The 115,343-nt window shown below is 48.5% G+C and carries 92 protein-coding genes and 1 pseudogene (1 of these 93 running past the window's edge); 82 read left to right on the top strand and 11 right to left on the bottom strand.

What is annotated here, in order from left to right; translation table 11 throughout:
• The 11 genes from ACR0QT_RS03485 to ACR0QT_RS03435 all read left to right on the top strand — a co-directional run.
• Window positions 1-303, top strand: partial view of a bifunctional adenosylcobinamide kinase/adenosylcobinamide-phosphate guanylyltransferase gene (locus ACR0QT_RS03485; protein WP_432629508.1) — the 3' portion only. 93 nt of this gene lie to the left of the window's left edge; 303 of the gene's 396 nt are visible here — the last part of the coding sequence; its start codon lies off the left edge, out of view; its stop codon occupies window positions 301-303.
• A 57-nt stretch (window positions 304-360) separates the two neighbouring features.
• Entirely contained in the window at window positions 361-1,371 is a 1,011-nt protein-coding gene (cbiB, locus tag ACR0QT_RS03480; protein WP_432629507.1) for an adenosylcobinamide-phosphate synthase CbiB, read from the top strand.
• A complete protein-coding gene (locus ACR0QT_RS03475) occupies window positions 1,341-2,561 on the top strand; it encodes a pyridoxal phosphate-dependent aminotransferase (protein WP_432629506.1) in 1,221 nt (406 codons plus the stop codon). Before cbiB ends, ACR0QT_RS03475 begins: the two co-directional genes overlap by 31 nt.
• 105 nt (window positions 2,562-2,666) lie before the next feature.
• Window positions 2,667-4,262, top strand: coding sequence for a response regulator (locus tag ACR0QT_RS03470; RefSeq protein ID WP_432629505.1), 1,596 nt, complete (start codon window positions 2,667-2,669; stop codon window positions 4,260-4,262).
• A gap of 18 nt (window positions 4,263-4,280) precedes the next feature.
• Window positions 4,281-6,182: a sensor histidine kinase gene (locus ACR0QT_RS03465; RefSeq protein ID WP_432629504.1), complete on the top strand. Its 1,902-nt coding sequence runs from the start codon at window positions 4,281-4,283 to the stop codon at window positions 6,180-6,182.
• On the top strand, window positions 6,182-7,156 hold the full coding sequence (locus ACR0QT_RS03460) for a substrate-binding domain-containing protein (RefSeq protein WP_432629503.1): 975 nt from the start codon (window positions 6,182-6,184) through the stop codon (window positions 7,154-7,156). The genes ACR0QT_RS03465 and ACR0QT_RS03460 overlap by 1 nt, the downstream gene beginning before the upstream one ends.
• 81 nt (window positions 7,157-7,237) lie before the next feature.
• Window positions 7,238-8,350 carry a galactose ABC transporter substrate-binding protein gene (locus tag ACR0QT_RS03455; protein WP_432629502.1) on the top strand — a complete coding sequence of 371 codons (1,113 nt, stop codon included), beginning with the start codon at window positions 7,238-7,240 and terminating at the stop codon, window positions 8,348-8,350.
• A gap of 152 nt (window positions 8,351-8,502) precedes the next feature.
• Window positions 8,503-9,624 carry a galactose ABC transporter substrate-binding protein gene (locus ACR0QT_RS03450; RefSeq protein ID WP_432629501.1) on the top strand — a complete coding sequence of 374 codons (1,122 nt, stop codon included), beginning with the start codon at window positions 8,503-8,505 and terminating at the stop codon, window positions 9,622-9,624.
• Window positions 9,625-9,716: 92 nt separating this feature from the next.
• Complete coding sequence (locus ACR0QT_RS03445) at window positions 9,717-11,252, top strand: sugar ABC transporter ATP-binding protein (RefSeq protein WP_432629500.1); 1,536 nt, start codon at window positions 9,717-9,719, stop codon at window positions 11,250-11,252.
• 21 nt (window positions 11,253-11,273) lie between these two features.
• Window positions 11,274-12,272: a galactose/methyl galactoside ABC transporter permease MglC gene (locus ACR0QT_RS03440; protein ID WP_432629499.1), complete on the top strand. Its 999-nt coding sequence runs from the start codon at window positions 11,274-11,276 to the stop codon at window positions 12,270-12,272.
• Window positions 12,273-12,456: 184 nt separating this feature from the next.
• The gene (locus ACR0QT_RS03435) at window positions 12,457-12,822 is read left to right on the top strand and encodes a hypothetical protein (RefSeq protein ID WP_432629498.1); all 366 of its coding nucleotides are present in this window, start codon (window positions 12,457-12,459) and stop codon (window positions 12,820-12,822) included.
• Between the two features lie 227 nt (window positions 12,823-13,049).
• Here the strand turns inward: ACR0QT_RS03435 and ACR0QT_RS03430 are convergent, their stop codons facing one another.
• The gene (locus tag ACR0QT_RS03430) at window positions 13,050-13,511 is read right to left on the bottom strand and encodes a CYTH domain-containing protein (protein WP_432629497.1); all 462 of its coding nucleotides are present in this window, start codon (window positions 13,509-13,511) and stop codon (window positions 13,050-13,052) included.
• An 820-nt stretch (window positions 13,512-14,331) separates the two neighbouring features.
• On the opposite strand from ACR0QT_RS03430, the gene tig reads away from it, so the two are divergent.
• The 15 genes from tig to ACR0QT_RS03355 all read left to right on the top strand — a co-directional run bounded on the left by tig (window position 14,332) and on the right by ACR0QT_RS03355 (window position 32,520).
• The gene (tig, locus tag ACR0QT_RS03425; protein WP_177976871.1) at window positions 14,332-15,618 is read left to right on the top strand and encodes a trigger factor; all 1,287 of its coding nucleotides are present in this window, start codon (window positions 14,332-14,334) and stop codon (window positions 15,616-15,618) included.
• A gap of 150 nt (window positions 15,619-15,768) precedes the next feature.
• On the top strand, window positions 15,769-16,350 hold the full coding sequence (gene clpP / locus ACR0QT_RS03420; RefSeq protein ID WP_177976872.1) for an ATP-dependent Clp endopeptidase proteolytic subunit ClpP: 582 nt from the start codon (window positions 15,769-15,771) through the stop codon (window positions 16,348-16,350).
• A gap of 130 nt (window positions 16,351-16,480) precedes the next feature.
• On the top strand, window positions 16,481-17,782 hold the full coding sequence (gene clpX / locus ACR0QT_RS03415) for an ATP-dependent Clp protease ATP-binding subunit ClpX (RefSeq protein WP_432629496.1): 1,302 nt from the start codon (window positions 16,481-16,483) through the stop codon (window positions 17,780-17,782).
• Between the two features lie 133 nt (window positions 17,783-17,915).
• The gene (gene lon, locus ACR0QT_RS03410) at window positions 17,916-20,246 is read left to right on the top strand and encodes an endopeptidase La (RefSeq protein WP_432629495.1); all 2,331 of its coding nucleotides are present in this window, start codon (window positions 17,916-17,918) and stop codon (window positions 20,244-20,246) included.
• Window positions 20,243-20,908: a ribosome biogenesis GTP-binding protein YihA/YsxC gene (yihA, locus tag ACR0QT_RS03405; protein ID WP_432629494.1), complete on the top strand. Its 666-nt coding sequence runs from the start codon at window positions 20,243-20,245 to the stop codon at window positions 20,906-20,908. Before lon ends, yihA begins: the two co-directional genes overlap by 4 nt.
• A gap of 234 nt (window positions 20,909-21,142) precedes the next feature.
• Entirely contained in the window at window positions 21,143-21,613 is a 471-nt protein-coding gene (locus ACR0QT_RS03400; protein ID WP_432629493.1) for a methylglyoxal synthase, read from the top strand.
• A gap of 163 nt (window positions 21,614-21,776) precedes the next feature.
• Complete coding sequence (locus ACR0QT_RS03395) at window positions 21,777-22,949, top strand: ABC transporter ATP-binding protein (protein ID WP_432629492.1); 1,173 nt, start codon at window positions 21,777-21,779, stop codon at window positions 22,947-22,949.
• Window positions 22,950-22,974: 25 nt separating this feature from the next.
• On the top strand, window positions 22,975-23,844 hold the full coding sequence (locus ACR0QT_RS03390; RefSeq protein ID WP_432629491.1) for a carbohydrate ABC transporter permease: 870 nt from the start codon (window positions 22,975-22,977) through the stop codon (window positions 23,842-23,844).
• A complete protein-coding gene (locus ACR0QT_RS03385) occupies window positions 23,844-24,755 on the top strand; it encodes a carbohydrate ABC transporter permease (RefSeq protein WP_432629490.1) in 912 nt (303 codons plus the stop codon). Before ACR0QT_RS03390 ends, ACR0QT_RS03385 begins: the two co-directional genes overlap by 1 nt.
• A gap of 133 nt (window positions 24,756-24,888) precedes the next feature.
• Window positions 24,889-26,325, top strand: coding sequence for an ABC transporter substrate-binding protein (locus tag ACR0QT_RS03380; protein WP_432629489.1), 1,437 nt, complete (start codon window positions 24,889-24,891; stop codon window positions 26,323-26,325).
• Between the two features lie 158 nt (window positions 26,326-26,483).
• Window positions 26,484-27,320 carry a Cof-type HAD-IIB family hydrolase gene (locus ACR0QT_RS03375; RefSeq protein WP_432629488.1) on the top strand — a complete coding sequence of 279 codons (837 nt, stop codon included), beginning with the start codon at window positions 26,484-26,486 and terminating at the stop codon, window positions 27,318-27,320.
• Window positions 27,321-27,671: 351 nt separating this feature from the next.
• Window positions 27,672-28,775, top strand: coding sequence for an S-layer homology domain-containing protein (locus tag ACR0QT_RS03370; protein ID WP_432629487.1), 1,104 nt, complete (start codon window positions 27,672-27,674; stop codon window positions 28,773-28,775).
• Window positions 28,776-28,789: 14 nt separating this feature from the next.
• Window positions 28,790-30,571 carry an efflux RND transporter periplasmic adaptor subunit gene (locus ACR0QT_RS03365; protein ID WP_432629486.1) on the top strand — a complete coding sequence of 594 codons (1,782 nt, stop codon included), beginning with the start codon at window positions 28,790-28,792 and terminating at the stop codon, window positions 30,569-30,571.
• A gap of 76 nt (window positions 30,572-30,647) precedes the next feature.
• Complete coding sequence (locus tag ACR0QT_RS03360; protein WP_432629485.1) at window positions 30,648-31,355, top strand: ABC transporter ATP-binding protein; 708 nt, start codon at window positions 30,648-30,650, stop codon at window positions 31,353-31,355.
• Window positions 31,339-32,520, top strand: a complete 1,182-nt coding sequence (locus tag ACR0QT_RS03355; RefSeq protein WP_432629484.1) for an ABC transporter permease — start codon at window positions 31,339-31,341, stop codon at window positions 32,518-32,520. Before ACR0QT_RS03360 ends, ACR0QT_RS03355 begins: the two co-directional genes overlap by 17 nt.
• On the opposite strand, the gene ACR0QT_RS03350 is transcribed toward ACR0QT_RS03355, so the two are convergent.
• Window positions 32,482-33,462 carry a triphosphoribosyl-dephospho-CoA synthase gene (locus tag ACR0QT_RS03350; RefSeq protein ID WP_432629483.1) on the bottom strand — a complete coding sequence of 327 codons (981 nt, stop codon included), beginning with the start codon at window positions 33,460-33,462 and terminating at the stop codon, window positions 32,482-32,484. The genes ACR0QT_RS03355 and ACR0QT_RS03350 overlap by 39 nt on opposite strands.
• A 356-nt stretch (window positions 33,463-33,818) precedes the next feature.
• On the bottom strand, window positions 33,819-34,343 hold the full coding sequence (gene citX / locus ACR0QT_RS03345) for a citrate lyase holo-[acyl-carrier protein] synthase (protein WP_432629482.1): 525 nt from the start codon (window positions 34,341-34,343) through the stop codon (window positions 33,819-33,821).
• Between the two features lie 574 nt (window positions 34,344-34,917).
• Between citX and ACR0QT_RS03340 the strand changes: the two genes are divergently transcribed.
• The 4 genes from ACR0QT_RS03340 (at window position 34,918) to ACR0QT_RS03325 (ending at window position 38,645) form a co-directional block, all read left to right on the top strand.
• The gene (locus tag ACR0QT_RS03340) at window positions 34,918-35,964 is read left to right on the top strand and encodes an ABC transporter substrate-binding protein (protein WP_432629481.1); all 1,047 of its coding nucleotides are present in this window, start codon (window positions 34,918-34,920) and stop codon (window positions 35,962-35,964) included.
• Window positions 35,965-36,205: 241 nt separating this feature from the next.
• Window positions 36,206-37,114 carry an ABC transporter permease gene (locus tag ACR0QT_RS03335; protein WP_432629480.1) on the top strand — a complete coding sequence of 303 codons (909 nt, stop codon included), beginning with the start codon at window positions 36,206-36,208 and terminating at the stop codon, window positions 37,112-37,114.
• Between the two features lie 3 nt (window positions 37,115-37,117).
• Entirely contained in the window at window positions 37,118-37,915 is a 798-nt protein-coding gene (locus ACR0QT_RS03330) for an ABC transporter ATP-binding protein (protein WP_432629479.1), read from the top strand.
• Between the two features lie 82 nt (window positions 37,916-37,997).
• Window positions 37,998-38,645, top strand: coding sequence for an AAA family ATPase (locus tag ACR0QT_RS03325; RefSeq protein ID WP_432629478.1), 648 nt, complete (start codon window positions 37,998-38,000; stop codon window positions 38,643-38,645).
• A 118-nt stretch (window positions 38,646-38,763) separates the two neighbouring features.
• Here ACR0QT_RS03325 and ACR0QT_RS03320 read toward each other — a convergent pair whose 3' ends face one another.
• Entirely contained in the window at window positions 38,764-39,576 is an 813-nt protein-coding gene (locus ACR0QT_RS03320; RefSeq protein WP_432629477.1) for a hypothetical protein, read from the bottom strand.
• A 503-nt stretch (window positions 39,577-40,079) separates the two neighbouring features.
• On the opposite strand from ACR0QT_RS03320, the gene ACR0QT_RS03315 reads away from it, so the two are divergent.
• The 4 genes from ACR0QT_RS03315 to ACR0QT_RS03300 all read left to right on the top strand — a co-directional run bounded on the left by ACR0QT_RS03315 (window position 40,080) and on the right by ACR0QT_RS03300 (window position 44,524).
• Entirely contained in the window at window positions 40,080-40,997 is a 918-nt protein-coding gene (locus tag ACR0QT_RS03315; protein ID WP_432629476.1) for an AEC family transporter, read from the top strand.
• A gap of 76 nt (window positions 40,998-41,073) precedes the next feature.
• Window positions 41,074-41,631: a chromate transporter gene (locus ACR0QT_RS03310; RefSeq protein WP_432629475.1), complete on the top strand. Its 558-nt coding sequence runs from the start codon at window positions 41,074-41,076 to the stop codon at window positions 41,629-41,631.
• Window positions 41,618-42,163 carry a chromate transporter gene (locus ACR0QT_RS03305; RefSeq protein WP_432629474.1) on the top strand — a complete coding sequence of 182 codons (546 nt, stop codon included), beginning with the start codon at window positions 41,618-41,620 and terminating at the stop codon, window positions 42,161-42,163. Before ACR0QT_RS03310 ends, ACR0QT_RS03305 begins: the two co-directional genes overlap by 14 nt.
• Window positions 42,164-42,520: 357 nt before the next feature.
• On the top strand, window positions 42,521-44,524 hold the full coding sequence (locus tag ACR0QT_RS03300; protein WP_432629473.1) for an SH3 domain-containing protein: 2,004 nt from the start codon (window positions 42,521-42,523) through the stop codon (window positions 44,522-44,524).
• A 175-nt stretch (window positions 44,525-44,699) separates the two neighbouring features.
• Here ACR0QT_RS03300 and ACR0QT_RS03295 read toward each other — a convergent pair whose 3' ends face one another.
• Complete coding sequence (locus ACR0QT_RS03295; protein ID WP_432629472.1) at window positions 44,700-45,635, bottom strand: LysR family transcriptional regulator; 936 nt, start codon at window positions 45,633-45,635, stop codon at window positions 44,700-44,702.
• A gap of 356 nt (window positions 45,636-45,991) precedes the next feature.
• Between ACR0QT_RS03295 and citD the strand changes: the two genes are divergently transcribed.
• From citD to ACR0QT_RS03275, 4 genes are all read left to right on the top strand, one after another.
• Entirely contained in the window at window positions 45,992-46,291 is a 300-nt protein-coding gene (gene citD, locus ACR0QT_RS03290) for a citrate lyase acyl carrier protein (protein WP_177977127.1), read from the top strand.
• On the top strand, window positions 46,288-47,190 hold the full coding sequence (locus ACR0QT_RS03285) for an aldolase/citrate lyase family protein (protein ID WP_177977126.1): 903 nt from the start codon (window positions 46,288-46,290) through the stop codon (window positions 47,188-47,190). The genes citD and ACR0QT_RS03285 overlap by 4 nt, the downstream gene beginning before the upstream one ends.
• Window position 47,191: 1 nt before the next feature.
• Window positions 47,192-48,754: a citrate lyase subunit alpha gene (gene citF, locus ACR0QT_RS03280; protein WP_432629471.1), complete on the top strand. Its 1,563-nt coding sequence runs from the start codon at window positions 47,192-47,194 to the stop codon at window positions 48,752-48,754.
• A gap of 165 nt (window positions 48,755-48,919) precedes the next feature.
• Window positions 48,920-50,224, top strand: a complete 1,305-nt coding sequence (locus ACR0QT_RS03275) for a 2-hydroxycarboxylate transporter family protein (protein ID WP_432629470.1) — start codon at window positions 48,920-48,922, stop codon at window positions 50,222-50,224.
• Between the two features lie 389 nt (window positions 50,225-50,613).
• Here ACR0QT_RS03275 and ACR0QT_RS03270 read toward each other — a convergent pair whose 3' ends face one another.
• On the bottom strand, window positions 50,614-51,363 hold the full coding sequence (locus tag ACR0QT_RS03270) for an SIMPL domain-containing protein (protein ID WP_432629469.1): 750 nt from the start codon (window positions 51,361-51,363) through the stop codon (window positions 50,614-50,616).
• Window positions 51,364-52,208: 845 nt separating this feature from the next.
• On the opposite strand from ACR0QT_RS03270, the gene ACR0QT_RS03265 reads away from it, so the two are divergent.
• The 4 genes from ACR0QT_RS03265 to codY all read left to right on the top strand — a co-directional run bounded on the left by ACR0QT_RS03265 (window position 52,209) and on the right by codY (window position 58,364).
• Window positions 52,209-53,819 (top strand): YifB family Mg chelatase-like AAA ATPase, encoded by a 1,611-nt coding sequence (locus ACR0QT_RS03265; RefSeq protein WP_432629468.1) that lies wholly within the window; start codon window positions 52,209-52,211, stop codon window positions 53,817-53,819.
• Window positions 53,820-53,923: 104 nt separating this feature from the next.
• Window positions 53,924-55,207 (top strand): DNA-processing protein DprA, encoded by a 1,284-nt coding sequence (dprA, locus tag ACR0QT_RS03260; protein ID WP_432629467.1) that lies wholly within the window; start codon window positions 53,924-53,926, stop codon window positions 55,205-55,207.
• Window positions 55,208-55,212: 5 nt separating this feature from the next.
• Window positions 55,213-57,318 carry a type I DNA topoisomerase gene (gene topA / locus ACR0QT_RS03255; protein WP_432629466.1) on the top strand — a complete coding sequence of 702 codons (2,106 nt, stop codon included), beginning with the start codon at window positions 55,213-55,215 and terminating at the stop codon, window positions 57,316-57,318.
• 266 nt (window positions 57,319-57,584) lie between these two features.
• On the top strand, window positions 57,585-58,364 hold the full coding sequence (codY, locus tag ACR0QT_RS03250) for a GTP-sensing pleiotropic transcriptional regulator CodY (protein WP_177977946.1): 780 nt from the start codon (window positions 57,585-57,587) through the stop codon (window positions 58,362-58,364).
• 238 nt (window positions 58,365-58,602) lie between these two features.
• On the opposite strand, the gene ACR0QT_RS03245 is transcribed toward codY, so the two are convergent.
• The 3 genes from ACR0QT_RS03245 to ACR0QT_RS03235 are packed head-to-tail and all read right to left on the bottom strand — an operon-like array spanning window position 58,603 to window position 61,430.
• The gene (locus tag ACR0QT_RS03245) at window positions 58,603-59,748 is read right to left on the bottom strand and encodes a glycoside hydrolase family 28 protein (RefSeq protein ID WP_432629465.1); all 1,146 of its coding nucleotides are present in this window, start codon (window positions 59,746-59,748) and stop codon (window positions 58,603-58,605) included.
• A 57-nt stretch (window positions 59,749-59,805) separates the two neighbouring features.
• Window positions 59,806-60,732, bottom strand: coding sequence for an AEC family transporter (locus ACR0QT_RS03240; RefSeq protein ID WP_432629464.1), 927 nt, complete (start codon window positions 60,730-60,732; stop codon window positions 59,806-59,808).
• Window positions 60,717-61,430 carry a GntR family transcriptional regulator gene (locus ACR0QT_RS03235; protein ID WP_432629463.1) on the bottom strand — a complete coding sequence of 238 codons (714 nt, stop codon included), beginning with the start codon at window positions 61,428-61,430 and terminating at the stop codon, window positions 60,717-60,719. Before ACR0QT_RS03235 ends, ACR0QT_RS03240 begins: the two co-directional genes overlap by 16 nt.
• 296 nt (window positions 61,431-61,726) lie before the next feature.
• Here ACR0QT_RS03235 and rpsB point away from each other — a divergent pair, with 296 nt between their 5' ends.
• The 8 genes from rpsB to ACR0QT_RS03195 all read left to right on the top strand — a co-directional run bounded on the left by rpsB (window position 61,727) and on the right by ACR0QT_RS03195 (window position 76,552).
• Entirely contained in the window at window positions 61,727-62,461 is a 735-nt protein-coding gene (gene rpsB / locus ACR0QT_RS03230; protein WP_432629462.1) for a 30S ribosomal protein S2, read from the top strand.
• A gap of 163 nt (window positions 62,462-62,624) precedes the next feature.
• Entirely contained in the window at window positions 62,625-63,563 is a 939-nt protein-coding gene (gene tsf / locus ACR0QT_RS03225) for a translation elongation factor Ts (RefSeq protein WP_432629461.1), read from the top strand.
• Window positions 63,564-63,733: 170 nt separating this feature from the next.
• Window positions 63,734-66,292 (top strand): hybrid sensor histidine kinase/response regulator, encoded by a 2,559-nt coding sequence (locus ACR0QT_RS03220; protein ID WP_432629460.1) that lies wholly within the window; start codon window positions 63,734-63,736, stop codon window positions 66,290-66,292.
• 79 nt (window positions 66,293-66,371) lie between these two features.
• Entirely contained in the window at window positions 66,372-67,592 is a 1,221-nt protein-coding gene (locus tag ACR0QT_RS03215; protein ID WP_432629459.1) for a hypothetical protein, read from the top strand.
• A 268-nt stretch (window positions 67,593-67,860) separates the two neighbouring features.
• On the top strand, window positions 67,861-70,683 hold the full coding sequence (locus tag ACR0QT_RS03210) for an ATP-binding protein (protein ID WP_432629458.1): 2,823 nt from the start codon (window positions 67,861-67,863) through the stop codon (window positions 70,681-70,683).
• 62 nt (window positions 70,684-70,745) lie between these two features.
• Entirely contained in the window at window positions 70,746-73,985 is a 3,240-nt protein-coding gene (locus ACR0QT_RS03205) for a response regulator (protein ID WP_432629457.1), read from the top strand.
• 62 nt (window positions 73,986-74,047) lie between these two features.
• Window positions 74,048-75,976 carry a hybrid sensor histidine kinase/response regulator gene (locus ACR0QT_RS03200; protein WP_432629456.1) on the top strand — a complete coding sequence of 643 codons (1,929 nt, stop codon included), beginning with the start codon at window positions 74,048-74,050 and terminating at the stop codon, window positions 75,974-75,976.
• A gap of 192 nt (window positions 75,977-76,168) precedes the next feature.
• Window positions 76,169-76,552, top strand: coding sequence for a helix-turn-helix domain-containing protein (locus ACR0QT_RS03195; RefSeq protein WP_432629455.1), 384 nt, complete (start codon window positions 76,169-76,171; stop codon window positions 76,550-76,552).
• Window positions 76,553-76,700: 148 nt separating this feature from the next.
• On the opposite strand, the gene ACR0QT_RS03190 is transcribed toward ACR0QT_RS03195, so the two are convergent.
• Window positions 76,701-78,446, bottom strand: a complete 1,746-nt coding sequence (locus ACR0QT_RS03190) for an Rqc2 family fibronectin-binding protein (RefSeq protein WP_432629454.1) — start codon at window positions 78,444-78,446, stop codon at window positions 76,701-76,703.
• A gap of 369 nt (window positions 78,447-78,815) precedes the next feature.
• On the opposite strand from ACR0QT_RS03190, the gene ACR0QT_RS03185 reads away from it, so the two are divergent.
• The 11 genes and pseudogenes from ACR0QT_RS03185 (at window position 78,816) to ACR0QT_RS03135 (ending at window position 88,253) form a co-directional block, all read left to right on the top strand.
• Window positions 78,816-79,694 carry a YicC/YloC family endoribonuclease gene (locus tag ACR0QT_RS03185; protein WP_308451461.1) on the top strand — a complete coding sequence of 293 codons (879 nt, stop codon included), beginning with the start codon at window positions 78,816-78,818 and terminating at the stop codon, window positions 79,692-79,694.
• A 16-nt stretch (window positions 79,695-79,710) separates the two neighbouring features.
• The gene (gene gmk / locus ACR0QT_RS03180; protein WP_432629453.1) at window positions 79,711-80,340 is read left to right on the top strand and encodes a guanylate kinase; all 630 of its coding nucleotides are present in this window, start codon (window positions 79,711-79,713) and stop codon (window positions 80,338-80,340) included.
• A gap of 70 nt (window positions 80,341-80,410) precedes the next feature.
• Window positions 80,411-80,665, top strand: a pseudogene (rpoZ, locus tag ACR0QT_RS03175) (DNA-directed RNA polymerase subunit omega); the annotation flags it as partial.
• A 481-nt stretch (window positions 80,666-81,146) separates the two neighbouring features.
• Entirely contained in the window at window positions 81,147-82,487 is a 1,341-nt protein-coding gene (rimO, locus tag ACR0QT_RS03170) for a 30S ribosomal protein S12 methylthiotransferase RimO (RefSeq protein WP_432629452.1), read from the top strand.
• On the top strand, window positions 82,471-83,013 hold the full coding sequence (gene pgsA / locus ACR0QT_RS03165; protein ID WP_432629451.1) for a CDP-diacylglycerol--glycerol-3-phosphate 3-phosphatidyltransferase: 543 nt from the start codon (window positions 82,471-82,473) through the stop codon (window positions 83,011-83,013). Before rimO ends, pgsA begins: the two co-directional genes overlap by 17 nt.
• Window positions 83,014-83,017: 4 nt before the next feature.
• Window positions 83,018-84,265: a competence/damage-inducible protein A gene (locus ACR0QT_RS03160; RefSeq protein ID WP_432629450.1), complete on the top strand. Its 1,248-nt coding sequence runs from the start codon at window positions 83,018-83,020 to the stop codon at window positions 84,263-84,265.
• 127 nt (window positions 84,266-84,392) lie between these two features.
• Window positions 84,393-85,721: a hypothetical protein gene (locus tag ACR0QT_RS03155; protein WP_432629449.1), complete on the top strand. Its 1,329-nt coding sequence runs from the start codon at window positions 84,393-84,395 to the stop codon at window positions 85,719-85,721.
• Window positions 85,708-86,187 (top strand): hypothetical protein, encoded by a 480-nt coding sequence (locus ACR0QT_RS03150; RefSeq protein WP_432629448.1) that lies wholly within the window; start codon window positions 85,708-85,710, stop codon window positions 86,185-86,187. The genes ACR0QT_RS03155 and ACR0QT_RS03150 overlap by 14 nt, the downstream gene beginning before the upstream one ends.
• Before the next feature lie 3 nt (window positions 86,188-86,190).
• Window positions 86,191-87,372 carry a hypothetical protein gene (locus tag ACR0QT_RS03145; RefSeq protein ID WP_432629447.1) on the top strand — a complete coding sequence of 394 codons (1,182 nt, stop codon included), beginning with the start codon at window positions 86,191-86,193 and terminating at the stop codon, window positions 87,370-87,372.
• 36 nt (window positions 87,373-87,408) lie between these two features.
• Window positions 87,409-87,816: a GerW family sporulation protein gene (locus ACR0QT_RS03140; RefSeq protein ID WP_432629446.1), complete on the top strand. Its 408-nt coding sequence runs from the start codon at window positions 87,409-87,411 to the stop codon at window positions 87,814-87,816.
• Between the two features lie 299 nt (window positions 87,817-88,115).
• Window positions 88,116-88,253: a hypothetical protein gene (locus tag ACR0QT_RS03135; protein ID WP_432629445.1), complete on the top strand. Its 138-nt coding sequence runs from the start codon at window positions 88,116-88,118 to the stop codon at window positions 88,251-88,253.
• 133 nt (window positions 88,254-88,386) lie between these two features.
• Here the strand turns inward: ACR0QT_RS03135 and rpmB are convergent, their stop codons facing one another.
• Window positions 88,387-88,572 (bottom strand): 50S ribosomal protein L28, encoded by a 186-nt coding sequence (gene rpmB / locus ACR0QT_RS03130; RefSeq protein ID WP_118533668.1) that lies wholly within the window; start codon window positions 88,570-88,572, stop codon window positions 88,387-88,389.
• Window positions 88,573-89,005: 433 nt separating this feature from the next.
• On the opposite strand from rpmB, the gene ACR0QT_RS03125 reads away from it, so the two are divergent.
• From ACR0QT_RS03125 to ACR0QT_RS03025, 21 genes are all read left to right on the top strand, one after another.
• On the top strand, window positions 89,006-89,362 hold the full coding sequence (locus tag ACR0QT_RS03125) for an Asp23/Gls24 family envelope stress response protein (protein ID WP_177977329.1): 357 nt from the start codon (window positions 89,006-89,008) through the stop codon (window positions 89,360-89,362).
• A gap of 31 nt (window positions 89,363-89,393) precedes the next feature.
• A complete protein-coding gene (locus ACR0QT_RS03120; RefSeq protein WP_432629550.1) occupies window positions 89,394-91,097 on the top strand; it encodes a DAK2 domain-containing protein in 1,704 nt (567 codons plus the stop codon).
• A gap of 6 nt (window positions 91,098-91,103) precedes the next feature.
• A complete protein-coding gene (gene recG, locus ACR0QT_RS03115; protein ID WP_432629444.1) occupies window positions 91,104-93,182 on the top strand; it encodes an ATP-dependent DNA helicase RecG in 2,079 nt (692 codons plus the stop codon).
• Window positions 93,183-93,665: 483 nt separating this feature from the next.
• Window positions 93,666-94,793, top strand: coding sequence for an ABC transporter substrate binding protein (locus ACR0QT_RS03110; protein ID WP_432629443.1), 1,128 nt, complete (start codon window positions 93,666-93,668; stop codon window positions 94,791-94,793).
• Between the two features lie 150 nt (window positions 94,794-94,943).
• Window positions 94,944-95,840 (top strand): ABC transporter permease, encoded by an 897-nt coding sequence (locus tag ACR0QT_RS03105; RefSeq protein ID WP_432629442.1) that lies wholly within the window; start codon window positions 94,944-94,946, stop codon window positions 95,838-95,840.
• Entirely contained in the window at window positions 95,841-96,614 is a 774-nt protein-coding gene (locus ACR0QT_RS03100) for an ABC transporter ATP-binding protein (RefSeq protein WP_432629441.1), read from the top strand.
• Between the two features lie 279 nt (window positions 96,615-96,893).
• Window positions 96,894-98,066 carry a sensor histidine kinase gene (locus ACR0QT_RS03095; RefSeq protein ID WP_432629440.1) on the top strand — a complete coding sequence of 391 codons (1,173 nt, stop codon included), beginning with the start codon at window positions 96,894-96,896 and terminating at the stop codon, window positions 98,064-98,066.
• 129 nt (window positions 98,067-98,195) lie between these two features.
• On the top strand, window positions 98,196-98,885 hold the full coding sequence (locus ACR0QT_RS03090) for a response regulator transcription factor (protein ID WP_432629439.1): 690 nt from the start codon (window positions 98,196-98,198) through the stop codon (window positions 98,883-98,885).
• A gap of 112 nt (window positions 98,886-98,997) precedes the next feature.
• Window positions 98,998-99,852 carry a L,D-transpeptidase family protein gene (locus ACR0QT_RS03085; RefSeq protein WP_432629438.1) on the top strand — a complete coding sequence of 285 codons (855 nt, stop codon included), beginning with the start codon at window positions 98,998-99,000 and terminating at the stop codon, window positions 99,850-99,852.
• Between the two features lie 650 nt (window positions 99,853-100,502).
• The gene (locus tag ACR0QT_RS03080) at window positions 100,503-102,188 is read left to right on the top strand and encodes a DEAD/DEAH box helicase (RefSeq protein ID WP_432629437.1); all 1,686 of its coding nucleotides are present in this window, start codon (window positions 100,503-100,505) and stop codon (window positions 102,186-102,188) included.
• 254 nt (window positions 102,189-102,442) lie between these two features.
• Entirely contained in the window at window positions 102,443-103,948 is a 1,506-nt protein-coding gene (gene glpK / locus ACR0QT_RS03075) for a glycerol kinase GlpK (RefSeq protein ID WP_432629436.1), read from the top strand.
• A gap of 468 nt (window positions 103,949-104,416) precedes the next feature.
• Window positions 104,417-106,030, top strand: coding sequence for an ABC transporter substrate-binding protein (locus tag ACR0QT_RS03070; RefSeq protein WP_432629435.1), 1,614 nt, complete (start codon window positions 104,417-104,419; stop codon window positions 106,028-106,030).
• Between the two features lie 237 nt (window positions 106,031-106,267).
• Entirely contained in the window at window positions 106,268-107,203 is a 936-nt protein-coding gene (locus ACR0QT_RS03065; RefSeq protein ID WP_308451478.1) for an ABC transporter permease, read from the top strand.
• Between the two features lie 4 nt (window positions 107,204-107,207).
• On the top strand, window positions 107,208-108,098 hold the full coding sequence (locus tag ACR0QT_RS03060) for an ABC transporter permease (RefSeq protein WP_432629434.1): 891 nt from the start codon (window positions 107,208-107,210) through the stop codon (window positions 108,096-108,098).
• Window positions 108,099-108,141: 43 nt separating this feature from the next.
• A complete protein-coding gene (locus tag ACR0QT_RS03055) occupies window positions 108,142-109,152 on the top strand; it encodes an ABC transporter ATP-binding protein (protein ID WP_432629433.1) in 1,011 nt (336 codons plus the stop codon).
• Complete coding sequence (locus ACR0QT_RS03050; protein ID WP_308451481.1) at window positions 109,142-110,110, top strand: ABC transporter ATP-binding protein; 969 nt, start codon at window positions 109,142-109,144, stop codon at window positions 110,108-110,110. The genes ACR0QT_RS03055 and ACR0QT_RS03050 overlap by 11 nt, the downstream gene beginning before the upstream one ends.
• A gap of 72 nt (window positions 110,111-110,182) precedes the next feature.
• The gene (locus ACR0QT_RS03045) at window positions 110,183-110,881 is read left to right on the top strand and encodes an MgtC/SapB family protein (protein ID WP_432629432.1); all 699 of its coding nucleotides are present in this window, start codon (window positions 110,183-110,185) and stop codon (window positions 110,879-110,881) included.
• A 293-nt stretch (window positions 110,882-111,174) separates the two neighbouring features.
• Window positions 111,175-112,611, top strand: a complete 1,437-nt coding sequence (locus ACR0QT_RS03040; protein ID WP_432629549.1) for an NAD(P)/FAD-dependent oxidoreductase — start codon at window positions 111,175-111,177, stop codon at window positions 112,609-112,611.
• 15 nt (window positions 112,612-112,626) lie between these two features.
• Entirely contained in the window at window positions 112,627-113,892 is a 1,266-nt protein-coding gene (locus ACR0QT_RS03035) for an NAD(P)/FAD-dependent oxidoreductase (RefSeq protein WP_432629431.1), read from the top strand.
• Window position 113,893: 1 nt separating this feature from the next.
• Window positions 113,894-114,256, top strand: a complete 363-nt coding sequence (locus ACR0QT_RS03030) for a DUF1667 domain-containing protein (RefSeq protein ID WP_432629430.1) — start codon at window positions 113,894-113,896, stop codon at window positions 114,254-114,256.
• Between the two features lie 310 nt (window positions 114,257-114,566).
• Window positions 114,567-115,193, top strand: coding sequence for a YesL family protein (locus ACR0QT_RS03025; RefSeq protein ID WP_432629429.1), 627 nt, complete (start codon window positions 114,567-114,569; stop codon window positions 115,191-115,193).
• Window positions 115,194-115,343 lie beyond the last annotated feature (150 nt).

Below are 115,343 nucleotides of genomic sequence, written 5' to 3'. Positions count from 1 at the left end.
TGCATTGTGGATGGCGAGATCGATGATCCGAAATCTGCGATTGGAGCAGATCTGGTCTTGAATCTTCACGGGTTTGTGCGAAGTGTCATGAAGGCGGGGGGAGATCCGCGAGCATTCACGAGGGAACTTCTCGAATCCGCACCGGAGATTGTCACGATCGATGAGGTTGGATGCGGAATTGTGCCGATCGATGCGTTTGAGTGCGAGTATCGGGATGAAGCGGGAAGTGCAGGTCAGCTCCTTGCTTCGCATGCCGATCAGGTGATTCGCATGATCTGCGGGATTCCACAGAGAATCCGATAGCCCAGAGAGAAAGATTTGGACAGATTTTAATATAAAAACAAGAGGAAGAAAAGAATCATGATAATACTACGGGAGATAGTGGGAAACATTCCGGAATATGCGGGAGTGCTCTGCGTGGGAGCAGTTCTTGACCTTCTGATCGGAGATCCGCAGGGGTGGTGGCATCCGGTGCGATCGATCGGATGGCTGATCTCCTTTCTGGAGAAAAAACTTCGGGCAATCTTTCCAAAAACAAAAGATGGGGAACTTGTGGCAGGTGGTGTACTTGCCATACTTGTTCCGGCGGTGAGTGTGCTCTGCGCAGGGGCAGTTTTGTGGGTGGCAGGCTGGATTCACCCAAAGTTCAGACTTGCAGTCATGGCAGTGATGTGCGGACAGCTTCTAGCAGGGCGTTCGCTTCGAGATGAGAGCATGAAGGTGTGCAGGGCGCTTCAGAATGGAGATGTTGAGGGGGCAAGATATGCGGTCTCCATGATCGTCGGCAGAGATACAAAACCGCTCTCTGAGGAGGGGATCACAAAAGCGGCGATTGAGACGGTCGCGGAGAATGCCTCAGACGGTGTGATTGCGCCGATGATGTGGATGTTTTTCTTTGGCCCTCTCGGTGGATTTTTTTATAAGGCAGTCAACACGCTTGATTCGATGGTGGGATATAAAAATGACCGCTATCTCTACTTTGGCAGAGTTTCCGCTCATCTCGATGATGTCGTGAACTGGATACCGGCGCGTTTTGGCGCACTCTGTTTTGTTGTGGGAGCGTGGATACTTCCGGGATATGATGGAAAAAGCGCATGGAAGATCTGGCGCAGAGATCGGCACTGTCACAAGAGTCCGAACTCTGCACAGGGAGAGTCGGCATGTGCAGGAGCGCTGGGACTTCGGCTTGCCGGAGATGCGTGGTATTTTGGAAAACTGGTGAAAAAACCGTTTATCGGGGATGAGACGCGCCACGCGGAGGCGGAGGACGTCATTCGGGTCAATCGCCTGATGATGACGGCGTCGTTTCTTGCCCTGATTGTGGAATTGGGAGGCATGTTATGGATCAGAGGCTTCATGGCGGGATTTTAAATTATGAGGAGCGAACGAGTGGAGAATATCTCGATTACTCGGTGAATATCAATCCGCTCGGCGTGCCGGATTTTGTGAAAAAGGCGGTCGCAGAGAGCATTTCCTCACTGGATCGTTACCCCGATCCGGAGTGTCGAAGACTCTGCCGTCGCCTCGCAGAAGTTCATGATCTGAGTGAGACTCAGGTGATCTGTGGAAACGGAGCGGGCGATCTGATTTATCAGCTTGTAAATTGCGTGCGTCCGAAGCGGGCAATGGTTCTCGCACCGACATTTTCGGAGTACGAGTTTGCGCTTGAGAGTGTGGGCTGTCAGGTGGAGCATTTTTTTCTTTCGCGCGAACAGGATTTTCGCCCGGATATAAGCGCACTCTGTCAGACCGTCGCAGAAGAAACGGATCTGGATCTGCTCTTTTTTTGCAATCCGAACAACCCGACCGGAATCAGCGTGAGCCGGTCAGAGCTTGAGGAATTGATCGCGCTCTGTGAGAAAAAGAAGATTCTTCTCGTCGTCGATGAGTGTTTTCAGGAGTTTCTTGAGGAGCCGGATCGGACTTCGGTGATTTCGCTTCTTCGACAGAAAAAGACTTCGCACAATTTGTACGGTTGTTCGCAGGACTCTCGTGATTTGCACCATTCGCATCATTTACATCATTCACATCATTTATACAAGAACCTGATCGTTCTTCGTGCGTTTACAAAGACTTATGCGATTGCCGGGCTCCGACTCGGCTATCTGCTTGTCGCTGATTCTGACTGGAAAGTGCGCCTTCGCGAGCGTCGTCAGCCGTGGAATGTTTCTCTGCCGGCGCAGGAAACCGGTCTTGCCTGTCTTGGCAGTCAGGGAGAGGCGTATGTAAAGGAAGCGCGTGCTCTGATCCGGAGCGAGAGGGAACGAATCAGCGATCGCATGCGCGCACTTGGCTATCGGGTCTATCCGTCGGAGGCGAATTTTCTGTTTTTTGAAGTTCCGTGGGAATCACAGGAAGAAAAGAACGATTCGGAGACGCTGTTTTCGTTTTGCATGAAGAGAAAGATTCTGATTCGCGACTGTGCAAATTACCGGGGAGTGGGAGCGGGATCTTATCGCATCTGTGTGCGGACGGAAGCGGAGAACGAGAAACTTTTGCAGGCACTGAAAGAGGCAAAAGAAGCAAAAGAAGCAAAACAGGCAAAACAGACGAATCCGTGAATGATAAACAGAAGCAAAACGGACACAAAAACAGACGCAAAACACAAGCAAGACAGACGCAAGATAGAAGCGAATCGGTAAATGGCAGAAAGGAGAAATGGCAGGATGGGGTTATATCGAATTATTCTCGTGGATGACGAGGAGGAAGTCAGAAAGGGAATCATCAAAAAAATCAACTGGGAGACGCTTGGATTTGAGGTTGTGGGAGATGCTGAGAACGGGCAGGACGCACTTGAGAAGATTGAACAGCTCGAGCCGGATGTGATCATGACCGATATTCGCATGCCCTACATGGATGGGCTGGAACTGATTGCAAAGATCCGCCAGAAATATCCGTCGATGAAGGTGCTGATCTTCTCCGGATATGACGATTTCGAGTATGCACAGCAGGCGATCAAGCTGAATGTGACGGAGTACATTTTAAAGCCGGTCAATGTGGAGGAACTCACGGAGATTCTGACGCGCGTCCGGGAAAATCTGGACAAGGAGATTGAACAGCGAAGAAATCTCGACCTCTTGCGGGACAGCTATCTGAAAAGTCTTCCGATTCTCAGGGAGCTGTTTTTAAATGAACTCATCAGTGGAAATGGTAAGGAGGACACTGAGAAGCGCCTCAAAGAGTATGAGATCGATCTTCTCGGCGCGCGCAAGTGGGTCACGGCGGTGATCGGGATTGAGCCGGAGGCAGGACCCCTCGCTCATCATCAGGAATTGATTCCGATTTCCGTGCGCCGTCTGATTGAGGACAACTTAAAACCTTATTGCCGAAATGCAGTCTTTGCAACTTCCGAAGGTCTGGCCCTGATCGTTGCGATCGATGATGACAAGACAAAGACAGCTCTGATCGATCAGCTCGGCGACATCTGCAAGGAGTGTCGGAGAATTCTGGAAGTCACGGTCACAATCGGAATCGGGCACAGCAGTCAGAGCTTAGAAGAACTTGGAGCTTCGTATCAGTCGGCAGTCGATGCGCTCGGATACAAGGCGATCGTGGGACCGGGAAGCACGATCTACATCAACGATATGGAGCCGGTCAACCGCGGAAAACTCCAGTTTGATGCAAAGGAAGAGGCAGAACTGATCGGTGCGATCAAATTTGGCGGGAGAGAGAAGATCGAGGAGATGGTACACCAGATCACAGCGCGGATGGAGGATGCAAAAGTGCATGTGCGCCAACAGCAGATCTACATGATGGCGGTGATCAATGCGCTGATGCGTCTGATTCAGCAGTATGACCTCAATGCATCCGAGGTGTTGCAGGTTCCGGAGAAATATCAGGAGATCCCGGATGCGATGCAGAACCGGGAGGAGTTTGAGGAGTGGCTGATCCGGACGGCGTGTCGAATCAGCGAGATGATGGGACGGGAGAGAGATAACACGGCAAAGCGCATGATTCTCGACGCGAAGCAGTATATTCAGGAGAATTATCAGAATCCGGATCTCTCCGTCGAGATGGTCTGCCGTCAGCTTCACTTGAGTCCCGCGTATTTCTCCACGATGTTTAAGAAGGAGACCGGTCAGACGTATGTGGGATATCTGACGCAACTGCGCCTTGACAAGGCAGTCGAACTCTTAAATACGACGGATGACAAGACCTACATCATTGCCCAGAAAGTCGGTTATCAGGAGCAGAATTATTTCAGCTATGTGTTCAAGAAGCGATTTGGAGTCTCTCCGACCCGTTTCCGTCAGGCACAGTAAGCGCGATTGGGAGGACTTATGAAAAAACGGGAAGGAAGCGGGCGATGGGGGGATCTCGGCATCCGAAATACGATTTATCTGTATTTTACGGTCAGTGCGCTCTCGGCAATGATTCTGATCGGAGTCTCGCTCTACGGACGTCTGTCCGGTCAGATGACGGCGACGATTCTCGAGGAAAACCAGGGAATGATCACGATGGTCAACCGCTCGGTCGATTCGTATTTGCGCACGATCATGAAACTGTCAGACTCGCTCTATTACGGAGTTGTCAAGAATGCGGATGTCACCTCGGATATGAGGTCCGATGTGATGAACCGGGAGATGACGATTCTCTATGACAACAACAAGGACACCGTCTTAAATATTGCGCTTTTGTCGCGGGAGGGGGAACTGTTGCAGGCGGTTCCCGCTGCGAGATTAAAGACCGATCTCGATGTGACGCAGGAGGACTGGTTTCAGGAGACGCTCGAGCGGACGGACAATGTGCACTTTACGATTCCGCATGTGCAGTACATTTTTGACAACAGTGAAAATCAGTATCGCTGGGTGATCACGGTCTCCCGCGCCGTCGAGATCACGCGGGGAACGTCGACGGAGCAGGGTGTTTTGCTCCTCGATGTCGGCTACGGCAGTCTTCAACAACTGCTTGACAACATCACACTCGGCAACCAGGGCTACCTCTACATGATCGGAAGCGGAGGGGAATTGATTTACCATCCACAGATGCAGTTGATTGAGTCGGGGATTGTGCAGGAGAACCTTGAATCGGCATCCGCTTACCGCGATGGAGCCTACCGGGAGACGTATCTCGGGGAAAAGCGGGAGATCACGGTCAAGAGCGTTGGCTATACCGGTTGGAGGATTGTCGGGGTCACCCCGGAACACGGAATCACGCTCAACATGATCAAGACAAATCTGTTTTTGATCTTTATTCTCGCATTCTTCCTCTTTGTGCTGATTATCATCAACAGCTTCATCTCCTCGCGGATCACGACCCCGATTCAGGAACTTGAAAAGTCGGTCAATGCGCTTGAGGCGGGTGAACTTGACACGAAGGTCTATGAGGGCGGATCGTATGAGATCCGTCATCTCGGAAGATCGATCCGGAGCATGGCAAAACAGATCCGGGTGCTGATGGACGATATTGTGGCGGAACATGAGTCAAAGCGAAAGAGTGAGTTTGACACGCTTCAGTCGCAGATCAATCCGCATTTCCTCTACAACACGCTCGACATCATCGTGTGGATGATCGAGAATGAGCAGAAGGCGGAGGCAGTCAAAGTTGTGACCGCGCTCGCGCGATTTTTCCGCATCAGTTTAAGCAAGGGAAGAAGCATCATTCCGGTGAAGGATGAACTCGAGCATGTGCGAAACTATCTGATGATTCAGCAGATGCGCTTTAAGAACAAGTTTACCTATGAGATTGAGGCAGATCCGGGGACGCTCGAGATGGCGAGCTTAAAGCTCATGCTCCAGCCCCTCGTCGAAAATGCAATCTATCATGGAATGGAGTTTATGGACGGGGACGGAGAGATTCTTGTGTGCGTGAGCAAAGAGGAGAGTGGACTCTGCTTTACGATTCAGGATAATGGTCTTGGCATGACGCAGGAGCAGGCGGAGAGCCTTCTGACCTCAACGACGCCTCATGTCTCCTCAAAGAGAGGCTCCGGAATCGGAGTCAAAAATGTGAACGAGAGAATTCGACTCTATTTCGGAGAGACTTATGGGCTTGAGATTGAGTCGGAGCCGGATGAGGGAACCACGATCCGGATTCATCTTCCGGCAGTGCCGTATGCAGAGATCCTGGAAAAGGAGAAAAAAGAGAAAGAGCAGAAGGCAGAGAATTCAGAACGTACAGGGAATGTATATACAGGAAATGTTAGGAATACGGCGGATACGGGGAAGGAGAAGAACGCGTGATGAAAACGAGAGAAAAATTGTTTGTGGCGATTTATGTGTTGTTTCTCGTCTTTCTGTATCTGCTTTCTTCGACAGATCTGATTATCAAGGAGCGGAGGCAGGAGATCTGCCCGATCTCGATTGTCGCGGACACGACGAGCGACGAGTACTATGGCAACTTTAAGAAAGGCATGGATCAGGCGGGGATCGAATTCCACGCAGATGTGCGTTTTGTCACACTCTATGAGGAAAATCAGGCGGATCAACAGGTTGATTTGCTGATGAGGGAACAGCAGGACGGGGCGAGAGTGCTGATCTCTGTCGCAGTCGATGAGACGAGTCTGGAAAACGCGCTTGCGGACAAGCAGATTTCCGTACCGATTGTCGTGGTCGGGACAGAACTTCCGATGGACAAGGTGTCGGCGGTCGTGATGACGGATACGTATGAGATGGGAAAGACGCTTGCTAAGAAGGCGATTGAGGAAAATGAACCGGATGTGAGGTTCTATGTATTTGGAGGAGAAAAGGAGAATTCAAAGGTTAAACGGTTTTATGATGGCATCTCTTCCGTCCTTGAGAAGGAGGGGCGGACGGCGATTCGCATCAGTGATTCGGGAGATGGGGAGAGCTTTCGGAGCACGATCGAGTCGCTTGTCTATCCCGAGAACAGGGAGGCAGTGATTCTTGCGCTTGACCCGAAGAGTTTGGAGACGACAGCGGACATCCTCGCGGGAAGCAGTGTTTATCAGACGTATGTGAAGGGGCTTTACGGCAGGGGTACGACGGTGAAAATCTTAAATGAGCTGGATAAGGGGATCATTCGTGGAGTCTGTGTCACAGACGAATTCAGTCTCGGATATTTGAGCGTCCGGCAGGCAGTAGCGGTCGCGAAAAACCAGACGGTGCAGGACCCGATCGTTCTACCAAATTACTACATAGAGAAAGAGGATCTGCGAAATCCGGAGTATGAAAAAATGCTCTATCCGATTGAGTAGTGGATGTTCCATAACATTCGCTCTGAGTGAGAGAAGTTTCTTGGAAGGCTTGGAAGGGGAGACAGAGGGAGGAGATGCAAGATGATGGGATGGACAAAAAGAGAGGAAAGAAGGAGTCTTGGAAAAAGTGGTCTTGGAAGAAGGACTTCCGGACGAAGCGTTTCTGGAGCATGTATTTCTGGGAAGTTTGTTTCTGGACTGCTTGTTTTTGGAGTGCTTGTTTCCGGGCTGTTTCTTTCCGGATGCGCACAGTCAAACCAAAAGACACAGCAGAAGAAATCGATTCGGATCGGCGTGAGTCTCTACCGGGCGGAGGATACGTTTATCAACAATCTGCGAAGTGAGCTTGAGGAGAGTGCCAAGGTCTATGAGCAGGAAAATGGGATCAAGGTCACGCTTGATATTCAGTCTGCAAAGGGGAATCAGAACACGCAGAACAATCAGGTTGAGCGGTTTCTCTCGCTTGGCTGTGATGTGCTTGTGATCAATCCGGTTGATCGGACTTCGGCATCATCGATCATTGACAAGGCGATGACGGCGGGCGTTCCGACGATCTTTTTCAACCGTCAGCCGGTGGAGGAGGATATGAACCGCTGGGATCAGCTCTACTACGTCGGTGCAGATGCAAAGGAGAGCGCGGTGCTTGAGGGGCAGATCGTCACCGATCAGTACGAGAAAGATCCGGCAAGCATTGACCGAAACGGGGATGGCGTTGTCCGCTATGTGCTTCTCGAGGGGGAGAGCAGTCATCAGGATTCGCTGATCCGAACCGAATGGTCGATTCAGACGCTCAAGGATGCTGGGGTTCCGATTGAGAAAGTGACGGGAGGAATTGCAAACTGGGAGCGCAGTCAGGCTTCCGCGCTGATGGAACAGTGGCTTGAGCAGTATCCGGGGGAGATTGAGCTTGTGGTCAGCAACAACGATGACATGGCGCTCGGTGCACTCGATGCGATTGAGCGCGCAGGCGTGTACGGGATCACGGTTGTCGGAATCGATGCGACGACTGCGGGGCTTGATGCCGTGCATGCGGGGAAAATGCTCGGCACAGTCTCCGCGGACAGGAAGGCGTATGCCGGGGCGATTATGGAGATTGCGACGGCAAAAGCACTCGGCGAGGAGATTCCGGAGGAGATGGAACTGGAAAATGGTAAATATTACTGGAGCAAACAGAGAATTTTTACCGAAAAATAGTGAAAAAGATCACAAATCGAAAAAAATCCATAAAAGCAAAAAGAAAATCTTATAGAAAAATACATATATGGGGGCTATAATATAGGTGTCGATGAGGCAAAGTAAACAAAATTCGACAATGATTTCATGTATGTAGAGGGAGGATTTACACTATGAGATTAACGAAGAAAGTAACAGCAATGGCTATGGCATCTGCAATGATTCTGTCCATGACAGCATGTGGCGGTTCCACTTCCAGCAGTGCAACTACCGCAGCACCGACCGAGGCTGCAAAGACTGAGGCAGCAGCAACCGAAGCTGCAAGCACCGCTGAGGCAGTAAAGGAAGCAGCAGGAGATGTTGATCTTTCTGATAAGAAAGTCGGCATCAGCATTTATAAATTCGATGATAACTTCATGACTCTGTATAGAACCGAGTTACAGCGTTACCTGACCGAGGATTTAGGATTCAAGGCTGAGAACGTTGTTATCCAGGATGGTAAGGGCGATCAGGCAGAGCAGACCAACCAGATTCAGAACTTCATCACCCAGAAGTACGACGTTCTGATCCTGAACCTGGTACAGGCTTCTTCCGCACCGGAGATCACCGATATGTGTAAGGAGGCTGGAATCCCGGTTGTATTCATCAACCGTGAGCCGGATGAGGCTGAGGAGACCAGATGGAAAGATGAGAAGATTCCGGCTACTTATGTAGGTTGTGATGCTAGACAGTCCGGTACCTATCAGGGACAGGAAATCTACGAGACCGAGAATAAGGGCGATATCAACGGAGATGGCAAGGTTTCCTACATCATGATCCAGGGCGATCCGGAGAACGTAGATGCTCAGTACAGAACCGAGTTCTCTGTAAAGGCTCTGACCGATGAGGGCATGGAAGTTGAGGAGCTGTTAAAACAGCGTGGTGACTGGGATCAGGCAAAGGCTCAGCAGATCGCACAGGATGCTCTGAACCAGTATGGCGACAAGATCGAGGTTATCTTCTGTAACAACGATGCAATGGCACTTGGTGCTTTACAGGCAATCGAGGCAGCTGGACGTACCGTAAACGAGGATATCTACCTGGTAGGTGTTGATGCTCTGACCGAGGCTGTTCAGAACGTTATCGATGGCAAGCAGACCGGTACCGTATTCAACGATCACTTCTCTCAGGCAAAGATGGCTGCTGACTGTGCAGTAAGCTACTTAAAGGGTGAGGATGTTGATCCGGTGAACATGGTTGACTACATCAAGGTTACCCAGGACAACGCTCAGGAGATTCTGGACAAGCTCAAATAAATTAGAACCTCTTTGAAAGAAAGGAACCGGGTGTGTCCACGGACACACCCGATTTTTCTGAAAAATGGCAGTAAGGAAAGGAGTTAAACGGGATGGCAGAACAGTACAGACTGGAAATGGTTGGAGTGAGCAAGTCCTTCCCTGGCGTTAAGGCTCTGGACGGAATCAGCTTGAAAGTGCGTCCCGGAACCGTTCACGCTCTGATGGGAGAGAACGGAGCAGGAAAATCAACTCTGATGAAATGTCTTTTCGGCATCTACAAGATGGATGAGGGAAAGGTATTTATTGATGGAGAGCAGGTCAACATTGCAAACCCGGATGAGGCACTCAAGAAAGGTCTTGCGATGGTGCATCAGGAGCTTCAGCCGATTCCGGATCGTTCCATTGCAGAGAATATGTATCTGGGAAGATACCCGATGAAGGGTGTGGGTCCGCTTCGCATGATCGATCACAAGAAGATGAATGAGGAAGCCGAGAAATGGCTGAAAAATGTAAAGATGGATTTTGATCCGAAGATGAAACTCGGAACACTCTCCATCGGTCAGATGCAGTCAGTTGAGATTGCAAAGGCAGTCAGCCAGAATGCAAAACTTGTAATTCTTGATGAGCCGACCTCTTCTCTGACCGATAATGAGGTTGAGGCGCTGTTTCGAATTATCCGTGATCTGAAATCAAGAGGTGTTTCGATGATCTACATCAGCCACAAGATGGCAGAGCTTCGTCAGATCTCCGATGACATCACGATCATGCGAGATGGAACGTATGTCGGTTCCTGGAAGATGGCAGAGATTTCCGATGATGAGATCGTAAAGCAGATGGTAGGTCGTGAGCTGACGAATGTGTACCCGCCGAAGGAGGATTGCCGGACGAATGAGACCGTTCTGAAGGTTGAGCACCTGTGCAGTATCCATGAGCGCTCGTTCCAGGATTGCTCGTTTGAACTCAAGCGTGGTGAGATCCTTGGATTTGGCGGACTGGTCGGAGCACAGCGTACTGAGCTGATGGAGGCAATCTTCGGAATGCGCCACGTCGCAAGCGGTAAGATCGAAGTTCTCGGCAAGGAAGTGACGATCAAACGTCCGGAAGATGCGATCAATGATTCGATCGGAATGATCACCGAGGACCGTCGAGGAACAGGTATTCTCGGATGCTTGAGCATCAATGATAACACTGCCATTGCTTCTTACCGGCGTTACACGAACGCTGGCGTGATTGACCAGAAAAAAGTCGATACCGTTGTACAGGACAGCATCAAGAAGCTGAATATCAAAACTCCGAGTGGAAAGACTCTGATCCAGTCGCTTTCAGGTGGTAACCAGCAGAAGGTAATCATCGCCCGCTGGCTGGCAAACAACCCGGATATCCTGATCATGGACGAGCCTACACGAGGAATCGATGTAGGTGCGAAATATGAGATTTATCAGATCATGATCGATCTGGTAAAACAGGGCAAATCCATCATCATGATTTCGTCCGAGATGCCTGAGTTAATCGGTATGTCGAACCGTATCATTGTTATGTGTAACGGTCACATCACCGGAGAGCTTGAAGGCGAAGAGGCAACTCAGGAGCGGATCATGGCGTGTGCAACGCAGTTTGATCTTCATGGAAAATCAGCTGAAAAATAATCCAGTCAGGAGGGTTCAATCATGACAGCAAAAAAATTTAATGCGAAAGATTTCCTTATCAATAACGGAATCATTGTTGTGCTGGTACTGCTGGCACTCTACACCGGCATCATGCAGCCGACATTCTTCTCACCGAGTAACATCAAAAACGTATGCTTAAACGTAGCACCGCGATTCATCATCGCTTGTGGCGTTTCCGGATGTCTGATCACAAAAGGTACGGACCTGTCCGCAGGACGTATGGTAGGTCTGGCAGCCTGCGTAGCAGGTACTCTGCTTCAGAAGGCAGATTACAGTGGTAAGTTCTTCCCGAACCTTCCGTTCTTCGGAACTTGGTGGGTACTGGCAGTTCTGCTGATCTGTGTGGCAATCTGCTGTGTATTTGGTGCAATCAATGGTCTTGTTGTTTCTTACCTTCAGGTTCCGGCATTCATCGGTACTCTGGGTATGCAGTTGATCGTTTACGGTGTCTGCCTTGTTTACACGAACGCAACCCCGATCGGTGGTTATCGTCCGGCTTACACCGAGGTTGCAAAGGGACAGCTCTTTGGTGTCGTTCCGTATCTGTTTATCATCGCACTGGCAGTTGGTCTTGCAATGTGGTTCGTTTACAACAAGATGCCTCATGGTAAATACATGTACGCAATCGGTGGTAACGAGCAGGCAGCAGAGGTTGCAGGTGTCAACACCAAGAAGACCAAGATCCTCATCTACATCACCGCAGCAGCTTGCTACGCACTGGGTGGTTTCCTTGTAGGCGCAAAGTCCGGTGGTTCTTCCGTAAACATGGGTTACGGCTGGGAGCTTGAGGCAATCGCAGCATGTACGATCGGTGGTGTATCTGTAAACGGTGGTATCGGTAAGATCTCCGGCGTCCTGATCGGCGTTCTGGTATTCGAGATCTTGAAGACCTGCTTACAGTATCTGGGCGTAGATACAAACTACCAGTACATCGCACAGGGTATCGTTATCGTCGTTGCAATCGCTCTGGATATCAGAAAGTACATTGCAAAGAAGTAAGCGAGAAATCGAGAGGGTTTCGATACGTCGTTTGTGTTACATAAAAGTATATTGAATTTTTTCATAAAGCATTTCGGTCTGAGAGGGCTGGAATGCTTTATGTGTTTTTGTCTATCGCTGAGTAAACTTGTCAATTTGGCATACGAGTGAAAATTTAAATAAAGAAAAAGGGAGGCTAAGAGAGATGACAGAAAAAGAGCAAGGCTCAAAGATAATGATGGATACGGAAAAGATAGGAATGTCGGATGTGGAGTTGGGTGAAAGATCGGATCAGGATCTGAATGAAGATTATAAAAATGTTATTGAAAACACCAATAAAAATAGGGATGAAAATATGAATGAAAAGTTGGATGAGATGTCAGAGCTGGAGCGGGAGAATCAGCGACTCAGAGAAGAAAATCAGCGCTTAAAAGAGTACCGTGCATCCCTCCCGCCGAAGGAACGACTTTACGATCGAATTCCTCTGACTGTAAAACAACTGGATATAATTATTGCAGGACTTGTGATTTTGTTTTTAGTCGTTTGCGTGATGGGGATGATGCACCATTAGATATCAGAAGTTTATTTATAGGGGGCTCCTCCGGTGGAATAAGTCGTGCAAACTCGTTCTCACTCCGGGTTCGACGTAGCGGTGCATAAGGTCGCAAAGTACGCGACCTAAACACCGACGTCTCACACGGGTTTGCCCGGACTTTTTCACCATCGGAGCCCCGCCAAGATTATGGCAGTTCTAATATTGCTTTGAGTTAATATTTAGGCGTTAATAGTTTTATAAGTCTAATTAATTTTTTGTAATCCTTTACTCAACTTACTATTCTGATATTCTCCAGTGAAAGTTACATCTCTGCCAAACCACGCAGGTGGAGTGAAAGCGAGGGCTTCTTCCTCAGTTGGAAATTCTACTTCTGCAAGAATCAGCCCTTGATAATCTCTCTCAAAAATATCAAGTTCGATTGTAAGAGCAGTTCCCTCGATCGGAATACGGTATCTGCGTTTACTAAGGATAATTCCGTCTGCTTTTTCGAGAAGATGCAGGTAGGCAGTTTCATTCAAAGGCAGATTGTATTCCTCGCGTGCGAGAAGACCATGCGATTTGTATGTCATGTAATATTCATCTCCATCACGTCGAACGCGAACGACAGGATCGGTGCAGAGATAAGCCTGTTCAATCATCCGCGATGGAAAATTTTCATATCCGTCAGGAAGTGTCTCGATCTTATATTTTCTCTCAATTTCCATATTCAAAATCCTCCTAAATAAAAAAGTATATATTTTTTCCATAGCATTTGCGTATCTGTACATTGAAAATATGTGAGATAAAAATTTTCTTTAACAAAAACGAGTTATCAATAGTATATCAGATTTTAGCTCGAATTGCTTATAAAAGTGGAAATTATATGATAACCTATCAGCATTAAGATTTTTGGAAAAATTATAGCTAGTACTAAAAATAAGTGAAAATTTGATTTTGGTAAAAGAATATGGTTTGAGAATATGTAAGGCGACGGAATGCGAGAAAGTCCGTGCAAACCCGTGTGAGACGTCGGTGTTTAGACTGCGTATTTTGCAGTCTTATGCACCGCTACGTCGAACCCGGAGTGAGAACGAGTTTGCACGACTTATCTCGCTGAAGGAGCCGAGAGTAGAGAAAACACACAGACTTATCTCGCTGGAGGAGCCAAGAGTAAAGAAAACGCACAGACTTATCTCGCTAGAGGAGCCGAGAGTAGAGAAAACGCACAGACTTATCTTGCTGGAGGAGCCGAGAACAGAGAAAATGAGAAAAAAGAAAAAATAAAGATTTGTCTCTCAGTAAAATCCTAAGCCAGAGACAAAAGAAAAGCCGAAATCAGAGATAAACACAAGAAGTTAAATCATTAAAGATCTCAATGATAGGAAATTCAGAAAAAACAAAAAAACGGCGTTTTTTCGCGGAAAAGAGCGTATATTTAGGCAAAAATAGGGCTAGTAATTAAGAAAACACTATGCTATAATGGTAACTTGAAGTGTGGCGCCCTGCCGTGACGACCATACATAGATTTAAGGAGGAACCCATAAAATGAGTTTACAGGTAGAGAAGTTAGAAAAAAACATGGCAAAACTGACCGTAGAAGTATCGGCAGAGCAGTTCGAGAAGGCTCTTACCGCTTCTTACAACAAGAATAAGAACCGGTTCAACATTCCTGGTTTCCGTAAGGGAAAAGCACCGCAGGCAATGGTTGAGAAGATGTATGGCGTCGGCGTTCTGTACGAGGATGCAATCGAGGAAGCTCTGGACGCAACCTACGGTGATGCTGTAAAAGAGAGCGGACTGGAGATCGTTTCCAGACCGGAGATCGGCGTTGAGCAGATCGAGAAGGGCAAGCCGTTCATCTACACCGCAACCGTTGCAGTTAAGCCGGAAGTAACCCTGGGCGAGTACAAGGGTGTTGAGGTTGAAGGCGCAAAGGCTGACGTAACCGATGAGGATATCCAGAACGAGCTGAAGAAAGTTCAGGAGCAGAACTCCCGTCTGGTAGCAGTTGAGGATCGTCCGGTAGCTGACGGAGATCAGACCGTGATCGATTTCGAGGGATTTGTTGATGGAACTCCGTTCGAGGGCGGAAAGGCTGAGGATTACACTCTGGTAATCGGTTCTCATTCCTTCATCGATACCTTCGAGGATCAGCTTGTTGGCAAGAACGCAGGCGAGGAAGTAGAAGTAAACGTAACCTTCCCGGAGGAGTACCATGCAAAAGAGCTGGCAGGAAAGCCGGCTGTATTCAAGGTAAAGATCAAAGAGATCAAGAGCAAAGAGCTTCCGGAGCTGAACGATGAGTTCGCAAGCGAGGTTTCCGAGTTCGAGACCTTAGATGCATACAAGGCAGATCTTCAGAAGAAGCTGGCTGAGACCAAAGAGAAGCAGGCTAGCGCTGAGAACGAGAACAAGGTAGTTCAGAAGGTTGTTGACAATGCAACCATGGACATCCCGGCTCCGATGGTAGACCAGCAGGTTACCAACATGATCAACGACTACGCTCGCAGAATGCAGAGCCAGGGTCTGTCTCTGGATCAGTATCTGCAGTTCACCGGCACCACCCTGGATCAGCTGAAAGAGCAGATGCAGCCGCAGGCTGAGAGCCGTATCCGTGCTCGTCTGGTACTTGAGGCAGTTGCAAAGGCTGAGAACATCGAGGTATCTGAGGAGACCGTTGAGGCTGAGCTGAAGAAGATGGCTGAGACCTACAAGATGGAAGTTGAGCAGGTTAAGAACATCATGGGCGAAGACGGCTTAAAGCAGATGAAGGAAGATATGGCAGTTCAGGAGGCAGCTGATTTCCTGGTAGCACAGGCTAAGCTGGTTTAATTGAAAAAGAGTGCGGAAGAGGATTCCGATCCGCCGTTTCCGCATAAATCCGGATATTTGCGGGTATAGTTAAAAGGGCCGGGATGCAGTGCGCCTGGCAAAGGATGCATGAGACTGCATCCCGGTCCGTTTTGTATGGAGGATTTGACGATGGCATTAGTACCTTATGTGATTGAGTCAACCAGCAGAGGAGAACGTTCTTACGATATTTATTCCCGATTATTAAAAGAGAGAATTATTTTCCTTGGTGAAGAGGTGACTGACGTATCAGCAAGCCTGATCGTAGCACAGCTTCTTTTCCTGGAATCTGAGGATCCGGGCAAGGATATTAATTTATATATCAACAGTCCGGGCGGTTCTGTAACTGCCGGAATGGCAATTTATGACACGATGAATTATATCAAGTGCGATGTTTCCACAGTCTGCATCGGTATGGCAGCCAGCATGGGCGCATTCCTGCTTGCAGGTGGCGCAAAGGGCAAGAGATTTGCACTTCCGAACGCGGAAGTCATGATCCATCAGCCTTCCGGCGGTGCCAGAGGACAGGCAACCGAGATTCAGATTGTGGCAGAGAATATCTTAAAGACCAAGAAGAAACTCAATGAGATTCTTGCAGCCAACACGGGCCAGTCTTATGAGACGATCTGCCGGGATACAGAGCGCGATAATTATATGAGCGCAGAGGAAGCAATGAACTACGGGTTGATTGACCGTGTGATTGCAAATCATTAAAATTTAAATAGCGGAAGGCGCACGCGAAAGCATCTCTGAGCGGATCACGCATGATTTCATTCATGCAGGGGGTGATCGAAAATGTCTCAGAGATGCTCTAAGATCAAGGAAAGGATAGAGGTGTAGCGATATGCCCAACAGAACAGATGACAGAGTCAGATGCTCGTTTTGCGGAAAGACCCAGGATCAGGTAAAGAAACTGATTGCGGGTTCCAACAACGTGTTTATCTGCGACGAGTGTATTGACCTTTGCGCGGAGATTCTGGAAGAGGAATTCGACGAGCACGACAATGCGGGACTGGATTTAAGCAGTATCAACCTGCTCAAGCCGAAGGAGATCAAGGAGTTCCTTGATGAGTATGTAATCGGACAGGATGCCGCAAAGAAAGTGCTGTCTGTTGCCGTGTACAACCATTACAAGAGAATCACATCCGGCAAGAACATGGATGTGGATGTACAGAAGAGCAACATCCTTCTTCTCGGACCGACCGGTTCCGGTAAGACGTATCTGGCACAGACACTGGCAAAGATCCTGAACGTGCCGTTTGCGATTGCAGATGCGACCGCACTGACAGAGGCAGGATATGTCGGTGAGGATGTGGAGAACATTCTTCTGAAACTGATTCAGGCAGCAGATTACGATATCGACCGTGCACAGTACGGTATCATTTACATTGATGAGATCGATAAGATCACGAAAAAGTCGGAGAACGTTTCCATCACCAGAGATGTTTCCGGAGAGGGAGTTCAGCAGGCACTCTTAAAGATTCTGGAGGGAACGGTTGCGAGTGTTCCGCCTCAGGGTGGAAGAAAGCATCCGCATCAGGAACTTTTGCAGATCGATACGACCAATATCCTGTTTATCTGCGGTGGTGCGTTTGACGGACTTGAGAAGATCATTGAGAGCCGTCTGAGCGCAGGCTCGATCGGTTTCAATGCTGAGATCGTGGAGAAGAACAAGGCAGATATTGATGAACTGCTCAAGAAGGTAGAGCCACAGGATCTTGTGAAGTTCGGACTGATTCCGGAGTTCATCGGTCGTGTGCCGATCACGGTTTCTCTCGATCTGCTCGATGAGAAGGCGCTGGTACGGATTCTTTCCGAGCCGAAGAATGCGCTGATCAAACAGTACCAGAAGCTGTTTGAGTTGGACGATGTGAAACTGGAGTTCACACCGGAGGCACTCGAGGAAGTTGCAAAGTTTGCAGTGGAGAGAAAGACCGGAGCGAGAGGTCTGCGCTCAATTCTTGAGGGTGCAATGATGGATCTGATGTATGAGGTTCCGTCCGACAACAATGTCGGAATTTGCACCATCACGAAGGATGTGATCGACCGGACCGGAGAGCCGGAGCTGGTGTACCGCGATACGAATGTACCGCGCAAGAACCTGTCTCAGAGAATGAAAAAAGAAAAATCAGGTGAGATCGCGTAAGTCGGTCTGCCGGTATGAAGGGGCTGTTGCAGAGTAGATCCATCGGCAAAACCGAGTCTGCCCTCTTGCGACAGCCCATTCTGTATATCAAAGAGAAATAGTTACGAGAAATAAAATTTAACGGAGAAAAAATATGGAAGATACGATAATGACGATGCCAGTGATTGCCCTGCGCGGGCTGACGGTTCTTCCCCATATGACGGTCAGCTTTGACATCAGCCGACCGAAGTCGATCTCTGCCGTGGAAAAGGCGATGGTGGGAGATCAGAAGATCTGTCTGGTAACCCAGAGAGATCCGGAGGATCAGGACCCGACACTCGAACAGCTCTATCACATCGGAACGATTGCGCTGATCAAACAGCTTGTCAAGATGCCGGGCGGAATCGTCCGCGTGATGGTCGATGGTCAGGAGAAAGTTGAGCTGATCGCACTTGACCAGACCGAGCCGATGCTCGTCGGCGAGATCATGGAAGTTGAGCCGGAGGAAGAGCCGGAGTATGTGGTGGAGCAGGCGATGCTTCGCGTTCTGAAAGAGAAGACGGAGGCTTACAGCCATCAGCACGCAAAATTTGCAAAGGAGATCCTGCCGGGACTTCTCGCAATGAAGGATCTCGAGCCTCTGATGACGCGCCTTGCAAGCGAACTGCCGTGGGAGTATGTCGTTCGTCAGGAATATCTTGAGGCAATGAATGCCGAGGGACGCTACGGCGTTCTCGTAAAGAATCTTGCCAATGAGGTGGAGATCGCTGAGATTCGCAGAGAGTTCCAGCAGAAAGTCAAGGAGAGCATTGACAAGAACCAGAAGGATTACATTCTCAGAGAGCAGATGAAGATCATCCGCGAGGAACTCGGCGAAGACCCGATCTCCGATGCAGATGAGTATGAGAAGCAGATCAAGGCTTTGAAGGCAAGTAAGGAAGTCAAGGAGAAGCTCAAGAAGGAGCTTGACCGCTTCCGCAACATGCCGGGTGGAAGCCAGGAGGCAAACGTCCTTCGTACATATGTGGAGACACTTCTCGAGCTTCCGTGGAACAAGATGTCCCGCGACAACAACGACATCCACCATGCGGAGGAGATCCTGAATGCCGACCACTATGGACTCGAGAAAGTCAAAGAGAGAATTCTCGAGTATCTCGCAGTCCGCATGCTGACGAAGAAGGGAAGCAGTCCGATCATCTGTCTCGTTGGACCGCCAGGAACCGGAAAGACCTCGATCGCCCGCTCCGTTGCGCGCGCGCTGAATAAAAAGTATGTGCGCATCAGTCTCGGCGGTGTCCGCGATGAGGCGGAGATCCGCGGTCACAGAAAGACCTATGTCGGCGCGATGCCGGGTCGCCTCGTCGATGGTCTGCGTCAGGCAGGTGTCTCCAACCCGCTGATGCTTCTCGATGAGATCGATAAGGTCAGCAGTGACTACAAGGGAGATACTTCCTCCGCACTTCTTGAGGTTCTTGATGGAGAGCAGAATGTGAAGTTCCGCGATCACTATGTCGAAGTTCCGATTGATCTGTCAAATGTGCTCTTCATTGCGACGGCGAACACGACGCAGACGATCCCGGGACCTCTGCTTGACCGTATGGAGGTCATTGAGGTCAATAGCTACACCGAGAATGAGAAGTTCCACATCGCAAAGGATTATCTGGTTGGCAAACAGCTTGAGAAAAACGGACTGACCGAGAAGAATCTGACAATCAGCGACGATGCACTCAGAAAGATCATTCACAATTACACGAGAGAGGCGGGAGTCCGCAACCTCGAGCGTCGGATCGGAGATATCTGCCGAAAGTCTGCGAGAGAATTCCTCGACAACCGCGATCAGGTGATTGCTGTGACGGAGAAGGATCTCGAGCGCTATCTCGGAAAAGAGAAGATCACCTACGAGGATGCCAATGAGACCGATGAGGTCGGAATCGTGCGCGGTCTGGCGTGGACGAGTGTCGGCGGAGATACGCTTCAGATTGAGGTCAATGTGATGCCGGGCAAGGGAGAACTGAAACTTACCGGACAGCTCGGCGACGTGATGAAGGAGTCCGCACAGACAGCTCTGACATTTGTCCGCTCAATCTGCCCGAAGTATGGAGTTGCAGATGATTATTTCGCAAAGCATGACATGCACATCCACATTCCGGAGGGCGCTGTGCCGAAGGATGGTCCGTCCGCCGGTATCACGATGGCGACTGCAATGCTCTCCGCAGTGACGGAGCGCAAGGTCAAGGCAAGTGTCGCAATGACCGGAGAGATCACCCTGCGCGGACGCGTTCTGCCGATCGGTGGTCTCAAGGAGAAGATCCTTGCAGCAAAGATGGCACACATGAAGACCGTGCTTGTGCCGGATAAGAACCGCCCGGACATCGCGGAGCTTTCGGAAGAGATCACAGACGGACTGAAGATTGTGTTTGTGAAGACGATGGAAGATGTCGTGAAAGAGGCGTTTGCAGAAGCGCAGGAGGAGAAAACAGAATGATTATCAAAAAAGCAGAACTTGAGACGGTCTGTGGAATCACAAGCAAACTGCCGGAGAATGAAAATCCGGAGTTTGCATTTGCCGGAAAATCAAACGTCGGAAAGTCGTCCCTGATCAACGCACTGATGAACAGAAAGTCGCTTGCGAGAACGTCCTCCCAGCCGGGAAAGACGCAGACGATTAACTTTTACAACATCAATGACGCGCTCTACTACGTCGACCTTCCGGGATACGGATATGCGAAGGTGTCGGTTGAGGTCAAGGCAAAGTGGGGAAAGATGATTGAGCGTTATCTTCAGAAATCCCCGATGCTCCGCTGTGTCTTTCTTCTGATTGACATTCGCCATGAGCCGTCTGAAAATGATAAGCTGATGTATGACTGGGTAGTTTCAAACGGCTACCATCCGGTCATCATTGCGACGAAGCTCGACAAGCTCAAGCGCAGTCAGATTCAGAAGCATGTAAAGATGGTCAGAGAGGGACTCGGAATTCCGAAAGAGGGAATCGTGATCCCGTTCTCCGCCGAGACGAAGCAGGGAAGAGACGAGATCTGGGCGCTGATCGAGTCGATGATGAATCCGAAAGAGGAATCCGAATCCGCAGAGAACATCGAGAGTGCCCGTGCAGAAGGAAAAGCTGAGGGCGAAAACAAAGCCGAGTAAACATCCTTCCTGCACACCGTATATTTTTTCAAGAATCGCCATAAAAATTTACCGGAAATTTACTTGTTCCCCATTCTTGCCTGTGCTATGCTGAAGTGGAAAGAGGAGACCTATTCTTCTGTGATCTGACAGAAAGTCTGTGAGTGAGACGATCGGATGGCAGGCACAGGAGGAGACCTCTTAGCTTGGAATACGTTATTTTGGAAATTCTTAGAGAGACAGGAGAGAGAAAGAATGGCAGAGACGTATGTTACTTTTAAGATTGGCAAGAAGAAAAATATTGCGCTGATTGCACATGACAATGAGAAGGCAAAGCTGATTGACTGGTGCAGGGAACATCAGGAGGTGCTTGCAAAGCACAACCTGTGCGGAACAGGAACGACAGCGCGGATGATCACGGAGCACACCGGGCTTACGGTCAAGGGATACAACAGCGGTCCTCTCGGCGGAGATCAGCAGATCGGCGCAAAGATTGTGGAGGGACGGATTGATTTTGTGGTATTCTTTTCCGACCCGCTGACCGCACAGCCACACGATCCGGATGTGAAGGCTCTGATGCGAATTGCGCAGGTGTACGACATTCCGATGGCGACGAATAAGGCAACCGCAGATTTTATGATCACCTCGTCCTTCATGGACAGCGAGTACAAGCATGAGGTCATCAACTTCAAGCGCCAGATCATTGAGCGCGCAGAGAGCCTGTAGCTCAGAAAAATTTTATATGAAGTTATAAAGAAGAGAAGCATTCTGTGAAATCAAAGTATTTACGATGATTTTACAGAGTGCTTCTTTTTGATTTTACAAAGTCTTCCTACAATAATATTGTATACAAAATGAAATGGAAAACGAAGGAGACGAAAAAAATCAAATGGCAAATGTATCGTTGGTAAATGTGGAGAAGACGTATTCCAACGGATTTCGAGCAGTGAAGAGGTTCAACTTAGAGATCCGGGATGGAGAGTTTATCATTTTTGTCGGACCTTCCGGATGCGGAAAATCCACAACCATGCGCATGATTGCAGGGCTTGAGGAGATCAGTTCCGGAGAACTCTGGATCGATGGACAGCTGGCAAACTTCCTTGAACCGGGACAGCGCGGACTTTCGATGGTTTTTCAGAACTATGCGCTTTATCCCTATATGAGTGTTTACGAAAATATGGCGTTTGGACTCCGGGTTCACGGAGAGAAGCGCACAGAGATCGATCGGAAAGTCAGAGAGACGGCAAAACTGCTTCAGATTGACCATCTGCTTGAGCGCAGACCGTCCGCCCTGTCGGGAGGACAGAAGCAGAGAGTTGCGATCGGAAGCGTGCTCGTGCGCGAGCCGAAACTTCTGCTGATGGACGAGCCACTCTCCAATCTGGATGCAAAGCTCAGAGGTCAGATGCGCGTGGAACTTGCGAAGATTCATAAACAATTTTCTTCCACGATCGTCTATGTCACCCACGACCAGGTCGAGGCGATGACGCTCGCGGATCGGATTGTCGTGATGAAAGAGGGAGAGATTCAGCAGATCGCCTCTCCGAACGAGATTTACAACAATCCGATCAACCAGTTTGTCGCAGGATTCATCGGATCACCGTCGATGAATTTTCTTCCGGTTCGATGCGGAGTTGAGAATGGAATTTTCTTTTTGCAGGCAGGAGAGAGCCGGCTGGTACTTCCACCGATTCTTGCGAAGCGTATCAAAGATCAGGGCGGTCTCGGCAAGGAACTGATTCTCGGAATCCGACCGGAGGATCTTTACCGAAAAGACGAGGAGCAGGAGAGAGCCGGTCAGAGTGGAATCTTACAGATGGACGGAAAGAAGAGCGGCGGAGAACTTTTGATGAAGGTGATGGTCAGAGAAGGTCTTGGTGCGGAAGTTCTGCTTCACGGGGAGATCGAGGGGGAGAATGCCTGCGTGAAACTCGCACCATCCTGTGTGACGAGCCCGGGGGAGACGATTGCACTCTGTCCGGATATGAAAAAAATCAAGCTCTTCGATGCGCAGACCGGAGATAATCTTCTGTATCTGAACATGACAGGGTCTAATGGGTGAGAGAAAAGAGAGGTTGAATGTGACAATGGAAGAAAAAAAGAAAGGAAGAGGAAATCTCGGGGCATACGGATATCTGATTCCGTCAATGCTGATTTTTGGAGTATTTCTGTTTTATCCATTTTTTAAGACGATTTATCTGAGTCTGTATAAGACGAACAAGATGGGAGAGGCAAAAATCTTTGTCGGAGCGGGAAACTATGTGGATCTTTTGACCTCACCATCGTTTTACAACAGCCTGATGGTCACGGCAATCTTTGTCCTGATCGTCGTGATCGGGGGCATGGCGCTCGGTCTTCTCGGGGCGGTTCTGTGCAACCAGGCATTTCCGGGAATCCGGATTTTCAGTACCGCTTATGCACTGCCGATGGCAATTGCGTCGAGCTCGGCGGCGATGATTTTTAAGATCATGCTTCATCCGTCGATCGGAATCGTAAACAAACTTTTGGGACTCAATATCAACTGGATCAATGACCAGAGATATGCGCTGGTGTGCGTGGCAATCCTGACGGCATGGCTCAACAGCGGAATCAATTTTCTGTATTTTTCCGCGGGACTCAGCAACATCGATGAGAGTATTTACGAGCGTGCATCTGTGGATGGAGCAAATGCGGTTCAGAAATTTTTCCGCCTGACGCTTCCGGGACTCAGCCCGATCATGTTCTACACGCTTGTAGTCAACATCATCCAGGCGTTCCAGTCCTTCGGTCAGGTAAAGGTCCTGACACAGGGCGGACCGGGAGAATCGACAAATCTGATCGTGTACTCGATTTACCGGGATGCATTTTTTAACTATCGCTTCGGAAGTGCGGCAGCACAGTCCGTGATTCTGTTTCTGATTATCATGGCGCTGACCCTTTTGATGTTCCGGGCAGAGAAGAAAGGGGTTTCGTACTGATGAGCAGACAGGAAATGGCAATTTCAAGAGAACATTTTAATGCCGGGCAGATTGCACGCATGCAGGTGGAGGCAAACCGCAAGGCAATCGCAAAGAGACGGACGAAAAAGGGAATTCTGATCGCACTCAACACGATCGTCGCTTTTCTGATTCTTCTTCCGCTGTTGTACGCGTTCAGCGTTGCGTTCATGCCGTCGAGCGAGCTCTTCACGACGGAGATGAATCTGATCCCGAAACAGCCGACGCTCGACAATTTCCGTCAGGCATTGGTCAAGGTACCGTTAATCCGCTTCGTAATCAACTCGTTTATCGTTGCAGGATGCATCACGATCGGGCAGATCATTTCCTGCTCGCTGTCCGCATTCTCGTTCTCCTTTTTGAAATTTAAGGGAAAAGAAGTGCTGTTCATGATCGTGATGGCGACGATGATGATCCCGGGTGAGGCGACGATCATCTCCAACTATCTGACGGTCAGCAAACTCGGATGGCTCGATTCCTATCCGGTGCTGATTGTGCCGTATCTGACTTCTGCGATGGGAATCTTTCTGTTCCGTCAGTTCTATATGAGCTTTCCGATCTCGCTCTACGAGTCGGCAAAGATTGATGGCTGTTCCAATCTGCGATTTATCTTCAAAATTCTGATTCCGCTGACGAAGTCGGCGATCGGCGCGATGGCGGTCTACACCTTCATCAATGCGTGGAATATGTACATGTGGCCCCTTCTCGTGACCGGTTCTTCGACCTACCGCACGGTACAGATCGGAATTGGCATGCTTGACAGTGTGGATTCTCAGTCGATCACGCTGATGATTGCAGGAGTTGTGATGATCATTGTCCCGTCGATCTCGATCTTTATCATCGGTCAGAAACAGCTGATCCGCGGAATGTTCTCCGGAGCAGTCAAGGGCTAAGAGAAGTTCAGGCTTTTGTGGGGGAAAGCCTGTTGAAAATAGAAGATAGAAACAGAAGCAAAAAAAGAAAGAAATAGAAGATGGAAATCCCGTGAACCGATAACATGCGTTCAGGGAGAGTATGGAGGAAAAAATGAAGTTAAAGTTAACGAACACAAAAAGAGCGATGAGTATGGCAATGGCAGTGATGATGGCAGTCAGCGCAACCGGATGTGGAAAGAGTGAGACTTCCTCAAATTCAGCAGATTCTGCATCCTCAAGTGCCAAGGCTGAGAGCAAGGATGATTCCTCAAGTGCAGAGACTTCGGCCCAGGCAGAGGCAAACGGAGCTTCGGGAGATGGTCAGACGATCACATTCTGGCATTCGATGGGCGGTGTCAACGGAGAGGCGATCGACTATCTCGTCAAGAAGTTCAATGAGGAAAACACAAAGAACATTACGGTAGATGCACAGTATCAGGGAAGCTACGACGATGCGATCAACAAGTTAAAGAGTGCACAGATCGGAAACATGGGAGCGGATCTCGTGCAGATCTACGACATCGGTACTCGTTTCATGATTGATTCCGGCTGGGTGATCCCGATGCAGGATCTGATCGATGCGGATGGCTGGGATGATTCCCAGATTGAGCCGAACATTGCGGCATATTATAGTGTGGACAACAAGCTGTATTCGATGCCGTTTAACTCCTCCACGCCGATTCTCTACTACAACAAGGATATGTTTGAGAAGGCTGGAATCACGGAGGTTCCGGACAGTCTTCCGGGAATTGAGGCGATCAGTGAGGATCTCGTCACGAAGGGCGGTGCCGGCGAGGCGATTTCCCTCGGAATTTATGGATGGTTTTTCGAGCAATTCACAGCAAAACAGGGAAAGAACTACGTCAACAACGGAAATGGACGTGAGGATGTGGCAACCGCTGTGGAGTTTGACTCAAACGGTGCAGGTCTCAACATTCTGACCGCGTGGAAATCTCTCGCAGATAAGGGATATGCTCCGAATGTTGGTCGCGGAGGCGATGCTGGTCTTGCTGATTTCAGCTCTGGAAAATCTGCGATGACGCTTGGTTCTACGGCATCCTTAAAGCAGGTACTCAACGATGTCAATGGAAAATTTGAGGTCGGAACGGCATATTTCCCGAAGGTATCTGACGACGATCAGGGCGGTGTCTCGATCGGAGGTGCCTCTCTGTGGGCACTGAACAATGAGGATGAGGCAAAGCAGAGCGCAGTCTGGGAGTTCGTAAAGTTCCTCGTATCCCCGGAGAGTCAGGCATACTGGAATGCACAGACCGGATACTTCCCGGTAACCGTGACTGCACATGATGAGCCGGTATTCAAGGAGAACCTCGAGAAATATCCGCAGTTTGAGACCGCAATCGATCAGCTCCATGATTCCACTCCGCAGTCTGCCGGTGCTCTTCTTAGTGTCTTCCCGGAGGCGCGCACGATCGTGGAGACCGAGATTGAGAACATGATCAACAAGAATCAGAACCCGGAGGATACCCTGAAGGCAATCGCCGACCAGATCAATAAGTCGATCGAGGATTACAACCTTCTGAACGAGTAAAATTCTATAAGATTAAGGCAGTGGCAAAGAAGTATTCTGTGAAATCAAAGCATTTACGATGATTTTACAGAATGCTTCTTTTTGATTTTACAAAGAATTTGTAGAATAAAGAGGAACAAAGAAAAAAGAAATGTGGAAAACAAGAGGAGGAATGATAAATGATTCGACTGGTAGCATCGGATATGGATGGAACTTTATTGGGACGGGATGGAAGAATCTCGGATCGGACCGCACAGACGATCCGCCAGATGAGAGCGTCAGGCTGTGAATTTGTTGTCTGCACCGGGCGCGGATATGAGGATGCAAAGAGACCGCTTGAGGAGCAGGCGATTGACTGTGATGTGATCTGCATGAATGGAGCAAAAGTCTGTGACCGGATGGGAAATGCGATTTTCAAACAGGAACTTTCATATGAACAGATCAAAGATGTTCTCGCATGCAGGGAGCCGGGGATGTTGTTTGACTTCATGACGAATGAGGGCAGTGTGACGATCAGCACGAGAGAAGAATTTCGCAAAGGCTTTGAGGAGGGAATTTTGCTTCCGATGGCGGGAGGAATCTCGTTTGAGATTATTAAGAGCAAGTTTCGGTTTATCTCGGAGAGCGAACTGTTTGCAGGAGATCTCGAGATTTTTAAGATGTCTGTGATGAGCAGGGACAAGGAGGCGCTGATGAGGGTGAGAGCGAAGCTGTTAAAAGATTCCTCATTTGCAGTCGTTTCCTCGGATGAGACGAATTTGGAGATCACAAACTCGTCAGCCCAGAAGGGAATTGCGCTCTTGAAATACGCCCAGAGCCACGGAATCCAGCTGAGAGAGATTCTTGCAGTCGGGGACAGCGAGAATGACAGATCGATGCTTGAACTTCCGCTCGGATACACGCTTGCGATGGCGAATGGAATGGAGCTTGCAAAAAAGACGGCGCGCTGTCAGACCCGCTCGAATGCAGAGGATGGAGTTGCATATGCGATTGAGACGCTCGTTCTGCCGTCATGACCCCGCATGAGGATGCATCATCGGATCATAGAATCCGTTTCTTCTTTGCATCCTCATGTTCGGTCTGAAACATCAATTTTCAAATATAAAATTCCTTAAATTTCAAATATAGAAATCTTTCAAATATAGAAATCTTTCAAAACAAAAATCTTTCAAACAAAACTTCTCAAACAAAATTTTCTGAAAAAGCATTTCAAATAAAATTTCCCAAACACAGATCCCGAAATAAAAATCCCCCCGGCAAACAAGGTTAAGAGAAAAAACTCTCAATTCTGACACAATCTAAACACAAAATGAACACAAACATCGTTTATGATTACGTTAACATCAGAGAGGAGTTTGAAAAACATTATGAGAAAAAGGGGAAAGATCGCGGTAGCGATGGCGATTGTGACGGCGACATCGACCGTTTTGCCGGTGGTTGCTCAGGCAGCAGACAACAACATGGACTACCGCAGAAAGGTGGTCGGCATTGCAGGAATTATGAGTGTGAGCAGTGATCTCACATCATCGGTGACCAGAGGAGAGTTTGCGCAGATGCTTGTGAAGGCATCGACGTATCGGGATTATCTGACGTCCACGAGCAATGTTTCCGTGTATTCCGATGTGCCTGCGACCCATACCTATGCCTCGAGCATTCGGATGGCAGCGGAAAATCAGTGGATGGTCGGCTATCTGGGCGGACAGTTTAAGCCGGATCAGGCGATCACCCTTCAGGAAGCGGTCAGAGGACTGCTTGCGCTTCTCGGATACACGAATGAAGACTTTGCAACGAATACGGTCGGGGCGCGGATGGCGATGTATTACAGTCTGGAACTCAACGATGAGGTCGACAGAGAGCAGACAGAGATCCTGAATCGCCAGGACTGCATCAATCTGTTCTACAACCTCTTAAAGACCGACAGCAAGACGACAGGAAAGGCGTATGCGACCGTGCTTGGCTGTGAGCTGAATTCGGACGGAGAGGTCAACCCGATGGGACTTGCCGATACCGATTTAAAGGGACCGAAGCTGATCCCGAAGGGCAGTGTGCTTGGCAACTACATTCCGTTTAATGTTCAGCAGGCGAGCATCTTCATCGATGGCGAGGCATCAAGCTACGACATTTTAAAACAGCACGTTTCCAATGGCTACGTTGTCGTCTACTACAATACGACGGCGAAGACGATCTGGGCGTATGTCGCAGATTCCGCGGACGAGATCCAGAGCGGACGGTGTGCAATCCGCGGTACCGTAGAAAATATTTATTACAGCTCGAGTGATGTGATGACGCCGACTTCGATCACACTCGACGGGGACGACAATGAGTATAAACTGACAAATTCTCAGATGCAGTTTGCATTTTCGATCTATGGATCGTTGCGTGTGGGCGATACCGTGACGCTGATCTGTGAGAAGACGGTGAACTCAAACGGAGATGCGACGTACACGATTGTTGATTATGTAGAAGACTGACAGGAGAGATAGAGATGTTGAAAAAGCTGACAGACAAACTGGCAAAGAAGAGTCCGGACGCGGGAAAAAAGAAGATTCCGAAAAAGTCCGGAAAGAAGAAATGGATTCTCGCCGGAATCGTCGTTCTCGCCGTTGCAGGCGGAGCGTTCTATATGCAGAATCAGAAGAAAGCGTCCAAGATGGCAAATGCACAGGCGGGAAAGCAGAATACCGCGGAAGTCACAAAGGGAGATCTGATTTCCTCGCTTTCCTCCTCGGGAACGATCTCTGCAAAGGACACCTATGAGATCACCTCCCTCGTCGAGGGTGAGGTCGTTGAGGCGAATTTTGAGGAGGGAGATCAGGTGGAGAAGGGACAGGTGCTTTATCGCATCGACTCTTCTTCCGTGAACTCCCAGCTGAATTCTTCTCAGAATTCGCTTGAGCGTGCAAATAAAAAATATCAGGAAGCACTCGATGATTACAACGAGGCGGTGAGCGATTACAGCGGAGATACCTACAAGTCGACGCGTACCGGATTTATCAAGTCGTTGAATATTGAGGCCGGAGATAATGTCTCGAACAACACGATGATCGCGTCAATTTACAACGACCAGACGATGAAGATCAAGGTTCCGTTTCTCTCAAATGAGGCAACTTCGATCGCTCAGGGCGCACAGGCAGTTGTGACGCTGACGGACACCGGAGAGCAGATCACAGGAACGGTGACCGCAGTCAGCAACATGGATGAGGTGCTTGACGGCGGACGTATGGTGCGCTATGTGACGGTGGAGGTTGCAAATCCGGGCGGACTCAGCTCCCAGCTGACCGCGACCGTCTCTGTCGGAGAGTTTCTTGGAAGCGGGGAGGCGACATTTACGGCTGCGACGGACACGACGATGTCGGCAAGCCTTTCCGGTGTCAATGGAAGCGTCGAGGTCGAGAGCCTTCTCGTCCATGAGGGCGACTATGTGACTGTCGGAACGCCGATCTTCAAGATCAAGAGCAAGGATGTGCAGGACATCTTGCAGAGTTTTGAGGACTCTGTGGACTCCGCAAAGGCTCAGGTCGAGCAGGCACAGTCAAGTCTTGACAGCACACAGGACAACGTCGACAACTACACGATCACAGCGCCGATCTCGGGACAGATCATCACAAAGAGCGTCAAGGTCGGAGACAAGATCAGTCGAAATTCCGGAAGCTCGGATACGACGCTTGCAACGATCTACGATATGTCAGAGCTGACATTTGAGATGTCGGTCGATGAGATGGATATCTCAAGTGTCGCAGTTGGTCAGTCTGTTTCGGTGACTGCCGATGCGTACAGCGATCGCACATTCAGCGGAACAGTCACGAATGTCAGTCTCAAGGGAAGCCAGTCAAACGGAGTCACGAACTATCCGGTTACAGTCACCCTTGACTCGGATGCAAACGGAGTTCTTCTCCCGGGCATGAACGTGGATGGTGTGATCACAGTCGGAGAGTCAAAGGATACGCTGATGGTTCCGTCAGGAGCACTGATGCGAGGAAACCGCGTTTACATCAAGGATGATTCCGCAGATGCATCGGATACTCCGCAGAAGGGCAACGTTCCTGCTGGATTCAAGGCGGTTGAGGTCGAGGTCGGACTCAGCAACGATGATTTCGTCGAGATCAAGAGTGGCGTCTCCGAGGGCGATACCGTTTACGTCGAGGAGTCGTCTGGAAAGAGCATGGATATGTTCCAGATGGGCGGTCCTGGAGGCGGAATGGGAGGCCCTGGCGGAGGCTACGGCGGTAATGGCGGTGGTCAGCACGGTGGCGGTGGAATGCCGTAAAATGCCGTAAACGTAGAGAAGAATAAGAAATAAGGTTAAAGAAGAAAAAGAAGAAAGAGGGAGGAAGAAGAGAGCGATGGGAGAGCCATTGATTGAGTTGAAAGACATCTACAAGATCTATCAGATGGGATCTGAGGAGGTGCGGGCAAATGACGGGATCTCCCTGACGATCAACCGGGGCGAGTTCGTCGCGATTGTCGGAAAGTCCGGAAGCGGAAAGTCGACGCTGATGAACATCATCGGCGCGCTCGATGTCCCGACTTCCGGAAGTTACCGGCTCGGCGGGGAGGACGTCGCACAGATGAGCGATGACCAGCTCGCGGATATCCGAAACCGGATGATCGGGTTTATTTTCCAGCAGTACAACCTGCTCCCGAAATCAAATCTTCTCGAAAATGTGGAACTTCCTCTGCTTTACGCGAAAGTGCCGAAGGAGGAGCGAAAGGAGAGGGCGATGCGCCAGCTTGAGCGAGTCGGACTTGCAGAAAAATGGCGAAACCTTCCCAAACAGCTCTCCGGAGGTCAGCAACAGCGAGTCTCAATTGCGAGAGCGCTTGCGGGCGATCCGTCACTGATTCTCGCGGATGAGCCGACCGGAGCACTCGACTCGAGAACGAGCCGGGATGTGCTCAACTTCCTCAAGGAGCTTCACGAGGAGGGAAACACGATTGTAATGATTACCCATGATAATTCCATCGCAGTCGAGGCGAAGCGCGTGGTGCGGATTATGGATGGAAAAATTAATTTTGACGGAGACGTGGAAGACTATGCAGCAATCATTTAAGCTGGCGATTAAGAGTATCTGGGGCAACAAAATGCGTTCGTTTTTGACAATGCTTGGAATCATCATCGGTGTGTCTGCCGTGATCATTCTCGTCAGCGTCGTCAGCGGGTATCTCTCCTACATGACGGATAGTTTTGCAAGCCTCGGTGTCGATCAGATTACACTCAACATCATCAATCTGCCGTCACGAAACGTCAGCGTGGATGAGATGTATGAGTTTTACGATGAAAATACAGATTTATTTGGAAGCATGACGCCGACGATCTCAATTCGCGGTGTCGCAAAAAATGGAAATGATTCACTTGACTCGACGAGTATCACCGGTGTCAGCGAGGACTACCAGGAGATCAAGGACTGGGATCTTGAATATGGACGTGGTCTTCAGTACATCGATATGTCAGCGCGCCATAAGGTCTGTGTGATCGGAACTTATGTGGCAAACGAGCTTTACGGAGGCGCGGAGAAAGCTTGTGGAGAGACGATCAAGATCAACGGAACGGCATTCACGATTGTCGGTGTCATCGAACAGCAGAATAAGGAAGAATTGAGTGAGGGTGGAACGGATGATTTTGTCTGGATTCCCTACACCTGCGCGACGAAGCTGGCGAGAAACGCCTATGTCAACAACTACATTATCACGGTCAACGACCTCGACAAGGTATCCGAGTGCAAGACAGCACTCAAGAATTTCCTCTATGAGAAGATGAAAAACGAGGACCTGTACACAGTCGAGGCGACGAGTGACATGCTCGATGAGATCAATTCGCTTGTGACGACGGCTTCAGTCGGTCTTGGTGGAATTGCGGGAATCTCCCTTCTCGTGGCAGGTGTCGGAGTCATGAACATCATGCTCGTGTCCGTCACTGAGAGAACGCGTGAGATTGGTATCCGAAAAGCGCTCGGTGCGCGAAGAAGCGTGATCTTGCAACAGTTTGTGATTGAGGCAGCGGTGACGAGCTCGATCGGAGGGGTGATTGGAATTGTGATCGGCTGTGGAGTGATCTTCCTGATCAATAAGTTCAACACGACCTTCCAGTCGACCCCGACATTCTCCGCGATTGCGGTATCGTTTGCGGTTTCTGTCGGAATCGGACTGTTATTTGGATATATGCCGGCGAGCCGTGCATCAAAGCTCAACCCGATCGATGCGCTCCGAAGTGAGTAGAGCTTGGTTTTCCAAATCAAGGTTTTCTAAGTCGTGGAGCAGGATCGTGACGGCGAGAAGGTCGGCACAGCCACCCGGACTTAAATGGAGGCGGATGAACTCTTCGTTGAGAAGCGAGAGTTCCAAAAGCCCCTGCTTTGTAAAGGCTCCGCCAAGGTCGAGGATACGCTTTGCGCAATCCTTCTCATAGACGAGCATCTCGGGACTCGTTCGGATCAGGACATTCGTGTCGTCGACTTCGGCCATCAGCGAGAGAAGCGTGTTCAGACGGGAGGCATTCTTGAGCAGATCGAAATTCTCAGAAGAATCGGCGCTGTCGCAGACTTCCACAAAGGCCTCTCTTGCCTGCTCTGCAAGACTTGGATCGGAGAAATGGCGCAGAGCCGGGAGAGCAATCTCTCGAATCGAGGGAAAACCATCTGCGACCTCCCCGCGGATTCCCTTTATACCGAAACGGACATAGAGAATTTCCCCGTGTGTGCGGGGATTTTTTTTGTCCATTTTTTGAAAATCCTTTTCGATCAGATCGCGACAGAGGAGACCGGAAGTTTCAAGAATCGCTTCGGCGTTAAAGCTGTGTGTCTGCGAAAAGAGAAAGCCGGCGATTGCAGAGACGATTCCCATTGAGAAAATCATGCCCTTGTGCGTGTTGATCCCGTTTGTCGCGTCAAACATCGCCTTCTCCGCCTTTACGCCGAGCGGGCGAATCGCAGAGAAAAGCCCTCTGCCGTCAGTATCCGCCTGCCAGAAGAGTCCGGTCTCAAACATTTTTGTGATCCATGGAGCGATCGCGTCAGAGCTTGCTGAGAACGTATCAAAATCCATATCGGAGTGTGCTCCGCTGTCGTGACGGTCGACGAGACCCGGCTTTGGGGTCGCAGAGACCTCCGCCATCAGTGCGCGGTGGCAGAGTTTGGAGAAGGTCTCGATCAAGTTTTCCATGCTTATTCCGGTTTCTAATTCTTTTGTGAAATCTGTTTTTGTTTTTTGATCTGGACTGGTTTTCTGGTACATGGACACCTCATTTCTGGCGAAAAACGCCGACGATAATAAATTAGATAATAAATCATACGAAACTTTTTATTTATAATAAATACAATTTAATCATAGCAATCAAAGAGAGAAATCTAAGAACAAAAAGAAAAGGAGACACCAGAGAACAGCGCAGTCTGCATACTGTTTTCTGATGTCCCCGTATTTGCGGTGTGCTATTTCTTTTTGTAATTTTTCTTCTTAGATTCTTTTTGTTTGCAAGGTTCTAAGTTGGTTTCTAAGTTTCTCTTTCTGCGACGGATCGATTAACAGCTTGTAAACGGTTTTAAAATCTCACCGACTTTTGCAGTGAGTTCCTCAACCGTGTGTTTACGGCTACGGCTACATGCGTGCGCCGGTTCGTCACAGATCAGACATCTGCGTGCTGGCTGACCGAGTTCCTCGCGGGAGATCTTGGTGCCGTCCACATTTAATACATCAATATCAAAAAGTCGCCCGAGGGCGTCCTGATCTTCCAAAGTAATCATCAGTTCTTTCACATATTCGGGAGAAGCGTCGACGCTGTAAAATGCCTCGTATCCGGTCTTCTCTTTTACGGTGCGGAAATTGCTGATTAAAATAAGATGCTCTTGAAGCGTCTCCTCAATTCTTCGGCATCCCTCTGCAAAAGCTTCCGGTACGCCGGGAAGAAGTTTGACAGGACCGGGAATGTTGAGTGTCAGACAGATCAAAGGTTTCCGGTACTGCTGAAGAAGCTGTTTCTGCAAAACGCTACGCATCTCTCTCGCATTGAGCATTTCTAAAAGTGCAACTGAGTTGTCGTTGTTCATCGTGAGAGGTTCCTCCATGTTCGAGAATAATTCGATTGATTTTTCATTTATTCTATAAATTATTATAAAGATATAAATTAGAGATATAAAAACGAAGAATTCCCGCTTATTGCTCCAAATCCCAATAAAACTCTGCTTACGAATGAAAAAGGTTGATTATCACGATCGGTTGGCAGTAAATCGGATTGGAAAATTCATTCGCCAGGAAAGAGAGTTTTATTGTGAATTTAGAGTACAGGTAAGTGCTTTACGAGTCTAAGTATAGTAGAAAATCACGAAAAAAGCAAATACTTAATCTGTTATGAACCCTATAAAGGTTTTCCTATTCATGAGAAAATTTTCTTCTATGATTCGCCTGCTCTTTTTCTTAATTCTTATTTTTTGATTCTTTTTTGCTCCATGTTTGCTTCTTTTTTTGCGGTTTTCACTTTATTACTTTAAAATCACATAAATTTAAAGTAATAAAATTGACGCTGTGAAAAAAGTGTAGTATGATGAAAAAAGTTCATGAGGGACGAGGCAGAGAATTGAGGCATCCATGAAACTTTCTGAGAGAAAAGAGAGGGAGAGAATTATGAAAAAAACAATGAGAATCTTATCTGCGACAATGGCAGGAATCATGGCACTTTCCATGACCGCATGTGGTGGAAGCGGAGCATCTGCGACGACGGCAGAGACGGCAAAAGCGGACAGCAGTGTGGCAGACTCCTCAGCGACCGAGGGAGAGAAGAGTGCGGACGGACAGACGTATCTTGTGGGAATCTGTCAGCTCGTTCAGCACAATGCTCTGGATGCGGCAACTCAGGGATTCAAGGATGCACTGACCGAGGAGCTCGGTGACGCCGTAAAATTTGATGAGCAGAATGCGCAGGGAGACTCCAATACCTGTTCCACGATCATCAACAGCTTCGTCTCCGAGAATGTAGATCTGATCCTTGCGAATGCGACGGCAGCTCTTCAGGCGGCTCAGGCAGGAACGAAGGATATCCCGATTCTCGGCACTTCTGTAACAGAGTACGGAGTGGCACTCGGAATCGATGATTTCAATGGAACGGTTGGCGGAAATATTTCCGGAACCGCAGACTTGGCACCGCTTAATGAGCAGGCAGGAATGATTAAGGAACTCTTCCCGGACAAGAAGACGGTTGGTCTTCTCTACTGTTCCGCAGAGCCGAACTCCCAGTATCAGGTGGATACGGTGAAGGAAGAGCTTGAAAAACTCGGTTACACCTGTGAGTACTATGCATTCTCCGATTCCAACGATATTTCCACGATCACGACAAAGGCAGTTTCTGAGAGCGATGTAATCTATGTTCCGACGGATAACACCGCAGCAGCAAACACGGAGATCATCAACAACATCTGCCAGCCGGCAGGCGTTCCGGTTGTCGCAGGTGAGGAGGGCATCTGCAAGGGCTGTGGCGTTGCAACCCTGTCAATCAGCTACTATGACCTCGGTGTTGCCACCGGAAAGATGGCAGTAAAGGTTCTGACTGGTGAGTCTGACATCTCCGAGATGCCGATCGAGTATGCACCGCAGTTCACAAAGAAGTACAATAAGACGATCTGCGATCAGCTCGGCATTGAAGTTCCGGATGATTACGTTGCAATTGAGGAATAAGATCGAGAGAAATCGAGAAAAGATGGAACAGAGGTTCATTCCGGTGACAGAAATGGAACGGAATGAGAAAAAAGCAAAATAGCATAAAAAATCTGACAGAAAAGAAAATTATGCAAAAAATGATCGAATTTGTTCTAAAATTTGATTGAAGGTTCTGTGAAAATATTGTAGAATAGAGAAGAGCAGAAAGACTGTCATCGGCAGTCTTTCTGTGTCTGAGCGGTTACGCTGGAGGAAAAATATGATAAGTTTGATCAATGCTCTGCCTGGAGCAGTAGCACAGGGACTTATCTGGGGAATCATGGCGATCGGTGTGTATCTCACGTTTCGGATTCTGGATATTGCGGATCTGACGGTCGATGGCTCTCTGGGAACGGGCGGTGCAGTCTGCATCATGATGATGCTGACGGGACACAATGTCTGGGTATCGATGGCATGTGCATTTCTGGCCGGAATGATGGCTGGATTGGTGACAGGAATTTTTAATACATTTATGGGAATCCCGGCGATCCTTGCAGGAATTCTGACACAGCTTGGTCTGTATTCGATCAACTTAAAAGTGATGGGAAAAGCGAATCAGGCGATCAATGTTGACAAGTATCAGCTTCTCGTCTCCCTGCGTTTTATCCGCGGGGTCGCACTTTATCGCAACACGATTCTGATTGTGGCTGTGGCGATTCTTCTTCTTGTTGTGCTGTTGTACTGGTTCTTCGGAACGGAGCTTGGATGCTCTCTGCGCGCAACCGGATGCAATGAGAAGATGGCGCGGGCACAGGGAATCAACACCGATTTTGCTAGAGTCCTCGGTCTGATGCTCTCGAATGGTCTCGTCGCTCTTTCCGGCTCTCTGCTCTCCCAGTATCAGGGATTTGCCGATATCAATATGGGACGAGGCGCGATTGTCATCGGTCTTGCAGCTGTCATCATCGGTGAGGCTGTCTTTGGACGGGTCTTTCACAATTTTGGATTCCGCCTTGTGGGCGTGGCACTCGGATCGATCATCTATTATCTGGTGCTTCAGCTCGTAATCTGGATGGGTATTGACACGGATCTTCTGAAATTGCTCTCTGCGGTAGTCGTTGCCGTATTCCTTGCAATTCCGACATGGAAGAGCCGTTATTTTTCCAATTTTAGTAAAGGGGGAAGATAAGGCATGCTGGAGATCAGAGAGATTTCAAAGACATTTAACCGCGGGACGGTGAATGAGAAAAAGGCACTTCGGGGCTTGAGTCTGACGCTCAAGGACGGGGACTTTGTGACGGTGATCGGAGGAAACGGAGCTGGAAAATCAACACTCTTGAATGCAATCGCAGGCGTTTGGCCGATCGATTCCGGAAAGATTCTGATTGACGAGAAGGATGTCACGAAACTTCCGGAGTACAAGAGAGCGAAGTTTTTGGGACGCGTATTTCAGGATCCGATGAATGGAACCGCAGGAACGATGGGAATCGAGGAAAATCTTGCCCTGGCGCTTCGCAGGGGCGGGAGACGGACACTCAAGCCCGGGATCAAGAACAGCGAGAGAAAACTTTATCAGGACCTTCTCAAGCGCTTGGGACTTGGACTTGAAGATCGCATGACCTCGAAGGTTGGACTGCTCTCAGGCGGTCAGAGACAGGCATTGACACTTTTGATGGCGACGCTTCAGCGCCCGAAACTTCTGCTTCTCGATGAACATACCGCAGCGCTCGACCCGAAAACGGCGAAGAAGGTGCTCGATCTGACTGCAGAGATCGTCGCAGAGCAGAATCTTACGACGCTGATGATCACGCACAATATGAGAGATGCGATTCAGCTCGGCAATCGTCTGATCATGATGCATGAGGGAAATGTCATCTATGATGTTGAGGGCGAAGAAAAGAAAAAATTGACTGTCGATGACCTGCTTCACAAGTTTGAGGAAGCGAGCGGAGAGCAGTTTGCAAATGACCGCATGATGCTTGCAAAATAAAAATTAAATTTCTGGAGTGCAGGGATCGGAAAAATGAGAAACAGAAGATTCCGTGGTGCTTTGGATTGGAGGAGGCGTTTTTATGGATAAGAACAAACTGGTGATCACAATTGAACGTCAGTACGGAAGTGGAGGTCGCATTGTCGGCAAACGTCTTGCAGAGGAACTTGGGGTTTCCTACTACGACGATGAGATTTTGAGTATGACGGCGGAGAAGAGTGCTGTCGGCGAACAGTATTTCCGTCTGGCAGATGAGAAAGCGGGCAACAATGTGCTCCGCAAGATTGTCGGTGGAATGGGAAGAAAGCTGGCTCTTGGTCATCCGAAGATTGATGGAGATGTGACTTCGCCGGAGAATCTTTTCCGATTCCAGTCTGAAGTTATCCGTGAGCTTGCCGATCACGAGTCGTGCGTGATCATCGGACGGTGTGCAGACTATATTCTCGAGAGTGCGGGCAAGGAAGATCTCGTAAAGATCTTTGTGTATGCAGACACGCCGACCTGTGTGCGCCGGACGATGGAGGTCGATGGAATTCTTGACACGAAGGAAGCACTCGACAAGCTGAACCGGATCACGAAACAGCGCCGGGAATATCACCGCTACTTCACTGGAAGAGAGTGGGAAGATATGACAAACTATGATCTGCCGATCAATGCGAGCAAGCTTGACCTTGACCAGATTGTGGATTTGATTAAGACATATTTGAGAATGATCGGATATGAGGTCTAAGAGGTCTAAGCGATAAAAGAATCCCCTGCCAGTTTATGCTGGCGGGGGATTCTTGTTATGTTCAGGGAAAGACAATCTTTATTCAAGTTTATTCAAGAAAAGATAATTCTTTTTTGAATTATTTCTCGATCTCGAGAGCCGGGATCTCCTTTGCTCCGATCGAACCCTGGTAAGTAACCTTTACGGTATCGCCATCCTTGTAATCGTCAAAGCTTAAGCTGTCAGAAACGAAGGTGAAGAAGTCACCGCCGTCTGCCTCGAGAACGATGCTCTTTCCATCCTCGCCGACCTGAGCAACTTTTCCGGTGAAGACATTCAGCTCTGCCTCCGGGGTATCGTAGGAATCTTCCATGACAATCTTGACTGCCATCGGCTCGTCATCGAGGTCGCCAAGGTAGGTAACCTTTGCATTCTTGTCAACAGTGATGCCGTTCTTTGCAACAACGTAGGCGTTTGCCTTGTTCATGTTGTACTGCTCGCCGTCAACCTCAAGTGTCAGGGTTGCGTTAGCTGCATCGACAACCTTACCCTCTACGGTCGGATCGGAATCGGTGTCAGCCTCAGTTGCGGACTCGGTAACAGTAACAGCGAGTGCCGGAACCGGATCTTCCTCAGAACCCTCCGGGAATACAACCTCTACCTGATCGCCAACTGCGAACGGGAAATCTTTAGTAATCTCAGCCTTGGAAGTGTCGTAATTCTTCTCTGTGTCATCATCAATGTTCTTGACGGTCAGAATGTCGCCATCGATCTTGGTGATCTCACCGTTGATGGAATCCTCATCGATGTCCTCGGTCTCAGCTTCTGTGGTCTCAGCCTCAGTGGTGGTCTCTACGGCAGTTGTCGTCTCCGGGGTATCCTGCTTCTTGGAGCATGCGGTCATACCGATCGCCATAACAGCAACAGCTACAAATAATAATTTTTTCTTCATAACAATTCTCCTCTTTTTCAACTTTTTTCGGTTTTTCAGTTTCTCAGTTCTTGAAAAGCTTCTTTGAAAAGTTTTTTTGAAAAATTTCCTTTCGGATGCTTCTGAGTTTACTACATTGGACGCGAAAATGCTATTGATTTTTTATTAAATTTTATTAGGAAGTATGAAAGTTTTCCTAAATTTTCAGAGAATGTAGGAAAAAAAGGGGGATAGATATCCATTCTGAGTTATATCTGACATTGATAATGGGTATTTGACGGACAGAAAAAAACATATTATGATAAAAATAGGTAAATTTTTGTCATTCTCTGGATGCTATGTAAAAAAAGATTATGACAAGGGATTGAAGCGATCAAACCGCCGGAGCAGAGAAAAATGGCGGAAACCGCGAAAAAGACGAAGATGGGAGATTGCGGAAAAAGAACGTGAAAAGGAAAGCAGAAAGAGAAGGGTAAGAAGAAAAAGGTAGAAGGAGAAAGGTAAAAAGAGGAGGAAAGAGAAACATGGATCTTGATTTTTCGGGACTGTTTGCGATGCAGGGAATGCTGTTTTTGATTATGATTCTTGGTCTGATCTTAAAGAAAAGGGGGATGATTAAGAACGGAGGAAAGGAACTTCTGACGGATTTAGTCATCAATGTGACGCTTCCGGCATCGATTCTCAAGTCGTTTCAGATGGAGTTTAACCACCAGATTCTGATCAGCTGTATGGTGATTACAGTGGTGGCGGTTTTGATTCAGGTGGGAAGCTATTTTCTTGGAATGGTGCTGTATCCGGGATTTTCAGATGACCGCAAGAAGGTTCTCCAGTATGCGACAATCTGCTCGAATGCGGGAATTCTCGGCAATCCGATTGCGGAGGGAATCTTTGGGGGACTGGGACTCTTGTACGCTTCGATCTATGTGATCCCGCAACGAGTTTTCATGTGGTCGGTCGGACTGACTTATTTTACAGAGGCACCGGACAAGAAGACCCTCGTGAAGAAAGTGGCGACACACCCGTGCATCGTTACGGTTGTGATCGGCTTTATCATAATGATTACACAGATCCAGCTTCCATTGTTTCTGACACAGACGATCAAGAGCGTCGCCGGTGCGAATACGTTTCTTGCGATGATGCTTGTCGGAACGATCCTTGCCGATGTTCCGCTTAAAACTCTTCTGGAGAAGGCGACGCTGTACTACTGTTTTGTGCGCCTGATCTTTATTCCGTTTCTCGTCTTTGCGGGATGCAGACTGGGAGGTGTCGATGCCCTCGTGACGGGAGTCTCTGTGACTCTGTCCGGAATGCCCGCTGCAAGCGTAACCGCAGTTATGGCATCAAAATACGGAAAAGATGAAGTTTTTGCGACAAAGTGTGTCGTGCTCTCCACGATTCTCTCGATGATCACGGTTCCGATCTGGTGTGTTTTCCTGAACTAATTAGCTGCAAGATCTGCAAGAATGGATAAAAGATAACAAAAAGTGAACGAATTTTGGGACAGGAGATAGGGGCTAGATGGACAAACTAAAGAAGATAGGGATCATTATGATCACGATGTTTAAGATTGGTGCCTTCACATTTGGAGGTGGATGGAGCATCATTGCACAGATGCAGAATGAGTTTGTGGACCGGAGAGGTTGGATGAGCGAGGAGCAGATCGTCGATTACATGTCCCTTGCAAAATCGTTCCCGGGAATCATGATCATCAATATGTCGGTGTTCTGTGGATATGCGATGGCTGGAACGCTGGGGGCGATTTCGGCGGCAGTTGCGCTCTCGGCTCCGGCATTGATTGCAATTGCAGTTGTGACGTATTTTTATGCGTCTTTGAGAGACAATTATTATGTGGCAAAAATTTTAAACGGAGTTCGCAGTGTGGTAGTGCCGATCATCATCAGTGCCTCCCTGCGCTTAAAAGATACGGCAATGAAGGGAAAATCTGCGCTTGTGATTCTTCTAATCTCTTTTTTGATCTGTGTGTTCACGGATTTCAACAAGGCGCTGATTGTCGCAGTCGCTCTGGCAGTTGGACTTTTTATTTGGAGAGGAGAGGTGAACGATGATTTATCTTAGACTGTTTCTCTCTTTCATGAAGATTGGATTTTGTAGTTTTGGCGGAATGACGATGATTCCGGTTATCAACGATGAGGTTCTGCGCTATGGATGGATGACACCGTCAGAGGTCATGGATATCGTCGCAGTCGCGGAGATGACGCCGGGATCGCTCGGAATCAACTGTGCGACCTTTGTCGGATTGCGAACCGCAGGGCTTCTTGGCTCGATGGTGGCAAGTCTTGGTGTGATGATGCCGTCGCTGACTCTGTCTTTGCTTGCGGCGCAGTTCATTTTCCGGTTAAAGGGGAACCCGTGGCTGGAGAGTGCAATGCGGGGCGTGCGTCCGGCGAGCCTTGGGATGTTGGTGGCAGCGGGAGTGACACTTGCGATCTCGACGTTTTTGCCGGAGACGGGACTTACGAGAAACTTTTCGATCTCCTGGAATCTCGTGCTGATTGCTGTGATCGCAGGATATTTCCTGATGAAACGAAAGTGGTCGATCCCGAAAACGATTCTGCTCGCGGCGATTCTCGGACTTTTGATTGGGTAGGTTTTTAGACGTTTGCTTGATGAAATAATGCTTAATTGACTAGATTCCTGATTGTTTGAAGGTTTAATCGGTCTGGAAGAGAGGCTACTGTAATATTCCGTAACAAAAAATTCACATTTTTTTAAAATCTTCAACTCGTAAAGAGAGACGGATTATGCTATAATGGGCGTGTTTGAATCTGAGTTAGTTTTATTTGGATTAAATTTGGAAGATTTCAAAGAAGAGAGATTTCTTAAAGAAAAAACATTTGGAGAAACATTTAGAGACGTAAGAAAATCTGGAGATATCTGAACATAGAGGAAATCCCAAAAAGCAAAATCATGGTAAGAAAAACCAATCCAGTTGAGGAGAAAAGGAATGGCAGAAGAGAATCAGTTTGACGGTGGCAGTAATCGCGACGAAAACAGCGACTACGACAATCTCAATCATAACAATTACGATTATAACAACAATCATGACGAGGACAGTCGTGATCATGTGAGCAATGAGAATGATGACATTTCTGAGAAGAAGAACGGAAATGACGATTACGGAGACGCGAATCACGGAAATGCGAGCGATCAGAGCAACATCGGCAAAAACGAGAGTGATCAAGGCGAGATCGACAGAGGCGCAGACAACAGAACCAGAACCGTAGATAACGAAACCGAAAATAACGGAAACGAAGAGAATAGAAACGAAGAGGATCGTGCCCGTGAGGAGGAGCACGATACGGGAAGACACACCCAGATTTTAGAGCGGGTGCGCGAAGAAAAGCGCAGAAGACAGGAACGCCAGAAATGGAGAAAACTTGCTTTGACTGCGGGAGCAGTGATTGTTCTTGTCGGAGGAGTGGCAACGGCTTCGTATCTGTCCTCAGATAAGTCCGAGCAGACTGCTCAGACGGGAAGAATGGCGCAGGCAGATTCGGCAGACGAGAAGGCGCGCGCCGAGGAGGAATCCCGCAAGGCAGAGGAAGAGGCAAAGGCGAGAGAGGAAGAGCAGAAGGCGAAGCAGGAGGTTGTGGATTCTTACACGAATCTCGGTCTTGTGCAGGTCTCCGGCTATTTGAATGTGCGGAGAAATCCGGGGCAGGATGCAGACATTATCGGAAAACTTCAGGAGAACAGTGCGTGTGAGATCGTTGGCACGGAGGGCGAGTGGTATCACATCACGTCCGGTGAGGTTGAGGGATATGTGCACAGCCAGTATATTCTGACCGGTGAGGAGGCAAAGCAGAAGGCGGTTGAGTATGTGACGAAGATGGCGATCATCAACACCGAGGAGGACAGCTTGAACATTCGCTCGACTCCGGACTCCTCGAGCTATGAAAATGTGGTCGGACAGGCACTTAAGGATGAGCGATATCCGGTGATCGATGAGATTGACGGTTGGGTGCAGATCAAGGAGGGCTATATTTCCGCAGACTATGTGGTCGTGAAGTATGCACTCAATGAGGCGCGAAAGATGGATATGAGGGAGATGGTGCTCAATCAGTACGACAACATCGTGATCTCAAAGGTAGATAACTACTTGAATATCCGCTCAGAGCCGACGACAGACCCGGGAAATGGAAATGTGATCGGAAAGATGACGAGCCGGGCAGCGGGAGAGATTCTTGAGACACTTGACGGCTGGTACAAGATTAAGTCCGGTCAGATTACGGGATACATCTCGGCTGATCCGCAGTATGTCGCAGTCGGTCAGGAGGCAAAAGACCTTGCACTTGAGTCGGCGTCACTGATGGCGATTGTCAACACCGATAAACTCAATGTCCGCTCAGAGCCGTCGACCGAGTCTAAGATCTGGACACAGATCTCAAAGGAGGAGAGATACAACGTCATCTCCCAGCTTGACGGTTGGGTGCAGATCGAGCTTGATGGCGGAGACAGCGAGGAGGGCGGATCGGACGACCGCGCTTACATCTCGACGCGCGACAACAACGTCGATGTGCGCTATGCGCTCTCCGAGGCAATCAAGTTCTCCCCGCTTGAGGAGAAATCGAACGAGCAGGCATCCCTGCGGACGCAGACCGTCAACTATGCGCTGAAGTTTGTGGGTGGACGATATGTGTGGGGAGGAACGAACCCGAACACGGGAGCGGATTGCTCTGGATTTGTACAATATGTGATGAGAAATGTGGCAGGAGTCAGCCTCCCGCGTACTTCAAGAGAGCAGGCAAAGACAGGTACATCGATCAAGTCGAGCGAGATGAGACCGGGAGATCTGATCTTTTATGCCAATAAGAGCGGAACCGTAAACCATGTCGCCATGTACATTGGAAACGGTCAGATTGTTCATGCGGCAAGCCGTAGAAGCGGAATCAAGATTTCCACGTGGAATTACCGGACACCGAAGACGATTCGTCGTGTCCTTCCGTAAAAAAGTTTTAAAAAATTTTGTGTTGCGGTCGCTTATGGTCAGAAAAATTGGTCAAAGTGATTGGTTCACAAACTGACCGTTTAAGAGGTTAGCGGTTTATAAGAGTTCAGCAGTTTGATAGATAAAAAATGGAGTCTCCGTCAGGGAAGACTCCTTTTTTTGTTTGATAATCCATTTAATTTTTCAGCAGTTTTTCCTGGGAGCGGGTAAACGTCTGCTCTGCTTCTGTCAGCATCGTGATGAAATCGCGCATGTATTTTGTGAGGTAGCGGTCTTTCCGATGACAGATATAGAAGTTGCGGTTATTTTCAATTCCCTTGATCGGGTAGGTGACACAGTTTGGAAGAAGTTCCGGTGACATGTCGATGTAGTTCTCCGGACAGATCATCACGGCGTCACAGGCAATCGCAGTGCGCTTGGCGACCTCGATGCTGATCGTCTCAAACAGGATTTTTGGCTGAATGTCTTTCTGGACAAAGAGGCGGTCCTGGGTGTTGCGGACGCTGTGTCCGGTTTTGATATTGATAAAAGTCTCATCCTTTGCTTCTGAAATATCGATTGGAGTCCCCGCGGGGATTCGCTTTGCAATCGAAGAATTCTTGCTGGTCAGAAGGACCAGCTCTTCCGGTTCTACAAAAATATATTCCAGTTCCTCATGTTTCGGATACGTATTCAGACAGGCAAGGTCGATGCTTCCCTCAAGGACGAGAGACTCCGTGGTGGCAGATCCGTGTTCCTGAATATCAAGGTCAACAAACGGATATTTCTGCTTAAATGGCGGAACAATCAGCGGGAGCACCTGCATCGCACGCTGAACCGGGATGCCAAGACGGATTGTGCCGTGATCCTCGTGGTTGATCTCATCGATCTCTTTCTGGAGGTTGTTGTTGATTGTGAGGATCTGTTTTGCCGCTTCGATGTACTTCTGTCCGGCGTAAGTCAGGGTGATCGGGTCTGTGCTTCGGTTGAAAATCGGTGTTCCGAGATTCGTCTCCACGAGCTTGATCATCTGGCTCAGAGACGGCTGAGAAATATAAAGTTTCTTGGCCGCTGCGGTGATGCTTCCTTCCTGCAGAACGGTCAGCATATAATGTGCATGTTTAATATTCATAAAACCCTCCTGTCTGTTTTGGTGCAGTATGCAGTCGAATTCTCTTCTCTGTTTTCTCTTTCTGTTTTGGGACTGCAAAAACAAAAATCTCCTCCCCCTAAGATACCACATTGTCAAAAAAATTTCAATCAAAAGCAATAGCTGACTACCTATATACTTTAGAGGGAAATATAGGAAACATCTTATAATTATTATAAGAATATATGTATTTGAACAAATGTATGGAAAGTGATACACTGATTTTAGTGAATTTGACGGGGCGATCGAAAATGAGAATTTGGCGACAAGAACCGAAAAACGAAGCTCACGTCATTTCGTAAGCAATACACCAACACAGCAGTATGAAGGAGGAAAACATGGAAGTTAAGAAAGCAGCAGTAGCTGGTACTCTTGAGTCCAGCGATGCCCAGGTAACCGTAGAGCCGGGCAATGGAAGCATTGAACTTTCCATCGAGAGCAGTGTAATTCACCAGTTTGGCAAGCAGATCCGCAAGACCGTTTTAGAGACCTTAGATCGTCTGGATGTTAAGGACGCAAAGGTAAACGTAGTGGACAAGGGAGCTTTGGACTGCACCTTAAAGGCACGCGTGGAGTGCGCTGTGTATCGTTCCAATGATATTACCGAGAATCTTCCGTGGGGAGGTGTAATCAAATGATTCATCCGAATAAAAAAAGACTGAGACGTTCCATGATGTTCTTAAACTGCCAGAAGCCGGGTCTGATCAAAGATCCTTACATCTATAAGCCGGATTCCATCATGCTGGATCTGGAGGATGCTGTTGCAGAGAACCAGAAAGATGCTGCAAGATACTCCCTGTATCATGCACTTCAGGAGATTGATTACCGCGGAGTTGAGCGTGTTGTTCGTATCAACGGACTGGACACCCCGCACTGGAAAGAAGATATCCGTGTCTGCGTAGCAGGCGGAGCTGATACGATCCGTATCGCAAAGACTGAGACTGCTCAGGATGTACATACCGTTGAGGAGCATGTACTGGCAGCAGAGCGTGAGTTTGGTCGTCCGGAGGGTTCCACCCTGCTGATGGCAGCACTTGAGTCCTGTAAGGGCGTTTTAAACGCACTTGAGGTATGTAAGTCTTCCGAGCGTCTGATCGGTATCGCACTGTCCGGCGGAGATTACACCAAGGATCTTCAGACTGTAATCACCGGAACTGGTGTAGAGCTTCAGGGCGCAAGACAGCAGATGATCATCGCAGCACGTGCAGCTGGTGTACAGTGCTGGGATACCGTATTCACAAACCTGGATGCGATGGATGTATTTGAGAAAGAGTGTGAGATGATCAAGATGATGGGCTTTGACGGAAAGTCTCTTGTCAACCCGCGTCAGATCGCAGTGGTACATAAGGTATTTACCCCGACTCAGAAAGAGATCATCTTTGCAGAGAAGGTTGTCAAGGAGATTGATGACAAGAAAGCAAAGGGTATCGGCGTATTTACCGTAGACGGCAAGATGATCGATATCGCCTTCTACGATGGAGCAAAGAGAACAATCGCATTAGCGAAAGCATCAGGCGTATATGAGGGGGATCTGTAAGATGATTAATGCAGTAGGTAGAGAAATCCCGGAAGAGATTCTGAAGAAAACAGGCAAAGAGCCGTTCAAGGGCGCTTATGCATATGATAACTATGAGTACACCAAGGCAGCTCCGAAGGCAAGAACCATGATGGACCCGAAGAGAAGCAAGCTGGTTGAGAACATCCATGACGCTCTTGTAAAGTGCGGAATCAAGGATGGCATGACCATTTCCTTCCACCATCACTTCCGTGAGGGAGATTATGTCGTAAACATGGTAATGGAAGAGATTCACAACATGGGAATCAAGGGCATCACCATCTGCGCAAGCTCTCTTGGTAAGGCAAACGATCCGATCGTTCCGTACATCGAGGATGGCACCATCGTTGGCATCCAGTCTTCCGGTGTTCGTGGTAAGATCGGTGAGGCAATTTCCACTGGTAAGTTACAGGATTTAGCAATCATGCGTTCTCACGGTGGTCGTGTTCGTGCGATCGAGTCCGGCGAGGTTCGCATCGATATCGCTTTCATCGGTGCTCCGACCTGTGATGAGTACGGTAACATGCGTGCAAACGGCGGAAAGAGCGACTGTGGCGTCCTGTCCTACGCAATGGTAGACGCACAGTACGCAGACAAGGTTGTCGCAATTACTGACTGCCTCGTTCCGTTCCCGAACATCCCGGCAAGCATCTCCATGATCAACGTCGACTATGTATGTGTAGTAGATGAGATCGGTAACCCGGCAAAGATCGCAACCGGCGCTGCAAAGCCAACCACCGATGTTCGTAAGATCATGATGGCTGATTACTGCACCCAGTTCGTAATCAATACTCCGTACTTCAAGAACGGATTCTCCTATCAGACTGGTGTCGGCGGAGCATCCATCGCATCCACGATCTCTCTTGGAAAGATCATGGAAGAGCGCGGAATCAAGATGGGACTTGGTCTTGGCGGTATCACCACCCCGATGTGTGATTTGCTTGCAAAGGGCCTGATCGACAAGATCGTTGATACCCAGGACTTTGATATGGGCGCAATCGAGTCCATCAAGAGCAACCCGAACCACATCGAGATCTCTGCTTCTGAGTACGCTGATCCGTTCAACAAGGGTGCATATGTAAACAAGCTGGATTTCGTTATCCTGGCTTCCCTTGAGGTCGATGTAAACTTCAACTGTAACGTAGTTGTTGGTTCTGACGGTATGATCACCGGAGCACAGGGCGGACATCCAGATACGGCTGCCGGCGCAAAGTGCACCATCGTAATCGCACCGCTTCTTCAGGGTAGAATCCCGGCAATCTGCACCAACGTTACAACTGTAACCACCCCGGGTGAGACCGTTGACGTTGTCATCACCGATTACGGTATCGCAATCAACCCGAGACGTCAGGATCTGATCGAGTGCATGAAGGGCGTAAACCTTCCGTTCTGCACGATTGAGGAACTGCGTGATAAGGCATATGCGATCGTAGGAGAGCCGGACCCGGTACAGTTTGGCGATCGTGTAGTCGGCATCATCGAGGGTCGTGATGGTACGATCATGGATGTTGTACATGAGATCAAGCAGTACGAATTCAAAGACTGATAAATAAATGCCAGATTGCTTATGTTCAAAATTACGAACATAGGCAATTTGGGAATCCGGAGGCTTTACGGTCTCCGGATTTTTTTTTATAATAGTCAGTAGAAAAAACGTAATTGCATCCATTATAAAATATATGGGATGACAAAAAGGAGGAGAGTGATTCGTATGGGGGAAAAGAAGAGACCGCGACTCGTGACATTTGGAATGCCGTGGTGGCTGGCTGGTGGGCTGGCGCTCGTGGTGATTGTGTCAGCTTGGACGGGAGCATTGACGACGGATATGACGGGGTGTCTGGCGCTGATGCTTGCGATCGGATTTCTTTGCAATGAGGTCGGAGAGAGGATTCCGATTTGGAACAGCTATGTGGGTGGCGGTCTGGTACTCGCATTTCTTGTATCTGCAATTTTGTTTACGTACAAGATTATTCCGCAGGAGTACGCAGAGAACATGCAGTTTCTTGTGCTCGATGTCAATTTCCTGTCGTTTTTCATCATTTTTCTGGTGACAGGTTCGATTCTGTCGCTTGATCGGAGACTGCTTTTGCGCTCGTTTGCACGGTACCTGCCGACGATTTTTGGGGGAATTGTCGGAGCATCTCTGCTTGGAATTTCCGCGGGACTGCTTTACGGGGTGACACCGATGGATGCGATGGTGCGCTATGTGCTTCCGATTATGGGAGGCGGAAATGGAGCGGGAGCCGTGCCATTAAGCCAGATCTACAAGAGTGCGACCGGGGAATCTGCATCCGGATATTATTCGTTTGCACTCACGATCTTGACGATTGCGAATGTCTTTGCGATCTTTATGGGAGCACTCTTAAATCATCTCGGCAGACATCTTCCGGAGTGGACGGGGGATGGAAAGACGCTTCTGCGCAGTGGAAATGGATATGTGAAGGAAGAGAAAAAGTCCGGCGTGTCGGCGCGAGATCTCGGCGGAGCATTCTTTTTGACGCTGGGATTTTGTGCGCTCGGAAGACTTTTTGCGAATGTCATTGTGCCGAAGATTTTTGGGGTTGCGATTCATCCGCTCGCCTATATGGTGGTGTTCGTCGTGCTTGCGGCAGCACTTGGCATTGTGCCGGAAAATATCTGTGTCGCAATGAAACGTCTCCAGGCATTCTTCGGAGGAAATCTGGTTCTCGTGATTATGGTTGGAATCGGAAGTGATACGAATTTTCTGGAAATGCTGGAATTTTTGACGGTGAGAAATGTGGTGATTGCGATTGCGATTGTGCTCGGAGCGACGATTGGATCGGCGATTGTGGGACAGATTGTCGGATTCTTTCCGATCGATGCGGCGATCACGGCAGGACTTTGCATGGCAAACCGCGGAGGCGCAGGGGATCTTGCGGTACTTGGCGCGTCAAAGAGGATGGGATTGATGGCGTATGCACAGTTCTCCTCGAGATTTGGAGGCGCGGTTGTGCTGATTATTGGAAGTGTGCTGTTTGGAAAGTGGTTGGGGTGAGGACTATAATATCGATTTAAGCTGTCGAAGGGGTAGAAATTGTATATCCGGTATCTGTCTGATATTTGATGTACATTAGGTTAAGTTTATATGTAGGATCAAGTTGTTTATTTAGTGCTCCTCCGGCGAGTAAAGTCAGGCAAACTCGTTCTCACTCCGGGTTCGACGTAGCGGTGCATAAGGCTGTAAAATACACAGCCTAAGCACCGACGTCTCACACGGGTTTGCCTGCACTTTCTCGCACTCCGTCGCTTTAGGCTAACAGGTATTCGAGTCAATGCTTGCAGGAAATTAACACGTGAGTTCTGTTGGTTCTACTGAAATTAATATAACCTATTCGTATCGCACTTGGATCGGTATCTTCAGGTGCGATATTTTTTCTCATTTTGTCATTCCACTTCGTACTCGACCTGAACATAGGCGGTAATGCTTACTTGACCAGGCATTACACTTAGATCTTCTACGGAAGCGGAAGATTTCATGGAAGAACCGGCAGCTGCGGACTCATAAACCGAATAACGGGTTGACGGGTTATAACCATTTTCTTCTGCATGAATGATACCGACAACCGATTTGTCATCAGCTTCAGCGATCGCGTCAGCTTTAGCTCTTGCATTTGCCATTGCACCCTTCAGAGCTTCCTGATAGCTGGCATCGTAATTGCTTGCAGAATAGCTGACGGAATCAATATCATTAATTCCAGCAGAGACAGACTGAGAGATAATTGTACCAGCCTGGTCAATTGGAATATCTGAGACAGTCAATGTGGTTGTCATCTCGTACCCAACGATATCTCCGTTGGAAGACTCCCAGTCACGGATAGGATTCAAACCATAGGCAGAGGTTTGGATGGAATTCTCATTGATGCCAAGTCCTTTTAACACCTCAAGGGTGGAGTTGACATCAGTGGTATTCTTTTGTTGACATTCAGACGGAGTCTCAGCTCTTGTATATACAGAATAACGAATCTCAGCGATGTCCGGAGTGACTTTCACTTCCTCTTGACCGGAGACAGAAATACTGTTGCGTTCACTGGCGATATTTTCTACTTTTACCGTGTCTGGAAGTTGTACAGTGGAGCTACAACCACTGAGAATGAGTGTGGATGCCGTTGCTACGGCGATGAGATAACGTTTCATAAAATCCCTCCCTGAAATATAAAATTCGTTAAGATGCGCGAATAAAACATTCAATAAAAACTATTATTGGATAATATGCAATAATTTTCCTAAGTTCATTATAACAAACAATTGATTTGAGAGTATTTCTTTTTTCTTACCGGATCGCTACTTTTTTCTTGCATTTTTTGAAAGAAGAAGGTATAGTAAACATATCAAGAAAAGTGATGTTAAGACAGCCTTTATAGCAATCTATTTTTATTTCTTATATGTTCTTTTTTATCTAATTACTTAATCATTTATAGTTTCTTATTACTTATTAGCACTCTTATTTATTTCATATTTTTAAATCTCAATAACTTTTTACTGTTTTATCTAAACTTCAAGATCGTAAATCTGAAGAGTCATTTTATTGTTCCTAGAAATATTGTTTCAATATGAAAAGTAGTATATCGGATTGAAATGGGCATGTTTGGATTAGTTTTACCTTTTTTATAAATGAGGATTTGTAGAATATTTATTAAAAAAGAGACAAAGAGGTATTCATTTATATTGAAGAAGGGCGACGGAGGGCGAGAAAGTGCAGGCAAACCCGTGTGAGACGTCGGTGTTTAGGTCGCGTATTTTGCGACCTTATGCACCGCTACGTCGAACCCGGAGTGAGAACGAGTTTGCCTGACTTTACTCGCCGAAGGAGCTCCCATATCATACCTATTTTCTTGCCCCTTTCATCTAACCCTTTTTAATTAGATGATAAAGCAAATTATGAGGAAGATAGTGTAGAAGAATCAAAATAAAATTCTGAGAGACTGGAATATTGGAACATTAAAATATCGAAATTTCAACACGAAAGGAGTCGAATCCCTATGTTTAAACGCGCATTTAGTGCAGGTCTACTCGGTGTGAATGGTTGTGTGATTCAGGTGGAAGCGGATGTGAGCGATGGTTTACCCGGATTCCATATGGTAGGATTTCTTGCTTCTGAAGTAAAAGAGGCAGAACAGCGAGTTCGCACGGCAATAAAGAATTCCGGTTTTACACTTCCACCGAAAAAAGTGACAATCAATCTCTCGCCAGCCAATCTACGAAAAGAGGGAACGGGATATGATTTCGCAATAGCGATCGCGGTGCTTTCTGCTCATGGAATTATAAAAAATGAAATCTTAGAATCATCAGGTTTTCTTGGAGAGCTCGGACTTGATGGTTCTCTCAAACCTGTCCGTGGAGTTCTCTCAATGGTGCTTGCGATGGGAAAGGCCGGAATAAGGCGCTGTTTTCTGCCGGAAGAGAATGTACAGGAAGGACTTGCCGGTGAGGTGATGGAAATTGTTAAAGTCCAGACACTTGCGGAGCTTGTGAGTCTTATCCGCGATCCAGATTCTATTGTGTATGAGAAAGCAGATAAGAATACATCCCAGTCCCCCATTTCCTACTCCGTAGATTTTTCGGAGGTAAATGGACAACTCTTGATGCGACGTGCGACCGAGGTGGCAGTTGCCGGTCGCCACAATCTGCTCTACATCGGACCACCGGGAAGTGGAAAGAGCATGATGGCATCGAGAATCCCGACAATCATGCCAAAACTTTCGCGAGAGGAACAGATGGAGATTTCACAGATTTACAGCATCTGCGGTCTTTTGCCTCCGGGACAGGCATTGATGGGACTTCGCCCGTTTCGTGCCCCGCATCACACGATCACAGCCCAGGCATTGACAGGAGGTGGAAGTCGTCCAAGACCCGGAGAGATCTCTCTTGCATCCCGCGGAGTGTTATTTCTCGATGAGCTTCCGGAGTTTCAGCGTCAGACGCTTGAGATCCTGCGCCAGCCTCTTGAGGAGCATCGAGTAACCGTTGCAAGAGTTCATGGGAGTTTTGAGTTCCCGGCGCACTTTATGCTTGTTTCAGCGATGAATCCATGTCCATGTGGCTATTATCCTGATCGCAAACGGTGCAGGTGTTCAAAAATGCAGGTCAGACGCTATGCAAATCGGATTTCCAGACCACTTTTAGATCGAATTGATATCTGCGTTGAGGCTTCGCCGGTTGCGTTCGAGGAGATCCGGACGAAACAGAAAAATGAGTCATCTGAGACAATCCGAAAACGGGTTGAGATGGCGCGCAGAATCCAGAAAGAGAGGTTTGCCGGGAGTGGAATCTATTTTAACAGTGAGATGGGAGGCAGACAGATCGAGAGATTTTGTGAACTTGGAGCGACGGAAGAACAATTTTTGGAAAAGATTTACAAGAGATTGTCTTTAAGTGCGAGAGGCTGTCATAAAATTTTGAAGGTGGCAAGGACGATAGCAGATCTTGAACAGTCAGAGCGGATTTTGCAAAGCCATCTTGCAGAAGCGGTGAGTTACCGGGAGATTGAGGAAATTTACTGGGGAGGGCAGAGAGAACAAGAGGAACCTACAAACCGGAGTTTTTCCAGACAAGAGTACAAGAGCCATTTTAACATAAAAAATAGGTCTTGAATTTGACTAAACAGAAGAAGCAGGATCAGAAAAAAGATACAAACTAATAAAAGATACAAATATACAAGAAAAAGATAACGGAAAACGGAGAAGGAAAATAAGCTATGGGAAAAGAACGCGAGAAAGAGAATAATGAAAAAGAGAAAAATGAAGTAGAGAAAAAGAAAACCGAAGTAGAGAAAAACAGAGAAGAGAAAAACAGAAATCAGGAGCGGGAAGTTCTCTACTGGCTGAGCAAACTGGTGATTTTGGGAGCGGTGTCGATCCGGAAGATTTTTGAGCATTTTGGAAGTCTGGGCGTGTTTTACGAGATATTGTTTGAGAAACGTTTTAGCTCTGCGTGCATAAGCGGGATCGGTGCTAATAATATAGAAGAAAAAAGTACAGTTGAAGCATTTTTGGAAAAAGAATGTCCGTTTCTCTCAAAACGTCAGCAGATGGCAATCCTTTCTCACCGCGCAAACTACGAGACCTGCAAAGCAGAATTTGAGCAACTTTCTGAGCGCGGAATGCGCTTTGTAATTTGGTGTGATGAGGAATATCCAGAGAAACTTCGGGAAATCTATGACTATCCGATGGGCTTGTTTGTGAGAGGAAAATTGCCGAATTCAAGACAGCCGGTGGTTGCGGTTGTCGGAGCGCGAGGATGTTCGGAATACGGGGAACAGCTTGCCGAGCGTTTTTCGATGACACTTGCCGAGAATGGAGTCCAGATTGTCAGTGGACTCGCTTCCGGGATTGATGGGGCATCGCATCGCGGAGCTTTGCGGGCGGGAAAGCCGACCTTTGGAGTTCTCGGCTGTGGGGTAAATATCTGTTACCCGTCAGAGAATTTTCGGATCTATGAGGAGATGGGACGCACAGGAGGGATTCTCTCGGAGTTTGGCCCCGACACTCCGCCGAAGGCGATGAATTTTCCGATGAGAAACCGGATTATCAGCGGGATGGCGGATGCGATTGTCGTCGTGGAGGCGCGCGCAAAGAGTGGATCTTTGATCACAGCCGATCTTGGAATGGAGCAGGGAAGGGAGATTTTTGCACTTCCGGGGAGGGTCACAGATCATCTGAGCGAGGGGTGCAACCACCTGATTCAGCAGGGTGCACATTTAGCGACTTCGCCGGAAGATGTGCTGGAATTTCTCGGAGTAAAGTACCGAAAAAAGTTAATAATCCATGAAAAAAATGTAAATGGTCTTGCAAAGAAAGAAAAATTGGTGTATAGTTGCCTAGATTTCAAACCGAAACATCTGGATCAGATTGTGGCACAGACCGGTCTTGGCATCAGCGATTGTATGGGGATTTTGCTGGAACTGGAACTGGGCGGATATGTGTTTCGATCTGCAAATCATTATTATGGAAAAAAGTCTGATATGTGGGAGAACGGATAGGAACTATGGCAAACAGTTTGGTTATCGTAGAGTCGCCTGCAAAGGTAAAAACAATCAAAAAATTTTTAGGTTCAAATTATGTGGTGGATGCTTCAAACGGACATGTGCGGGATCTGCCAAAGAGTACACTCGGCATCGATGTGGAGCATGACTATGAGCCGAAGTACATCACGATTCGAGGAAAGGGAGATATTCTGGCGAAACTGCGCAAGGAAGTCAAGAAGGCAGATAAAATCTATCTGGCAACCGACCCGGACCGTGAGGGAGAGGCAATCTCCTGGCATCTGACGAAGGCCCTCAAGCTGGATGAGGCAAAAGACAAGAAAGTATATCGAATCAGTTTCAATGAGATCACGAAGAATGCAGTCAAGACATCCTTAAAGAATCCTCGTGCGATTGATATGGGACTTGTGGACGCCCAGCAGACGAGAAGAATTCTTGACCGTATGGTGGGATACACGATCAGCCCTCTGCTCTGGGCGAAGGTAAAGCGCGGACTGAGTGCAGGACGCGTGCAGTCAGTCGCACTTCGCATGATCTGCGATCGCGAGGATGAGATCTCGGCATTTATTCCGGAGGAGTACTGGAATCTCGAGGCGAAACTTCAGCAGAGCGGAAGCAAGAAGATCATGACAGCGAAGTTCCACGGAACGAAGCAGGAGAAGCTCGCAATCCACAGCAGGGAAGAGGCAGAGCGGATCGTGGCAGATCTTCAGGGAAAGAGCTTTGTGGTGGAAGACATTCGAAAGGGTGAGCGCACGAAGAAACCGCCGATCCCGTTTACAACGAGTACGCTTCAGCAGGAGGCCTCCAAGGTGCTCAACTTCTCGACACAGAAGACGATGCGTTTGGCACAGCAACTCTACGAGGGCGTGGATGTGCAGGGGCGCGGAACGATCGGTCTGATCACCTACCTGCGTACCGATTCCACGCGTATCGCGGATGAGGCAGATGCGATGGCACGCGAGTATATCAACAGCAACTACGGCGAGAAATATGTGCTCCAGAATGAGCAGGCGCGCAAGTCGAGTGCGAAGATTCAGGATGCGCACGAGGCGATCCGTCCGACGGATATCACGCTGACTCCGGCGATGGCAAAGGAATCTCTCTCGAGAGATCAGTTCCGTCTCTATCAGCTGATCTGGAGACGATTTACCGCAAGCCGTATGCAGCCGGCGATTTATGAGACGACTTCGGTGAAGATCGGAGCGGGGGATTATCTGTTTACGATGTCCGCTTCCCGTCTCTCCTTTGATGGATTTATGACGGTCTATGTGCAGGAGGATGACACCGAGGCATCGAATACGCTGTCCGGAAAGCTCGAGAAGGGCGATGAGCTTACACTCTCTGCGCTTGAACCGAGTCAGCATTTCACCCAGCCACCGGCACACTACACCGAGGCTTCTCTCGTAAAAGCGATGGAGGAGCAGGGAATCGGTCGCCCGAGTACCTACGCACCGACGATCACAACGATTCTCGCACGCCGTTACGTCACAAAGGAGAACAAGAATCTCTATGTGACTGAGCTTGGTGAGGCGGTAAACGGAATCATGAAGAAGTGTTTCCCGAGCATTGTGGATCTTCAGTTCACGGCAAACATGGAGCTTCTGCTTGATAAGGTTGCAGACAACACCGTAAAGTGGAAGACGATTGTGGAAAACTTCTACCCGGATCTCGATGAGGCAGTCAAGACAGCGGAGAAGACGCTTGAGTCGGTCAAGATTGCGGATGAGGTGACGGATGTGATCTGTGACGTCTGCGGACGCAACATGGTCATCAAGTATGGTCCTCATGGCAAGTTCCTCGCCTGCCCGGGCTTTCCGGATTGCCGGAACACGAAGCCGTATCTCGAGAAGATCGGTGTCAAGTGCCCGAAGTGTGGCGGAGAGGTCGTGGTCAAGAAGACGAAGAAGGGCCGTCGCTACTATGGATGTGAGAACAATCCGGAGTGCGATTTCATGTCCTGGCAGAAGCCGTCCGACAAGAAATGTCCGGAATGTGGAAGCTATATGGTAGAAAAGGGAAATTACCTTCTCTGTTCCAATGAGCAGTGCGGATATCGCATGACAGTCGAGAAGAAAACTGCGGAAGAGACGCATGAAGAAAAATAAATTTTGAGACGATCAGCCACCCTGCGAGAAGAATCGGATTGCGATTTTAGAAAGAATTGCGAAGATTCAGCGGGGTGGTTGTTTTTGTGCGTTTTTTCAAAGTGTACAAAGAACGATTACGAGGAACTATTATAAAAAATAAGTAAATTAGAAAAATAGTGAAAAAATTTCAAAAAACTCTTGTTATTATTTGTGTATCGTGCTAAGATTTAATCAGCAAATCGGTATCGTGGCAGAAATACAGATAATTGAGGAGGTTTTTTGAAATGAGCGTACAGCTTCTGGATAAAACTAGAAAAATCAACAAGTTATTGCATAATAACAACTCACACAAAGTCGTATTCAACGACATCTGCAAAGTACTCAGCGAGATTTTGTCATCCAATATTCTGGTAATCAGCCGGAAGGGAAAGGTGCTCGGAGTTGGTCTCTGCCCGGGCGTCGATGAGATTGAGGAGCTGATTGAGGATCAGGTAGGCGGTTTCGTAGACCGTATGCTGAATGAGCGTCTGCTCAGCATCCTGTCCACAAAGGAGAATGTAAACCTCGCAACCCTTGGTTTTGCAGAGGAGAATGTCAAGAAGTATCAGGCGATCATCACCCCGATTGACATTGCAGGAGAGCGTCTTGGAACCCTGTTTATCTACAAGTGTGACGAGCAGTATGACATCGATGACATCATTCTGAGTGAGTACGGCACAACCGTGGTTGGTCTGGAGATGATGCGTTCGGTCAATGAGGAGAATGCAGAGGAGACCAGAAAGATTCAGATTGTGAAGTCTGCGATCAGCACCCTGTCGTTCTCAGAGCTTGAGGCAATCACCCACATCTTTGAGGAGCTTGATGGAAATGAGGGCATTCTTGTCGCAAGTAAGATTGCAGACCGTGTCGGCATCACCCGTTCCGTGATCGTCAATGCACTTCGCAAGTTCGAGAGTGCAGGCGTTATCGAGTCCCGTTCCTCCGGTATGAAGGGAACGTATATCAAGGTTCTGAACGATGTCGTCTTTGATGAGCTGAAGAATATCAAGGTTGCAAAGAACTAAAGAAATAATAAAGAAATTTTATTTATAAAAGAACAGGAACCGCCTCCCGAAAGTGAGATCCAAAATCAAACTTTCGAGGGGCGGTCTTTTTTGTATGATAGGAAATTGCGTCCTATCACATTTTTTCACTTTATGGGAAAGGATATCCGATAAGATTAGATCTTTCTATATTAATTAGTTTGTTAGTCGACATTTATTCGTTTATTAGTCTATATTTATTCGTTTATTTATTCGCTTATTAGTCGACGACATATTCCTTTTTGTCTGGGAGATCCCCGTGAAGTTCACAGCGTGTCAGGCGCACATTTCGCAGGGGACTTTCCGAAAGACCGGTCAGCTCGATGCCACATTTTGCGTGAGCGCAGGTGAGATCGGAGAAGGAAATATCATGAAAGATAGGAGCCTTGTCGGAAGCGGGAACGGAGGTGCTTGAGCCGTAATTCATGCTGATCTGAATCGCTTCCTCATCAATCTGCTTCATGGTAATCCGCTCAAAACGCAGGTTTTTGACGTATCCGCCCCGTCCGCGCATGGATTTGACGCGGATTCCGCGTTCGCTCTGGGCGATCTCGCAGTCATGGACATAGATGTTTTCGATTCCACCGGACATTCCGCTTCCGATCGCGATCGAGGCGTGACCGCCGTTGAACTGGCAGTTTCGGATCTCAACGTTTCGGCAGGGGCGGTTGACGCGCCAGCCATCCTCGTTCAGACCGGAATTGATTGCGATGCAGTCGTCGCCGGTGGAGAAGGTGCAATCCTCGATCAGGACGTTTTCGCAGGAATCCGGATTGAAGCCGTCCGTATTCGGACCTTCGGTCAGAACCGTCAGATGGCGGGCAGTGACATCTGTGCAGTAGACGGGGTGAATTGTCCACTGTGGTCCGTTTGTGATCGTGAAATCGCTCAGAGTCAGATCCTCACAGTCGATGAACTGCAAGAAGGACGGGCGCAGGGCATCTGTCTCGGTCGCAAAGACGCGGTCTTCTGGTGCAATCCCCCGGCTTTCCGCCCAGATCAGTCGGTCAGCGGCATTTTGCTGGAGTTTCTTCCAGTGCCACCACGCACTTCCGTTTCCATCGAGAGTGCCCGGACCGGCGATTGTGATGTGCTCACAGCTTTTTGCGTAGATCAGCGGAGAGTAGTTGAAGCACTCGACTCCCTCCCAGCGCGTGAAGACAGCGGGAAGATAATCTTCGGGATGGTCACTGAACAGAATCCGGCTTCCTTCTTCCAAATAGAGCGTGAGGTTGCTCTTTAAATGAAGAGGTCCGCTCATCCATGTTCCGGCGGGAATCGAAACCGTTCCGCCATCGGGACACTGGTCAATCCAGTTCTGAATCGTTTTTAAATTGTTCCTCTCTTCTTTTAAATCTTTCATCATCGAATCATTCCTCCTTAATAAAAATAGAATGTGTCCCACTTTAAGTCACAGGACAGGTTACAAAACAGCTGTCAAAACAAACGCATAGACCGGGAGTGTCAAGATGCTTGCAAGCGTGGAAAAGACGACCGCTCCCGCGCCAAGCTCCTCGTCGTGGTGAAACTGGATTGCAAACAGGGTCGTGATCGCCGCGCATGGGCAGGCTTCCAAGAGGAGAACGATCGTCGGAACGGTTCCGTGCAGTCCGAGCAGAGCAAAGATGGCGAGCGTCACAGCGGGCACGAAGAAGAGGCGCAGGGCAAGGGTGAGAAACAGACTGCGATTCTTGAGCAGACGCCCAAGGTCACTTGACGCGATCGTCGCACCGGTGATCAGCATCGAGAGCGGAGTGTTCATGTCCCCGATTGTGCCGATTGGACCGGCGAGAAGCTCCGGCACCGGAATCCGCCCGAGATACAGGATGAGTCCGACAACGACGGCGAGGATGCAGGGGCAGGTGAGGATACTGTGGAGAACTTCCCTCATCTGTGTCTTTCCGGACACCAGTCCGTAGCCGAGCGTCCACAGCAGGATGTTGAAGACGGTCACAAACGCACTCGCATAGAGAAGACCCTCGCTTCCAAACAGCGCGCGGATCAGAGGAAATCCCATGTAGGCGGCATTCGAGAATCCGCAGGCGAAGCGGATGATCGCGCGATCCTCCTTTGCGATTCCTTTTGTTGCGAGAAAGGCAAAGATCAGTCCGATCAGAAGTGCGAGCGTGCTGAGCGCAAAGGCGGAGAGCAGGTTGTGAAAGGTCGCAGGGTCAAACTCCACAAGATAGGAGTGAATGACCATTGCGGGAACAACGAGATAGATCAGGATGTTTGAGAGTACAGATTTCTCTGCGGGTTTGAAGACGCCGGTCTTACAGCAGAGCACTCCTGCTAAAATCATGAGCAGGAGCTGAAACACCTGTTTTGCGGTGATTATTGCCAGAGCCATTTTACTTCTTCCTCCTTTGTGCGGGTTTCAGAGAGCATTCGTCGGTAGCCCTCCTCGGAATTGTTTAAATGCAGGTTCATCGCCTTGCAGGCGCCCTCAAGATCGCCGTCGAGCAGGGCATCTGCGATTGCGATGTGTTCCTCGCAGGCATGCAGGTAGCGCGACTCATCCCAGATGTTTGAGAGACTGCGGATGCGAAGCGTCTGTTCCATGAGCTGTTTTAAAATTTTCATCGCGTAGGAATTTCCACAACCTCCGGAGAGAAAAAGGTGAAAATCCGCATCATGGTCGCTCTCGGAACTCTCGATTCCGGGCGTGGAGGCACAGCGCCGGTAGTAATCCTTGCTTGCCAAAAGTTCTGTGCGGTTCAAATTTGGCAGAGAGAGGATCAGAAGCTGGGGCTCTAAAATTCGTCGGAGCTCATAGAGCTGGCGGATGTCCTCGAGGGAGACCGGGGAGACGAGAGTTCCGCGTCGTGGCATGACATTTAAAAGTTTCTCCCGGACAAGCTCCTGAACGGCTTCGTGGACGGGAGTACGGCTGATGTGGAGTTGTTCGGCGAGTGCTTTCTCGCTGACAGGCATTCCGGGAAGCAGTTTGCCGGTCAGAATTTGCCTCTTGAGCGTCTCGTAGGCGAGCGTCTTGCGATCAGCGCTCGAAGATGCGGGGGCGGAGGTTGCAGATTCAGATTCAGTCATAAAGGGGGCTCCTTTCCATAAAGCATAGAGAAATGCACTAATATGCATCTGATATATCAGTAGATAAACCTGATCGAAGTATACGCCGGAAATCCGTCTCTGTCAAGCATTGACATGAGATTCAAAAATTAAAAAAAATAAGAAAAAACCTCTTGTCAAATATGGAAGGATATGATAAACTCAAAAAGTTGACAAAAATCACGTCTGCTGATTCTGACGGCGGTGCCCGATTGGGTTCCGGAGGAAGTGCAAGAGGCAGGCGGAAGAAAAAAACCAAACCAAATGGAGGTAGTAACATGAGCGTTATTTCTATGAAGCAGTTACTGGAAGCTGGTGTTCATTTCGGACATCAGACAAGAAGATGGAACCCGAAAATGGCTCCGTACATCTACACCGAGAGAAATGGTATCTACATCATTGATCTTCAGAAGTCTGTTGGCAAAGTAGACGAGGCTTACAATGCTGTATTTGATATTGCTGCAAACGGTGGCACCATCCTGTTCGTTGGTACCAAGAAGCAGGCTCAGGACGCAATCCGTACCGAGGCTGAGCGTTGCGGTATGTTCTATGTAAACGAGAGATGGCTGGGCGGTATGATGACCAACTTCAAGACCATCCAGAGCCGTATCGCAAGACTGAAAGAGATCGAGACCATGTCTGAGGATGGTACTTTTGAGGTACTGCCGAAGAAGGAAGTTATCGAGCTGAAGAAAGAGTGGGAGAAGCTTGAGAAGAACCTTGGCGGTATCAAGGAGATGAAGCACCTTCCGGATGCAATCTTCATTGTAGATCCGAAGAAGGAGAGAATCTGCGTACAGGAGGCTCATACTCTGGGTATTCCGCTGATCGGTATCGCTGATACCAACTGTGATCCGGAGGAGCTGGATTACGTTATCCCGGGTAACGATGATGCAATCAGAGCTGTTAAACTGATCGTTTCCAAGATGGCTGACGCTGTAATCGAGGCTAAGCAGGGCGAGGCAGCTGAGGTTGAGCTCGCTGAGGCTGGCGAGGCTGTTGAGGAGAACTAATTCTCTTCACAGACGTGTCTGAATGAGATCTCAAAGCTCGGAGGAGACTTCTGAGAACTTACAGATCTTATAAAAAGATTTGGATGTACGTTTATTTGTGACGGTTCATGGACTTTCGTTCTGTGGACCGTTACGTCAAATTTAATTCACGGAGGAGATTACAATGGCAGTTACCGCAGGAATGGTAAAAGAGTTAAGAGAGATGACCGGTGCTGGTATGATGGACTGCAAGAAAGCACTTGCAGCTACCGACGGTGATATGGACAAGGCAGTTGAGTTCCTGAGAGAAAAGGGACTGGCTGGTGCAGCTAAGAAGGCTGGCCGTATCGCAGCTGAGGGTATCGTTGTTACCGATCTGACTGCTGACGAGAAGAAGGCAGTTGTTGTTGAGGTTAACGCTGAGACCGACTTCGTTGCTAAGAACGAGAAGTTCCGCACCTTCGCAGCAGATGTTGCAGCACAGGCTCTGAAGACCACCGCTGCTTCTATGGACGACTTCATGGCTGAGAAGTGGGAGAAGGATCCGTCTCTGACCGTTAAGGAAGAGCTGTCCACTCAGATCTCTATCATCGGCGAGAACATGAACATTCGTCGTTTCGAGCAGGTTGAGGAGGAGAACGGTTTCGTTGCTTCCTACATCCACGCTGGCGGAAAGATCGGCGTTCTGGTTGACGTAGAGACCGACGTAGTAAACGATGCAGTTCGTGAGATGGCTAGAAACGTTGCAATGCAGGCAGCAGCTCTGCGTCCGCAGTACACCAGCCGTGACGAGGTTAGCGCTGACTTCATCGAGCATGAGAAAGGCATCCTGATGGCTCAGATCCAGAACGATCCGAAGGAAGCATCTAAGCCGGAGAAGGTTATCCAGGGTATGATCCAGGGTCGTATCAACAAAGAGCTCAAAGAGATCTGCCTGCTTGATCAGGTTTATGTAAAGGCAGAGGATGGCAAGCAGTCCGTAGCTCAGTACGTTGCACAGGTTGCAAAAGAGAACGGCGCTAAGATCACTGTTAAGAAGTTCGTTCGTTTCGAGACCGGTGAGGGCCTTGAGAAGAAGGAAGAGAACTTTGCAGAGGAAGTTGCAAAGCAGATGGGAATGTAATTTAATTCATTCTCCTCAAACTTATAAATTTGTAAAGCAATTTATAAAGATAAAGAGCAAAGAGCGTCGGAATCCATGTGGTTCCGGCGCTTTTTGTATGGAAGAACATGATAAATTTGACTTGATATAGAAGAACTTGAGTTGTGGGATTTCGGTTTTGGGGGAGAGTTATGATGAAGTATGAGGGAGGACGTACTCCATTAAAAGCACATCGCCTTTTGTGTGTGATTGTACCGTTGATGATTCTGTTGATTACGGCATTCACCTACCAGAATATGAGGCGCATTTATTTGCAAAATTTGATCTATACAAAGGAGGCTGACACGGATCAGGCGGATTCCATCGATGATCTGCTTGATTATTGTAGCGGGAGCATTCTGATGTATGCCGATACGGTTGATGCGGTGGGGGACATCACTCGTTACGAGAAGAACAGCCCGTTCCAGTCGCTTTTTCTGGTAGAAAAAGACGGGACTCTTAGATATGGGAATACCGTGAAAGATATTCGTGCAACGGACATTATCACAAGGGGAATGCAGGGAAAGAATGGAATTATGGTGGACTACAATGCCATTTTTTCGGAAGGCGTTTCGTTTGTGTTTTATGCTCCGGTTTATGAGAACGGTTCCCTTGAGAGAGTTGTTGTCGGGGTACTTGCGCAGGCGCAGTTTGCCAAGGCACTGGATTCCAAAAGCTTTGGTTCGCCTTCGATGACGTATCTCGTGTCAACGAAGGGGCAGATTATCTCGGCTTCCAATGGGGGTCAGGAGTGGATTGGAAAAAATCTGTTTCTCGATTATCACAGGGAGGATACCTTCCTGTCCACGACTTTAGATGGGCTAAATCGAAAGCAAATCACAAAAGAAGCGTTGAGTACGGTTCTCTACAACGGCGGTAGCTTTGGATACAACTATCGGCGGGATGGGGTGAGTGAAAGTGCCTATGTGAAAACGCTGAAACATTCGGACTATGCGTTGATGCGGGTATTTCCGGAATCCGTGACGACCGCCATGAAATCCAGTGTAAATCGCTCAACAATCACGGTTGCGATTGCGCAGATTGCGCTCTTTGCCGTCTATCTGTTTTTTGTCATTCTGGAAAGCAGAGGTCAAAATACGAAATTAAAAAAAGAAAATGAGACGGTGCACCAGATTTTGGAGGCCTTTTACGGAATTTATTATCGTTTCTGTGTGGTAGATTTGATGAATGATACCTACGAGTATCTCGAGATGGGAAATTTAGAACAGCTTGGAATCCCGAAGAGAGGACGTTACACCGAGCTTTGTCAACAGCTGTCCGGTCTGGTCAATCACAATGTCGCGGACGGTGATATCTGGATGAAGTACAACATCAATGAGCTGAAGGTTCAACTTTCGCCGAGAGAACCTGTGATGAGACGGGAAGTTTATATGCAGGTGGATGGCGGAAAGTGGGAGACGGTCACGTTCAGCGGTCTGAATTATTCGGAAAATACCCCGCAAAAGATGATTTTTGCCATTCAGGATGTGACGGCAGAGCATGAGAGGATCGTTCGCTTGAATCAGACGTTGTGGGAAGCCAGTCAGGATGCAAATGCGGCAAATGCAGCAAAAAGTGATTTCCTGTCTCATATGAGCCATGACATTCGGACTCCGTTAAATGGAATCCTTGGCATGACTGCGATTGCAAAACACTATAAAAACGAGCCGGAGCGAGTTCAGAACTGCATTGCCAAAATTCAATCGTCCGGTGAATTCCTGCTGGGACTTGTAAATGAGATTCTGGACATCTCCAAAATTGAATCGGGCAAGATCGTTCTGGAAAAACAGAAAGTTTTTATTTGCGACCTCTTAGAAGAAGTTTATGATATGATTCAGGTCAGTGCCAGAAAGAAACATCAACAGCTGATCCGAAACGATCAGACGAGACATCACTGGGTGATTGCAGATTTCACCCGACTGAAGAGTATTCTTGTAAATATTCTTTCCAATGCGGTAAAGTACACACCGGAGAACGGAACAATTGAATGTACGGTTTCGGAGAAGAGAATGGATGCCTCCGGCAACGCAGAATTTCTGTTTGAGTGCAAGGACAACGGAATCGGAATGAGCGAGGAGTTCCTTGCCACGATTTTTGAACCGTTTTCGCGGGCAGATGATAAGACCGTGCAGAGTGAGCAGGGAACGGGGCTTGGATTGTGCATTGTCAAAAACATGGCGAGACTCATGGGCGGTGATGTCACGGTAAGCAGTAAATTAGGAGAAGGTTCGACGTTTCGGGTTTATGTGTCTTTGGCAGTCTGTGAGGACGAAGATCGGGAAGAGTCTGCACAGGATGAGGATGGTCTGGAAGCAGAGGTCAAGTTCAGGGGCCTGCGTTGTCTTCTGGTGGATGACAACGAATTGAACTGTGAGATTGCCCGTGAGATTTTGGAGATGACGGAGATTGGCGTGGAAATGGCAGGAAATGGCAGGGAAGCTGTTGAGATGTATGAGAATCACCCGGATGGGTATTATCAGATTATCTTGATGGATGTGCAAATGCCGGTCATGAATGGATATGAGGCGACGAAGGCGATTCGCGCTTCAAAAAAGCAGGATAGTAAATCCATCCCGATCATTGCCCTGACGGCAAATGCTTATGCAGAGGATATAAGAGCCTCGATCGATGCCGGAATGAATGAACATCTTGCAAAACCGATTCATATTGAAGAACTTTATCGCATGATGCGAAAATTTATCGAACAGTGAGTTTACGATGATTTTGCAGTGAGTTTGCGATGATTTTGCAATGATTTATTTTATGGTGATTTTGAGAGGGATGGGAGAGATGAACATAATTTTAAAAAGACCGGTGAGAATCCTGTGCGTCCTGTGCATCCTGTGTATCAGCCTGATGCTTAGCGGGTGTGGGGGATGGTATGAGCAGGTGCTCGATCAGACGTTGCAGAGTCAGTTGAATACTGCCACGATTCTTTCGGATGAGGAATTGTACCAGCGGGCACAGAAGGAGATGGCGTCCGGCAGGGTGCTGGATTTTTATTCGACGACCTCGACAGCAGAGACATCCGCAGAAAACTTTATGAAGAAATATCCGAAACTCGCAGGGAAGATCGTTTATCACGAGATTGACGACGCGGAGACCTATGATTTTCTGAGCGCAGAGATTCGACGCGGAGCGGGCACGGTGGATATGATGCTCACGCAGAACGGAGCGGATTTGGACACAAAACTGATTCAGACAGGACTCGCATATCGCTATTTTCCGGAACAGTATCGGGATCAGGTGGAAAAGAACTTCCAGCTTCCGGTCGCCGTCTGTCTGTGCAACACGCTGTTTATCTACAACAATTGTGAGGGAGCGATCAAGGATCACAACATCTGGCAGTTCACAGAAGAGGAGTGGAAGGATCAGATTTACTTTAAGAATCCGCTCGATGAGACCGAGAATACCAATTTTCTGGTCATGCTGACAAGTCCGGAGTGGACAGAAAAGATCGAGAAAGCCTATCGCAATTACTATGGAAACGAATGGAACAATGGGGATCAGTATCTCTCAGCTTCCTACGAGTGGATTGATCGGTTTTTGAAAAACTGCGATTTCAACCATGGTTCCAACTCCCAGATCTGTACAAGTATTGCGGAGGCGGACTCTGGGAAAATGGGATTTTTTGTGTTTACCAAGATAAGAAAGCTTGAAGAAGAACAGAGAAATCGTCTGAATGTGATGGCATATGAGGACGATGTGGACTGTTTTTCGGGTTATATGTATGCCATTTATGCGAGTGTCGCAAACAATGCCGACTGTCCGTACACCTGTGCACTCTTTATCAATTATCTTCTGAGTGTCGAGGGATTTTCCGAGGAGGGCAGTTGGAACCATTATGCGGGATATTATTCGGCAAATAAAGACGTACATAAAGAGACAGGAATCAATGACCGTGATTTTAGCTTTTGGGAGAATACCTTGGTTGTGGAAGATTCCGATTATATTCAGGATAACATGGAATTTGTCCGAGATTTTCTGGAATCCGCATTGAAAACGCATTAAAGAACGCATTAAAGAACACCTTAGAGGACACCGATTTACGGTACATGGACAGGAGTTGTGAGTTTTTGGATATGATTGTATATGAGTAGAAAGGTTCTGAGCGGTAACGGCCGTGATTCTGAATTGTAAAGAAGCAAAACCTGTGATATGATGAGTGGTAGAAAGAATGTTCACCCTATCAGGTAATACTTAATGAATGATCTTACAGAAAAACATGATATAGCAGGCGGATAGGAATGAACAATAAAGAGGTAAAGGGTTTTTACAAATGAGAAAGAAGATGGTTGCCTTATGGCTTATCATTCTGCTTGCGATCTCGCAGGTATTTCCGGCGTATGCGGGGAGCGAGAATGGGCTGAGAAAGGACACACCGAATTACAAGGTGGCGTTTTATGCCTATGACTGCTATCACATGCAGGATGAGAATGGAAAACGTTATGGTTATGGATATGATATGATGCAGGATATTTCCAAATATCTGCAATGTACGTTTTCTTATATCGGATATGAGAAGAGTGCCAAGGAATGTGAGGACATGCTTCGAGACGGCGGGGTGGATATTTACACGGCAGCACGGCGGACTCCGGAGCGTGAGGAGGAGTTTGCGTTCTCGACGCATCCGTCGATCACGGCGACGACCTGCATGAATGTGAAGGTCGGAAACCGCAAAATTGTTGCGGGGGATTATTCGACCTATGAGGGAATTCGGATTGGTCTTTTAAAACGCCATACCTACAACGAGCGGTTCAAGCAGTTTACGCAGGAAAAGGGATTTTCCTGCGAGATTCTCTATTACGATACGCCGGTTGAGCTGTCGAATGCGCTGATCAACGACGAGGTGGATGCACTTGTGAACAGTTACATCCGCACGCCGGAGGATGAGCTCACGATTGAAAATTTCGGGGAGACTCCGTACTTTTTCATGGCGAGAAAGGAAGATCAGGCGCTGATTCGGGAGATTGACGAGGCGATCGACCGGATGAACACCGAGCACCCGAACTGGCGTGATGAGCTCTACACCGAGTACTACGGTTCTCCGGATAAAAATCTGGAATTTACGGAGGAAGAGGAAGATCTGCTCAAGCAGATGCGCGAGGATGGTGTGACAGTCCGGGCAGTCATGAATCCGGATGCGAATCCGTACTCGTGGTATGAGGATGGACGGGCACATGGAATTGTTGCGGATCTTTTTACGGCGACCGCAAAGAAACTTGGGATCAACTATGAGATTGTCCCGGTTTCCTCAAAAGAAGAATATGAGACGCTGATCTCGTCCGGCGATGTAGATATCTGGATGGATATGGAGAGTTACTATGAGGACGAGGGAGAGTACAAGTACAAGATCACAGATCCTTATCTGACGACGAGCATATCCGTTCTGCGCCGGAGAGGAGTAGCCGGAAAGATTGCAAAACTTGCAGTGATCGGGGACAATATCGCGGTGGATGAGATTGTTGCCTTGACCTGGCCAAATGTGAGATTGATTTCTCTGGAGACGACGCAGGAGTGTATTCGGCAGATCCTCGAGGAGAAGGTGGACGGCGCTCTGATGATGAGCTACACTGCGCAGAAGCTCGCGAGAGAAGATACCCAGAATCGTCTGAGTGTGGAGATTGTTCCGGGGGCAATGATGAATCTCAAGATGGGAATCAATGCGAAGGACGACTGTCATTTCTATGGACTCTGGCAGAAAACATTGACGGAAGTTGCAGAGCAGATGAGTGCACAGACGGTTCAGAGCTACTTGGAGACGACGAGCGCGCCGACGTTGACGGCGTATCTTTTTGATCACCCGTCCTACCTTGTGAGCGTGATTGCAAGTGTTTGGCTGTTTATTTTCTTGATTGTTCTGTATATTCAGACCGTTCGGACGAAGAACAGACAGCTTAAGATTTCAGAGCAGTTGTCTGTCGCACTTCGGGAGGCGAAGGATGCAAACGATGCAAAGCTCAATTTCTTCTCCAAGATGAGCCATGACATCCGAACTCCGCTCAATGTCGTTCTCGGAATGACGCAGATCGCAAAGAAATACAAATACGATTCAGAAAAACTCGACAATGCGCTCGACAGCATCACGTCGGAGGGCAGTTATCTGTTGTCGGTGATCAACTCGATTCTCGATGTCAATCAGCTTGAGCACGGTCATATCGAGCTTGTCCACAAGCCGTTTAATCCGGAAGAGTGCATGAGGGAGAGCATGGAGATCCTTCGTCCGCTGGCGGACAAGAAGTCGCAGAATTTGACGGTGTCCTGTGGGTTTAAGGATCAGGTCGTGATCGGAGATCCCGGAAGATTTAGTCAGATTATGGTAAACATTGTCTCCAACGCGATCAAGTATACGGATCTGGGCGGAAGAATTCAGGTGAGTCTCGATCTTCTTGAGGACGGAAAAACGTACCGCTTCACCTGCACGGACAATGGCATCGGAATGACGAAGGAGTATCTCAAGCATATTTATGAGGATTACAGCCGTGCGGACAACAGCCGGACTTCCACCACGGAGGGAACGGGTCTTGGAATGTCTGTCGTGAAAGGATTTACGGATCTGATGCACGGAAAACTGTCGATTCAGAGTGAACCCGGAAAGGGATCGACGTTTGTTGTGGAGATTCCGTTTGAGGAGTCCTCACCGAAGCAGAGGGAATCGGTGCTGAAGATTGTGACGGAGGAGTCGCAACCGCAGATGGACTTTAACGGAAAGAAGGTTCTTCTTGTGGAGGACAATGCTCTGAATGCGGAGATTGCGGAAGAACTGCTGACGAGTCTGGGCTTCTTTGTGGAGTGGGCAGAGAATGGAAAAGTTGCCCTTGAGAAGTATCAGAGATCAGAGAAAAATGAGTACTTTGTGATCTTTATGGATATGCAGATGCCGGTGATGGATGGCGTTGAGGCGACGAGACAGATCCGTGCGACCGAGCGGGAGGATCACGAAGTTCCGATTATTGCGATGACGGCAAATGCGTTTGCAAACGATCAGAGAATCTGTATGGAGGCGGGAATGAATGCCTACATCACAAAACCGATCACGATAAAGGAGATCGAGGAGGCAGTCAACAGCCTGATGACACAGCCTGATGCGTTGGTGGTCTAAATCAGAATCGATGTTTTCTGGATTTGTGGGAGAACGTCAAAAAATATTACGGGGGAGTAAAGGTGGAGAGAAAACGGTCGCTGGAGGAAACGGTACGGAAATGGTATCGAAAGATCATTCATTTTTTTGTTGGTGTGAGTCTCGGTCTTGGAATGATTCTGTTTTCTATGGCGATGCCGACTTTTGCGCAGGAGAATTCAAATGGGAATTCAAATGGAAATTTGCAGGAAAGTTCGCAGGAGAATTCCTATCAGACTGTCCGAGTCGGTTATTATCAGAAGAGGGATTTCCAGGAGGGAGATGGGGAGACCTCACTTCGCCGTGGATACAGTTATGAGTATCTTCAGAAGATTTCTGCCTATACCGGATGGAAGTATGAGTATGTTCCGGGAAGCTGGGAGGAACTTTACGAGAAACTTGTGGATGGACAGATCGATGTGCTTGCCGGAGTCGCATACTCGAAGGAGAGGGAAAATCAGATTGATTATCCCGATTATGAGATGCTCAAGGAGACATTTTACATTTACAAGGATGTCGCAGACTCGTCGATGAAGAGCGGGGACATCGCCTCCTATGCCGGAAAACGGATTGGAGTCGTTGCAGATCAGAAGGTGATGGAGATTGTAAATGCCTGGATTGAGGAACACCGGGCAGGGATTGAGGTTGTCACCTACAAGGATCTTGCAAGTTGTGCCTCGGATTTTAATGAACATCGGATTGACGGGTTTGTGAGTGCGGACAACATTGTCTCGAATTACACGGGGATCACTCCGGTCGAATTGCTCGGGAGAGAGCCGTACTACCTTGCCGTGTCCAAGAAGAATCCGGAACTCTTAGAGGAGTTAAATATCGCGCTTTCGATCATAAGCAGTCAGGATTCCCTGTACTTAGATACTCTGCGCAAAAAATACACCGCAGATACCTCAATCAGTGTCTTCCTCTCTCAGCAGGAGCAGGAGTGGATGAAACGTCATTCGCAGATTACAGTTGGTTATCTGAACAACTACATGCCTTACAGCGACACGAAAAAAGATGGAAGTGTCACAGGACTCGTGGCAGATCTGATTCCGGATCTGTTTAACGCTCTTCCGGGAGATTATCATCCTGAGATTGTCTATCATCGTTTTGACACGCATGAAGAGATGATTGAAGGGCTGAAAAATGGGAGTGTGGACTTTGTCTTTCCGGTCGGCGGGGAGATCCAGTATGCGGAAAAACTCGGTTATCAGCAGAGCACCGTTGTGGTCAGCTCCTCGACGGACCTTGTCTATAAGGGGGATTACAGCGAGCAAACGACGAGACGGATGGCGGTGAACCGGGACAACCAGCTTCAGTATTTTTATACCGTGGCAAGCTATCCGCAGGCAGAAATAATCTATTGCGATACGATTGAAGACTGTATGAAAATGGTGAAGACCGGAATGGCGGACAGCACAATCATCAATGCGCTTCGCTCAGTCAAACTGGTGGGAACGGATGAGTCTCTAAACATTCTTCCGCTTGAGAAGCCGGATGATCGGTGTTTCGGTGTGAATTTTGGAAATGGAGATCTGCTTCGCATTCTGAATCACGGGATCGCGATTCTCGGAGATGGCTACGGGATCAATCACGCCTACCAGTATATCGGGGAACTGGTGGCGTACACCGCGGACGATTTTTTCCGGGCACACACGGAAGTCGTGTATATAGCGGTGTCTGTCATGCTGATTTTGATCATTCTTTTAGGCGTAGAACGGTATAAAAACCTGCATAAGCGTGCGGAAAAAGAGCGGGAGCAGAATCAGGTTCTTGAGGATGCGCTTCGCCGTGCTCAGCAGGCAAGCTATGCAAAGCAGGTTTTCTTAAACAATATGTCCCACGATATCCGAACTCCGCTCAATGCGATTCTCGGAATCATTGAGATCAACCAGAAGACCAAGGATGAGGCGATGATTGAGGCAAATCGAAAGAAGGCGATCGCCTCGATCTATCAGCTTTTAAGTCTTGTCAACAATGTGATTGAGATGAGCAAGTTGGAGGGGGAGGCATCCACGACGGAGCAGGAGCATGTCAATCTCAAGAAGGTGACGGATGGGCTCGAAAAGACGATCGCAAAACAGGCTTCAAACGCGGGGCTTGAGCTGGTGCGTGAGAGCACGGAGCTCGCAGATTGTGAGATCTATGGAAATTCTGTGCACATCCATGAGGTGCTTCAGCACATATTGGAGAATGCCGTGAAGTACAATCGACCGCATGGGCGGATTGTGTGGAAGGAATCATTGAGATCAGAGAACGCAGGATCGCCAGAGTCGGAATCAGACGGAAGTGCGGGATCTAAGTGGGCAAAGTCAAAGACCGGAATCAAAAATGCGGGCGATATCACAGGAAAAACCGGACAGACGGAAGAAAAGGTGGTTTATGAGTGTACAGTCTCTGACACGGGAATCGGCATGGAACCGGAGTTCTTGAAACGTATTTTTGAGCCGTTTTCTCAGGAACGGATGGATGCAAGAACCGTTTACCGGGGAGCGGGGCTTGGAATGCCGATTGCAAAGACACTGATTGACCAGATGAACGGAACCATCGAGGTCAAGAGCGTGAGAGAGGTGGGAACGACGGTTCACATCGTAATTCCGTTTACGAAAGTACCGGAAGAAAAGCAGGAAAGACAAGAGGAACGACTGAACGAAAGACAGGAAGAAAGACAGAGAGAAAAGCAGGAAGAAAGACAGAGAGAAAGACAGAAAGAACAGGGACAAGAGGAAGCGCACGAAGCACGTGAAGCATACGAAGGTCAGGAAAAGCAGAAAAATGTGCCGGAGTGTTCGGGAGTGGAAGAGAATAAGGCTGGTTTTGAAGAGAATGAAGTTGATTTTGATGAAAAATCTGATCAGGCACAGCAGAACACGCAGGCACTTCAAGATCTGTCGGGCATGAAGATTTTGCTTGTTGAGGACAATGAGCTGAACATTGAGATTGCGCGTTTCCTTCTTGAGGATGCGGGGGCAAGTGTCTTTGTTGCGACGGATGGCGCTCAGGCAGTTCTCTCCTACCTCAATGAGATTGCGGGAACGTTTGATGCGATTCTGATGGATATTATGATGCCGGTGATGGATGGATATGAGGCGACAAGGCAGATTCGCAGTTCCGGAAAGAAGGACGCCACAACGATTCCGATTCTTGCGACGACTGCCTGTGTCTCGGATGAGGCGCGAACGGAGTGTACGAGGGCGGGAATGAATGAGTTTTTGGAAAAACCGCTTGATATGAATAAAGTGATCGCGACAATTGTCCGCGTTACGGATCAGAACCGGATAGCCTAGGGCGTGACATGGAAAAATGTGGGAGATACAAAATTGTGGAAGATGGGGAGAGTACAAATAGAATGGGAACAACAGATAAGAAGATAAAAAATAGCAACAAATTAAATTTGTTTCTTCTACTTCTTCTGGCATTTTTATTTATTGTGGTGTACACGTTTCTGTTGCAGAAAAATTACAGCAACAGCACGCTGATGGAATCGGTGGAGCATGACCGGTGGTCGTCCGATATGATTCATACGGCGGTGTCAAATCTGTTCACAAAAGAAGATTTCACCAACATCAACGACTATGAGGATATGGATACGGAGCGATACAAGACGCTTCAGGCCAGACTCAATGATCTTCGCATTCTTCGATCAGTTCGTTATCTTTATACCGCAAAGCGGGCGAACGATGGGACGCTTGTCTACCTGATTGACGGTCTTGACTACGATGCAGAGGATTTTGCCTATCCGGGCACGGCGATTGAGGATGAGATGATTCCCTACATTGATTCTGCACTTGCAGGAAAGACGACCTACTCACAGGAGATTGTGGATACGACCTGGGGACATATCTTTACGGCGTGCTATCCGATTTATAATAAAGAAAAAACGGATGAGATTGTCGGTGCGCTCTGTATCGAGATTGATATGGAATCGACGTACAAGTCGATCGAGGTGATCAATTACTCGGCGACGAAGATTGCCTCTGTCGCGGTGGTGCTTGCCGGTGCGCTGATTATTTTCACCTACTATTCGATGCAGGAACAGAAGGAGAAAGAGAAGCGACAGCAGAAGATGCTCGAGGAATCTGCAAAGATGGCAGAGATGGCGAACAAGGCGAAATCGACGTTTCTGTTTAACATGTTTCATGATCTGCGAACACCGATGAATGCGATTCTAGGCTATTCGGATCTCGCAAGAAATCATCTGCATGAGCCGGAAAAACTCGAAACGTACATGAAAAACATTCATATTTCCGGGGAAAACCTGCTCTCAATCATCAACAACGTGCTCGAACTTGCGCAGATTGAGAACAACGAGACGATGATTGAGGAAAGCGTCGTGAAGGCTGGTGAGAGCTTTGATTCCTGTATTGTGATGTTTGAGAACTCCTGCAAGAAAAAACAGCAGAACCTGATCGGGGAGAAGAAGATTATCTATCCTTATGTCTACCTCGATGAGTCTCATGTGTCGGAAATTTTTCTGAATATTTTGAGCAATGCAGTGAAGTACACCGGCGAGGGCGGAACGATTCACTGTTATCTGCGCCAGTTTGCGGATGAGCGGGAGGGCTGGTGCGTGACCGAATTTGCTGTCGTCGATGATGGAATCGGAATGAGCGAGGAGTTTCAGAAGCATATCTTTGATGCCTTCTCGCGGGAGCGGACTTCGACGATCAGTGGAGTGGAGGGAACCGGTCTTGGAATGGGAATCGTCAAGAAGCTCGTGGATCTGATGGGCGGAACGATTCTTGTCGAGAGCAAGTTGGGGCTTGGAAGCCGTTTTACGGTTCGAATTCCGTGCCGGATTGCGGATGAAGCGGACGCACAGGCAAAACGGGCAGATTACTGCCTCGATCAGGTCAGTGTCAAGGATAAGCGGATTCTTTTGGCGGAGGACAATGACCTGAATGCGGAGATTGCGATGGAGCTTTTGGCGGAACAGGGGCTGAGCGTGGAGCGCGCGGTCGATGGAGTTGCCTGTGTGGAGATGCTTGAGAAGGCACCGGATGACTATTACAACCTGATTCTCATGGACATCCAGATGCCGATCATGAACGGATACAAGGCGACGCAGATGATCCGAAAAATGGAGGATGAGAAGAAGGCGACGATTCCGATTGTCGCGATGACGGCGAATGCCTTTGAGGAGGATCGAAAGAAGGCACTCGAAGTTGGAATGAACGACCATGTAGCAAAACCGATCGACATGAATGTGCTGATGAAAGTGTTTGAAAAACAGCTCGGGGCAAAGCTCATCGATCGCAACAATCCGCAACGATCCTAAGAAGGATAAGGACAAGAAAAAGAAATTAAAAGAAAATAAAAGAGATAAAAAGAAATTAAAAGTAAATCGCTTTCGGGGATTCGGTTTCTAAATTCAAAATGATCCTGTCTCATTTTTACAACCAAGATAAGAGACGTTTTTGGGTAAAATAAACTCAGCGTGGTTGAAATTATGAGACAGGAGGTAGGATACGTGCCGAAGTCCAGAGGAGAGTCCGGCGAGAAGAACCTCATTGCAGATAGACTTAGACAGCTTCGAGAAGAGCGAGGGTTTTCGCAGAGAAAGCTGGCGATGGAGTTTCAGCTTATGGGACTTGATATTGATCGAAAGGTGATTACAAGAATTGAGACAAAACAGAGATATGTGACGGATATTGAGCTGTGTGCAATCATGAAAGTCTTCCAGATCTCAAGCGAGGAACTGTTAAACGGCTGGGAGGAGAAAATGCAGTTCATCCACACGCCGGAGGAAGAGCCGACGGAGCGGGAGAGACTGGGTCGAAGAGGAAAGCACCAGGGCGTTTCCTTGAAAGATTTTCCGAGAGCGGAAGATTTTGATGATGTGGAACCGGAATAAAAAATAAGGAACAATAAAAAGAAAAAGAGAAAAATAAAGAAGAACAGGGAAAGAAAACTGAAAAAATAAGAATAAGAAAAACTTGAAAAAGCGGGGAAGAGACCAGATCTGGAATCTTCTCCGCTTCTCTTTTTCTCTGGAAGCAGACTTAGGAGGTCACTTCCTCAAGTTCGAGTTTCGGGGATGCCATCAGTGAGTAGTTCGTGTGGTAGATGACAAAGCCCGGTGCACCGCCAGCCGCCTTCTTGACGTGCTTGCGCTGGATGTAGTCGATCTCGACCTTCTCGTTGGTGCGTCCCTTCGAGTACCAGGCAGCGAGGGCACCGGCCTCCTCAAAGACGCGATCCGGAAGTTCTTTTCCCTCGGTGCGTACAACGACGTGAGAACCCGGGATTCCTTTCGCGTGGAACCACCAGTCGTTGCCGTTTGCGATCTTGAAGGTCACTTCCTCGTTCTGGTAGTTGTTCTTGCCGACATAGATGTCAAAGCCATCAGAAGAGCGGTAATGATACGGACGGCTCGTGATCTTCGGCTTCTTTGCGCCGAACGGACGCTTCTTGATGAAGCCAAACTCGGAGAGCTCCTCCTTGATCTGAACGAGGTCTTCCTCCTTGACTGCGATGTCGAGGGCGGCGCTGATTGACTCGAGGTGATCGATCTCCTGCTTTGTCTCAGCGGTCAGATCGGTCAGAGCTTCAAACGTTCTCTTGAGCTTGTTGTATTTGCTGAAATATTTCTGTGCATTTTCCTGAGCGGAAAGCTGAGGATCAAGTGGGATCTTCACCTCTTTGTTCTCATAGTAGTTTAAGCATTTGAGCTCCTTCTCTCCGCCGGAGAGCTCGTAGCCGTAGGTATTTAAGAGCTCGCCGTAAATTTTGAACTTGTCGCGCTTTTCGGTGTCCTTGAGCTGGCGAAGCTGAAGATCGTACTTCTTGTAGTTTCGCTCGAGAGCGGTCTGGACGACACGGCGCAGATCAACGGACTTCTGGCGGATTCGCGTCAGGATGCTCTTCTCTGCATAGTAGGACTCGAGAAGCTGGCTGATGTTCTCAAATGTCTTTGCGGTGTAGGTCGCACTGTCAAAGCAGGTCAGTGGAACTGACGCAAACTCAACCGGCTCCCCGCCCTTGTAGATGACATTCGGCGTGAAACGTCCCTCTCTGACGTCATCGATCATCAGCGAGAACATGTGATAGAGATGAGTCAGCTCTGCTTCGCTCAGCTCGTTTGCGGAGCGGTCGGCGTCGATCGAGGCAATGTGACAGAGCTCCTCGCCGATGATCGGGCTGATACCCGTGAGTTTCTGGTAGAGTGCTTTCTGGATCGGGAGCGGGGCAGAGTGGATCAGCTCAGTAAATTCGGCTTCGGTTATGCTCAACGGATCGGACTTCTCCGTCGTGTGCGGGATGAAGTAGGGGCGACCCGGCAGAACCTCGCGCACGGAGCTGACCTGAGCGGAGATGTGCTTGATGCTGTCGAGAATCGTGCCATCCTCCTTGCAGAAAATGATGTTGCTGTGTTTTCCCATCAGCTCGACGATCAGGCGTTTGCGTCTCAAATCCCCGAGTTCGTCGAGGTGCTCGATCTCAAAGTCGATGATTCGCTCAAGACCAGGCTGGCTGACCTTCACGATTCTTCCGGTGCCGATGTGCTTTCGCAGGAGCATGCAGAAATTCGGGGCCGTCAGTGGGCTTGGCTTATTCTTGTCGGTGAAGTAGACGAGAGGAAGGCTTGCACTTGCCGAGATCGACAGACGCAAGGTCTCCTTGTTATTTTTTACGGTAAAGAGAAGCTCGTCCTTCTCCGGCTGAGCGATCTTGTTGATCTTTCCGCCCTCGAGCTTCGTCTTGATATCATGAACCAGATTTGCAATTACAATTCCGTCAAATGCCATATGTTTATACCTCGTGTGATTTGCTTGTTACTAGAATGTAACCATTTTATTATACAGGATTCGCATTTGAATTTCAAGTTGACTTGCTTTTCCATTTGCCTTATAATGATTATTATCTATGAGTGTCTGTATATTTCTGTCCCGGTCTCTGTTTGATTGTCCGGGAATTTTGACTGGAAAATTTTGACCTGAGATTTTGGAATTTTTGGAATTTTAGGGATCTTAGGATTTTGGAGTTCTGGAATTCTTGAATTCGGAACAGGAACCAAAAATCGGGGAGACAGGAACGTTAGGCAGACTCATTTAAGATAGCCAAGATGGCTAAGACAGCAAATATGCATATCGCAGACAAAGGAGCAATACGATCAGATGATTAAGAGCATGACCGGATTCGGAAGGTGTGAGGTTGTCACATCAGAGTGCAAGATCTCTGTGGAGATAAAGGCGGTGAATCACCGGTATCTGGATCTGAGCATTAAGTTGCCGAAGAAGTTCAATTACTTCGAGGCTGGAATAAGAAATCTTCTCAAGAATTATATTCAGAGAGGAAAGGTGGATGTCTTTATCTCTTATGAGGACTACACCGAGGGAAATCTCTGTCTTCGCTACAATCGCTCTCTTGCAATGGAATATATGGAGCATTTCAAGAAGATGGAAGAGGAATTCGGGATTCCGAACGATGTGACGGTTTCAAAACTCGCATCTCTGCCGGAGGTTCTTGTGATGGAGCAGGAGCCGGAGGACGAGGATGCGATGTGGCGTCAGCTCTCCGCCGTCGTCGAGGAGGCTGCAAAGAAATTTGTGGAGTCCCGCGTTCAGGAGGGAGAGAAGTTAAAGGCAGATCTCCTCGGAAAACTTTCCTATATGGAAGAGCAGGTGGACTTCATTGTGGAGCGCTCCCCGGTGATTTTAAGCGAGTATCGCCAGCGCCTTGAGGACAAGGTGAAGGAACTTCTCGCCGGAGCCGTTTTGGAAGAGGGACGGATCGCCACGGAGGTGACGCTCTATGCGGACAAGATCTGTGTGGATGAGGAGATGGTTCGTCTGCGCAGTCACATTTCTGCAACCCGCAAGGAACTCGAGACCGGTGGAAGCGTCGGAAGAAAGCTCGATTTCATTGCACAGGAGATGAACCGGGAAGCAAACACGACACTCTCAAAGTCGACCGATCTTCAGACGTCTGACTGCGCGATTGCGCTCAAGACCGAGATCGAGAAGGTGAGAGAGCAGATTCAGAATATTGAGTAAGAAGGAGCCGAGAAAGATGAGTCAGAAGGGATTGTTGACGGTTGTTTCCGGATTTTCCGGAGCTGGCAAGGGCACGCTGATGAAGGCACTGCTTGCAAAGTATGCAGACCGCTATGCGCTGTCGATCTCTGCGACCACGCGCGGACCGCGTGAGGGAGAGCAGGATGGACGGGAGTATTTCTTCCTGAAAAAAGAAGAGTTTGAGCAGATGATCGAGGAAGATGCCCTGATTGAGCATGCACAGTATGTGGGAAACTATTATGGAACCCCGAAGAAGTATGTGATGGAACAGCGGGAAGCTGGAAAGGATGTTCTTCTCGAGATTGAGATTCAGGGTGCTCTGAAAGTGAAGGAGAAGTTCCCGGATACTCTGCTGATCTTTGTTACTCCTCCGAGTGCACAGGAGCTTGAGTCTCGTCTGCGCGGTCGCGGAACGGAGACGGCTGAGGTCATTGAGAAGCGTCTTGCCCGTGCGGGTGAGGAGGCTGTCTACATGGATCAGTATGATTACATTCTGGTCAATGACGATTTGGACACCTGCGTGGAGGAGCTTCACCATCTGATTCAGTCTCAGCATGCGAGAAGCGAGGAGAACAGGGAGTTCTGTGCACAGATGAATCAGGAGCTTCAGGTTTATCGCAAGTAAAAGCAAATAAAATTAATATTAATATGTCAGCGCAGGACGCAAAAAGCGCCTGTGGAAAGGAGATTTTTCTATGTTACATCCGTCTTATACAGATTTGATCAATGCAGTAAACAGCGATGTGGAGCCGGGCGAGCAGCCGGTTGTACAGAGCCGTTATTCCATCGTTCTTGCAGCTTCCAAGCGCGCAAGACAGATCATCGGTGGAGATGATCCGCTCGTTGCAGCAGCACCGGGAAAGAAACCGCTTTCCATCGCAGTTCAGGAGCTGTACGAGGGTCGCGTAAAGATCCTTGGCGATGTAGAGTCCGAAGAGGATGAGGAGGAGACCAGAGAGGAGTACCTCGAGCTTGAGAAGAACACCGCTACCCTGTCTTACATTGACGAGAGCGCAGTTCGTGCAGCTGAGGATGCATCCAATGTCGTTCTTGAGATGGCAACCGAGGAGGCTGCTGGCCTGATCGGCGAGATGGCTCTGAAGAATCCGGCTCACATCGGCGAGTAAGGGGAAGTCTGACAGAGCAGTACTCAGTGAATCGTTGACAAATCACTGCCAGATTGGCAAAAGAAAAGGGTTCTAAGAATTCTAAGAATAAGAATCCTGACAGAGAGAATTTAGAAATAAAGGGGGGAGCCGTCTCATGATATTTATCCGAGATGGCTTTTTCCATAGATACAGAAAAATAAAAAATTTATAACAAAAAAGAATTTTATACAAAAATAAGCGAAGAACTTTATAAAAAAATATAAAAAATAAAAAGAGTTCCAGTGATACAAAGAGATAGAGAGATTAGGAGTATTTGGTATAGATGAAAATTTTATGTGTTTCCCTTGGCTGTGACAAGAACCTGGTAGATACCGAGATGATGCTTGGTCTTCTGAATAAGGACGGATACAGCTTTACCGATGATGAGAACGAGGCGGATATCATTGTGATCAACACCTGCTGTTTCATCAATGACGCAAAGGAGGAGAGTGTCAACACGATCCTCGAAATGGCGGAGTTAAAGAAGACCGGCAAGTGCAAGGCTCTGATTGTAACCGGATGCATGGCACAGCGCTATAAGCAGGAGATCATCGATGAGATCCCGGAGGTAGACGGAATCCTCGGAACTTCCACCTACGATGAGATCTCTGCTGTCTTAAAGAAAGCTCTCGGCGGAGAGCACGGTGTGAGCTGTTTCCACGATCTCAATGCACTTCCGGAGGTTCAGACCGAGCGTATGCTGACGACGGGTGGTCACTATGCATTCCTGAAGATTGCAGAGGGCTGTGACAAGCACTGCACCTACTGCATCATCCCAAGCCTGCGCGGAAATTACCGCTCTGTTCCGATGGAGAGACTCTTAAAGGAGGCGGAGAGCCTTGCAGAGAAGGGTGTGCGCGAGCTGATTTTAGTCGCTCAGGAGACGACCCTCTACGGCGTGGATCTCTACGGAAAGAAGATGCTTCCGGAACTGCTTCACCGCCTCGCACAGATCGCGGGCATTTACTGGATTCGCATTCAGTACTGCTATCCGGAGGAGATCACCGATGAGCTGATCGAGACGATCCGCACCGAGGAGAAGGTTTGCCACTATCTCGACATTCCGATCCAGCATGCGAGCGACAACGTACTGAGACGCATGGGACGCCGGACAAATCAGGCTCAGCTTCGCGAGATGATCAGCAAACTCCGCACCGCAATCCCGGATATCGCACTCAGAACGACGATGATCGCAGGATTCCCGGGCGAGACCGAGGAGGATCATGAGGAAGTGATGCGTTTCGTCGATGAGATGGAATTTGAGCGTCTCGGTGTGTTTGCATACTCCGCGGAGGAGGATACTCCGGCGGCAACCTTCCCGGATCAGATTGACCAGGAGGTCAAGGAGGAGCGCCGTGATGAGATCATGGAGCTTCAGCAGGAGATCGCGTTTGAGAAGTCTGAGTCGATGGTCGGTCGTGTGCTTGATGTGATGATCGAGGGCAAGGTCGCAGACGAGCCGGCATATGTGGGACGTACCTACATGGATGCTCCGGGTGTGGACGGATATATTTTTGTAAATACCGGTGAGGCAATGATGTCCGGTGATTTTGTGAGAGTAAAGGTAACTGGTTCTTCAGATTACGATTTGATCGGGGAGGTCTACAATGAATCTGCCGAATAAACTTACGGTAATGCGTGTGATTCTGATTCCGTTTTTTGTGGTGAGCCTGCTTGCGTTTAATGGTCAGGTTCAGTTTCTGAGAAATCTGGCATGTGGAATTTTTATTGTTGCAAGTCTGACGGACATGCTCGATGGAAAGATTGCAAGAAAATACAACCTTGTGACAAACTTTGGAAAGTTTATGGACCCGTTGGCAGACAAACTTCTTGTCTGCTCGGCGCTGATCTGTCTGATTCAGCTTGGACAGATGCCGGCATGGATGGTCATTGTGATCGTCAGCCGAGAGTTCATTATCAGCGGTTTTCGCCTTGTGGCAGCGGAGCAGGGAATTGTGATTGCGGCAAGCTACTGGGGAAAATTTAAGACCACGTTTCAGATGATTGCAGTGATTTTGATGATTGTCAATCTTCCGGTGCTTCACCTTCTGACTCTGGCATGCACCTGGATTGCACTGATTCTGACAGTGGTATCTCTTGTGGATTACATTTCAAAGAACCATCGGGTTCTGACAGAAGGAAGGATGTAAAAACATGACAGCGGAACTGATTGCAGTAGGAACCGAATTGCTTCTTGGAAACATTGTGAATACGAATGCGCAGTATCTCGCACAGCAGTGTGCAAATCTTGGAATTTCGATCTATTACCAGACGGTTGTAGGAGACAACCATGACCGCATGGCAGAGACCATAAAGACGGCGCTTGATCGCTCGGATGTTGTGATTCTGACCGGAGGCCTTGGACCGACGGAGGATGATCTGACGAAGGAAGTCTGTGCAGAGATCATGGGCTTTGAGCTTGTGGAAGACCAGCACACGAGAGAGCGGATCGAGGAATATTTCCGTGGAGGAATCTACAAGGAGATCCCGTCAAACAACTGGAAACAGGCGATTGTTCCGGATGGGGCGACCGTGCTTGACAATGATAACGGAATGGCACCGGGACTGATCATGGAGAAGAATGGCAAGACTGCAATTCTCCTTCCGGGACCGCCGAACGAGCTGGTTCCGCTGTTCAAGAACCAGGTATATCCGTGGCTTAAGGAGCGTCAGCCGGAAGTTCTTCGCTCCCAGATGATCAAGGTCTGCGGAACCGGAGAGAGTCAGGTGGAGAGCAAGCTGATCGATCTGATTGACGGTCAGACAAACCCGACGATTGCAACCTATGCAAAGACCGGAGAGGTTCATATCCGCGTGACCGCAAAAGCATCGACGGAGGAAGAGGCAAAGAAGCTGATGAAGCCGGTAGTCAAGGAGATCAAGAACCGTCTCGGCGACCTCGTCTACTCGACGAAGGAGGACGAGACGCTTGAGATGGCAGTCGTTCGCCTGCTCAACAAGTATGAGCTGACGGTGACGACCGCAGAGTCCTGCACAGGCGGACTTGTCGCAGGTCGCCTTGTCAATGTGCCGGGCGCGTCGGAGGTCTTCAATCAGGGATTTATCACTTACTCGAACAAGGCAAAGCGCAAGTATCTCGATGTGAGCAAGAGCACACTGAAGAAATACGGGGCAGTCAGTCCGCAGACTGCGCGCGAGATGGCGACCGGAGGCGTGTTTGCAACGGATTCCGATGCCTGCGTCGCCGTGACCGGAATTGCCGGACCGGATGGGGGAAGCGAGGAGAAGCCGGTTGGTCTTGTCTATATCGCGACTTACATGAAAGACAAAGTCAATGTCGAGAAGTACCAGTTTAAGGGCAACCGCGAGAAAGTCAGAGAGCAGGCGGTGATGCGTGCGCTCGATCTGCTCCGCCGTTCGATTCTTGATAATTATCGTTAATTATCATTCATTACCGTTAATTGCTATTAATTACCATTACTATTAATTACTGTTACGGTTCATGGATTGCATTGCGAAATAAAAAGGAATTGTATTACCAATAAAAAGAAAAATGGGGGATTCGGAGATGGCAAATCAGTGGAGAAAACTCAGCTCGTCCGCGTATGGATATTCGCTGGCGAGACTTGCGTTAAATTCCTGTATGTTGTGTGATGAGGAGACAGATCCGGAATTTGTGGGATTTAGCACGGACAAGGAAACATATGAACCTCTGGTGGAGACGCTTGTAAAACTTTTAAAGCGTTTCTGTGAGGGGGAAAGCTCTGCGGAACTTACGCAGGAGGCACTTGATCTGAGAGAGGCTTGCAGAAAACAGATGGAGACGCTTATCGGATTTGTGGATAATTTCCGCACCTATGAATACGTCTTCAACCGCATGGAGCGCAAATATCTCGATGATATTCCGACTGTGGAAGATTCCGACGAGGAGTTTTTGAGACGACTGGTTCACTATATCACGGATGTGGAAGATGGGGCGACGATGAACCAGCGAATCCAGCTGGTGATCCGTGAGCTTCCGGTTCGCATGACGAGACAGAAGTTTTACAGCATTCTCAGAGAGTCCCTGTCTGCCTATATCGGTTCAGACAAAGAAAGTCTTGATTCCATCATGTACTTTGTGCGCTCTGCGAGTATGTTGGAGATGATCGAAGAGCAGAAGAGCCAGAAGCCGGAACTTGCGGAATTGTTGGATCAGCTGAGAGAACAGAACTTCTCCGATATGCCGAAAGAAACGTATTTGAAATTTCAGGGAAAAATCGCAGAAGTTGGATCACAGCTCTCAGATGAGACCGATCTCTTCCGGGATCTTCAGGAGATGGCAAATGATCTCTGCGTAGTCTGCCTGTGCAAACCGTCTGCGGTTCGTGACGCAGTGGAAGAACAGCATGTCGGTGCAATTTTGCGAGCCGTCTGCGACGCCTGGGAAAAGAAGGAAGAGATCGCAGAGAATGTTTTTGAAGAGCTTGAGGCACTTGAGGGTGTCCAGGAAGAGTATTTTGAGAAATATATGCGCATGGATTTCAAGGACGACTCCTGGGAGAACGAGGAGCAGGCTGCGTTGGCATTTCGCGTGGTGAGCCTGATCTCAGACAGCCCGTTTGCGATTCTTGAAAAAGCGGAGTCTGAGGGCGAGGTTGACCGTGTGATGCTTGACCGAACGGTGGATGATTTCATCGCAGAGGTTGACCCGCTCTTAAAGTCTCTTCCGAAACCGGTCTCCCGTGCAATCATGGCGGGGGTTCTGGGCGTGATCCCATTCTGCTTTAATTCCACTCAGGAGCTGTTTGAGTATGTGAAGAACAGTCTGGAAGGCTGTTCCGACTGGGCGGAGAGGGAGACGAGCAAGGAACTTCTGGAAATGTTGATGGAAGAAGAGGATTATGATCTGGTATAAACATCTCTACATCGGAAAAAAGGCATCGAGACGGCGCTTCGCGATTCTTCAGGGAATCCGGAACGGAAAGATTCAGCCGGAGGTCTATGTGATTACTCCGCCACAGAATGGGAATAATGTGCTTGATATCTATCCGTCTGCGATGCTTCTGCTTCCGCCGTACCGGGATCAGGAGCATCTGCTGATCGGAGTTGCCGTGACTTACTGGGAGGCGCTTGAGGTTGTGCGTCGGATTGTGGATGATATGTACCGGACGACCGGAGGGTTTGACTGGAGAGCGTTTGTCTCAGATTCTTTGGATTCTTCGGACTCTTCGGATGACGTAGATTTCTCGGATTTCTCAAATTTTTCGGAAGATTTGGATTTTTCAGAGGCTGATTCGAAAGAATCTTTTGAGGATGGTTTTTCAGAGCATAATTCAGAACAGAACCGTTTGGATGAGGACGGGGCGGAAAAGGAAAATTAACGGATGCTGGCTGTCATTTTTGGAATCTTGAAAATTCTTGGACTGCTGATTCTTGGAATTCTCGGATTGATTTTACTCGTGTTGTGTCTGATCTTGTTTGTGCCGATCTGTTACCGGGCTGAGCTGTCTCTCTATGAGAGATTTCAGGCAGAAGCCACGGTGAGTTGGCTGTTTCGCGCGATTTCTCTGACGGTTCGGCGCAGGGAAGCCACGGAGATTTCTCTGCGGATTTTTGGAATTCCACTTGGAAAGAAAGAGAAGGCTGAGGCTGTTGCGGTTGAGAAAGAGCAGAGCAGAGTTTCAGAGGAGGCGAGAAAAGTCTCATCGAAGAGCACGACCAAGCGTGTGACAGCACAGCCGAAAGAAGAACAAAAAGAAAAGAAATCGGGGAATCCGCCAAAGCCGGAACGGTCGGAGATCGCGGAAACGTCGGGAGTAGCCAAGAAGTCAGAAACCGTCATAAAAAAATCAAAACAGCCGAAACAGGAAAGGAAATCAAAGGGCGAGAATACCCAGACAGAAAAAGAACCGACAAAAGCGAAGAAACCGATAAAAGCAAAGGCACGGGAGAAGGCAGTCGAAGAATCGAAAGAGCCTGCGAAGAAAACAACAACCGAGCAGAACAAAAAAGAATCAAAGCAGAATAAAAAAGAATCAAAACAGAACAGCAAAGAGTCAAAATGGAAAAAGGTTTTGGTTTCCCTGAAAGAGATTCCGGAAAAGATAAAAACGTTCCAGAGAGGTCTTCGAGCACGTTTTGGTGGAATCAAAAAACGCCTGCTTGGAATCGGCTCGAATCTTCAGGAGTTGAATGAGAAGAGAAAGCGTCTGATGGAATTTCTTCGGAAGGAAGAGAACAAGCGAGTTTTTCGGCTCTTGAAGCGTCAGCTTGTTCGGTTTCTCCGCCACGTTCTCCCGCGGAAACTCTCCGGAAAGCTGAGGTTTGGTCTCGGAGATCCTTATCTGACGGGACAGGTGCTGACAGTCGTCAGTCCGTTTTATGGATTTTATGGAAGAAATTTTGCATTGACACCAGTCTTTGACGCGGAGGAGCTGGTGCTTGAGGGTGAGGGAACGTTCAGAGGACGAATTCGAATCGGGACTCTGCTTTGGATCGGACTCAGGATTCTGATTGATAAAGATGCCCGGAGACTGTGGAAGACATGGAGAAATTCTCGCAGATAGTTTCTTAGAGAGGGCAGATCTTAAGGAGGAATAGCGATGGCAGATAATCATTTTGCAGAGACAGTGGAGGCACTGTTTAAGGGAATGGATCAGTTTGTGACGACGAAGACGGTTGTGGGCGATGCGGTGAAGGTGGATGATGCGATCATTCTTCCGCTTGTGGATGTGACCTGCGGAATGGCTGCCGGATCGTTTGCCGACAATGCAAAGCAGAACGGCGGAGGCGGTATGAGTGCGAAGATGAGCCCGAGCGCAGTTCTCGTGATCCAGAACGGAGTGACGAAACTTGTGAACATCAAACAGCAGGATGCTGTGACGAAGATTCTTGACATGGTGCCGGATTTCGTGAACAAGTTTACGGGCGGACAGAAGGAAGTCTCAAAGGAAGCTGTCGAGACCGCAGAGACGATCGCTGAGAATGCAAAAGAAGTGACCGAGAAATAAAAAGATCATAAAAGGATCATCAAAAGATCATCAAAGGGTCATCGAAGAGAAAAAGTCACAGAAAAGAAAAAACAGATGCGAAAGAGAAGGACATCAACAAGGTAAGGGCAGGACAGAGAATAAGACCAGAAATACGACTGAAGATAAGACTAACGAAAGATAAGACCAGAGATAAGATGGAAGCATGAGACTGCGGAATCGTTTTATGGACACTTGCATATGGTGATAGTATCAGAAGAAAAAGGATCAAGGATAATGTTTGATCCGTTGATTCGATCCCATCATATGAGGAGGAATCCATGAAGCGAGTCTGTGGTCTGATGCTTTTTTGTTTTGGAATGGGAATGACCCTGTTACTTTTTATCCCCGAAACTCTGACAACCCTGATTTTTATCATCGGATGTCTGACGCTCGGGTATTATCTGTTTGCATGTTGATTGGTTGGAAGTGTTATGATGTTAGAAACTGAGAAAGACAATTCAGTTAGCCCATGAGCCCATGAAAATTGGTTCATAAAACGCAAAAAAGCTGTCAGCCCAAGTGGACTAACAGCTTTTTAAATGCCATAAATTAAGCACGCTCTACTAAGCCAGAACGTAAGCAAGAAGTACAAACGTACATCTTCTTAGCGCCGCCGTTTACCTTAACCTTGACAGATTTAACGTTTGCTTTCCAGATCGCGTTGGATCTTCTATGGGAATGGCTCACATTATTTCCGAAGTGAGCAGCCTTTTCACAGATTGCACATTTAGCCATGATTGCACCTCCTTCACCGCTACTTGCCTCCGGGTGGAGGCTACAACAAATGTATGATAACAGAAGTTCGACATTTTTGCAAGTGAAATTTGAAAAAAATCAAAAAAAATGTAACAAGAAAACTTGGAATGGACACAATATCGGGTGTGTGGTATACTTATTTAGTTAAAAGATGTCTTGAATTTGGATTTTGGCGTGAGATCATGGTAACTTTCTAAGAGTTACGAGGTTACAAAATTACAAAGTTACGCGCTTTATTGGTATCGCGTTAAAATCTGTGTAGGTAGCTGTGAATGTCAAGAGGCAGACAAGGAAGATGAGGAAGACATAGAACAGTTACTCGGTTAAGAAAAATTGCGACCCGGGGTGGGCTTTGCCTGATCAGGCTGGTTACATCTTTCGGGCGCGGAAAAATAAAAATGGAGGGATGGCTATGAAAGGACACATCAACAACAAACTTGGCGAAATCCAGATCAGTTCAGATGTTATCGCCCTTTATGCAGGTATGACAGCAGTGGAATGCTTCGGAATCGTCGGAATGGCGGCAGTGAGCATGAAAGACGGACTTGTAAAACTGCTTAAAAGAGAGAGTATCACACACGGAATTACGGTGAGTGTGGAGGACAACCATATTTCCCTGGACTTCCATGTGATTGTGGCTTACGGAGTCAGCATCTGTGCAGTTGCAGACAACCTGATTGCCAATGTGAAATACAAAGTAGAAGAATTCACCGGAATGGAAGTTGACAAGATCAATATCTATGTAGAAGGTGTACGAGTAATTGATTGATAAGAATGAAGGAGGAAGCATACCGGTGAGTATGAAGGATATTGATGCACATCTGTTACAGAGAGCATTTCTCTCTGCGGCAAAAGGATTAGAGGCAAAGAAAGAATGGATTAATGAGTTGAACGTATTTCCGGTTCCGGATGGAGATACGGGAACAAACATGACGATGACGATCATGTCAGCAGCGCGTGAGGTTGCAGGCATTGAACAGCCGACGATGGAGAACCTTGCAAAGGCGATCTCCTCCGGTTCCCTGCGCGGTGCACGCGGTAACTCCGGTGTTATTTTATCTCAGCTTTTGCGCGGATTTACGAAGGAGATCAAGACTGTGGACAAGATCAATGTCACAGTTCTTGCGAATGCCTTTGTTCGTGCAACTGAGACGGCTTACAAGGCAGTTATGAAGCCGAAGGAGGGCACGATCCTGACCGTTGCAAAGGGAATGGCAGACAAGGCAGTGGAGCTCGTTCCTCAGACCGATGATGTCATTGAGTTTGCAGAGAAAGTCATTGAGCAGGGCGATTATGTGCTGAGCCAGACTCCGGAGATGCTTCCGGTTCTGAAACAGGCAGGCGTTGTGGATTCCGGTGGTCAGGGTCTGATGCAGGTGCTCAAAGGTGCACTTGACGGCCTGAACGGCAAGGAAGTCGACATGAGCATTCCGGCATCCAACGGTGCTGGCGTTTCTGCGATGACTGCAGGAAAGAGCGCTGCCGGTTCTTCCGATATTGAGACTGCGGATATCAAGTTCGGTTACTGCACCGAGTTTATCATCAACCTTGAGAAAGAGTACACCGAGAAGGATGAGCATGAGTTCAAGGCATATTTGGAATCTCTCGGTGATTCGATCGTTGTCGTTTCTGATGATGATGTCGTGAAGGTTCATGTTCACACGAACGATCCGGGTCTTGCAATCCAGAAGGCACTGACTTACGGTTCTCTGTCCCGCATGAAGATCGACAACATGCGCGAGGAGCATCATGAGCGTCTGATCCAGAATGCAGAGAAGCTCGCAAAGGAGCAGAAAGAGCAGGAGGATAAGGAAGCGCAGGCAAAGGCGAGTGAGGAACCGCGCAAGCCGGCAGGATTTATTGCAGTTTCCGTTGGCGAGGGACTCAGTGAGATCTTCCGCGGAATTGGAGCAGACTACATCATCGAGGGTGGTCAGACGATGAACCCGAGCACCGAGGATATGCTCTCTGCAATCGAGAAGGTCAATGCAGATGTGATCTACATCCTTCCGAACAACAAGAACATCATTCTCGCAGCAGAGCAGGCAAAATATCTCGTCGAGGACAAGAAGATTGTTGTCGTTCCGTCCCGCACCGTTCCGCAGGGAATCACGGCTCTGATCAACTACATTCCGGATCAGACCCCGGAGGAGAACCTTGAGACGATGAAGGATGAGATGGCGCGCGTGAAGACGGGTCAGATTACTTACGCAGTCCGCAACACGAACATCGATGGCATGGAGATCCATGAGGGCGATATCATGGGAATCGGTGATCATGGTATGCTCACGGTCGGCACATCGATCGAGAATGTCGCTCTCGACAGCCTCAAGGCAATGGCAGACGAGGAGTCCGAGCTTGTGACGATCTACTACGGCAGTGATGTGAAGGAAGAGGACGCTCAGGCACTCTTAGATAAGGCAAAAGAGGCATTCCCGGATCTTGAGATCGAACTTCAGAATGGCGGACAGCCGATTTATTATTACATGATTTCTGTGGAGTAATTTTTTATGAATCAGGAACCTATTACGAGTTTAAAGGGCATCGGTGAAAAAACCGGTGCCCTGTTTCGAAAATTGGGAATTGAGACCGTGGACGATCTGCTTCACGACTATCCGAGAGGGTACGATTCCTACGATCCTCCGACGCCGATTGAGTCGGTGCGGGAGGGCGAGATTGTGGCAGTCTCTGGCGCTCTCTTAAAGACCGCGTCGGTGCGTCGGTTCAAACAGATCGAGTTGACGCTTGCCTCGGTCAAGGACCGGAGCGGAGTCATGCAGTTGACGTGGTACCATATGCCATATCTGCGCGCAACGCTCCAGATGGGAAAACGCTTTGTCTTTCGCGGAAAAGTCGTGAAAAAGGGAAGCCGTCTCGAGATGGAACAGCCGGAGATCTTCTCACCCGAGGATTATGAGAAAGTCATGGGCTCGATGCGCCCGGTCTACGGTCAGACAAAAGGACTTGGAAACAAGGCGATTGTGCGCGCGATGGAGGAAGCCTTTGCCCGTCACACGATGGAGCGGGAGTATCTTCCGGAAGATCTGCGGAGCCGTTATGAGCTTGCAGAGTACAACTATGCGCTCGAGCACATTCATTTTCCGGCTGACCGCGCGGAACTTCTGATGGCGAGAAAGCGTCTCGTCTTTGATGAGTTCTTTTTCTTTTTGTTGGCGGTGCGAAGACTGAAGGAAAAGCGTCAGGATCAGACTTCCTCATTTGTGATGCATCATGTGGAAGCGGTTGACGAGCTTGAGGCGCGTCTGCCGTATGCGTTGACCTCAGCGCAGAAGCGCACACTCACTGAGGTGCAGAGAGATCTTGAGAGTGGTCTTGTGATGAACCGTCTCGTTCAGGGCGATGTCGGTTCGGGAAAGACTGTGATTGCGATCCTTGCGCTTCTTCAGACCGCATACAACGGTTTTCAGGGCGCGCTGATGGCTCCGACAGAAGTTCTTGCAAGACAGCATTTTGAGTCGATGCAGGAGCTGTTTGAAGTGTGGGGAGTCACAAAACAGGTTGTGCTCGTGACCGGATCGATGACGGCGAAGGAGAAGCGGGAGGCATATAAGAAAATCGCATCTCACGAGGCGGACATCATTGTCGGCACGCATGCACTGATTCAGGAGAATGTCCACTATGACAATCTTGCGCTCGTGATCACCGATGAACAGCACCGTTTCGGTGTCGGTCAGAGGGAAGCACTCGGTCAGAAGGGCGCTGAGAGTCGGAAAGACCTGGCAGGTACCCTGCCCCATGTGCTTGTGATGAGTGCGACGCCGATCCCGAGGACGCTTGCGATCATTCTCTACGGCGATCTCGACATCTCAGTGATCGATGAGATGCCGGTCGGTCGTCTGCCGATCAAAAACTGTGTCGTCGATACGGGATATCGCGATCGCGCCTACCAGTTTCTGTCAAAAGAGCTGGGCGCCGGGCATCAGGCATATGTGATCTGTCCGATGGTCGAGGCGAGTGAGATGATCGAGGCGGAGAATGTGCTCGATTACACGAAACTTCTGCGGGAACGGATTCCGGGCGCGCGGATCGAGTATCTTCACGGTCGGATGAAGGGCAAAGAGAAGAATAAGATCATGGAGGCATTTGCATCCGGCGAGATCCAGATCCTCGTGTCGACGACGGTTGTCGAGGTCGGAGTCAACGTGCCAAATGCGACAGTGATGATGATCGAGAATGCGGAGCGTTTCGGTCTCGCCCAGCTTCACCAGCTTCGCGGGCGCGTCGGGCGCGGAAAAGCACAGTCCTACTGCATCATGGTCAACGGTTCGGATCAGGATGGGACACAGGAACGCCTTGATATTCTCAATCGCTCAAACGACGGATTTTATATTGCATCGGAAGATCTGAAACTGCGAGGCCCCGGAGATTTCTTCGGCATGCGCCAGAGCGGAGATCTCGAATTTCGACTGGCAGACATTTTCACGGACGCGGATCTCTTAAAGACCGTCGCAAGAGAGGTCGACGAGCTGTTAAAGTCGGCTCCGGGACTTGCAGATCCAAAGCACGAGGCACTTAAAGAGCGGATGGATGCATATGTGAGCAAGGGGTATGAGAAGTTGAATCTGTAAGGGGATGCTTAATCAAAGTTAAGATAAAAAACTTCACTTGACAAATTTGAAATTCGGGCTTAAAATGCACTTAACAAAACAAACCAAAACCAAACAAACCGATGAGAAAGACGAGTAGGCTTTCCTCTAAAATCACAGAGAGTTGCAGATGGTGGGATTGCAACATGGCGGAGATTGTTGAATGGACTTTCGAGGGCGATTCTGAAACTGAGAACAGATCATCAGAACTTTACTTTTTTACTTTTAGTAAGATTGCTTTTGATGAATGAGGATCGGGAGTATGGAGCGACGGAAACTGTGACCGTTATCTGACAGCGCATATGCATGTATGTGAAAAAAGAGGGCTATTGCCAATTTGAGTGGTACCGCGGATTAAGTGAATGTGAATTCGTCTCAGATACAGGAAACTGTATCTGGGACTTTTTTTATTTTATAGGAAATTGCGTCTTATCATATTATTCAAAATTTTAGGAGGAAAAAATTATGAAAAAGAGAAATGTGAAAGCAGTGATTCTGGCGACAATGGCGATGGCAGTACTTGCAGGATGTTCTTCCTCAAAGAACACTGAGACGACAACGGCTTCTTCGGAAGTAAAAGAGACATCTGCGGAGTCCAAGGCAGAGGACGGAAGCAGTGCAGAGAGCAGTAGCGCAGGGGAAGATACCGGTGTGGCAGAGATCGCAGATGGCGATTTCACCGTAGGAATCGGTCAGTTTGCAGAGCACGGTTCTCTTGACAACTGCCGAATCGGTTTCCTTCAGGGACTTGCAGATGAGGGTATCGTCGAGGGCAAGAACCTGACCGTCCTTTATGAGAATGCACAGGCAGATGGCGGTACCGCAAGCCAGATCATGGACAATTTCCTTGCAAAGAAGGCAGATCTGATCTGCGCGATTGCAACTCCGATTGCACAGAGCGCATACAGCTCCGCAAAGAAAGATGGCGTTCCGGTTATCTACACCGCAGTAACTGATCCGGTCGCAGCAGAGCTTGCAAATGCAGATGGAACTCCGGTCGGAGAGATCACCGGTACAAGCGACAAGCTCCCGGTTACCCAGCAGCTTGAGATGATCCGCAAAGTGCTTCCGGATGCAAAGACGATCGGCATCATGTACAGTACAAGTGAGATCAATTCCGTTTCCGCAATCGAGGAGTACAAGGCAGCAGCAGGCGATTACGGATTTGAGATTGTGGAGAGTGGTATTTCTTCCACCGCAGACATTCCGTTGGCAGCAGACAATCTGGTTGAGAAAGTAGACTGCATCACGAACCTGACCGACAACACCGTTGTAAGCTCTCTTCCGGTTATTCTTGACAAGGCAGGAAAGAAGAACATTCCGGTGTTTGGAAGTGAGGTTGAGCAGGTAAAGATCGGATGTCTGGCAGCAATGGGACTTGACTATGTGAGCCTTGGCGAGCAGACCGGTAAGATGGCAGCTCAGGTATTAAAGGGTGAGAAGAAGGCAAGCGAGATGAACTTTGAGGTTATCAAGGAAGCTGCTTTCTATGGCAACACAAAGGTGGCAGAGAACCTTGGAATCACCCTGCCGGATGAGCTGACGGAGAGTGCAGCAGGACTCTTCGATGAGATCAGCACAACCTCAAAGTAAGTAAAGGAATCAATTATAAGTAAAATAATCAATTAAGATTAAAAAGAGATTACTAAGGTTAAGAAAAGAATACACGGATGAAGAATAAACCATCCGATTATTCGATCACTACTAATAACTCGAAAGACGATTAGAAACTGGGGGAGAGACATGTCCATTGTACTTGGCGTGATGGAGGAGGGTCTGATCTACGCGATCATGGCGCTCGGCGTATATATTACTTATAAAATTCTGGATTTTCCGGATCTTTCTGTGGATGGCACGTTTCCACTCGGAGCGGCAGTCACGGTCATGCTGATCTTAAAAGGTGTGAATCCTTTTTTGACTCTGTTCCTTGCATTTTTGACCGGAGCGTTTGCCGGGTGCATCACAGGAATCATTCACGTCAAGTTCAAGGTGCGTGATCTGCTTTCCGGTATAATCGTGATGACGGCGCTCTACTCGATCAACCTTCGCGTTGCAGGAAAGGCAAATGTGCCGATTTTCAGTCAGGAGACGATTTTTGAGAATGCATGGCTTGATAGCATGGTGCCGGAGGCACTTGAGCCGTATCTCGTAGCGTTGATTCTTCTTATGATCGTTGTGGTCTGCAAGGTGCTTCTCGATCTGTATCTGAATACGCGCTCGGGATTTTTGCTTCGGGCAGCGGGAGACAACGACGTGCTTGTGACTTCTCTTGCGAAAGACAAGGGCATGGTGAAGATCCTTGGTCTTGCGATTGCAAACGGTTTTGCCTCTCTTGCAGGTTGTGTGTACTGCCAGCAGAAAGGCTTCTTTGAGATCAGCACCGGAACCGGAACAATGGTTATCGGACTTGCGAGTGTCATCATCGGAATGAAGCTCCTCAAGCGCTTCCACTCAGTCAAGGCGACGACAGCCGTTATCACAGGATCGGTGGTCTACAAGGCCTGCGTTTCGATCGCGATTGCGATGGGAATGGCAGCTTCGGATCTGAAACTGATCACAGCCGTTCTGTTCCTGGTGATTCTGGTAGTCAGCAACCGGACAGAGACCAAAGTAAAAATTGCAGGAAAGAAGGGGAAATAAGTGCTCGAACTCAGTCATATTCATAAATATTACAATGCGGGAACGGTCAATGAGATGTGTCTGTTTGAAGACTTTTCCCTGACGATTCAGGACGGGGAGTTCGTCTCCGTCGTCGGAAGTAATGGATCAGGAAAAACCTCGATGCTCAATCTGATCTGTGGAAGCATCCCGCTTGATTCCGGTTCGATCCGGATCGGCGGAAAGGACATCACGAACATGCCGGAATTCAAGCGTCAGCGAAAAATCGGGCGTGTTTACCAGAACCCGGCGATGGGAACCTGCCCGAGCATGACGATTCTTGAAAATATGTCGCTTGCGGACAACAAGGGCAAGCCGTTTAATCTCCGCCTTGGAACAAATCGTCAGCGCATCGATTTTTACCGGGAACAGTTAAAATCTCTCGGACTCGGTCTGGAGGACAAGATGGATGTGAAAGTCGGAGTGCTCTCCGGCGGTCAGCGTCAGGCGATGGCACTTTTAATGTCCACAATGACACCGATCGAGTTTTTGATTCTCGATGAGCACACCGCTGCACTCGACCCGAAGACTGCGGAGATCATCATGCAGTTGACCGGAAAGATCGTGGAGGAAAAGCATTTGACGACGATCATGGTCACGCACAACCTGCGCTATGCAGTCGAGTATGGAAACCGTCTTCTGATGATGCATCAGGGGCATGCAGTGATGGATCGTGCCGGAGCCGAGAAGACAAACACCCAGATCGATGAGATTCTTGAGAAATTCAATGAGATCAGCATCGAGTGCGGAAACTGAGTAAGAAACCGTAAGTACAGAATAAAATGAGCAAGAAATAAGCAAAAAATAAGTGTAAGTACAACGTTAAAGTGAGCGTAAAGTAAAAACGAAAACGTGAAGCATGAAACAAGAAAGAAGAGGTGTGAAGTGATAGACGCCTCTTCTTTATTTTATAGTTTTTTCAGAAACGGAATGGGATTCTTATGGTATACTCTTTACAGAGAGTTTTTTGTGGATTTCCTATTTTTTAGGAAAAAACGATAAACAAAACAGAACAATCAGAAAGGGGTGTATCCTATGAGATTAAAGACACGTCTTGCGATTGCCTTTCTTGCATTTTCAATCCTGCCGATCATTTTTGTCGGCATGGTGCTTTCGATGGGAAAACTGTTCGTGCTGTATCGGTTCAATGAATTCGGACCGGAAGTGCGTTCCATGGTGATTCAGATGTTGGTTTCCGGACTGCTGATGCTGATTTTTGTCTGTGCATCGCTGACGATCTGGGTGTACCGTTCGGTCCTTAGACCACTTAGCAAATTACAGGAAGCGACTCGCAAGATTCGCGATGGCAATCTTGATTTTACACTTGAGGTGGAGGAGGACGATGAGATCGGAGAGCTCTGCCAGGACTTTGAGGAGATGAGAATCCGGCTGAAAGAGAATGCGGAGGAGAAGATCCAGTATGATCTTGAGAGCAAGGAGCTGATCAGCAACATTTCCCATGATCTGAAGACTCCGATCACCGCGATCAAGGGATATGTCGAGGGCATTCTCGACGGTGTGGCATCCTCGCCGGAGAAGCTGGACAAATATATCCGAACGATTTACAATAAAGCAAACGACATGGACCGTCTGATCGATGAGTTGACGTTTTATTCCAAGATTGACACGAACAAGATTCCGTACACGTTTTCCAAGATCAATGTGAACAGTTATTTCGGAGACTGTGCGGAGGAAGTCGGGCTTGATATGGAGTCGAGAGGGATTGAGCTTGGATATTTCAACTACGTCAGTGACGATGTGGTCGTGATCGCCGATGCCGAGCAGATGAAGCGCGTGGTCAACAACATCATCAGCAACTCGGTCAAGTATATGGACAAGCCAAAGGGAATCATCAACATCCGCATCAAGGATGTCGGGGATTTCATTCAGGTTGAGATCGAGGACAATGGAAGAGGCATCGCGGCGAAAGATCTCCCAAATATCTTTGATCGATTTTACCGGACGGATGCGTCGAGAAATTCCTCCCAGGGAGGAAGTGGAATCGGGCTTTCGATTGTGCGCAAGATCATTGAGGATCACGGCGGACGGATCTGGGCGACGAGCAGACTCGGAATCGGCACGGAGATGCATTTTGTGCTGAGAAAGTATCAGGAAGTTCCGCAGGTTGATATGGCAGTGGCAGATCAGGATCGCCGTGGAAATTCCGGGAAGAAAGACTCCGGGAAGAAGGAAAAGTCGTCAAAATAGAAAACCTGTCAAAAAAGTAGAAATGTCGCCAGACAAAGTAGGAAAGTAAGAAAGTAAGAAATAAGGGTTTTCAAAAATAAACAACTTATAAAACTTATAACTTATAAATAAGTAGTGGAGCGTGGAAAAATGAGCAGAATTTTGATTATTGAGGACGAGACGAGCATTGCAGAACTGGAAAAGGATTATCTGGAGCTGAGCGGATTTGAGGTGGAACTGGAAGAAAATGGAAAGAAGGGACTTGAGCGTGCCCTTGGAGAGGATTTCGATCTCTTGATTCTCGATCTGATGCTTCCGGATATGGATGGATTTGAGATCTGTCGTCGTTTCCGCGAGGTGAAGAACACGCCGATCATCATGATCTCTGCGAAGAAAGAAGATATTGACAAGATCCGCGGACTTGGACTCGGAGCGGATGACTATATGACAAAGCCGTTCAGCCCGAGCGAGATGGTTGCGCGTGTGAAGGCACATCTTGCGCGCTATGAGAGACTGATCGGAAGCGGAAGTCCGGAGAACGAAGTCATTGAGATCCGTGGACTCAAGATCGACAAGACCGCAAGACGCGTGTGGATCAACGGGGAGGAGAAGAACTTCACGACGAAGGAGTTCGATCTTCTGACCTTCCTCGCGCAGAATCCGAACCATGTATTTACAAAGGAAGAACTCTTCTCAAAGATCTGGGATATGGAGTCGATCGGGGACATTGCGACGGTTACGGTTCACATCAAGAAAATCCGTGAGAAGATTGAGTTTAATACCGCAAAACCTCAGTATATTGAGACGATCTGGGGTGTGGGCTATCGCTTTAAAGTATAATTAAGAAAAACAAAAAGCCAATATAGCTGAAAACAGAAAGAATACAGAGATTGTGGGAAAAGCAATCTCAGCATAGAGTATAAGAATAGGACAGAAAGGAATAGAATTACAAATGAAAAAGAAAACAGGAATCTGTATGACGATGGCGATGCTTTTGATGGCAACACCGGCATGGGCGGGATCGCCGGTTGTGGTAGCAGGAACGACTACGACTCAGCAGGGTGAGGCAGTGACACTTCCTTTATTGGATGAGAGCAGACCGGTTGTGACTGGAGAGATCTTAGGAGAGTCGACCGCATCGTTTGTACCGGAGAAGTTTGTGCTTCCGCAGGACGCCTCTGTTCTTGTCGTTGTCGAGGGACGCGGTGGCACTAACTGTCAGGTTTATGCATATGAGAAAACTGCCGATAGTACGGATAATACGAATGGCACAAGCTGGACGAAACGCCTTGAGGTGGCCGGTCATCTCGGAGAAAATGGGATGAGCAACGATCGCCATGAGGGAGATAAGACGACCCCGATCGGTGTTTTCCAGATGAATACCCCGTTTGGTCAGGCTCAGGCACTCGAGGGATTCCCGTCTGACTATATTCAGGTTGACAATTCCTATGTCTGGGAGGAGACGAGCAACAAGTTAGTCAAGGGTTCCACCGCAAAAGGTGAGCGAGTTGGCGGTCAGGGCTATGCAGGCTATTATAACTATGTGATTGACGCAGGATACAATCGCAATGCTGTGACCGGTCGCGGTTCCGCACTCTTCCTTCACTGTGATGTGCCGGGAGATACCGAAACTTCAGGTTGTGTGGAGATTCCGGAGGCAGATATGATCACGATCATGAAACTCTACGGAAAGTATGGCAGTGGTCATTCCTATATTGCACAGGCTCCGCAGGGAACGTTTGATCAGATTTATGATTCTTACGGAACGAACAACGGACTGTCCCCAGAGGGAGTGTTTACAAAATAGCCGGGGAGAGCATAACGCCGGGTGGTGTAGAAACTGGAGTCTTTCGGTGGGGGATTTAAGAGTGCGAAAAATTCAAAAAATCTTTCCCACACGGAGTCATTCGCCATTGTGTGTACCTCAGAAAAACACAGTCAAAAAGAAGTCAAAAAAGCAAATAAATTTGCATAAAAATTCGGGATTTTGTTTGATTGACATGAAAACATACCTGTGTTAAAATTTTTAGACGTATGCGAGAGAGGATTCAAGGTCTATCTTGAACCCTCTCTTTCTTTAAGAAAAGAGAGACAGTTGCAGGAGAGAAAGAGAGCAAAATCATGTCGATCCGGGAACGGGATGCCTGATGCAGAACAGGATAGATTTGCAAGGAAGGGATGCCAGAATAGAAAATAGAAACCGGAAGAGAAATCGTCGATTGACTGGATTGTTCTTGATTCAAATCAAATGTAACCGAAAATCATACAGAGATCCATACAAAGATACAAAAGCAAAAAAGAGAGATGAAAACAGAAATGGGTGGACAATGCGAGGCGTACTGCTGTGCGAAACGTATGAAAACCCGAAAACAGGAAACAAAAAGCAAACAAAAAGCAAATTAAGAAACGAACAAGAAACAAACAAGAAATAAAAATGAAGGAAAATGAGGACACAGAATGGATACAGTAAAATTTGAAGAGTTACAGATTGATGACAGAATTCTGAGAGCTGTGACGGATATGGGATTCGAGGAGGCTTCCCCGATTCAGGCAAAGGCAATTCCGGTTCAGATGGAAGGCTTGGACATCATCGGACAGGCACAGACCGGAACCGGAAAGACCGCAGCATTCGGAATTCCTCTGCTTCAGAAGATCGATCCGAAGAATAAGAAACTTCAGGCGATTGCGCTCTGCCCGACGCGTGAGCTTGCAATTCAGGTTGCCGATGAGATCCGCAACCTTGCAAAGTACATGCACGGAATCAAGGTTCTGCCGATCTACGGTGGACAGGACATCGTGCGCCAGATCCGCGGACTCAAGGATGGCACTCAGATCATCGTCGGTACCCCGGGCCGTGTGATGGACCATATGCGCCGGAAGACGATCAAGTTTGATCAGGTACATACGGTAATCATGGATGAGGCAGATGAGATGCTGAACATGGGATTCTTAGAGGATATGGAGACGATCTTAAGCCAGCTTCCGGAGGAGCGCCAGACGATCATGTTCTCTGCAACGATGCCGGATGCGATTCAGAAGATCGCAAAGACCTTCCAGAAAGATCCGCAGATCGTTCGCGTGGTAAAGAAAGAGCTGACCGTTCCGAAGGTAACCCAGTATTATTATGAAGTAAAGCCGAAGACCAAGGTTGAGGTAATGTGTCGTCTTCTCGATATGTATGCGCCGAAGCTGTCTGTCGCTTTCTGTAATACGAAGCGTCAGGTTGATGAGCTGGTGCAGGAGCTTCAGGGAAGAGGTTATTTTGCAGAGGGTCTTCACGGAGACTTAAAGCAGATCCAGCGTGACCGCGTGATGAACAGCTTCAGAAATGGTCGCACCGAGATCCTTGTTGCAACGGATGTGGCAGCGAGAGGAATCGACGTTGACGATGTTGAGGCAGTGTTCAACTATGACATTCCGCAGGATGAGGAGTATTATGTACATCGAATCGGTCGTACCGGCCGTGCAGGTCGTGAGGGTATCGCATTCAGTTTTGTTGTAGGACGCGATGTATACAAACTGCGCGACATTCAGCGCTACTGCAAGACGAAGATCGTTCCGCAGGCAATCCCGTCCCTCGACGACATCACCGAGATCAAGGCAGAGAAGATCCTTGATCAGGCAAAGCAGGTGATGGCAGATATGGATCTGAGCCGAGTTCTTCATATTGTAGAGAAGAAGCTTCTCGAGGAGGATTACACCTCCCTCGATCTCGCTTCCGCTCTTCTGAGAATGAGCATGGGCGAGGAAAATCAGGACATTGCGATCGATTCTCAGCCGGCACGTTCCCTCGATGATCTCGATTCCTGGGGTCGCGGTGGAAGAGGCAGAGGTCGTGACAATGGTCGCGGTCGCGGTGGAAGAGACAACCGTGGCGGTCGTGGCAGAAAGAGCGACGGAGATATGGCTCGCCTCTTTGTAAACCTTGGAAAGAACCAGGGCGTGAGACCGGGAGATATTCTTGGCGCGATTGCGGGCGAGTCCGGAATCTCCGGTCGTATGATCGGAAGCATCGACATGTATGACAAATATACCTTCGTCGAAGTTCCGTCGGATTGTGCAGGAGAGGTTGTGGAGTGCATGAAAAATGCAAAGATCCGTGGCAAAAATGTCCATGTAGAGCTTGCAAACTCCCAGCAGTAATGTGAAAAATACCAAAAGAATCTTGACAGTGGTGAGAAAAATATGGTAATATAACGAAGTACATATTTTTATCATACTACCTTAGAGAAAATGAGAGCAGGGTTGAGACCGGTGACGGTGTGACCCTGCTCTTTCTCTATGGTTTGAGAAAAAAATAACAATCAAAAACGAGATTAGCAACAAAACGGAATCGGCAACAAATCAACAACATCATCATGGAAATTCAATCATAATTGACAGGGGGAAGGACTATTATGGGGAAATACGTCATCGCACTGGATCAGGGAACAACGAGCTCTCGCTGTATTCTCTTTGACCGGGAGGGAAATATATGTAGTGTAGCACAGAAGGAGTTTACACAGATTTTCCCACAGCCGGGCTGGGTGGAGCACAATCCGATGGAAATCTGGTCTTCACAGCTTTCCGTGGCACTCGAGGCAATGGGAAAGATCGGAGCGCATTACAGCGATATTGCAGCGATCGGAATCACGAACCAGAGAGAGACGACAATCGTCTGGGACAAGGAGACCGGTGAGCCGGTTTACAATGCGATTGTCTGGCAGTGTCGCAGAACCGCAGATCGCATCGAGAAGCTCAAAGCAGACGGAATGGAGGAGAAGATCCGTGAGCGCACGGGACTGATTCCGGATGCCTACTTCTCAGGAAGCAAGATTGCATGGATTCTTGACAACGTTGAGGGTGCGCGTGAGCGGGCAGAGCAGGGGGAGCTTCTGTTCGGAACGGTTGATACCTGGCTGATCTGGAATCTGACAAAGGGATGCATCCATGTGACGGATTACACGAACGCGTCCCGCACGATGCTTTTCGATATTCACAAGAAATGCTGGGATGATGAGATTCTTGCGTACTTTAACATTCCAAAATGCATGCTTCCGGATGTGAAGCCGTCGAGCTGTGTATACGGATACACTTCCTCGGATGTCATGGGAGGAAAGATTCCGATTGCAGGTGCAGCGGGAGACCAGCAGGCAGCACTCTTTGGTCAGTGTTGTTTTGAGCCGGGTGAGATGAAGAATACTTACGGAACCGGATGTTTCCTTCTGATGAACACCGGAGCAAAGGCAATCCATTCCACACACGGACTGCTGACGACGATTGCGGCTTGTACCGCAGAGGAAACGCATTATGCACTTGAGGGAAGCGTATTTGTCGCAGGTGCGGCAGTGCAGTGGCTTCGCGATGAGATGCGAATGGTCAGAAGTGCTTCCCAGACGGAGGAGTATTGTACCGCAGTTGAGAACACCGGCGGAGTCTATGTCGTTCCGGCATTTGCAGGTCTCGGTGCTCCGTACTGGGAACAGTACGCGAGAGGAACGATCGTCGGTGTGACGCGCGGAACGAGCAAAGAGCAGTTCATCCGGGCAACGGTCGAGTCGATGGCATATCAGGTTTACGATCAGATTGAGGCGATGCAACAGGATTCCGGAATTGCACTCAAGAAGCTCAAAGTTGACGGTGGCGCGAGTGCCAATAACTTCCTGATGCAGTTCCAGTCCGATCTTCTCGGTTCCGAGCTGGTTCGTCCGCAGTGCATTGAGACGACGGCACTCGGAGCAGCCTACCTTGCAGGTCTCGCAGTCGGTTACTGGAAAGACCGCGATGAGATCCGTGAGAACTGGAAGGCAGAGCGCGATTTTGATCCGGTGATGTCGGAGGAAGAGAGAAAGAAACTCGTCAAGGGCTGGAAACGAGCAGTTCGCTGTGCACTTGCCTGGGCACAGGAAGATGAGGAGGAATAAGGACGGACAACGAGGACGAAGTCGTTAGCATTTGTGTAACGCAGGAATGAGAATGGGAACGACAAAACTTCGGAAAAATAAGCTAAAATAAGAGACGACTAAGAGGCGTTTCGAGAAACTGAGGACACGATTGCAAATTTGGACATAAACTATGCAAAAATAAGAATACCTTTATTTTATTAGGAGACAATTCAAAAAAATGTTAAAATTCTTCAAAGAAAAAGTGAAATATAAATAAAATTTTTATTGACATTAGGACAAAATGACGGTATACTTGTTCTCAGTTGAGAAGTACTTGTACACATTGCATGGAGATGAGAGAGCGCGCAGTGATGTAATTGAAAGAGCATGTTCGATTCAGTTATATCATTGCGTGTTTTTATTTCACAGAAACCTTGCAGTGTGGAGAAGTATCGCAGGGAGAAGAGACTGCGACAACAGAAATTATGAAAACGGAGGAAGGGTGTTATGAAAAAACGAGTAGCATTGCTTCTGGGCGCAGCGACGATGATGGCTGTAGCTCTGACTGGTTGTGGAGGCGGTAAGTCTTCCGATTCTGGTTCTGCATCAAATGGGGGAGATGCCGGAACGACGACAGCAGATGGCGGAAGCTCCGAAGCCCACAAGGACACTCTGGTGATTGGTACGGATGCAGATATCAACAATCTGGATCTTCAGTCCCAGCAGGATCAGATCAACAACATTGTTCTGAAGAATACGCATCAGACTCTGGTATTCTTCAACAACGGATCTCAGGGAGATGAGCGTTTTGGTCCGTGTCTGGCAACTTCCTGGGAGCAGGAGGATGATACCCACATCAAGATGAATCTTCGTGATGATGTTCATTTCAACGATGACGACGAGACTCCGATGACCGCAGAGGATGTCAAGTTCACGCTGGATATGGCGATGGACAACATGGTAGCTTCCGTCCTCAAGGGTTATGTTGGAACAACGATTCTTGATGATTACACGATCGAGATTGAGACTGAGAGCTACAACAACGAGTTCATCCAGTCCCTGTCTTCGGTTCCGCTGTCCATTCAGTCCAAGAAGGCATATGAGAGCGGTATGGATGATCCGTACTATATCGGAACCGGTCCGTACAAGTTCGATGAGTGGGTAGAAGGCGAGTATTGCCGTCTGAAGAAAGTTGACGATTACTGGGGCAACGATCTTCCGGCAGATGACAACCTGGCACCGGGTGTTGTAGATACGATCGAGTTCAAGCCGTACATCGAGGCATCTTCCCGTGTTATGGCACTTCAGGCAGGCGAGATTGATGTCTGCGTAAACCCGCCGATCAACGAGTTACAGTATCTGGAAGACGATGACAACATCACCGTTTATGAGCAGACCGGAACCCGTCTTTTCTACTTTGCATTCAACGTAGAGAAAGAGCCGTGGAACAACCAGAAACTGCGTCAGGCAGTTGCATGTGCGATCGATCGCAATGCAGTACTTGAGGCAGCTGTATACGGCAAGGGTACTCTTCAGAAGACGATCCTGAACCGTGGTCTGTGGGGCTTCTACGATGATATGGAAGGCTTTGATTACAACGTAGATCGTGCAAAAGAGCTGATGGCAGAGGCTGGTTATCCGGATGGTGGAATCACCACTACCCTGACTTACGCTTCCGGTACTCCGTATGAGCAGATTGCAACCGTTATTCAGGCAAATCTGGCTGACATCGGAATCACCGTAACCCTTGAGCCGATGGAGACTGCAACCTTAAAGTCCACCTGTGTAGATGGCAAGCAGGAGCTCTTCCTGTGGAGATGGAACGAGGATTCCAAGGTTGACTTCGTATACCGTGACCTGTTCTATACTGGTTCTGGTTCTAACTATCATCACTTCTCTGATCCGAAGGTTGATGAGCTGACCGATCTGGTAGCAACTGAGAAAGATGCTGATCAGCGTCTCGCAGATGCAAAAGAGCTTCAGGAGTACTTAGTAGATCAGTGCCCGCAGGTTCCGCTTTACATTGCAAACCTGGTAGTTGCATACAACAAGAACCTGAAAGGTACTTATTTCTACGGCGGTGGAAACCATGACTGGCGTCATGCATATGTAGCAGAGTAATCATTGTAGCGGACATCATGGGAGTATTTATCTTACCTATGCTCTAAGAATTTAAAAACCGTGATGGAACAGTGAGAACGATGAAATCTTGCGGGCTACCGGTTTCCGGGCCCGCAAGATTTTTTTCAGCAAAGATTCATTTACTTATCAATATTTATTAGTATAGCAGATGAATCAAAACAAAATAAAGTTGATGGTAATGGGTTTGATTTTAAAAGGAGAAGGAGTGAGTAGCAGATGATAAAATACATAGTCAAGCGCCTCGTAATGCTGGTGCCGGTAATTCTGGTTACCTCGTTTCTGATTTTCTGGGCGATGAGCCTGACCGGCGGTGATCCGGCGCTGATGCTTGCGGGTGATAATGCACAGCCGGAGCAGGTAGAGCAGATCCGCGAAGAACTCGGTCTGAATGATCCGTTTATCGTGCGCTATGCGAACTACATGAAGGGCATGGTAACCGGAGATATGGGTAAATCCTATGTGACAAAGCGTGATGTATTCAAGACCTTTATGGAGCGTCTTCCTAACACGTTGTTACTTGGAGGAACAGCAGTTGTGATTGCCGTTCTCGTCTCGGTTCCACTCGGTGTCTACACCGCGATACACCAAAATACATGGAAGGATACGGCGGGCATGATATTCGCCCTATTCGGAACATCGATGCCGAACTTCTGGCTCGGATTGATGCTCATTATCATCTTTTCCCTGAAACTCAAACTTCTGCCTACCGGAGGTAAGGGCGGAATTGACAGCCTGATCCTGCCGGCAGTAACCGTTGGTTTCGGTCTGGCAGCTCTGATCACAAGAACGACTCGTTCCTCCATGCTCGATGTGCTCCGTCAGGATTATATGACGACTGCACGCGCAAAGGGATGTTCCGAGAAGCGTGTCATCTTCACCCACGGTCTGAAGAATGCGCTGATCCCGATCATCACTGCAATCGGTCTTCAGATGTCTCTGGTTATCACCGGTTCTGTACTGGCTGAGACCGTATTCTCCTGGCCGGGAATCGGTCGTCTCGTTTATGATTCCATTTCCAAACGAGATACGCCGATGGTAACGGGATCGATCATCATGTGTTCGATTCTGATGTGTATCATCAATCTGGTGGTAGACCTGATTTACGCATTCTTTGATCCGCGTATCCGGGCACAGTACAGCAAGAAGGGGTGATCGTATGGCACAGACAAATTCAACCGGAAATACAAAACATGTAAAAAAGCGTACCATGCTCCAGGAAACCTGGAGACATCTGATCCGCAACCGCGGAGCCGTGCTTGGCATGCTGTTTCTTCTGTTCCTTGTTGGCGCAGCACTTTTCAGCCCATTGATTTTTGACTATGAGAAGGATGTAATCGGTCAGAACATGCAGGATCGTCTGATGGCTCCGTGTGCAGCACACTGGTTCGGAACCGATGAGTTCGGACGTGACCTGTTTGCGCGTGTCATCTACGGCGCACGTTATTCTCTGATCATCGGTGTCGGCTCCGTGTTCCTCGGTCTGATTGTCGGAACGATTCTTGGTTCTCAGGCAGGATTCCGTGGAGGTGTTGTGGATTCCGTCATCATGAGAGGAATTGATATTTTCTATTCGATCCCGAACATCATGACCGCAGTTGTTATCGTTTCCCTGCTTGGCACAAGCACCGTAAACCTGATGATCGCACTGGCATTCTCCTGCGCGAGCAGTTTTGCCCGTATCGTGCGTGCGTCTGTTATGACGATCCGTGATCAGGAGTATGTAGAGTCTTCCTACGCAATGGGACTTCCGACCTGGAAGATCATCGTAAAACATATCCTTCCGAACTGTCTGTCCCCGATCATCGTACAGATCACTCTGTTGATCGGAACGACGATCATTTCGGCTTCCTCCCTGAGCTTCCTTGGAATCGGTGTTCCGGCTCCGGCTCCGGAGTGGGGCGCACTTCTTTCCGCAGGACGTGGTCACATCCGTGATGCAAGCTACATGTGTATCATTCCGGGTCTTGCAATTATGATGACCGTACTGGCACTGAACCTGCTCGGTGACGGACTTCGTGATGCACTTGATCCGAAGCTGAAGAAGTAAGTTGCGGGAGAGTGAGGAGCAACAAAAATAGGAGGAGAATGGCATGGCAGAAGATTTAGTTCTTGATATTAAAGATCTGGTGGTGCACTATGAGACCGAAGACGCAGATGTGTGTGCGGTAAATGGCATTGACATTCAGATCAGCAAAAAACGTACTTTGGGACTGGTAGGTGAGACCGGCGCCGGAAAGACGACGACCGCGCTCTCAATCCTGAACCTGATCCCGAACCCGCCGGGCGTGATCAAAAACGGGTCGATTCACCTTGACGGAAAAGATATCCTGAAAATGTCTCAGGAGGATTTGCAGAAAGTCCGCGGAAATGATGTGGCAATGATCTTCCAGGACCCGATGACGGCTTTAAACCCGGTTATGACGGTTGGAGAGCAGATCGGTGAGAGTATCATGCTCCATCAGAATATTTCTAAGCAGGAAGCATTTGAGAAGGCAAAAGAGATGCTCAAGATGGTAGGTATCGCGGAGTCCCGTGCCTACGATTATCCGCATCAGTTCTCCGGTGGTATGAAACAGCGAGTTGTCATTGCAATCGCACTTGCTTGTAGCCCACAGCTTCTGATCGCCGATGAGCCGACGACCGCTCTGGATGTAACGATTCAGGCACAGGTTCTTGAGCTGATGAAACAGCTGATTCAGGAGAAGGAGATGGCAATGCTTCTGATCACGCATGATCTGGGCGTTGTCGCTGAGGTCTGCGAGGATGTGGCAGTTATGTATGCCGGACGTATCGTGGAGAAGGGAACGGCGGACGATGTGTTCAACCACATGCGTCATCCGTACACCGAGGGTCTGTTTGATTCCCTGCCGAACTTGAAGCAGAGAGGCGAACAGCTCGTTCCGATTCGCGGTCTGATGCCGGATCCGTCGGATCTTCCGCCGGGATGTTCGTTTGCTCCGCGTTGCCCGTATGCGACCGAGGCATGTACGAAGGCAATTCCTCCGTTAAAGTCTGTGGAGGGAAGCAAGACGCATTTTGTGGCATGTACCGCATATGAAAATCCTGATTTCAGCTTGAGGAGGAACGAAAATGGCAAATAAGACAATTCTGGAAGTCCAGAATCTCACAAAATTTTTCACAACTCCGGCAGGTCAGTTGCACGCAGTCGACGGAGTCAGCTTTAAAATCGAAGAGGGAAAGACGCTTGGTATCGTAGGAGAGTCCGGATGCGGAAAGTCCACGACCGGAAGAACGATCCTGAAACTTCTTGAGCCGACCGGCGGAAAGATCATTTTCGACGGAAAGGACATCACCTCATACAGCAGAAAGCAGATGCGTCCTCTGCGCCAGGAGATGCAGATGGTCTTCCAGGATCCGTTCTCCTCTCTGGACCCGCGTCAGACGGTTATGCAGTTGATCAGTGAGCCGATCATCGAGCACAAGCTGTTAAAGTCCAAGAAGGACATTGAGGATCGCACACTTGAGCTGATGGAAACCGTAGGTCTTGCAGAGCGTTACATCAACGTATATCCGCATGAGCTCGATGGTGGACGCCGTCAGCGTATCGGTATCGCGCGTGCACTTGCCGTAAATCCGAAGCTGATTGTCTGCGATGAGCCGGTATCTGCGCTGGATGTGTCGATTCAGGCACAGATTCTGAACCTGTTAAAAGAGCTTCAGGAGAAAATGGGTCTGACCTACATCTTCATCACCCACGATCTGTCCGTTGTAAAATACTTCTCAGATGATATCGCAGTTATGTATTTGGGACAGATGGTTGAGAAAGCACCGTCCGATGTCCTGTTTGCAAACCCGGTACATCCGTACACGAAGGCACTGCTTTCCGCAATCCCGCTTCCGATTGTCGGAAAAGAGAAGCCGAAGCGTCAGCTGATCAAGGGCGAGATCACCTCCCCGGTTAATCTGCCGGATGAGTGCCGTTTTATGAAGCGTTGTGACTTCGCAGACGAGTGCTGTAAGAAGTGCAATCCGAAGCTCCATGAGATCGAGCCGGGACACTTTGTGGCATGTACGAGAGTCGCAGAGGGAACGATCTAAGAATAAAAAACGATTCAAAAGGGGAAACGTTACAAAAAACGCGTATTTTACTGTAAAAGGAGAATAGCAGAAATGGAAACAGCTGTATGGGGGAGCATGCTCGAGCAGTTTACGGCTGCTGGAATGACGGATCAGATGGAATATCTGCTCAGAATTCTGATTGCGTCCTTGCTCGGCATTATGATCGGAAGTGAGCGAAAAAACAGAAACAAGTCGGCAGGAATCCGCACGCATATGATTATTGCGATGGGATCAGCGCTGATGATGGTAGTCTCTAAGTATGGATTCTATGATAATTCCAGATGGGATGCCTCCCGTGTGGCATCTCAGGTTGTCAGCGGTGTCGGCTTCCTCGGCGCTGGTGTCATCTTTGTCCGCAACAACTTGGTCAGCGGTCTGACGACCTCTGCCGGTATGTGGGCAACTGCCGGTGTCGGTCTTGCAATGGGTGCCGGAATGTATGTCGTTGGAATCTGCTCGGCAGTCATGGTTGTGGTGATCCAGTTTATCACCCACAAGATTTCTTATTTTGCAAATGTCGCGACAAACGGTTATTTGCGAATGACGATTGACCAACAACCCGGCGCGGTCGAACGAATGCAAAACTACCTAGAAGGGCAACGAGTCGAGATCGCCGGTGTGAAGATTAACAAGAACAAGAAGGAAGAAATCAAACTTGAGTTCGATGTGGTCTATCCGCCGGGATTTAAGAAGGGCGAACTGATTGCAAACCTCGTGGAGATGGATCATGTGATCGCAGTCAGCGAGTAGGAAATCATCGAAATTGTGAGCTTATCACAAAAGATTGTGAAAATACAAACGATTGTCTGTAAATGATTGACAAGATCCCAATGTTGTGCTAGAATGAAAAACAGTTAAATACGATACCTTTTGAGAGAAGAGAGTAAGGTGAGCATAAGCAGAAGATCATTCTGCTATATTCCCTTACTCTCTTTTTGTATAGAAGGATCGGACTAAGCAAGTATTCTAAGAATCTCTTTTGCACTTACATTTTCGGGCGAAAAGAAATCTGAGACTACGTTAAGAACATGGAGGAGGACATGATGAAGAAGATGGATTACGATGTGGTGGTAATCGGTGGCGGTGTTGTGGGCTGTTCGATTGCCAGGGAGCTTTCCCGCTATGACCTGCACACCTGCGTGATTGAGCGGGAAGAGGATGTCTGCTCCGGTACGTCAAAAGCAAACAGTGCGATTGTACATGCCGGATTTGATGCACATCCGGGTTCCTTAAAAGCTCGTTTTAATGTTGAGGGCAACCAGATGATGGGGGATCTGGCAAAGGAACTGGATTTTGATTTCAAGCAGAATGGCTCTCTTGTGCTCTGCTTCCATGAGGAAGATATGCCGGCACTGAAAGCTCTGTATGAGAAAGGCGTAGAGAACGGAGTAAAGGATCTCTCCATTATCAGTGGAGATGAGGTTCGCAAGATGGAGCCGAACACGACCGACACGGTTGTAGCTGCTCTGTATGCACCGACCGGTGGAATCGTTTGTCCGTTCGGTCTGACGATCGCAATGGCTGAGAATGCTTGCGACAACGGCGTAGAGTTCCGTTTCCTGACTGCTGTTGAGAATGTTGAGGCAGTTGAGGGTGGTTACACGGTAAAGACTTCCAAGGGTGAGATTTCCGCTCGTTATGTAGTAAATGCTGCTGGCGTTTATGCAGATGAGATTCACAATATGGTGAGTGCAAAGAAACTGCACATCACCGCAAGAAAAGGCGATTACTGCCTGCTCGACAAAGAGGCAGGAAGCCTGGTATCCCACACAATCTTCCAGCTTCCTGGTAAGATGGGTAAGGGCGTTTTGGTTACCCCGACTGTTCACGGTAACCTGTTAACTGGTCCGACCGCAGTAGATGTGGAGGACAAGGAAAAGACGGCAACCTCCGCAGAGGAGCTTGCAGATCTGATGTCCAAGGCAACGATCGGTGTCAACAACATCCCGTTCCGTCAGGTAATCACTTCCTTCGCAGGTCTTCGTGCTCACGAGGATGGCGATGACTTCGTGATCGGCGAGGTTGAGGATGCAGAGGGCTTCTTCGACGCAGCCGGCATCGAGTCTCCGGGTCTTACGAGTGCTCCGGCAATCGGCGTTTACGTTGCAAAGCTGGTAGCCGAGAAGGCTGAGGCAGGCGAGAAGGCAGACTGGAATGGAAGTCGCAAGGGCATTGTTCGTCCGGAACTGCTCAGCAAGGAAGAGCGCGCAGAGCTGATCAAGAAGAATCCGGCTTACGGAACGATCATCTGCCGTTGTGAGGGTGTCAGCGAGGGTGAGATTGTCGATGCAATCACCCGCACGCTGGGAGCAACTTCCCTCGATGGAATCAAGCGTCGTGTCCGTCAGGGCATGGGCCGTTGCCAGGCAGGCTTCTGCACACCGAGAACGATGGAGATTCTCGCTCGTGAGAAGGGCATGAAGATGGAAGAGATCTGCAAAAATGCACCGGGTTCTGAACTGCTGACCGGGGAGCGATAACAGGAGGGGAAAATCATGACACAGCATGACATTGTAATTATCGGCGGAGGCCCGGCAGGCCTGGCAGCAGCTGCTGCCGCAAGAAGAGCAGGTGTGGAAGATATCCTGATTCTGGAGCGTGACAGCTGTCTTGGTGGTATCTTAAACCAGTGTATCCATAACGGATTCGGTCTTCACACGTTTAAGGAGGAGCTGACCGGACCGGAGTACGCATCTCGCTATATCCAGATCGTGGAGGAGATGCAGATCCCGTACAAACTCAACTGTATGGTAATCGACATCAACGACAAGAAGGAAGTTACCTTCATCAATAGAGAGGATGGTCTGACGACGATTCAGGCAAAGGCAATCATCCTTGCAATGGGATGCCGTGAGCGTCCGAGAGGAGCTTTGAACATTCCGGGATATCGTCCGGCAGGTATCTACTCCGCAGGAACCGCACAGCGTCTGACGAATATCGAGGGCTATCAGGTAGGTAAGGAAGTTGTCATCCTTGGTTCCGGTGATATCGGTCTGATCATGGCAAGAAGAATGACTCTTGAGGGCGCAAAGGTAAAGGTTGTCGCAGAGCTGATGCCTTACTCCGGCGGATTAAAGAGAAACATTGTTCAGTGTCTGAATGACTACGATATTCCGCTGAAGCTCAGCCATACCGTTGTGGACATCCAGGGCAAGGAGCGTGTAACAGGAATCACCCTCGCAGAGGTAGATGCAAACCGCAAGCCGATCCCGGGAACCGAGGAGTTTTACAGCTGTGATACCCTGCTTCTGTCCGTAGGTCTGCTTCCGGAGAACGAGCTGACCAAGGGTGCAGGCGTTTCGATGAACCGCGTGACCTCCGGTCCGAATGTAAACGATCAGCTCGAGACGAGTGCAGAGGGAATCTTTGCATGTGGAAACGTGCTTCACGTTCATGACCTCGTAGACTATGTATCTGAGGAGGCAACCTTAGCAGGAACGAATGCCGCTGCCTATGTACAGGCTGGCGCAGAGAAGAAAGAGGGACATGTTGTTCCGCTGTTCGGCGAGAATGGCGTTCGTTACACCGTTCCGCAGACTCTCGATACCGAGAATATGAATGACAAGATTACGGTTCGTTTCCGTGTGGCAGATGTCTACAAGGATCGCTATATCAGCGTTTACTACGATGGAAAGCGCGTCGCACACAGAAAGAAAAAAGTACTGGCTCCAGGCGAGATGGAGCAGGTTGTCATCACAAAGGACAGCCTGAAGGATTGCCCGGATCTGGAAAAGATTGTGATCTGCACGGAGGTAGAATAAGATGGAAGTGAGAGAACTGACTTGTATCGGTTGCCCGTTGGGTTGCCCGTTGACTGTCCATATGGACGGAGAGGAGATTACCGTAACCGGAAATACCTGTAAGCGTGGTGAGGAGTACGGTAAGAAAGAAGTGACGAATCCGACCCGTATTGTAACTTCTTCTGTTCGCGTGAGCGATGGAACGATTGCAATGGTTTCTGTAAAGACCGCAAGCGATATTCCGAAGGGAAAGATTTTTGACTGCATGAAGGAGATCCGCGAGACCGTTGTGAATGCACCGGTTGCAATCGGCGATGTTGTGATCGCAGACTGTGCAGGAACGGGTGTTTCCGTTGTTGCAACCAAGAATGTTGCCCATATCTAATCCATAGAGAATTGATACCATAAAGAAATTCATTGGAGTTTATTGGTGATTTATTTATAGGATAACAGGATAGACCAAGACCAGTCAGGGTGTTCGGAGATGGCTACAAAACCGTTCTGAACACCCTCTCTGTTACTTATAGGTTCTGATTTTCGTGATTGTTTTTTTATGATTTGTATTGAGATTTGCATGGAGAAGATAGCAATCAGAGGCAGAATGTGATAAAATGAATCGATAAGGAACAATAAGGAACGATAAAGAACGATAAAAAAGATCGAAAAGAAGCCAGGAGAGAAGGAGAGGGTGAAGTATGAATTTCAACATCAATGGGATCTTCAATCCGGAGAACCGTTTTTGGAGCTTTATTGATAAGATTGTGAATCTCTGTCTGCTTGGAATCTTGTGGGCATTGTTCTCCCTGCCGGTTGTGACGGCCGGAGCATCGACGACGGCGCTGTTTGGATATACCCTTCCGCTTACGGAAGATGAGGAGGGATATGTGTGGCAGACGTTTATCCGGACATTCCGGAAACATTTTGTGAAGAGCACGGTTTTCTGGATCGGAATCCTCGCAGGCGGGGGATTTCTCGTCTATGATCTCTACTGTTGCCTCCACTTAAATGTGCCGGGAGCACTCCGAATTGTGGCGTTTGCTGTGCTGGTTTGCCTGATGATTGTCTTTTCTTTAACGGCGGTATGGCTCTTTCCGTTGACAGTGTATGAGGACGGAACGATTCGCCAGACGCTCTCGCGGGCAGTTGTCCTTGCAGTAGGCAATCCTGGTATGACCGTGGCGATTGTATCGCTGTATGCGCTCTTTGGGATCGCAGTGTACTATATACCCGTCCTGTTTATGGTCTGGTTTGCTTTTTTTTCCTATCTGACTTCGTATTTTTATCGCGCGACTTTCCGCAAATATCTCCAGAAAGAAGATTGACGAGGGAAAAAAGGCTCTATGTCAATAGTTGGGGTGGGATTCTTTGAAATCCCGCCCGATTGTTGACGTTGGAGCCATTTTTATATACAGCTCTGATACATCCTGTTTTTGGGCATGCCAAATAAGCCTCCCTCATTTACCGACCAATTT

It is taken from the genome of Brotaphodocola sp. (assembly GCF_050873365.1).
Lineage (GTDB): Bacteria > Bacillota > Clostridia > Lachnospirales > Lachnospiraceae > Brotaphodocola.
The sequence above is the reverse complement of the archived record's forward strand: the minus strand, read 5'-3'. Positions and strand labels throughout refer to the sequence as shown.

Bases quoted from the DNA above. Each gene is read 5' to 3' on its own strand.
- ACR0QT_RS03025 (WP_432629429.1), top strand. From the start codon at position 114,567: ATGAATTTCAACATCAATGGGATCTTCAATCCGGAGAACCGTTTTTGG.
- ACR0QT_RS03235 (WP_432629463.1), bottom strand. From the start codon at position 61,430: ATGACTGAATCTGAATCTGCAACCTCCGCCCCCGCATCTTCGAGCGCT.
- ACR0QT_RS03080 (WP_432629437.1), top strand. From the start codon at position 100,503: ATGGATACAGTAAAATTTGAAGAGTTACAGATTGATGACAGAATTCTG.
- ACR0QT_RS03145 (WP_432629447.1), top strand. From the start codon at position 86,191: ATGCTGGCTGTCATTTTTGGAATCTTGAAAATTCTTGGACTGCTGATT.
- ACR0QT_RS03475 (WP_432629506.1), top strand. From the start codon at position 1,341: ATGGATCAGAGGCTTCATGGCGGGATTTTAAATTATGAGGAGCGAACG.
- ACR0QT_RS03375 (WP_432629488.1), top strand. From the start codon at position 26,484: ATGATTCGACTGGTAGCATCGGATATGGATGGAACTTTATTGGGACGG.
- ACR0QT_RS03150 (WP_432629448.1), top strand. From the start codon at position 85,708: ATGATCTGGTATAAACATCTCTACATCGGAAAAAAGGCATCGAGACGG.
- ACR0QT_RS03030 (WP_432629430.1), top strand. From the start codon at position 113,894: ATGGAAGTGAGAGAACTGACTTGTATCGGTTGCCCGTTGGGTTGCCCG.
- clpX (WP_432629496.1), top strand. From the start codon at position 16,481: ATGCCCAACAGAACAGATGACAGAGTCAGATGCTCGTTTTGCGGAAAG.
- ACR0QT_RS03460 (WP_432629503.1), top strand. From the start codon at position 6,182: ATGAAAACGAGAGAAAAATTGTTTGTGGCGATTTATGTGTTGTTTCTC.
- ACR0QT_RS03340 (WP_432629481.1), top strand. From the start codon at position 34,918: ATGAAAAAAACAATGAGAATCTTATCTGCGACAATGGCAGGAATCATG.
- ACR0QT_RS03455 (WP_432629502.1), top strand. From the start codon at position 7,238: ATGATGGGATGGACAAAAAGAGAGGAAAGAAGGAGTCTTGGAAAAAGT.
- ACR0QT_RS03400 (WP_432629493.1), top strand. From the start codon at position 21,143: ATGGCAGAGACGTATGTTACTTTTAAGATTGGCAAGAAGAAAAATATT.
- ACR0QT_RS03315 (WP_432629476.1), top strand. From the start codon at position 40,080: ATGGATCTTGATTTTTCGGGACTGTTTGCGATGCAGGGAATGCTGTTT.
- clpP (WP_177976872.1), top strand. From the start codon at position 15,769: ATGGCATTAGTACCTTATGTGATTGAGTCAACCAGCAGAGGAGAACGT.
- gmk (WP_432629453.1), top strand. From the start codon at position 79,711: ATGAGTCAGAAGGGATTGTTGACGGTTGTTTCCGGATTTTCCGGAGCT.
- ACR0QT_RS03395 (WP_432629492.1), top strand. From the start codon at position 21,777: ATGGCAAATGTATCGTTGGTAAATGTGGAGAAGACGTATTCCAACGGA.
- cbiB (WP_432629507.1), top strand. From the start codon at position 361: ATGATAATACTACGGGAGATAGTGGGAAACATTCCGGAATATGCGGGA.
- codY (WP_177977946.1), top strand. From the start codon at position 57,585: ATGAGCGTACAGCTTCTGGATAAAACTAGAAAAATCAACAAGTTATTG.
- ACR0QT_RS03310 (WP_432629475.1), top strand. From the start codon at position 41,074: ATGGACAAACTAAAGAAGATAGGGATCATTATGATCACGATGTTTAAG.
- ACR0QT_RS03385 (WP_432629490.1), top strand. From the start codon at position 23,844: ATGAGCAGACAGGAAATGGCAATTTCAAGAGAACATTTTAATGCCGGG.
- ACR0QT_RS03210 (WP_432629458.1), top strand. From the start codon at position 67,861: ATGAGAAAGAAGATGGTTGCCTTATGGCTTATCATTCTGCTTGCGATC.
- ACR0QT_RS03325 (WP_432629478.1), top strand. From the start codon at position 37,998: ATGGATAAGAACAAACTGGTGATCACAATTGAACGTCAGTACGGAAGT.
- ACR0QT_RS03435 (WP_432629498.1), top strand. From the start codon at position 12,457: ATGACAGAAAAAGAGCAAGGCTCAAAGATAATGATGGATACGGAAAAG.
- dprA (WP_432629467.1), top strand. From the start codon at position 53,924: ATGGGAAAAGAACGCGAGAAAGAGAATAATGAAAAAGAGAAAAATGAA.
- ACR0QT_RS03370 (WP_432629487.1), top strand. From the start codon at position 27,672: ATGAGAAAAAGGGGAAAGATCGCGGTAGCGATGGCGATTGTGACGGCG.
- citF (WP_432629471.1), top strand. From the start codon at position 47,192: ATGATTAATGCAGTAGGTAGAGAAATCCCGGAAGAGATTCTGAAGAAA.
- ACR0QT_RS03360 (WP_432629485.1), top strand. From the start codon at position 30,648: ATGGGAGAGCCATTGATTGAGTTGAAAGACATCTACAAGATCTATCAG.
- ACR0QT_RS03105 (WP_432629442.1), top strand. From the start codon at position 94,944: ATGTCCATTGTACTTGGCGTGATGGAGGAGGGTCTGATCTACGCGATC.
- yihA (WP_432629494.1), top strand. From the start codon at position 20,243: ATGATTATCAAAAAAGCAGAACTTGAGACGGTCTGTGGAATCACAAGC.
- ACR0QT_RS03335 (WP_432629480.1), top strand. From the start codon at position 36,206: ATGATAAGTTTGATCAATGCTCTGCCTGGAGCAGTAGCACAGGGACTT.
- ACR0QT_RS03200 (WP_432629456.1), top strand. From the start codon at position 74,048: ATGGGAACAACAGATAAGAAGATAAAAAATAGCAACAAATTAAATTTG.
- ACR0QT_RS03215 (WP_432629459.1), top strand. From the start codon at position 66,372: ATGAACATAATTTTAAAAAGACCGGTGAGAATCCTGTGCGTCCTGTGC.
- ACR0QT_RS03330 (WP_432629479.1), top strand. From the start codon at position 37,118: ATGCTGGAGATCAGAGAGATTTCAAAGACATTTAACCGCGGGACGGTG.
- ACR0QT_RS03095 (WP_432629440.1), top strand. From the start codon at position 96,894: ATGAGATTAAAGACACGTCTTGCGATTGCCTTTCTTGCATTTTCAATC.
- ACR0QT_RS03050 (WP_308451481.1), top strand. From the start codon at position 109,142: ATGGCAAATAAGACAATTCTGGAAGTCCAGAATCTCACAAAATTTTTC.
- pgsA (WP_432629451.1), top strand. From the start codon at position 82,471: ATGAATCTGCCGAATAAACTTACGGTAATGCGTGTGATTCTGATTCCG.
- ACR0QT_RS03220 (WP_432629460.1), top strand. From the start codon at position 63,734: ATGATGAAGTATGAGGGAGGACGTACTCCATTAAAAGCACATCGCCTT.
- ACR0QT_RS03350 (WP_432629483.1), bottom strand. From the start codon at position 33,462: ATGGAAAACTTGATCGAGACCTTCTCCAAACTCTGCCACCGCGCACTG.
- citX (WP_432629482.1), bottom strand. From the start codon at position 34,343: ATGAACAACGACAACTCAGTTGCACTTTTAGAAATGCTCAATGCGAGA.
- ACR0QT_RS03155 (WP_432629449.1), top strand. From the start codon at position 84,393: ATGGCAAATCAGTGGAGAAAACTCAGCTCGTCCGCGTATGGATATTCG.
- ACR0QT_RS03245 (WP_432629465.1), bottom strand. From the start codon at position 59,748: ATGATGAAAGATTTAAAAGAAGAGAGGAACAATTTAAAAACGATTCAG.
- ACR0QT_RS03060 (WP_432629434.1), top strand. From the start codon at position 107,208: ATGGCACAGACAAATTCAACCGGAAATACAAAACATGTAAAAAAGCGT.
- ACR0QT_RS03085 (WP_432629438.1), top strand. From the start codon at position 98,998: ATGAAAAAGAAAACAGGAATCTGTATGACGATGGCGATGCTTTTGATG.
- ACR0QT_RS03065 (WP_308451478.1), top strand. From the start codon at position 106,268: ATGATAAAATACATAGTCAAGCGCCTCGTAATGCTGGTGCCGGTAATT.
- ACR0QT_RS03430 (WP_432629497.1), bottom strand. From the start codon at position 13,511: ATGGAAATTGAGAGAAAATATAAGATCGAGACACTTCCTGACGGATAT.
- ACR0QT_RS03110 (WP_432629443.1), top strand. From the start codon at position 93,666: ATGAAAAAGAGAAATGTGAAAGCAGTGATTCTGGCGACAATGGCGATG.
- ACR0QT_RS03470 (WP_432629505.1), top strand. From the start codon at position 2,667: ATGGGGTTATATCGAATTATTCTCGTGGATGACGAGGAGGAAGTCAGA.
- ACR0QT_RS03320 (WP_432629477.1), bottom strand. From the start codon at position 39,576: ATGAAGAAAAAATTATTATTTGTAGCTGTTGCTGTTATGGCGATCGGT.
- ACR0QT_RS03295 (WP_432629472.1), bottom strand. From the start codon at position 45,635: ATGAATATTAAACATGCACATTATATGCTGACCGTTCTGCAGGAAGGA.
- ACR0QT_RS03285 (WP_177977126.1), top strand. From the start codon at position 46,288: ATGATTCATCCGAATAAAAAAAGACTGAGACGTTCCATGATGTTCTTA.
- ACR0QT_RS03465 (WP_432629504.1), top strand. From the start codon at position 4,281: ATGAAAAAACGGGAAGGAAGCGGGCGATGGGGGGATCTCGGCATCCGA.
- ACR0QT_RS03445 (WP_432629500.1), top strand. From the start codon at position 9,717: ATGGCAGAACAGTACAGACTGGAAATGGTTGGAGTGAGCAAGTCCTTC.
- ACR0QT_RS03190 (WP_432629454.1), bottom strand. From the start codon at position 78,446: ATGGCATTTGACGGAATTGTAATTGCAAATCTGGTTCATGATATCAAG.
- tsf (WP_432629461.1), top strand. From the start codon at position 62,625: ATGGCAGTTACCGCAGGAATGGTAAAAGAGTTAAGAGAGATGACCGGT.
- ACR0QT_RS03035 (WP_432629431.1), top strand. From the start codon at position 112,627: ATGACACAGCATGACATTGTAATTATCGGCGGAGGCCCGGCAGGCCTG.
- ACR0QT_RS03380 (WP_432629489.1), top strand. From the start codon at position 24,889: ATGAAGTTAAAGTTAACGAACACAAAAAGAGCGATGAGTATGGCAATG.
- ACR0QT_RS03185 (WP_308451461.1), top strand. From the start codon at position 78,816: ATGATTAAGAGCATGACCGGATTCGGAAGGTGTGAGGTTGTCACATCA.
- tig (WP_177976871.1), top strand. From the start codon at position 14,332: ATGAGTTTACAGGTAGAGAAGTTAGAAAAAAACATGGCAAAACTGACC.
- ACR0QT_RS03135 (WP_432629445.1), top strand. From the start codon at position 88,116: ATGAAGCGAGTCTGTGGTCTGATGCTTTTTTGTTTTGGAATGGGAATG.
- ACR0QT_RS03305 (WP_432629474.1), top strand. From the start codon at position 41,618: ATGATTTATCTTAGACTGTTTCTCTCTTTCATGAAGATTGGATTTTGT.
- ACR0QT_RS03140 (WP_432629446.1), top strand. From the start codon at position 87,409: ATGGCAGATAATCATTTTGCAGAGACAGTGGAGGCACTGTTTAAGGGA.
- ACR0QT_RS03070 (WP_432629435.1), top strand. From the start codon at position 104,417: ATGAAAAAACGAGTAGCATTGCTTCTGGGCGCAGCGACGATGATGGCT.
- ACR0QT_RS03270 (WP_432629469.1), bottom strand. From the start codon at position 51,363: ATGAAACGTTATCTCATCGCCGTAGCAACGGCATCCACACTCATTCTC.
- ACR0QT_RS03365 (WP_432629486.1), top strand. From the start codon at position 28,790: ATGTTGAAAAAGCTGACAGACAAACTGGCAAAGAAGAGTCCGGACGCG.
- ACR0QT_RS03355 (WP_432629484.1), top strand. From the start codon at position 31,339: ATGCAGCAATCATTTAAGCTGGCGATTAAGAGTATCTGGGGCAACAAA.
- ACR0QT_RS03265 (WP_432629468.1), top strand. From the start codon at position 52,209: ATGTTTAAACGCGCATTTAGTGCAGGTCTACTCGGTGTGAATGGTTGT.
- ACR0QT_RS03055 (WP_432629433.1), top strand. From the start codon at position 108,142: ATGGCAGAAGATTTAGTTCTTGATATTAAAGATCTGGTGGTGCACTAT.
- rpmB (WP_118533668.1), bottom strand. From the start codon at position 88,572: ATGGCTAAATGTGCAATCTGTGAAAAGGCTGCTCACTTCGGAAATAAT.
- recG (WP_432629444.1), top strand. From the start codon at position 91,104: ATGAATCAGGAACCTATTACGAGTTTAAAGGGCATCGGTGAAAAAACC.
- ACR0QT_RS03390 (WP_432629491.1), top strand. From the start codon at position 22,975: ATGGAAGAAAAAAAGAAAGGAAGAGGAAATCTCGGGGCATACGGATAT.
- ACR0QT_RS03240 (WP_432629464.1), bottom strand. From the start codon at position 60,732: ATGGCTCTGGCAATAATCACCGCAAAACAGGTGTTTCAGCTCCTGCTC.
- citD (WP_177977127.1), top strand. From the start codon at position 45,992: ATGGAAGTTAAGAAAGCAGCAGTAGCTGGTACTCTTGAGTCCAGCGAT.
- ACR0QT_RS03275 (WP_432629470.1), top strand. From the start codon at position 48,920: ATGGGGGAAAAGAAGAGACCGCGACTCGTGACATTTGGAATGCCGTGG.
- topA (WP_432629466.1), top strand. From the start codon at position 55,213: ATGGCAAACAGTTTGGTTATCGTAGAGTCGCCTGCAAAGGTAAAAACA.
- lon (WP_432629495.1), top strand. From the start codon at position 17,916: ATGGAAGATACGATAATGACGATGCCAGTGATTGCCCTGCGCGGGCTG.
- ACR0QT_RS03125 (WP_177977329.1), top strand. From the start codon at position 89,006: ATGAAAGGACACATCAACAACAAACTTGGCGAAATCCAGATCAGTTCA.
- ACR0QT_RS03090 (WP_432629439.1), top strand. From the start codon at position 98,196: ATGAGCAGAATTTTGATTATTGAGGACGAGACGAGCATTGCAGAACTG.
- ACR0QT_RS03045 (WP_432629432.1), top strand. From the start codon at position 110,183: ATGGAAACAGCTGTATGGGGGAGCATGCTCGAGCAGTTTACGGCTGCT.
- ACR0QT_RS03440 (WP_432629499.1), top strand. From the start codon at position 11,274: ATGACAGCAAAAAAATTTAATGCGAAAGATTTCCTTATCAATAACGGA.
- ACR0QT_RS03040 (WP_432629549.1), top strand. From the start codon at position 111,175: ATGAAGAAGATGGATTACGATGTGGTGGTAATCGGTGGCGGTGTTGTG.
- ACR0QT_RS03120 (WP_432629550.1), top strand. From the start codon at position 89,394: ATGAAGGATATTGATGCACATCTGTTACAGAGAGCATTTCTCTCTGCG.
- ACR0QT_RS03300 (WP_432629473.1), top strand. From the start codon at position 42,521: ATGGCAGAAGAGAATCAGTTTGACGGTGGCAGTAATCGCGACGAAAAC.
- rpsB (WP_432629462.1), top strand. From the start codon at position 61,727: ATGAGCGTTATTTCTATGAAGCAGTTACTGGAAGCTGGTGTTCATTTC.
- rimO (WP_432629452.1), top strand. From the start codon at position 81,147: ATGAAAATTTTATGTGTTTCCCTTGGCTGTGACAAGAACCTGGTAGAT.
- glpK (WP_432629436.1), top strand. From the start codon at position 102,443: ATGGGGAAATACGTCATCGCACTGGATCAGGGAACAACGAGCTCTCGC.
- ACR0QT_RS03160 (WP_432629450.1), top strand. From the start codon at position 83,018: ATGACAGCGGAACTGATTGCAGTAGGAACCGAATTGCTTCTTGGAAAC.
- ACR0QT_RS03450 (WP_432629501.1), top strand. From the start codon at position 8,503: ATGAGATTAACGAAGAAAGTAACAGCAATGGCTATGGCATCTGCAATG.